The sequence below is a fragment of the Quadrisphaera granulorum genome (assembly GCF_003149145.1).
Classification (GTDB): domain Bacteria; phylum Actinomycetota; class Actinomycetes; order Actinomycetales; family Quadrisphaeraceae; genus Quadrisphaera; species Quadrisphaera granulorum.
The window spans coordinates 1-115,343 of record NZ_QGDQ01000011.1 but is presented as its reverse complement, the minus strand read 5'-3'; the positions used below and the strand labels follow the sequence as shown (position 1 = coordinate 115,343).

Below are 115,343 nucleotides of genomic sequence, written 5' to 3'. Positions count from 1 at the left end.
GCTCACATCCGAGGCACCCGGTCCCGGGCCGCTGGACTGGCGCTCGGCTTCGCCGGGGCGGTGGTGCTGCTCGCACCGTGGCAGGAGTCGGCGCGCGGCGGCCTGCTCGGGCAGCTCGCCTGCCTAGGAGCGACAGCCTGCTACGGCGTGTCCTTCGTCTACGTGCGCCGCTTCGTCACGCCGCGAGGGCCCGGCGCGGTCCCGGTCGCGACGGTCCAGGTCGGCATCACCGCCGTGCTGATGCTGCTCGCCGCCCCGATCGTCGCGACCTCGACCGTCCACCGGGTGCTGTCCCGATACGGGCTCGCGAAGCTGACCTGGCTCGACCGCGCGTCCGGGCGGGTGATCCGCCGGTACGAACGTGAACGCCCTGGCGAGCTCGTCCATGTGGACGTGAAGAAGCTCGGGAAGATCCCTGACGGCGGCGGACATCGAGTCGTCGGCCGGCAGATCGGCAAGGCCCGACAGAACGCGGCGATGCGCGCCCGCGGGACCCAGCACCGACTCGTGACCGGCTACCACTTCATCCACTCCGCGGTCGACGACCACAGCCGCCTCGCCTACAGCGAGATCCTCACCGACGAGAAGAAAGACACCGCAGCCGGATTCTGGACCCGCGCGAACGCCTGGTTCACCGCCCGCGGCATCACCGTCGAACGGGTCCTGACCGACAACGGCTCCTGCTACCGATCCAACGCGTTCGCCGCCGCCCTCGGCGACGACATCACGCACAAGCGGACCCGTGCCTACCGGCCACAGACGAACGGGAAGGTCGAGCGATACCACCGCACCTACGCCGACGAATGGGCCTACGCCGTCGCCTACGCCTCAGACACCGACCGGAACGCCGCGTTCCAACTCTGACAGCATCGCTACAACCACCACCGACCCCACACCGCGCTCAACGGCCAACCCCCGATCACCCGCGTCACCAACCTCCCGGGGCAGTACAGCTAGCCCAGCTGTCAGGGCGTCGTGCGGGTCCAGGCCGAGCTGGCGTTGGCCTGCTCGTAGGCCTCACTCAGGGGCAGCCCGCGCTCCTCGCCGGCCCGCGCGAAGCCGTCTCGCGGCGTACGCAGCGTGCCGCGGCGAGCCCGCCGCACGAGCACGGTGGCGGCGAAGACGAGCAGACCGACCAGGAGCAGACCCAGCATCGCGGCCACGAGCAGCAATTCCGCAAGCCCACCGAACACGACGACCTCCGAAGTGATCACCCTGCCGCCGGTTCGAGACCGGCCGGTCGATCACGACGCTACGGGTACGGGTACGGGGCGGGGGCCTCCAGCACCGATGAGTGCGGCGCGGCGGTGCCGTCAGCGCGTCGTCAGCGCCGCCGACCGGGCACTCAGCGCGTCCAGGCGGACGCGCCCTCGGCGTGCTGGAAGGCCTCGGCGGGCGTGGTCTCGTGCTGACCATCGGGGCGCACCAGGAGGTCGCGGGCGGGGATGGGCTGGCGGCCGCGCAGCGAGCGCTCCAGCCAGGACGCAGCAACCACGACGAACGCGCCCAGCCCGGCAACTCCGACGATGTTCAGCAGAGCGGTGGTGTCCACAGTGACCTCTTCCGATCGACAGCTCAGGTACCGGGCGAGTCAGCCTGTGCGGCTGCCGCGCTCTGGGCATCGGCACGTCGAGGTGTCACCTGCAGCGCGTCGCCGCGGCGTCACCCGGACGGCCGTCGCCGTCGTCGTCGTCTTGCTTTGGTCCTGCACCGGTCCTGCCGGAAGGTCAGGGCGCGCCGACCAGCCCCGCCGTGATCTCCGCCGAGGCGAGCACCAGCGGGATGCCACCGCCGGGATGGCTCGACCCGCCCACCAGGAGCAGCCCGGGCACCCGCGAGCGGTTGGCGGGGCGCAGGAACGCCGCGCGGGCCCCGTTGCTGGAGGAGCCATAGATCGACCCGCCGACGCTGCCGGTGGCGCGCTCGAGGTCAGCCGGGGTGCGGACGTGGCGCCACAGCACCCGCCCGCGCACGTCAAGGCCGCGGCGCGCCATGACGGCGAGCACGTGGTCGGCGTAGGCGTCCGCGAACCCCGGCGCGCGCCAATCGACGCCCGCGCGGGGGTCGTGCGGGGAGTGCCGGGGGGCGTTGACCAGCACGAACCACGCCTCGGAGTCGTCGTTCGGGCGCAGCGCCGGGTCGTTGGGGGCGCTGACGTACACCGCCGGTTCGGGGACGGCGCTGGGCCGCCCGCGTCGTCGTCCTGAGCCGAAGACGGCGTCGAACTCGTCGTCGTAGCCGAGGCCGTCCAGGGGCGGGAACAGCACCGTGTGATGGGCGAGGTCGGGCGTGCGCTCGCGCAGGGCCAGCAGCAGCACGAAGCCGCTCAGCGACGGCGTGGTGGCCGCGAGGCCCGCGCGGGCGCTGCGCGTCCGGCCTGCCAGGGGGAGCAGAGCTGGCTGGCCGGGTGGGGTGCGCACGCCGTAGAGCGCTGAGGCGTCGGCATTGACGACGACGACGTCCGCGGCCAGGTGCTCCCCGCCTTCCAGGCGCACGCCCACGACCCGCCCACCGGTGAGGAGCACCTCCTCGACGCGCGTGGCCGTGCGGAGGTGCGCGCCGCGCTCGCGGGCGCGCTCCTCGACGGCGTCGACCACGCGGCGCAGGCCGCCGGGGACGTACCAGGAGCCACCGCTCAGCTCCAGGTGCAGCACTGACGCGAGCGCCGCGGGCGCGCGGCGCGGGTCGGAGCCGGTGTACGTGGCCATCCGGTCGACGAGGGCGACGTGGCGCGGATCGTCGAGGTGGGCTTCGGCCAGGGCGCGCAGCGAGGTGCCGGGGGCGATGGTCACGATGTCGCACAGGCCGCCTGGGCGCGCGGCGAGGACCGCAAGGGTGCGTGGGCCGTGCAGCGGTCGGCTCAGGAACGGGCCCTCGGTGGCGTCCCAGATGCGGCGCGCGCGCTCGAGGAGACGGCGCCAGCCGGGGCCGAGGTCGTCGTCGAGGTGGAGGCGGCTGCCGTCGGTGAAGCGGTGGTCGGTGGGCGCGACCGGCTGCAGCGCCAGGGACTGCTCCAGGGGCGTACCGGTGGCGGAGAAGAGGCGGCGCAGCTGGTCGGGCCAGGTCAGCAGGCTCGGGCCGGTGTCGAAGGCGAAGCCGTCGCGCTCGTACCAGCCGAGCTTGCCGCCGACGGTCTCAGCCTGCTCGCAGACGGTGACGCTGTGGCCGAGGGCGGCCAGGCGCGCGGCAGCGGCGAGCCCGCCCAGGCCCGCGCCCACGACGATCACCCGGGCCACGTCCGCCACGGTAGGCGCCCGCTGACGTCAGGGCAGCGCCCGGCCCTTCCATGACAGACCGCCGGAGCGGCGCAGCCGCCACGAGCGCACCACCAGGCCGCACAGCACCGCGACCGACACGGGGTGCGCGAGGGCGTCGGGCCAGGCCCGCCCGCCCGTGCGGCGCGCGGCGATGACCCGGGAGGCGACGCCCGCGGCGTACCCGAGCACGCCCACCCAGCGACCCGAGCGACTGCCGATGCCGGTCAGCGCCGCCACGGCGGGCAGCACGAACACGGCCCCGAGTAGGCCGACCAGCAACGCCGCGCCCGCGGGTGAGCCGCTCGCCGACCACAGCGACTTCGCGTACCCGTCACGCAGCGCTGGCCAGCCGTCGTACATCCGGCAGGTGGCCAGGTCCGTCCCGTCCGCGACCCCGCCCCGTCCGCCGACGGCTTTGATCGCGCGGACGAGGGCGACGTCGTCGAGAACCTCGGACTTCACCGCCGCGAAGCCGCCGGCTCGTACCAGCGCGGCGGCGTCCAGCGCCATGAGCTGCCCGTTCGCCGCCGAGAGCGACGGCCTGGCCGACCGCTCAGCCAGCCGCAGTGGCAGCGTGGCCAGCCAGCTCCACTGCAGCAGCGGCTGCACCAGCCGCTCGGCCGGCGTGAGCGCCAGCTGCCGGGGGTACGGGCTGACGAGGTCGAGTCGGTGGCGACGCAGCAGGTCGACGGTGGCCGCCAGGGCATGCGGGGCCAGCCGCACGTCGGCGTCCAGACAGACGAGCACCGATCCCGAGGCCGCGGCCGCCAGCTGCGCCAGCGCGTGGGGCTTGCCGAGCCAGCCCGGCGCGAGCGGTGCGCCCGTCAGCAGGCGCACCCGCGGATCACCGTCCGCGGCGTCGCGTGCCGTGGCCGCGGTGCCGTCGCGCGAGCCGTCGTCGAGGACCAGCACCTCCAAATCGGGCACGCCTGTGCTCGCGAGCGCCGCCGCGAGGGCGCCGCCCACCTGGTGCGCCTCGTCGCGCACGGGCAGCAGCACGCTGACCCGCTCGGCCACGGGCGGTGGCGCGGTGAGAGGGCGGCGCAGCAGCGCTGCGTTGACGGCGGTGTGCAGGGCGACGACGACGGCGACGGCGCTGCCGGCCCGCACCAGCCGCTCCGCGGCACTCACCCGGCGCTCACCCGGGCGCTCACGAGGTGGGGGAGCGCCCAGGGGCGCGGTGCCTCAGGTGCGCGAGCGCCGGCAGGGCCACCAGGCCCATGGCCACGAACACCCACAGAGCCACCCACGGCCGACCGAAGAAGACCGCGTTGCCGAGGGCTGACCCTAGCCAGGTCCAGCCCAGCAGCAGCGCGGGAGCGCCGGCCCCGATCGCTGCACCCGGTGCCACCCCGCGCCGCACGCCACGGGGCACACCGACGTGCAGCACGGCGTGCACGACCAGCGAGACGAGCAACCAGCCGGCGTAGTTGGTCAGCGGGATGCCGGGGATGCCCGGCAGCGCCGGAGCGGGGTGCTCCCAGCTCCAGTGCCCTGCGGCGACCATCTGCGGGTCCAGTGAGAGGTCCCACGCCGTGAGCAGCCACGCGGCCAGCGGTACCGCGGCCCAGTGCGGCACGGGCCCGAAGCGGCGGCGCAGCAGGTCGACCACGGAGCGACCGGCGAGCATCGTCGGCCACGCCATCATGAGCCAGGCGGCCGGGACGACCGCCGGGACACCGAGGACCTGCGGGCGCAGCGTGCCCGCGTAGGCGTAGTCGCCGAAGGGAAAGCCGGTGCTCACGCCCACCGCCTCGGCGAGCAGCCCGACGCCGCCCGCACCGAGTGCGAGCGCCGCCGCGGCGCGCAGGCCGTGGGTGGCGAGGGCGCTGATCAGCGACGCCGCCGCGAACACGAGCACGCTCGTCACGGTGGCCGTGATGAGTACATGGCCGGACAGCAGCGGGTAGGTGATCTGGACGACGACGGCGACGGCCGCCAGCAGCAGCGCGACGCGCTGCCCGCCCGTGACGGCCAGCGGTCGGCGCAGCGGGACGGCCTCGGTGGCGCTCACGGCGTCCTCCCGTGATGCGTGCCGTCCAGTGAGGTGACGGAGAAGCGGGCGAAGAGCTCCTCGACGTACCACCGCTCGCGGGCGGTGCGCGCCACGACCTCGCGGTGGGCGGAGCGCCGGTGCGCGAAGTCGCGCAGGGAGGCGGAGTTGTTCCAGAGGCTGAACGTGCCCTGCAGCCCGATGGGCGCCTCGCCGATGCCCACCGCGAGCCGCAGGCCGGGAACGGCGTGCAGGTCGCTCGAGACAGGGGGCACAGCGCCCCAGAAGGAGCGGCCACGGCCCAGGCGGATGCGCGCCCGGGTGATGCTCGCCACCGGACCTGTCGCGCCCGCGCGGGACGGCGCGGGTGTGCCGAACGGCTCCCGCCGCGACCACTGCCCGCGGCTGGCGACCGGCACCATCTCCACCCGGAGGCGCTCGGCGGCCAGCCGGTCCCAGGCGCGGACCGTGGGCGATCTCTCGAAGGCGGCCGCGGCGGCGTCGTCGTCCCAGGTGGTGAGCACGGCCCATTGGTGGGGGTCGGCGTCGCGAGGGGTGAAGGTGCGCCCGTTGCCGGTGCCGAGCAGCTTCCAGAAGGCAGCTCCGCTCGCGCGCAGGTGGCGACGGTCCAGCGCCATCCTCGCGATGGCGGCGGGGACCGCGGGTGTCGGCACCCGCCACAGGTGCAGGACCGCGCGCACGCGGACGGCGCCCCCGCCGTCGTCGGAGCGCTCGGATGCCACGGAAGCACGGTAGCCGCGGCTCGCGCGGGTGGGCTTCCCGAGCGTGCTCACCCGATCGCCATCCACTGCTCTCCGGGGCGTCACCGCAGGTGGGGCCCGGTTGTCAGACCCCGGTGGCAGCGTCGTCGACGTGGACAGCGGGTTGATGGCGAGCGGGATCACCGATTCACTGCTCTCGTCGAACGCGTGTTCGATGGCGGTGGGCGCGGTCACCGGGGAGGGGAAGCCCCGGGGCCGCGCCGCCAGTGCCTCAGGAGGAGGAGCTGTGAGCCGGTCGTTCGACGAGGTTGTGCACGTCAAGGTCGAGCAGGGTGAGCCGGAGGCGCCCACGGCGTTCGTCTGGCGCGGCCGCCTCTTTGTGGTGCGTGAGGTGCTGGCCACCTGGAGCTCGCGTCTGCCCTGGTGGCAGGGCGTGGAGGCCAGGGCGCTGCGCGGAGAGGCTGTCGAGGTGCGTGGCAGCAGCGCGCTCGTCCGCCAGCCGGGCAGCCGCGCCGCCGGCCCTGCCGCTGACGAGCAGGTGTGGCGCGTGGCGGCCAGCGCGGGCTTCGGGGTGGAGCCAGGCACGTTCGAGCTCGCCTGTGCGCCCGCGGAGTCAACGGACACCAGCGGCTCCACCGCGGAGGCCTGCTGGCGCCTCGTGCGGGTGGTGGACTGACGTGGCCGCTGTGAGACCTCGCGGCCGCGGCCCCGCGCAGGCACCCGCTCCCGCGGGCGCTGTCAGGCTGCTCGAACGCGCTGCCACGGAACTCTCGCTGGCCGCTGCCGCTACCGACCCCGCAGACCGGTTCGTCGAGGCCCACCTGGCCGCGCTGCGTGCGGGCGCGGCCGTCGTTGCCGCCCGTCAGGTGGTCGGCGGCCGCAGGCGCGGCCCCGTCAATGTCTGGGAGTCGCTGGTCGCGCTCGCTCCGGAGGTCGAGGGCTGGGCCTTGTACTTCGGGGCCGCTGCCGAGCGCCGGGCTGCTGTCGAGAGCGGCCGCGGCCCGGCGGTCCAGGGCCCCGAAGCCGACGCGCACCTGGCTCAGGCCGAGGCGTTCACGGCCCTGATCGCCGAGCTGCTCGACGTCCGGATCTGGCTCGGCGGGCTTCCGCTGGCCGCCTCCTGACCTGGGGCTGCGGGAAACCCGATGACTTCCGGGACCCGAAGCCGTCATCGTGGTGTCGTCTACGGCGAGGAGAAGAGACCGTGACCACCGCCGACCCCGCCCCGCAGCCTCGGCTGGACCTGCGCCACGGCACCCAGCGGGTGTTCGCCCATCTACTGGTGAGCAACGCCGTGGTCTTCGTCATCAACTACACGGTCTGGTTCGCCATCACGTTCTGGGTCTTCCTCGAGACCCGGTCCGTCTTCGCGACCGGCATGATCGCGGGCATCTTCGTGGTGGCCACGGCGGCCACGGGCATCTGGTTCGGGAGCCTCGTCGACAACTACCGCAAGCGCACCGTCATGCAGGTCTCCGCGCTCGTGTCGGCGGGTGTCTACGCCGCCTGCCTGGCGCTGTACCTGCTGACTCCGCCCGAGGCGTTCGGCGATGTCACCTCCTGGCAGCTGTGGGTGTTCATCGTGGCGCTCATGCTGGGCGTCATCGCCGGCAACCCGCGCGCCATCGCGCTGCCTGCGCTCGTGACGCTGCTCGTGCCGGAAGACCGCCGCGACCGTGCCAACGGCCTGGTCGGCACCGTCACCGGCAGTTCGATGCTCGTCACCTCCGTGATCAGCGGGGTGCTGGTCGCCTCCGGCGGGATGCTGCACGTGCTGCTGCTCGCCCTGGTGGTGCTGACCGCCTCGGTGGTCCACCTCGCTCGCGTGCCTGTTCCGGAGCCCGTGCCCGGAGAGTCGCCGCCTGCGAACCCAGGTGGGGGCGCGGGGCCTGGAGACACCCCACGCGATGGCTCTGGCGACGCCGCACCGGGTTCTGGCGGAGGCGCTGGCGGGGTCGACCTGCGCGGCACCTGGCGGTTGGTGCGCGGTGTGCCGGGTCTCGTGCCGCTCATCGCCTTCAGCTGCTTCAACAACTTCATCGGTGGCGGCTTCATGGCACTCATGGACGCCTACGGCCTGTCGCTGGTGTCGGTGCAGGTGTGGGGGTTGCTGTGGGGCGGCCTGAGCGCGTTGATGATCGTCGGGGGTCTGCTCGTGGCGCGCTGGGGCCTGGGGAGCCGGCCGGTGCGCCTGCTGCTGCTCGTCAATGTCGCCGCGTGGACAGCCACGATGCTCTTCCCCCTGGCCTCCTCGATCGTCAGCCTGACGGTCGCGATGGCGGTCTTCATGCTGCTCATGCCGTTCGCGGAGGCCGCCGAGCAGACCGTGCTCCAGCGCGTGGTGCCCTACGAGCGGCAGGGGCGGGTGTTCGGCTTCGCGCAGAGCGTGGAGCAGTCCGCGGCGCCGATCACGGCGTTCCTCATGGGGCCGCTGACGCAGTTCGTCGTCGTCCCCTTCATGAGCGGTGACGGCGCGGGCGCCCAGGCCATCGGCAGCTGGTTCGGCACCGGACAGGCACGCGCCATCGCCCTCGTCTTCGTGATCACCGGCGCGGCGGGGCTGGTGGTGACGCTGCTGGCGCTGGCGAGCCCGCAGTACCGGCGACTGTCGGCGTCCTACGCCGCGGCGCAGCGATCGAGCTCGGCGGGGCAGGGCCTGGTGGAGGCGTCGGTGGGGCTGGCGGCTGGCTTGCCTGCCGACGTGCCCGTCCCGGAGGCCCGCAGGTGACCGCTGTCCCGGCGTACGGGAGGGCGGGTCCCTGCAGGCAACGCCAAACGACGCGGGTCAGCCGGTGGCGCGAGGGCGGGTGCTCACCGCGGACAGGGGCATCGTCACGTCCTCGAGCGACCTGCCCTCGGCGTCCACCGCGAGGAACGCCGCGACGACACCACCGATGATCATCACACCGGCGCCGATGAGGTAGCCGATGAACAGCCGGGTCACCGACGGGTCGTCCAGGCTGCCGATGAGCGCGCTGTAGAGCAGGGGAGCGCCGGCGCCGCAGAGCTGGGCGATGGCGAAGAAGATGGCGATCGCCTGCGCGCGCACTTCCATGGGGAACAGCTCGCTCGCCGTGAGGTAGCCCGAGCTGGCCCCCGCGGAGGCGAAGAAGAAGATGACCGCCCAGGCGATGGTCTGGGTGACCGCGTTGAGCACGCCGGCGTTGAACAGCACCGCGGTGATGGCCAGGAGGGCCCCCGAGAGCAGGTAGGTCCCCGCGATCATCTTCTTGCGGCCCCAGGTGTCGAAGAGGTGGCCGAGCGCGAGGGGCCCGATGAAGTTCCCCAGAGCGAACCCGATGAGGTACAGCGGGGTGCTGCTCGCGGCGACGCCGTAGTACGCCGTCAGCACGGTCGTGTACGTGAAGAAGATCGCGTTGTAGAGGAACGACTGCGTGATCATCAGCGTGGCGGCGAGCGTGGCGCGCTGGGGGTAGGTCTTGAAGAGGACCCGCGCCAGCGTGATGTACCCCTGCGCCGGGGCGGGGCGGACCTCGATGGCCTTGGAGTCGTCCACGGGGGCCAGGTGCTGCCCGCTCTCCTCCACCTGACGCTCGATGGTGGCGATGTTCTCCTCGGCCTCGCGCTCGCGGCCGTGCATGAGCAGCCAGCGCGGGCTCTCCGGCAGGTGGCGGCGCAGGAAGATGATGACGATGCCCAGCACCGGGCCGATGAGGAACGCCACGCGCCAGCCCCAGCTCACTGGCATGGTGTCGAGCAGGAGGTAGGTGCCGAGGGTGGCGATGATCGAGCCGGCCCAGTAGGTGCCGTTGACGCCGATATCCACCCTGCCGCGGTAGGGCGCGGGCATCATCTCGTCGATCGCCGAGTTGATCGCGGCGTATTCCCCGCCGATGCCGGCGCCGGCGATGAACCGCGTCAGATAGAGGAAGACCAGCCCGGAGGTTTCCCCGTTCCACGTCAGCGCCGTGAGCGCGTTGCCGCCGAGGTAGACGGCCAGGGTGAGCATGAAGAGCTTCTGGCGGCCCAGGGCGTCGGAGATGCGGCCGAAGACCAGCGCTCCCACCACCTCGCCGACGAGGTAGACGGTGGCGATGAAGCCGGTCTCGGTGACCGACATCCCCAGTGCTGCCTTGTCCTGGAGGATCGGGTTGAGGGAGCCGGCGATGGTGATCTCGAGCCCGTCCAGAATCCAGGCGGTGCCCAGCGCCATGATCATCCGGGTATGGAAGGGCGCCCATCGCAGGCGGTCGATGCGTGCGGGGATCAAGCTCCTGATGGAGCCGGCGGTGCCCGCTGCGGCGGGACTGGCGGTAGCCATGGCTCTCCTCCTCCGTGCCGCGTCCTTGACGGCGGCGCGACGCTACGCCCGGTTGTCCCCGGCAACCACTCGAAGTCGTTGCCGCAGGTCATCGACGGGTCGCCCAAGTGGAGTGGGGCCTATTGCCGTCCGCCTGTGCGCGGTGCCGGGTGGCGTGTAGTCTCTATGGAGTCGAACAAAAGTTCGACCAGGCTGACCTTCCCCGGCCTGCTGCCCTGCGGAGAACGCCGCGGGCCGGTCCGGGGAGGAGCGAGGTGCCGCCGTCACAGCAGTCGTTCACACACCTGCACGTCGCCTCCGGTTGGAGCTTGCAGCACGGCACCGACACTCCGGCCGCGCTCGTCGAGCGAGCCGCCGCCGATGGTCAGCACGCTCTTGCTCTCACGGACCGCGACGGGCTGCGCGGTGCGGTCAAGCACGTGATCGCGTGTGCCCAGGAGGGCGTCGTCCCGATCTTGGGGATGGAGCTCGCCGTCGAGCCCAGCGACCTCCTCCACCGGACCGGGCGCGGCAGGGTGGCGGACTCCCATGATCACGGCGGGGGGAGGGCGCCGGTGCGCGGCGGAGCCGCCGTGGACGCGCGGCTGCCCCGCGTCGTCGTCCTCGCCCACGGGTCCAGCACCTCCCTCACCGCGGCAGCGGGCTGGACCCCCGATCCGGGCGACCCGCCCCTGCCGACCGGGGTCGGGTGGGCGCGTCTGTGCCGGCTGTCCACCGCCGCGCACACCCGCGGGGAGGCGCCCGGCTCGCTGAGCGCGGTCGGCGGACGGCGCGGGACCCCCGTCACCACCCTTGAGGAGATCGCCGAGCACGCCGTCGACCCCGCCTCCGGAGCCCCCGCGCTCACCGTGCTGCTCGGACCCGACAGCGAGGTCGGCCGCGCGCTGCTGGCCCGCCGCCCCGACCTCGCTCGCGCGCTGCTGGCGCGCTGGTACTCCGCCCTGCCGCTGGGCTGCCTGGCCCTCGAGGTGGTCTGCCACCTCGGTCCCGAGGGCACCCCCGCCAGCCTCGGGCACGCCGCGCGCACCCTGGCCCTGGCACGCGAGGCCGGGATCCCCGCCGTCCTCACCAACGCCGTCCGCCACGCCGGCCCCGAGGGCGCCGCCACCGCCGACGTGCTCGACGCTGCCCGCCGCCTCGTGCCGCTGGCCTCCCGCCACCTCGACAGGGCCACCGGGCACGGCTGGCTCAAGCCGGCCGCTGCCATGCGCGACCTCGCCGAGCGGATCGCCACTGCCGCAGGCGCGGGTCGGGGAGCCTGCCAGTCCGGCGGCGCCGCCCAGCTGCTCGCCGACACCGAGCGGCTCGCCGCCCGCTGCCACCTCGACCCCCGCGCCGACCTCGGCATCGGTGCCGTCCACCTGCCCGAGCCGTGGCTGGTGGCCGGTCCCGCGGTGCGCACCGTCGACGACGCCGCCGCCGTGCTGCGCGCCCGCTGCGAGGCAGCCGTCCACACCCGCTACCCGAGCGCCTCCCTCGCGCACCTGCAGCGCGTGCGACACCGGATGGACGAGGAGCTGGGCGTCATCGGCGCGCTCGGCTTCCCCACGTACTTCCTCACCGTGGCCGAGGTGTGCGACCTCACCCGCAGGCTTGGCGTGCGCGTGGCCGCCCGCGGGTCCGGTGCCGGCAGCCTCGTCAACCACCTCCTCGGCATCTCCGGGGTCGACCCGATCGCCCACGGCCTGCTCATGGAGCGGTTCCTCACCACCGCGCGGGCGGAGCTGCCCGACATCGACGTCGACGTCGAGTCCGCCCGCCGCACCGAGGTCTACGACGCCGTGCTCGCCCGCTTCGGAGGAGACCGCGTGGCCGCCGTCGCCATGACCGACACCTACCGGGTCCGCCACGCCGTCCGCGACGTCGGCGCGGCCCTCGGCATGCCCCCGGGGGAGGTCGACGCCATCGCCAAGGCCTTCCCGCACCTGCGCGCCCGCGACGTCCGCCACGCCCTGCGCGACCTGCCCGAACTGCGCGCCTCGGGCCTGGCCGACTCCCGCCTCGACCTGCTCTACGACCTCGTGGAGAGCCTCGACGGGCTGCCCCGCCACACCGCGCTGCACCCGTGCGGGGTGCTCCTCTCGGATGCGTCGCTGCTGGACCGGACGCCCGTGCAGCCGTCCGCCACGAGCTTTCCCATGAGCTCCTTCGACAAGGACGACGTCGAGGTCATGGGCCTGCTCAAGCTCGACGTGCTCGGCATCCGCATGCAGTCGGCGTTCGCCCACGCCACCCGCGAGGTGGAGCGGACCACGGGGGAGCGCATCGACCTCGACACCCTGCCCCTGGACGACGACGACGCCTTCCGCCTCATCCGCTCCACCCGCACGCTCGGGTGCTTCCAGATCGAGTCACCCGGGCAGCGAGAGCTGGTCGGCAAGTTCGCCCCGCAAGACTTCGCCGACCTCGTCATCGACATCTCCCTGTTCCGGCCCGGGCCGGTGAAGTCCGACATGGTCACGCCGTTCCTCATGGCCCGGCAGGGCTGGCGCGCGCCCGACTACCTCCACGAGCGACTGCGGAAGGCGCTGGAGCAGACCTGCGGGGTGGTGGTCTTCCACGAGCAGGTGCTGCAGATCGTCGCCGAGACCGCAGGGGTGAGCCTCACCCAGGCCGACGAGGTCCGCCGCGCCCTGGGCACCCGCGACGGGCAGGCCGAGGTGGAGACCTGGTGGCGGCCCCGCGCGCTCGCGGCCGGCTTTACGCCGGCCGAGGTGCAGCGGATCTGGGAGGTGCTGGCGGCCTTCGCCTCGTTCGGGTTCTGCAAGGCGCACGCGGCGGCGTTCGCGCTGCCCACGTACCAGTCGGCGTGGTTCAAGGCCCACTGGCCGGCGCACTTCCTCGCCGGGGTGCTCACCCACGACCCGGGCATGTACCCCAAGCGCCTCATCCTCGACGACGCCCGCACGATGGGCGTCGCGGTGCTCCCGCTCGACGTCAACGCCTCCACCGGGGAGTACCGGGTGGAGCACGTGGCGCCCTGGGACGAACCGCCGCCCGCGGTGCTGCAGCAGTACCCCGCCGGTCCAGGTCGCGACGACGACGACGAGAGGCCGCGGCCGGCGCCCGCGCAACCGCCGCGCTGGAGCGAGCGGGAGGCCGCCGAGCGGTACGGCCCGTCCGCGAGCCGCTACCGCCTGGACGCCGCCGTGCCCGACGGGCGGGCGTGGGGCATCCGGCTGTCGCTGGCCGAGGTCAAGGGCATCAGCGACGCCGAGGTCGCGCGCATCGTCGCTGGTCAGCCCTACCACTCCCTCGCTGACCTGTGGAACCGCGCTCGCCCGTCTCGGCCGGTGCTGGAGCGGCTCGTGCTCACGGGTGCGCTGGACGCGATCTACGGGCTCGGGCTCACCGCGCCGGTGCGCCGCCGCGGCGTGGTGACGCGGCGCGACCTGCTGCTGCAAGTCGCCGACCTCGACCGGCACACCCGTGCGCTCGATCGCGGTGCTGCCCGGACCCGCTCGTCGTCGTCGTCCCGCTCAACTCCTCGTGATCATGGGAAGTTGGCCACCTCGGAGGACGTGCAGCTGGCGCTCGACCTCGGCGATGCCCCCGGTGATGTCGAGCCGTCCGGTCTGCCGGAGATGACTCCCGCCGAGCAGGTGCGCACCGAGCTGGAGGTGCTCGGCCTGGACGCCAGCCACCACGTCGTGGCGGCGTACGGGCCGATGCTCGATGCGATCGGTGTGGTCCGTTCCAGTGCGCTGCGCGGGCAGAGGTCGCGGAGCGAGCTGCTGGTGGCGGGCGTGAAGGTGGCCACGCAGACCCCGCCGATCCGCTCTGGCCGGCGCGTGGTGTTCCTCACCTTGGACGACTCCACCGGTCCCGTCGACGCGACCTTCTTCGAGGACGCGCAGGGGCCGTACGCCTCGACGGTGTTCGGGTCGTGGCTGCTCGTGGTGCGCGGTGAGCTGCGACGCACCGGTCCGCGCGGGGTGTCGCTGCGCGCCACGGGCGCCTGGGCGATGCCCGCACTGTGGCGGGTCTGGTCCGAGCACGGGGTGGACGGTGTCTACCGCGTCATGGCAGGCCAGCCGGCCGCCGGGTATGGCTCGGCGGCGGTGGCGGGGGCGGCGGCGTCCCGTTCGACCCGGCCGGTCATGGCACCTTCGCGGGTCATCGGACAGGGCCGCGACGACGGAGCCGTGCCCGGTCTCGACGCGGGGCGTTCCGGGCCGGGCCAGCACGACGAGCGGTACGCGGGCGCCGGCGCCCGGGAGGCCGCGGCCCAGGACGAGGCCGCGCTGCGGGCCGCGCAGGAGGCCGCCGAGGAAGCTGCCGAGGAAGCCGCGGCGGCGAGCGGGCTGCCGGTGGGAGACCGCCCACGCTCCGAGCGGGGGCGCGCAGGCGGCCGGCGGGTGTTCGTGCACGCCAGCGGCTTCCTGCTCTCGCCGTACGCCGACATCGCCCCGCCCGGCAGTGACACCCGCAACACCCGGGTCTCTGCCGCCGGTGCCGCCGGCAGTGGCGACGGGGGCGCCGACCAGACGGTCGAGCGCAGCGCCGACGACGCCCTCGAGGACCTCCTCGACGCCGAGCGCGGCGCTGCTGGTCGGGGTGCTCCGCGCAAGCTGTGGCACTCCAGCTCCGGGAGCGCCGGGTGGTGAGCCCGGTCAGCCGGGTAGCGCACCGGCCGGACGCCTTCCGCGGCTCTTCCGCCCCTTCGGCCGAGTTCGCGCCCCTTGAGTCGAGTTCCGGCCCCATCACGGAGCTGGATGGGGCCGGAACTCGCGCCATGGGGCGGGAATCCGCGGGATGGGGCAGGAGCTCGCGCGGCGGGAGGAGCGCACTTGCCGCGGAAAGTGCGGGAAGGGGAGCAGGCGGGGGTGGGGACGCGTGAGCCGCCGCCAGCTCGAGCGGGCCGGGCTCGACCCCGCCGTGGCCGCCTCCGTCGCCGGTCTGCGCGAGCACACCCCCGGTGACGCGAGCGACGGCTGCACCGTGCTCCACGTCGACATGGACGCCTTCTACGCCTCCGTCTCCCTCCTGGACCGCCCCGACCTGCGCGGCAAGCCGGTGATCGTCGGCGGCGGGTCGAGCCGCGGCGTCGTCCTCTCCGCCACGTACGAGGCACGCCGCTCCGGCGTCCACTCGGCGATGTCCATGAGCCGCGCCCGCCGCCTCTGTCCGGGCGCCGTCGTCCTCCCGCCCGACCCCGACCGGTACGCCGCGGTCTCGGCCGCCGTCGTCGCCCTGCTCACCTCGGTGACCCCGGTGGTGGAGCAGCTGGGCATGGACGAGGCCTTCCTCGACGTCTCCGGAGCGGTGCGCCGCTCGGGCACGCCGCTACAGATCGCCACCGAGCTGCGCGACAGGGTGGCCGACGAGCAGGGCATCACCTGCTCGGTGGGACTGGCGACGACGAAGGCCGTCGCCAAGCTCGCCTCCGGCCGCGCCAAGCCCGACGGCGCTCTCGTGGTGCCCGCCGACCAGGTGGTGCCCTTCCTGCACCCGCTGCCCACCAGTGCGCTGTGGGGCGTAGGGGAGCGCACCCAGGAGGCGCTCGCGCGCCTGGGCCTGCACACCGTGGGGCAGGTGGCGCATACGCCGTCGACCACGCTGCGCCGCGCCCTCGGTGACGCGCTCGGCTCCTCCATGCACGAGCTGGCCTGGGGCCGCGACCCCCGCCCCGTGGTGACCAGTGCGGCCGTGGCCGAGAAATCCGCGGGCGCGCAGGAGACCTTCGCCGTCGACGTCGACGACCCCGAGGTCGTGCTCCGCGAGGTGCTCCGCATGTCCGAGCGCGTCGCCCGCCACCTGCGTCGCGACGGGCACGTCGGCCGCACGGTGGTGCTCGTCGTCCGCTTCGCCGACTTCACCACCGTCACGCGCTCGCGGACCCTGCGCGAGGCGACCGACTCTGGCCGCGACGTCTACGCCGCCGCCGCGGCCCTGTGGGCGGCGATGGGTCTGCAGCGGGCACGCATCCGGTTGGTGGGTGTGCGTGTGGAGGGCCTTGTCGACGCCGATCGGGTGCCCCGCCAGCTCCGTCTGGATGAACCGGAGCGCGGCTGGCGTGAGGCTGACCGGGCTGTGGACGCGGCAGGACGGCGCTTCGGCAGCGGTGCGGTGACCCCGGCGTCGCTGCTGCTCCCTCGTCCGGGGGGCAAGGGGCGCTGACGCCTCGCCGACAGGGTTCACATGCTGGTGCGCATGGGGACAGTGGTGCAGGTGGGACCAGGAAAGTTGCCTTGCCCACGCTGGGCGAGACCGGCTTTCCCCACCCCTTGACGGGACCTATCCTGTGGTTCCGGAGTGAAGGATCGCAGGAGGTCGCAGTGCCGCTGTCTGAGCACGAGCAGCGTCTGCTGGAGCAGATGGAGCAGCAACTGCTCTCTGACGACCCCCGCTTCGCTTCGACCATGCGCGGCCCTCGCCGCGCAGGTGGGGGCAAGAAGAGCCTGGTCCTCGGAGTCAGCATCGCCGTCGCTGGCCTGGCGGCGCTCGTGGCCATCTTGTTCCTCATCCCGCTCTCGCAGCGCGGCTGGGTCTACGGCCTCGGTGGCGCAGCATTCCTGGTGATGCTCGGCGGCATCCTCTACGCGGTCTCCGGCGCTGGGGGCGGTCGCGCAGAGTCCGGCCCCATCGGTGTGGTCGGCGCCGACGGACGCCCGGGGCCGCGCCCGGCCACCGGACCGCGCGGCCCGAGGGCTCGCCGCTCCGGCACCTTCATGCAGCGGCTCGAGCAGCGGTGGGACCGCCGCCGCGACGACCGCTGGGGCTGAGCCCCACCACCCCTGCCGCTGACAGGGATCACGACGACGAGAGGCCCGTCCCCACCAGGGGGCGGGCCTCTTCGCGTGCCGCCGTCGGAGGAAAGCCGACCCGCGGCTCCGCACCTGCGCACTTCAGGGGCGTCCTGCGCCCGCACTCGCCCCTGAAGTGCGCAGGTGTGACCCCGGGGCGGCCCTCGAGCCGGCTCGCACGTCAGGCGCGGCGCGTCAGCCGCGGCGCAGCAGTGCCCGACCCCAGCGACGCAGGTGCGCCACCCCGGAGGGCGGCAGCAGCCGCCAGCGCCAGGTCGCCGAGCGCGGTCGCTGGGCGACTACCGCGTCGACCACCTCGCGCACGTCCTCGACCAGCGCCGTCCCGCCGCCGGCAGAGCCGGGTGCCCCGTAGCGAGCGCCTTCGACGGCGCCGACGAGGCGGGCCACGGCCTGCGGCTCTCGGTCTCTCTGGCCGCCCGAGTCGCCTGAGCCGCCCGAGCCGCCCGAACTCCCCACAGGAGCTCCCGGAGCCCCGGGCCCGTCCCGTCGCAGCCCCTCGGCCAGGCGGCTCCCCACCTGTCGGGGCGTCTGTGAGGGCGGCACGCTCACCCCGAGGTCACCGATCTGCTCCACGAGGTCGGCCCACGCGGCTTCCGCCTGCGCTGCGGCGGTGTCGGCGTGCCGCCACCGCCGCCGGCGCACCAGCGAACGGCTGGCCAGCGGCGCAGCAAGCACTCCGAGCACGAGGGCCAGCACCACGAGCAGGCCGGACCAGGGCACACCAGCGTTCTGCGCGCTGGTCTGCGTCGTCGTCCCGGGGGTGGCGGGGGCGGCCGAGGAGGTCGCCGCTGCACTCGGCGCCACCGACGGCACGCTGGCTCCGTCCGTCGGGGCCGTCGAGGCGGTCGGCGGGGCGACCGGGGCGATGGTCCACGCGGGAGCGGCGCCGGTCCGGGCGCTGGGGGTGGGCTCGAAGCGCACCCAGCCCGCGCCCTCGAAGTACAGCTCCGGCCAGGCGTGGGCCTCCTGCAGCGTCACCTGCCAGGTCCCGTCGCCGAGCCGTGCCCCTGGCAGGAAGCCCACCGCCACCCGCGCGGGGATGCCGAGCGTGCGGGCCATCACGGCCATCGCCGAGGCGAAGTGGACGCAGTACCCGGTCTTGTCGTTGAGGAAGTCGACGAGGGCGTTCGCCGAGCGTGGCTCCGGCGCCTCCAGGGAGTACGTGAAGCCGCCGGTGCTGCGGAACCAGTCCTGCAGCTTCGTCGCCTGGAGGAAACCGCTGGTCTCGGAGCCGACCACCTCGCGCGCTTGCTGCTCCAGCTGGGGAGGAAGGCCTTGCGGCAGCGCCGTGTACCGCTCGACGACGTCGGCGGGGGCGGGGCCGGCGTCGCGCAGCTGCTCCGGGGTGGGGGCGACCGCGGCCTGGACCACGCGGTAGTCCTGCCCCTCACGCGTGGCGGTGCGGCCCTGGGCGCGGATGTTGAGTGTGCTGGTGTCGACGAACCAGTCGCCGTCGATCTCCACGGACGTCGCCGGGTAGGGCGTGGGCAGCCACTGCTGGCGCAGCGCCTCGACGGTGATGTCGTAGCGGACGTCGGTCCGGGGCGTGTCCGGCGCGAGCCCCGGCACGCCGGGCATGCCGTCGCCCAGCGCGCGGGTCTGGGAGCGGTCGATCTCGGACGGGCGCCACACCTCACCGTCGAAGTTGTCGACGGTGACGATGCGCAGCGGTGTGGGGGTGAGGGCGGAGGTCCGGTAGCTCAGCACCTCGGCGGTGCCCTGGCTCTCCAGGTCGGAGCGCAGGTCGAGCAGGGGGTTGACGGAGTTCGCGGCGGCGCCGCCGATGCCTGCGCCGTTGCCGCCCACCAGCACCACCGACGTGGTGCCCGGCACCAGCGGAGGCACCGCCACGGCGGCGACGACGGCGACCACCGAGACCGTCACGGCGACGGCGGTGGCGGCCCCCGTCCCCGCCCGGACGGCACGCCCATCGCCCCTGCCCGCACCGCCTCCGCCGCCGTTTCCGCCGGGAGACGTGCGAGCCGTGGGCCGCTGCTTGACGCGCCGTCCCCAGGCGGCCGCGCGCGAGCCGCCGTCCGCAGCGATCAGCAGCAGCCAGCCCGCCACGGCGAGGGCGAACCAGCCCCACGTCACGCCACCGGGGGTGAAGACCACCGCGACGGCGTGCACCGCCAACAGCACCGGTCCGGTGAGGGCGGGGGAGCGCAGCACCACGGCGACGATGTCGACGACGACGGCGACGGCGCCTGCCCCCGCCGTCGTAAGCAGCCGCAGCCCGGGCTCGGCGACCACCGGCGCTGCCTGGCTGTTGATGGTCTCGCGACCCTCCAGCGCCAGCACCCACAGCGCGCGCAGCGCCTCGGGCCCGGGCAGCAGCCCGAGCACGGCCTGTCCGGGCACGAAGAGCACGCACAGCACCACGAGCAGCGCCAGCGGCTGGGCCAGCGCCCCGACCCAGCCGGGCAGTCGCAGCGCAGAGGCAGCCGCGCCCGTCGCCGCGACGACGACGACGGCCAGGAGCGCCTGCACGAACCACGCGGTGCCCTCGACGACGAGGTGCAGCCCGGCGGTGGTGGCCAGCACGGCGACGGTCGAGGCCAGCCGCAGGCGTCCTGTCGAGGTCACGGTGCTGATCCTCCGGCGGTGGTGGCGGCCGTACTGCTCGTGCTACTGATCGTGCTGCTGCTCGCGGCGGTGGCCGCTGCCGGTTCGCGCGCCCGCAGCCACGCGTCGGCCAGTGGTTCGCCCTCGGACAGGTCGAGCACGGCCCACCCGCCGCCGAGGAGCGCCTCGACGGCGCCGGGGGCGGGGGGTTGGGAGAGCACGGCGAGGGACGCCGAGCGCCGTCGGACGGTGCCGCCGCGCCCCGCTGTCGCGAGCGCGTCGGCGTCGGCGCGTCCGAGGGCACCGGCGACCACGACGACGATCCCGTCGCGCGACTCCGCCTCGCTGCGGCCTCCGAGCGCGGCGGCCAGCATGGTGCTCAGCGCCAGCGACGGGCCGTCGGCCGGCTCGACGAGGGCCAGCCGCTCCAGCAGGTGCTCCCGGCCCTGGGCCTGCGGCTGCCCGGCAGGGCCGTCGGCGAGCTCCAGGTGCACGGCCGCTCCGGCGTCGTGGAGCGAGACCGCCAGGGACGCGGCCGCGGCGACGGCGTGGTCGAAGGCGGCTTCGTCGGAGTGAGCGCCGGGGCGTCGGTCGAGGACGACGACGCCGCGGCGCTGCCGGGGCTGTTCGTCCTGGCGGACCATGAGCTCGCCTCGGCGGGCTGTGGAGCGCCAGTGGACGCGGCGCAGGTCGTCTCCGGAGCGGTACTCGCGGGTGCTCATGCCGCGTTCTCCGCTGACGGTGCCCGCGCCGCCGCCGGCGTCGTCGCCACCGGAGCCGGTGAGCAGCGCGCTCGCGCCGGGCACCGCGGTGGTGGCGGGCAGCACGAGCACCTCGGAGCGGCCTCCGGCGCGCAGCGGGAGCTCGCACAGCCCGAGCGGGTCGGTGACCCGTACCTGCAGCGGCCCCAGGCGGTGGTGTCCGCGCCGCGGGGGAGTGGCGGAGTAGGCGACGGCGGCGCGTCCGCCGGGGGGCAGCGGGTCGACGGTGAAGCGGGGCGCGCGCGGCCAGCCGGCGGGCAGCCGGTCCTGCGCGAGCAGCACGGGGGTCGTCATGCGGCCGGGGTTGCGCAGGTCGAGGCGGACCCGGCAGGCCTGGCCGACGACGGCGCGCTCCGGCGAGGTGCTGCGCCGCACGGTGGTGCTCGTGCCCGTCAGGGCAGCCAGCGCCAGGGACAGCAGGGGGAGCATCAGCACGAGCAGCGCGACCCGCAGGAGGGCCTGCTGGCCCTGCCACATCCCGGCGGCTCCGAGCAGGAGGCCCGCCAGCAGCAGGGCGCGTCCGCGCCGGGTGAGCCCGACGGCCCACACCGCGCGGGTGGCTCGTCCGGCGGGCGTCACGAGCGGGTCAGACCCTCGAGGAGCTGGGCACGGGCACCCGCTGCAGGAGGTCGACCAAGACGTCCTCGGCGGTGCGGCGTACCGCCGAGGCCTCCGGTGACAGCACCAGCCGGTGCGCCAGGACGGGGACGACGAGGGACTGCACGTCGTCCGGGAGCACGTGGTCACGGCCGTCGAGCACGGCCACGGCCCGTGACGCACGCAGCAGGTGCAGGCTCGCGCGGGGCGAGGCCCCCAGCGCCACAGCGGGATGCGTGCGGGTGGCCGTGACGAGGTCGAGCAGGTACTGCTGGACCGCCGGGGAGGCATGCACGGCGGCGGCAGTGGCGATGGCCCGGCGCAGCTCGCCGGGGTCGCTGACGGGCTCGAGGTCGGTCAGCGGGTCGCGCGCGCCGTGCGAGGCGAGCATGGCGAGCTCGCTGGTCATGCTCGGGTATCCCATGGAGACGCGGGCCATGAACCTGTCCCGCTGCGCCTCGGGCAGCGGGTAGGTGCCCTCCATCTCGGCGGGGTTCTGCGTGGCGACCACCATGAACGGCCGCGCGAGGGTGTGGGTGGTGCCGTCGACCGTGACCTGCCGTTCGCCCATGCACTCCAGCAGCGCCGACTGCGTCTTGGGGGAGGCGCGGTTGATCTCGTCACCGACGACGACGTGGGCGAACACCGGCCCGGGCTTGAACTCGAAGCCGCGGCGCTCGGCGTCGTAGATGCTGACACCGGTGAGGTCACTGGGGAGCAGGTCGGGCGTGAACTGCACGCGCCGCACCGTGACCCCGGTGGCGCGTGCGAGGGCCTTGGCCAGCATCGTCTTGCCGACCCCCGGGACGTCCTCCACGAGGAGGTGCCCCTCGGCAAGGAGGACGACGAGCGCGGTGCGGACCACGTCGTCCTTGCCCTCGACGACCTTCTCGACCGCGTCACGAATGCGACCGAGCACGTCACGGACGTCCGCGATGCCGCCGTCGGCATCCCGCACGCCCCACGGGAGGGGGATCGACACCGTCGAACCGTACGTCACGGTCTTGACCACCGCAGTCCCTCCCGCGGACCTCCGATCACAGACACCTCTCCTGTCACGGACGGCACGGCGAGCCGCTCCCTGGCGTGGGTGTGGCGAGGGTGCGCCGGGGACGTCGGCGGGGACGTCGGCGGGGACGTCGGCGGGGACGTCGGCGGGGACGTCGGCGGGGACGTCGGCGGGGACACGGCACCGGGCGGGAGAAGAGCAAGGAGCCGGTCCGGTGGAGTGAAGTGGAGTAACGTGGAGGCATGCGGAGCGCGGGAAGGCCGGGCTCCCGCCGGGGGGAAGGGCCGACCCGTGTTCGTCGGCACTCACACCCCGCGCCTGGACGAGAAGGGGCGCCTGCTCGTGCCCTCCCGCTACCGGGAGGCGCTGGCCGGAGGCTTCTACCTGACCCGTGGGCAGGGGCCGTGCCTGCACGTCTACCCCAGGGCCGACTTCGAGCGCCGCTACGAGGAACTGCGAGCCGCGACGGCCACCAACCCCTCGGTGCGCGACTACCTACGCGTCATGCTGGCCGGTGCCTCCGAGGAGGAGCTGGACAAGCAGGGCCGCTTCACGCTGCCGCCGACGCTGAGGTCCTTCGCGGGGCTCGATCGCGAAGTGGCCGTGGTGGGCGCCGGCGAGCGTCTGGAGGTCTGGGACCTCGCCGCCTGGGACGAGCGGTTCGCGCAGGCGGAGGCCAGCTACGACGGCGTCCAGCTCGACGACCTGCCCGGGTTCCTGTGAGTGCCGCCACCGGGTGAGTGGGGCCCGCCGGTACCGCACCTGCACCGTGCGGCCAGGCCTCCAGCCGCTCCTCGCGTCCTGACGCACCTTCCCCGGTGTCAGGCAGCGCGGGCCACTTCCCCGGCCCGTCGGAGCGGATGGGGACCTGGCCGCGCGGCGTGCCGGGCGCCGACGTCCACGCATCCCCCCTCTCGGCGTGCACGATGGGCGGGGACGTGTCTGACTCGTCACTTGAGTCACAATCGTCCCATCAGTAGCGTCTTGCACAGCTGACCGCAGTCGCCGACGGGAGGAGCGCACGTGGACGACGTCCTGCCCGCCGACCTCCCCGAGATGTCACCGGAGTCGTCACCGGTGCCGGCTGAGCGCACAGCGGGGGAGCGGCACGTGCCCGTGCTCCTCGACCGCTGCGTGGAGCTCCTGGCGCCGGCCCTGCAGCAGCGCCTCGATGGCCCGGATGGCGTGGCGCCCGTCGTCGTCGACACCACCCTCGGCATGGGCGGCCACAGCGAAGCGCTGCTCGAGCGCCTGCCCGCGGCCCGGCTCGTGGCGATCGACAGGGACCCGCAGGCCCTGGCCATCGCCGGCGCGCGCCTGGAACGGTTCGGCGAGCGCGCGACGCTGGTCCGCGCCGTCTACGACGAGCTGCCCGACGTCCTGGACGACCTGGGCATCGCCCAGGTCCACGGCGTGCTCATGGACCTGGGTGTCAGTTCCCTCCAGCTCGACGAGGTCGAGCGCGGGTTCTCCTACGCCCGCGACGCCCCGCTGGACATGCGGATGGACCCGACCTCGGGCATCACCGCCGCCGACGTGCTCAACACCTACGACGCCCGCGACCTGTCGCGCGTGCTGCACGTCTACGGCGAGGAGAAGTTCGCCCGGCGCATCGCCGACAACGTCGTCCGTGAGCGGGCCCGCGAGCCGTTCAGCGGCACGCTGCGTCTGGTCGACGTCGTCCGTGACTCGATCCCGGCGCCGGCCCGGCGCACCGGCGGCAACCCCGCCAAGCGGACCTTCCAGGCGCTGCGCATCGAGGTCAACGGCGAGCTCGACGCCCTGCGCGACGCCGTGCCGGCGGCCCTGGACGCCCTCGCCGTCGGCGGTCGCCTCGTGGTCATGAGCTACCAGTCGCTCGAGGATCGCATCGTCAAGCAGGCCCTCGCCGCGGCCACCTCCAGCACCGCTCCCCCCGGCCTGCCCTTCGAACCCCCCGAGCACGCCCCTCGCTTCCAGCTGCTGACCCGCGGCGCGGAGCGCGCGAGCGAGGCCGAGCTGGCCGCCAACCCGCGCTCGGCGCCGGTGCGCCTGCGCGCCGCCGAGCGCGTACGGTCCGGCCGCGTCCCGGCTCCGGGAGGACGTTCGTGAGCTCACCCACCAAGACGTCAGCGGCCTCGTCAGCGCCGGCCCCGCCCCCTTCACCTGCGCCGCACGCCCCGCGCCCTGGGCGCGGCCCGCGCCGCCCGGGCACCCGCACCGCTCGACCGGTGACCCGCACAAGCCCGAGGACGACGACGCGCGCCGCGGCCCGGGCCACCCCGCGACCTCGGTCCGGCCGTGCCCGGACGCTCATGCTGTGCGGCGCCGTCCTCGTCGCCTCCCTGCTCGCGGCGCTGTGGACCAACATCGCTCTCTCCCGCGGCAGCTACGCCGAGCACGACCTCCAGGCCAGGCGGACCCTGCTCGCCGAGCAGGAGCAGGCGCTGCAGGAGCACCTGCAGGAGGTGAGCTCTCCGGGGGCCGTCGACGAGCGCGCCCGGCAGCTCGGCATGGTCAAGGCGCCCGAGCGCGCCTGGCTGGTGCTGCAGGCACCTCAGGAGCAGGCCGTGGTCGGTGACCCCACACCCGCCTCGTCGCCCACGCCCAGCGGTTCGCCGTCAGCGGTACCCAGCGGATCAGCGGGCGCGCCCACGGGCACGCAGCTGGAGCAGGGCGCCGTGGACACCGACAGCGGCAGTGACGACGGCGACGGCGATGGCGCCACTGCCAGCAGCACCCCGACTCCGTCGCGCTCGGGTTCGTCGAGCCCGACCTCGAGTGCGAGCCCGACCGGCGAGAGGACCCCGTGAGCACCACCCCCGGCGCCCCGCCGCGCACCCGTGCGCCGCGTCCGCCGGCCGGGCGCCAGCCGAGCCCGGCCGGGTCGCCGCGCCCGAGCCGCCCGGTGAGACCCGCCCCCCGCCCCGCAGCCGGGCCCGGAGCCCGGTCCGCAGCCCGGTCCGGCGATCGACCGGCGCCGCGCCCAGGCGCCCGCCAGAGTCCTCGTCCCGCGGGTCGTCCGCCGCAGCGTCCCGTGCGCGGACGCACTGTCCGCGCCGGCAGGCCCGAGCGGCGTGCCGCCGTCATCGCCCTGGTGCTGCTCCTCGTGACCGGCGTCTTCACCGGGCGGCTGCTGCAGGTGCAGGCCCTCGACACCGGACAGCTCGCCGAGGACGCGCTGGCCGAGCGGCTGGCCAAGGTCACGCTGCCCGCGCAGCGCGGCTCCATCACCGACCGCAACGGCAACGTGCTCGCCGAGAGCGTCGAGCGGGTCAACGTCACCGCCAACCCCAACCTCTTCCGCGGGCCGCAGCCCGACGCGAAGAACCTGTGGACGGCGCCGGACGCCGCCGCGGCGCTCGCCCCGCTGCTGAACGTGCCGGAGTCCGAGCTCGCCGCGCAGCTGGCCCCGCGTGACCGCGCCGACGGCAAGCCGCTGCAGTACGTCATCCTCGCCAAGCGCCTCACCCCCGAGCAGTGGCGCGCGGTCGACGCCCTGGGCATCCCGGGGATCTTCTCCGAGCGCGCGGAAGACCGCACGTACCCGGCGGGCACCACCGCGGGCAACCTCGTCGGCTACGTCAGCCGTGACGGCACGGCACTCGCCGGGCTGGAACTCGCCGAGAACGACACGCTGTCCGGCACCGACGGTGAGCAGCTGTACGAGCAGGGCCGCAACGGCCAGCGCATCCCGCTGGCGGGGGAGACCACCACACCCGCCGTCGACGGCAAGGACGTGCGCCTCACCCTCGACGAGGACATCCAGTTCTACGCGCAGAACGCCGCCCGGGCGCAGGCCGAGGCCGCCGAGGCGGACTGGGTGTCCGTCGTCGTCATGGCCAAGGACGGCCAGGTGCTGGCCCTCGCGGAGTCCGGCTCCATCGACCCGGCCGACCCTGGCGCGACGCCGGAGGCCGAGCGGCACAACCGCTCCCTGGAGGACACCTTCGAGCCCGGCTCCACCGGCAAGCTCATCACCGCCGCCGCCGCCATCCAGGAGGGCCTGGCCACCCCCGAGACGCAGCTGACGGTGCCCGACAGGCTCCAGCTCCCGGGCCGGGCGGGATTCGTCCGTGACTCCCACCCCCACGACCTGCAGAAGCTGACGTTCGCCGGGGTGCTGGCGGAGTCGTCCAACGTCGGCACCATCGAGGTGGGCCAGAAGCTGACCGTCCAGCAGCGGTACGACTACCTGCGCGCGTTCGGCATCGGGCAGAAGGTGCTCGGCCTGCCCGGCGAGACCCGCGGCATCCTCGGGACGCCCGACAGCTGGAAGAACGACGCCCGCACCCCGTACAACGTGCTGTTCGGGCAGGGCTACGGCGTCAACGCGCTCCAGGCCGCGCAGGTCTACGCGACCATCGCCAACGGCGGGGTGCGGATCCCCGCGCACGTCGTCGCCGGGACGACCGACGCCGACGGCACCTACACCCCCGCGACCCCGGGGACCGGCACCCGCGTGGTCAGCGAGGCCACCGCCCAGCAGGTCACCGCCATGCTCGAGGGCGTGGTCACCTCCGACGGCACCGGCCTCAACGCCGCTGTCCCGGGGTTCCGCGTGGCCGGCAAGACCGGCACCGCGCAGGACCTGCCGGCCACGAGGGCCACGGGCACCCCGCAGTACACGTCGTCCTTCATCGGCATGGCCCCCGCGGACGACCCCCAGCTCGTGGTCGCGGTGATCGTCCAGCACCCGCAGACCAGCCACTACGGCGGCACGGTCGCCGCGCCCGTCTTCTCCGACGTCATGGGCTACGCCCTCGGCAAGGAGGGGATCACCCCGAGCGGGGCTCCGGCCCAGCTTCCACCCCTGACCTGGCAGTGACCTCGCAGTGACGGTGACCTCGCAGTGACAACGAAGGCCGCCTCTGCGCCGGTGCTCGCGAAGAACCGGCCGGTGGCCGGGACCGCGCCGGGTAGCGTGCACGCCGTGCCCGCTCGCGACTCCCGGCCCGTGCGCGTCGCCGGGCGACCGCTCGCGCAGGTCGCAGCGCGTGCCGGCGCCGCCGCTCCGGCAGGCTCCGGGCAGCTCACGGTGACCGGCGTGGTGCTCGACTCCCGCCGCGCTCGCCCGGGCGATCTCTACGCCGCGCTGCCCGGCGCCCACACGCACGGAGCGCGCTTCGCGGCGCAGGCGGCGCAGCTCGGAGCGACTGCTCTGCTCACCGACCCCGAGGGTGCGCAGATCGTCGCGCGGCTCGCCGCGGAGCAGGGCGCGACGGCGCGGCTGCCCGCCGTCGTCGTCGACGACCCCCGCGCCGTGCTCGGTGCCGTGAGCGCCCTCGTGTACGGCGAGCCCGCGCAGCACCTGCAGGTGCTCGGCGTCACCGGCACCAACGGCAAGACCACCGTCACGACGCTGCTGGAGTCAGCGCTGGCGCAGCTCGGCACCCCGACGGCCCTCGTGGGCACGGTGTGCACGCGCATCGCGGGCGAAGAGCTGCCCAGCGCGCGCACCACGCCCGAGGCGCCGGACCTGCACGCCCTGCTCGCGCTGGCCGTCGAGCGCGGGGCGCGCGCCGCGGCACTGGAGGTCTCCAGCCACGCCGTGGTGCTGCACCGGGTGGACGGGCTGGTGCTCGACGTCGCCGCGTTCACCAACCTCTCCCAGGACCACCTCGACTTCCACCCGACCATGGATGACTACTTCGCCGCCAAGGCGCAGCTGTTCACCCCAGCGCGTGCCCGGGCCGCCGTGGTCTGCGTCGACGACGAATGGGGCCGCCGGCTGGCCGAGCTCAGCCGGGCCGCCGGGGTGCCCACCACCACGGTCATGAGTAGGACGACGACGGACGGCCGGGCGGCAGCTGGCCAGCCGGCCGACTGGTCCGTCGACTGGTCCGTTGATGCGGCCAGCGTGCGCGAGCGGTCCGACGGTCGTCCCGGCTCCGCCTTCACCCTGATCGGGCCGGGGGGCCGACGCGTCGAGGCGGCGAGTCCGCTGCCCGGCACCTTCAACATCGCCAACACCGCGGTCGCGGTGGCGGTGCTCGCTGCCTCCGGCCACGACCCAGCTGCGGCCGCCGCCGCGCTGGCCGGTGCGCGCGGCGTGCCGGGGCGCATGGAGGTGGTCCTGCCCCGCGGGGCTGCTGCGCCGTCCGCCGAGGCTGCCGCTGATCTTCCGGCTGGTCTTCCGGTGGGCGTGGTCGACTATGCCCACACCCCCGACGCCGTCGCCGCGGCCCTGGCCGCGCTGCGCCCGTCCACGCCGGGCCGCCTCGTGGTGGTGCTCGGCGCCGGCGGTGACCGAGACCCCGGCAAACGCCCCGCCATGGGCGCTGCGGCTGCGGCCGGCGCCGACGCCGTCGTCGTCACCGACGACAACCCCCGCTCGGAGGATCCGGCCGCCATCCGTGCTGCCGTGCTCGCGGGAGCGACGGCAGCGGGCATGACGCCAGCAGGTATTGACGTGGTCGAGGTGCCCGATCGCCGCGAGGCCGTGGCCCGCGGGGTCGCCCTCGCGCTGGCCGGAGGGCCGGGCGGCACCGTGCTGGTGGCCGGCAAGGGCCACGAGCGGGGCCAGGAGGTCGCGGGTGCCGTGCACCCCTTCGACGACCGCGAGGAGCTCGCCGCCGCGCTGGCGGCAGCCACGGAGGTGCGCGCATGATCCCGATCGCGCTGGGAGACGTCGCAGCCGCCACCGGCGGCCGCCTGACCGGAGGGGCCGACCCGGCCGCCGTCGTCAGCGGCGTCGTCATCGACTCGCGCGCCGCCAGCGGCGGTGACCTGTTCGCCGCTGTGCCGGGCGAGCGCGTCGACGGGCACGACTACGCCGCCACCGCCCTCGGTGCCGGAGCGGTGGCCGTGCTCGCCGAGCGTGACCTCGGCGACGACGTGCCCGCCGTCGTCGTCCCCGGCCGCGTGCTCGACGCGCTGCCGGCGCTGGCCGCCGAGGTGCTGGCCCGCCGCCACCAGCTGCCGACCCCGTTCGACGTGGTCGGGGTGACCGGGAGCTCGGGCAAGACGAGCACCAAGGACCTGCTGGCCGCCGTCCTCGCTCCGCTCGGCCCCGTGGTCGCGCCGCCGGGCTCGTTCAACAACGAGCTTGGCGTGCCGCTGACCCTGCTGCGCGTGGACGAGCAGACCCGCACCCTCGTCGTGGAGATGGGCGCCCGCGGGATTGGGCACATCGCGCACCTGTGCGAGCTGGCCCACCCGCGGGTCGGCGCGGTGCTCAACGTGGGCAGCGCGCACGTGGGGGAGTTCGGCAGCCCCGAGGCCATCGCCGTGGCCAAGGGCGAGCTCGTGGAGGCGCTGCCCCCGGCTGCTGAGGCCGGAGCCGGCCTGCTCGACGGCGGGGTTGCCGTCCTCAACGCCGACGACCACCGCGTCGCCGCCATGGCGACGCGTACCCGCGCCCGCGTGCTGACCTTCGGCTGGGGCGCGAGCGCCGACGTGCGCGCCGAGGACGTCCGCGTCGACGAGCTCGGCCGCCCGGCCTTCGCGCTGCACGCACAGGGCGCCAGCGCCCAGGTCTCGATGCAGCTGCACGGCGAGCACCACGTCTCCAACGCCCTGGCCGCCGCCGCGTGCGCGCTGGCCGTCGGTGTCGAGCTGGACGACGTGGCCGCGGCGCTGTCCACCGCCCGCGCCGCCAGCCGGTGGCGCATGGAGGTGACGGAGCGGCCCGACGGCGTCGTCGTCGTCAACGACGCCTACAACGCCAACCCCGAGTCCGTGCGCGCCGCGCTGCGGGCGCTCAAGGCCATGCACCGCCCCGGCGGGCGCACCTGGGCCGTCATCGGGGAGATGCTGGAGCTCGGCGACACCGCGCGCGACGAGCACGACGCGGTCGGCAGGTACGCCGTCCGCCTCGACATCTCACGGCTGGTGGCCGTGGGGAAGGGAGCGCGGCCGGTGCACACCGGAGCGGTGCTGGAGGGCTCGTACGCCGACGAGTCGATGTGGGTTGCCGATATCGAGGCCGCTGAGGCCCTGCTGGCGCAGGAGCTGCGCCCGGGTGACGTGGTGCTCGTCAAGAGCTCGAACGGCGCCGGGCTGATGCACCTGGGAGACCGGCTGGCGCTCGCCGGGGCCGCCCCGGTCACCAGCAGCGAGGGGGTCCGCGCGTGAAGGGCATCCTCGTCGCGGGGTTCTCCTCGCTGGTGGTGGCGCTGTTCGGCACACCACTGTTCATCAGGTTCCTCGTGCACCGCGGGTATGGGCAGTTCATCCGCGACGACGGACCCACCTCGCACCACACCAAGCGCGGCACCCCCACGATGGGTGGCGCGGTGATCATCGCGGCAACCGTGCTCGGCTACGGGGTGGCGCACCTCGTCTTCATGACACCGCCGTCGGTGTCCGGCCTGCTCGTGCTCGGACTCATGGTGGGCCTGGGGCTGGTCGGCTTCCTGGACGACTTCATCAAGATCTCCAAACAGCGGAGCCTCGGTCTGCGCAGCGTGCCCAAGCTCATCGGGCAGACGCTGGTCGGCCTGGTGTTCGCGGTGCTGGCGCTGCAGTTCCCCGACGGGTACGGCAACACCCCCGCCTCCACCAAGGTCTCCTTCACCCGCGACACGATGGTGGACTTCGCCCACTGGGGTGCGATCGCCGGAGTGGTGCTCTTCGTGCTGTGGGCGCTGCTCATGATCGCCGCGACGAGCAACGGCGTGAACCTCACCGACGGCCTCGACGGCCTGGCCAGTGGCGCCACCGCCGCGGTGGCCGGCGCGTTCGCCCTCATCGGCGTGTGGCAGTACAACCAGAACTGCGACTCCCCGCGGGTCACCGCGCCGGGCGTCGCGGCCTGCTACACGACCCGAGATCCGCTCGACCTCGCCGTCGTCGCTATCGCGCTCATGGCGGCCTGCATCGGCTTCCTGTGGTGGAACGCCTCACCGGCCAAGGTCTTCATGGGAGACACCGGCTCCCTCGCCCTCGGCGGTGCGCTCGCCGGCCTGGCCATCACCACCCGCACCGAGCTGCTGCTCGTGGTGCTCGGCGGGCTCTTCGTGATCATCGCGCTGTCCGTGGTGATCCAGGTGGGCTTCTTCAAGATGACCCGCAAACGCGTGTTCCGGATGGCACCGCTCCAGCACCACTTCGAACTGGTCGGGTGGGCCGAGGTCACCATCGTCACCCGGTTCTGGATCATCGCCGGGTTGTTCGTCGGCCTCGGGCTGGGCCTGTTCTACGGCGAGTGGGTGGTCGGCAATGACATCTGAGCTGAGATCTGAGGCGCTTCCCACGGTGCCCGCCTGGCGCGCCGGGTCCGCGCGCGTCCCCGACCGCGGCCCCGCCGACTGGGCCGGGCTGCGCGTCGTCGTCGCCGGGTTCGCCGTCTCCGGAGCTGCGGCCGCCTACGCCCTCGCCGAGCGGGGTGCGCGGGTGCTCGCCGTCGACGGTCGCGACGGTGCCGGAGAGCGCGAGCGCGCCAAGCTCCTCGACATGCTCGGCGGCAAGGTGGCGCTCGGGCCGGGGGCCTCCGACGCGCTGCACCTCGTCGACGGTTCCCCGCCCGACCTCGTCGTCACCTCGCCCGGGTGGCGGCCGAGCGCTCCGCTGCTGGCGCAGGCCGCGCGCGCCGGCATCCCGATCTGGGGCGAGGTCGAGCTGGCCTGGCGGCTGCGCGGCACGGCCGGGCCTGTGGGCGCGCCCGTCGGCCCTGCCTCGTCCGCTCCGTGGCTGTGCGTCACCGGCACCAACGGCAAGACGACGACGACGACGATGCTCGCGAGCATCCTGCGGGCCCACGGCCTGCGCGCCACGACCGCCGGCAACATCGGCACCCCGCTGGTGGAGGCCGTGCTCGACCCGGCCGGCGCCGACGTGCTGGCCGTGGAGCTGTCGAGCTTCCAGCTGCACGGGGCACACACGCTCGCGCCGCGTGCCGCGGCCGTCCTCAACGTGGCGCCCGACCACCTCGACTGGCACGGCTCGATGCGGGCGTACGCCGCCGACAAGGGCCGCATCTACACCGACACCGAGCTGGCCTGCGTCTACAACGCGGACGACACCGACCAGGTGACCGAACAGCTGGTTCTGGACGCCGACGTGCAGGAGGGCTGCCGTGCCATCGGCTTCACCCTCGGTGTGCCGGGGCTGTCGATGCTGGGCGTTGTCGACGACGTCCTCGCCGACCGCGCCTACGTGGCCGACCGCGCCAACAGCGCCGCCGAGCTGTGCACCCTGGCGGACCTCGCCGACGCCTCCGGCGGCGTGGTCGCGCCGCACGTCGTGGCCAACGCCCTCGCGGCGGCGGCGCTGGCTCGCGCCCACGGCGTCGGCCAGCAGGCCGTCCGCGACGGGCTGCTCTCGACGAAGCCGGGCGCCCACCGGATCGCCGTGGTGGCCCGCTCCGGCGGCGTCGCGTGGATCAATGACTCCAAGGCCACCAACGCCCACGCCGCCTCCGCTTCGCTGGCCGGTGCCGCCGCGGCGTCCGGCGGCGAGGGCGGCGACGCCTCCCGCGTGGTCTGGGTGGCCGGTGGCCTGGCCAAGGGAGCCCAGTTCGACGAGCTGGTCGGCGCCCACGCCGGCCGTCTGCGCGCTGCGGTGCTCATCGGTGCCGACCGCGAGCCCCTGCGCGGGGCGCTGGCCCGCCGCGCGCCGGGCGTGCCCGTGGTGGAGATCGACGGACCGGCGGCCACTGCCGCCGGGGGCGTCATGCCCGCGGCGGTGCGGGCCGCCGCTGCTGCGGCGCTACCGGGCGACGTCGTGCTGCTGGCGCCCGCCTCGGCGTCGATGGACCAGTTCACCAGCTACGCCGAGCGCGGCGACGCCTTCGCCGCGGCCGTGCGGGCGCACCTTGCTGAAGGCTCTGCTGACCAGTCCGACCACCAGGAGGGCTGACGTGGCCACGAGGACCACCGCGACCGACGGCGACACGACGATCGACCTGCGCGACGGCGTGACCCCGTCGCTCACCACCACGCCGGCTCCCGACCGCAGCGCCCCCCGGCCTGCGCCCCGCCGTCCTGCACTGACGACCCGTCAGCACGCCGCGGCCTGGGGCGACGCGCTGCTCGGCGGCGCGCTGCCCGGTCGCCTGGCGCGCTGGGATACCCCGCTGCTCACCTACGGGGTGCTGCAGGGCGTCGTCGTGCTCCTCGTGGGCCTCGGCCTGGTCATGGTGCTGTCGAGTTCCAGCGTCGAGGCCCTTGCCAAGAACCGCTCTCCCTACGCCGCGGGCATCTCCCAGGCGCAGTTCGCCGTGCTCGGGCTGGTGGCGATGTTCATCACCGCGCGCCTGCCACCGCGGTTCTGGCGGCGCATGGCGCTGCCGGTGCTCGTCGTCGCCGTCGTCCTCGAGGGTCTCGTGCTCACCCCGCTGGGAGTTGACGTCGGAGGCAACGTCAACTGGGTGCGCTTCGGCAGCATCCAGGGCCAGCCGTCGGAGTTCGGCAAGGTGGCCCTCGTGCTGTGGTGCGCCGCGGTGCTCGCCAGCAAGCACAAGGTGCTCACCGATCCGCTGCGCTGGGGGTTGCCGCTGGCGCTCGGTGTGCTGCCGATCATCGGCATCGTGCTGGCCGGCAAGGACCTCGGCACCGCCATGGTCATGGGCCTGGTGGTCTTCGCCGCCGTCTTCGCCGTCGGGGTACCGCTGCGCCATCTCGGGCTGGCGGCGCTTGTCGGCCTAGTGGCTCTTGCGGTGCTAGCTGGCACCGGCAACCGCATGAGCCGCATCAGCTCGTTCCTCGAGGGGAACACGGACACGAGGGGCACGGGCTACCAAGCAACCATGGGCCTGTACGCCCTCGCCTCCGGCGGGCTCACGGGCGTCGGCCTGGGCGGCAGCCGCCTCAAGTGGAGCTGGCTGCCCGAGGCCCACAACGACTACATCTTCGCGATCATCGGCGAGGAGCTCGGCCTGGTCGGCACGCTCGTCGTGCTGGCGCTCTTCGTCGTCTTCGGTTGGTGCTGCGCCCGGGTGGTGCGCCGCAGCAAGGACCTCTTCGTCGTCGTCCTCGTCTCCGGGGTCCTGGCGTGGGTGCTTGGCCAGGCGGCGGTGAACATCGGCGTGGTGATCGGTGTGCTGCCCGTCATCGGCCTGCCGCTGCCGCTCATCTCCGCGGGAGGTTCGGCACTGCTGTGCACGCTCATCGCCGTCGGGCTCGTGCTCTCGTGCGCGCGCTACAGCCCCGGAGCTCAGGCTGCGCTGAGCGCCCGGCCGGGGCTGGTGCGCCGGTCGCTGGCCGTCGTCTCGCGGGCAGGCCGCCGATGAGCGCCACCACGGGATCCGCCGTGCCGGGCCTCACGCCGGCTGTCCAGCCCTCGCCCCAGCCACAGACCACCGGGCAGCCCACCCGGCCGATGGCCGTGCTGCTGGCCGGTGGCGGCACCACCGGGCACGTCTCGCCGATGCTGGCCCTGGCCGACTGCCTGCGCCGCCGCGACCCGGCCACCGCCGTCCTCGTGCTCGGCACCGCGGAGGGCCTGGAGGCGCGGCTCGTGCCCGCGCGCGGCTACGAGCTGGCCGTGGTGCCGCGCGTCCCGCTGCCCCGCAAGCCCTCCACCGCGCTGCTGCGCCTGCCCGGGCGGCTGCTGAGCGCCGTGCGGGCCGCCGAACGCGCCATCGTCAAGGCCGGCGAGGTGGTGGGTGCTCCGCGTGCCGACGTCGTCGTCGGCGTCGGGGGCTACGTGGCGGTGCCCGCCTACCTCGCGGCGCGCAAGCTCGGCGTGCCCGTCGTCGTCCACGAGGCCAACCACCGGGCGGGCATCGCCAACCGGCTGGGTGCCCGCCTGACCGAGCACGTCGCGACGACCTTCCCCGGCACGGACCTGCGCGGCCGGGGCGGCAACGGCGTGCTCACGGGCCTGCCGATGCGCACCGAGGTGACGCGACTCGACAGGGCCGCCCGCCGGGCCGAGGCACGGGCCGCCTTCGAGCTGCACCCCGACGCGCCCACCCTCCTGGTCACCGGCGGGTCGCTGGGCGCGCTGCGCCTGAACACCGCTGTGGTCGAGGGTGCTCCGCAGCTGCTGGCTCCAGTGTCCAGCGGGCCGAACAGGGGGCTGGCGCCACAGGTGCTGCACCTCACCGGCGCGGGCAAGGCCGTGCAGCCCTCGGGGCTGCCCGAGGGCGCCGTCTACCGCGTGCTGGAGTACACCGACCGCATGGACCTCGCCTACGCCGCCGCCGATCTCGTGCTGTGCCGCGCGGGCGCCGGCACGGTCTGCGAGACCACCGCCGTCGGCTTGCCTGCCGTCTACGTGCCGCTGCCCATCGGCAACGGCGAGCAGCGCCTCAACGCCGCCGGGGCGGTGGCCGCCGGGTCGGCGATGATCGTCGACGACGCCGACGTCACCGCCGACTGGGTGCGCGGCCCCCTGCGCGACCTGCTCACCGACGGCGACGGCGCCCACCGCCTCGCGGCGATGGCTGCCGCGGCAGCGGCGTCCGCGGCGGTCTCGGGAGCTCGCGACGGCGACGAGCGCCTCGCCGACCTCGTCGAGCGAGCCGCCGGCCGTCGGCCAGGGGAGACCACCGGCGACTCCACGGGGGAGGCGCGATGAGCGCCCGCTTCGACCTCGCCGCACCGGTGCCGCCGCTGGCGGAGCTCGGCGCGGTGCACTTCATCGGCATCGGGGGAGTGGGCGTCTCCGGCGTCGCCCGGATCATGATCGAGCGCGGCGTGACCGTCTCCGGCAGCGACGCCAAGGACCTGCCGGTCATGGACGCGCTGCGGGCCCTCGGTGCACGCGTCGCCGCCGGGTTCGACCCCGCCCGCCTGGACGGCGTCGACACCGTCGTCGCAGGCTCCGCCATCCGCGAGGACAACCCCGAGCTGGCCGCCGCGCGCGCCGCCGGGCTGCGCGTGCTGCACCGCTCCCAGGGCCTCGCAGCGCTCATGACGGGCCTGCGGGGCGTGGCGGTGGCCGGCACCAACGGGAAGACGACGACGACGGCCATGCTCGTGGCCGCCCTCGAGCACGCGGGCGCTGACCCGTCGTTCGCCGTCGGCGGCGAGCTGATCGGCGCGGGCACCAACGCCCGTCACGGCAGCGGCGACGTCTTCGTCGCCGAGGCCGACGAGTCCGACTCGAGCTTCCTCGTGTACGCCCCCGAGGTCTCCGTGGTCACCAACGTTCAGCCCGACCACCTCGACCACCACGGCAGCTACGAGGGTGTCCAGGCGGCGTTCGCGGCGTTCGCCGCACGCATCCAGCCGGGCGGAGTGCTCGTGGCCTGCGCCGACGACCCGGGCTCCGCCGCCCTGGCCTCGTCGGTGAGGGCAACTGCAGTGCGCTCTCAGGACGACGACGGCGACGGCCCCGCCTCGTCCGCCGTGCGACGCGTGGTGACCTTCGGTGAGGCTCCCGACGCGGAGGTCCGCATCACCGACTCCCACACCACCGGGGGAGGCATCACCGTCGACCTCACCGCCGTCCCCGGCGCCGCCGGCCCGCTTGCCCCGCAGGGCTGGAGCGGTCGCCTGCGGCTGGCCGTGCCCGGCTGGCACAACGCCCTCGACGCGGCGGCGGCCTGGTCTGCCGCGGTGGCGCTCGGCACCGACCCCGCCGTCGCGCGCGACGGCCTGGAAGCCTTCCGCGGTACCCGGCGCCGCTTCGAGCCGCGCGGGGAGGCCGACGGCGTGCGCGTCTACGACGACTACGCCCACAACCCCGCCAAGGTGGCCGCTGCCGTCGCCACGGGCCGCCTGGTGGCCGGCGCCGGGCGGCTCGTCGTCGCCTTCCAACCGCACCTGTACTCGCGCACCGCCGACTTCGCCGCCGAGTTCGCCCGGGCACTGTCCGGAGCCGACGAGGTGGTGGTGCTCGACGTGTACGCCGCCCGGGAAGACCCGGTGCCCGGCGTGACGGGAGCACTCGTGGCCGATCTCGTGCAGGCCCCGGCGCGGGTGCGCTTCGAGCCTGACATGGCCGCCGTGGCGCAGACCCTGGTGGACTTGGCCCAGCCTGGAGACCTCGTGCTCACCATCGGCGCCGGTGACGTCACCGCGGTGGCCGGCGAGGTGCTGGCCCTGCTGCAGGGCCGGTCACAGGCGAGCACCGCTCTGGCGGAGGCTCCGGCGTGACCCCTCCCGGGCGGCGGCCCCCGGCGCCGGTGCGCCGTCCGGCGGCGCCCCGGCGCCCGCGACCCGAGCAGCGTGAGCAGCCTCAGCCGGTGCAGCTGCCCGAGACCGGACCCGCGGCGCCGCAGAGCGCCGCGCACCCCGCGTCATCCAGCCCGGCGGTTTCAACCAGCCCCGTGGGCTCCTCGACGCAGCCCGGGGTGACCCGGCAGTCCCGGTCCGACACCGACGAGCCGGGACGGCCGCCCCAGCGCGAGGGACGCGCCGAGAGGCCGCGTGCCGCCGGGGCCACCGAGGGCGAGGCGGCGCGCAGCGGGTCGAGCTCCGACGGGGCCGGCGCTGGGAGTGGCCGGAGGCTGCTGTGGCGCGTGATCGCTGTCGCCGTCGTCGTCGTCCTCCTTCTCGGAGCGGCGGCGTGGGCGCTGCTGGCCAGCTCGCTGACAGCGCTGCGGGACGTGCGCGTCAGCGGTGCCGACAGGACGGGCGCTGCCGCCGTGCAGAGCGCAGCCGCGGACCAGATGGGGCTGCCGCTGCTGCGGGTCGACACGGGCGCGGTGAGCGAGCGGCTCCGGAAGCTGCCGTGGGTGGCCTCGGTGTCGGTGACGCGCGGCTTCCCGCACCGCCTGGACGTCGCGGTCACCGAGAAGGTGCCGGTGGCCGCCGTGCCCGCTGCCGACGGCGCCCCGGGCGTCATGCTGCTCGACGGCGACGGCACGAGCATCACGACCGCCGACGCAGCGCCCGAGGGAGTGCCGCTGGTGCAGGTCGACCCCGGCGCGGCGGGCGCGGGAGCGGTGCGGGCTGCCTCGGCTGTGGCGCTGGCACTGCCGACTGCCCTGCGAGAGCAGGTCTCGGCCATCACGGCCAGCGGACCGGAGGACGTCCGCCTGGCTCTGCGCGATGGCAAGCAGGTCGTGTGGGGCGGTGCCGGCGAGGACGACCTCAAGGCGCGGGTAGCCCAGCTCCTGCTGCCTCGCGAGGGGGTCCGCACTGTCGACGTCAGCGCGCCGAGGGCTCCCGCGACCGCTCCATAACGGGAACTGGGCGGCACTATGGGCGGGGCTGGAGGCGCTCGAGACAGCTTTCGGAAGCGTCGTTTCGGCGTCTGGCGTTGCCGTCGTGATCTGCTCGTGATTGCTCTGGATTGATCTGCGGGCTGTAACCGGCACTTCCGCGAGTGTGGGAGGAGAGCGGTTCCGGGAGGCTTCCTCCGGCCCCCTGTGCCCGGCTCCCAGGAAGCGCATCTAGGCTCTCCCAGGCCCGAACGGGCGGCTCGGCGCCGCACACGTCGTGCTCGACGTTGCGCTCTGTCAGCGCCCGTGAGCACAGAGCTGCGAGGCAGAGCCGCTGTTCAGCGCCCGCGGCGTGGGGAGTTGTGGGGATCGGCGTCCGGCCCCTAGCCTGCAAACAACACCGTTGTGACATAACGTTCAGCCTCAGGTTGAGGTTGAGACTTTTCCGGGGCCTGAGGGGGCCTCGGTGGCAGCAGATCCGGGGTCGGCAGGCCCGAAGCGATCGGGGAGAGCAGGGGACCGTGGCGGCACCGCAGAATTACTTGGCGGTCATCAAGGTGGTGGGTGTTGGCGGTGGCGGCGTCAACGCCGTGAACCGAATGATCGAGGTCGGCCTCAAGGGGGTCGAGTTCATCGCGGTCAACACCGACGCCCAGGCACTGCTGATGAGCGACGCCGACGTCAAGCTCGATGTCGGCCGTGAGCTGACGCGCGGTCTCGGTGCCGGCGCTGACCCCGAGGTCGGCCGCAAGGCCGCCGAGGATCACGCCGAGGAGATCGAAGAGGTCCTCCGCGGGGCCGACATGGTCTTCGTCACGGCCGGTGAGGGCGGCGGCACGGGCACCGGCGGTGCCCCCGTGGTGGCCCGTATCGCCAGGGCGCAGGGTGCGCTGACCATCGGCGTCGTGACCCGTCCGTTCACGTTCGAGGGCCGTCGTCGCGCCACCAGCGCGGAGTCGGGCATCGCGGAGCTGCGCGAGCAGGTCGACACGCTCATCGTCATCCCGAACGACAGGCTGCTGTCCATCAGCGACCGCGGCGTCAGCGTGCTGGACGCCTTCAAGTCGGCCGACCAGGTGCTGCTGTCCGGTGTGCAGGGCATCACCGACCTCATCACCACGCCGGGTCTGATCAACCTCGACTTCGCCGACGTGAAGTCGGTCATGAGCAACGCGGGTTCCGCGCTCATGGGCATCGGTTCCTCCCGCGGTGACAACCGCGCGGTGGAGGCGGCCGAACTGGCGATCTCCTCGCCGCTGCTCGAGGCCAGCATCGACGGCGCGCACGGCGTGCTGCTGTCCATCCAGGGTGGCTCCGACCTCGGCCTGTTCGAGATCAACGAGGCCGCGCGCATGGTCCAGGAGGCCGCGCACCCCGAGGCCAACATCATCTTCGGCGCCGTCATCGACGACGCCCTCGGTGACGAGGTCCGCGTCACGGTCATCGCCGCCGGCTTCGACGGCGGCACGCCCCAGGTTCGCCGCGACGAGCGCCGCGCGGAGCCCGCTCCCGCGCAGGTCTCGCTGCCCCGCACCCCGGCGGTGCCGACGGGCGGCGCCCCCGGGCGCCCCGCCCACAGCGGCTTCGGTGCCGGCCCCGCGGCTCCCGCCTCGACCGGCCCGCGCACCGGCTCGCAGCCCGCGGTGGCCCCTCCGGCCCGTACCGCCGGGCCCCGGACCGGGCAGACCCCGGCTGTGCCGTCGGTCGACAGGCCGAGCTGGCAGCAGCCCGCCCGCGCCGCGGCGCCGGCGGCCCCGCCGGCCTACAGCGAGGCGCCCGCGCGGCAGGCCGCGCCGGCAGTCCAGCCCGACTCCTACGACCGCTACGCCGACGCTCACCCGGACGCGTACGCCGACTCCTACCCGGAGTCCTACACCGACTGGCGCAGCCCCCAGGGCACCCCGAGCGCTCTGGACGACGGCCCCGCCGCCGAGCCGGCCCCCGCTCCCGCCTACCCCGCCACTCAGCTCCCGGGTCAGTACGACGGCGGCCACGCCGGAGTCCACACCGGCAGCCACGGCGTGGTCGAGCGCGAGCCGGCGCGCGTCCGCTACGGGCGGGCCGAGCCGGAGGACCTCGACGTCCCCGACTTCCTGAAGTAGTCAGCCGCTCCAGTAGCCAAGCGCAGCGGCAGCAGCATCCCGGCCCCGCGAGGCGGGCCGGATGAGAGGTCGGGCAGGCTCGTCCCATGGCGAGCCCGCCCGACCTTTCTGCGTCCACCACCTGGCGCCGCGAGTTGCCCGGCGGTCTGCGCTGGGCTCTCTCGGGCGGCGCTGACCTCAGTGACCGCGCCGCCGGAGCCGAGGGTGCCCGCGCGGCGCGCGCAGCCCTGGCCGCCGACGTCGGCGCGCCTCCGGAGCGCCTGCTCGTGGCCCACCAGGTGCACGGAGACGGGGCCGTCGTGGCCCGCGGCCCCTGGGACGGGCCGCCGCCCGACGCTGATGCGCTGGTCACCGACGTGCCGGGCCTGGTGCTCGCCGTCCTCGTGGCCGACTGCGTGCCGGTGCTCCTGGCCGACCCGGCCGCCGGGGTGGTGGGCGTCGCGCACGCCGGGCGCCGCGGCATGGACACCGGCGTAGTCGGCGCGGCCGTGGCGCTCATGGGGGAGCTTGGTGCTGACGCCGGTCGCACGCGTGCGCTACTGGGTCCCTCGGTGTGCGCTCGCTGTTACGAGGTGCCGGCGGCGATGCGCGACGACGTTGCCGGGCGGCACCCGGTCACCGCCTCGCGCACCTGGACCGGTACTCCGTCCCTCGATGTTGCGGCCGGCGTGCTGGAGCAGCTCGCCGCCCTGGGGGTCGCGGCCGAGCAGCTGCCCGGGTGCACCGTGGAAGACGAGTCGCTCGGCTCCGTGCGCCGTTCCGGTCCGGACGCGCCGCGCTGGGCGGGCCTGGTCTGGAAGGAGGCATCGGCGTGACGGGGAGCATCGGCATGGCGGGAGAAGCGCTGAGCGAGCGGGCCGCCGAGCTGGCGGCGAACCTCGCCGAGGTGCGCGAGCGGGTGGCCGCCGCCGAGGCTGCTGCGGGGCGGGCCGCGGGGTCGGTCCAGCTGGTGGTGGTCACCAAGACCTTCCCTGCGGACGATGTGCGCCTACTCGCCGGGTGCGGCGCCACTGACGTCGGGGAGAGTCGCGAGCCGGAGTCGGGCGAGAAGGCCCGCGCCTGCGCGGACCTGCCGCTGCGCTGGCACCAGGTGGGCCAGGTGCAGACCAACAAGGCCGCGGCGGTGGCGAGCTGGGCCGACGTGGTCCACTCCGTCGACCGAGCGCGCCTGGTCACGGCCCTGGAGCGCGGACACCGACGGGCGCTGGAGCGGGGGGAGCGGCCCGCCGGTCACCTGCTCGACGTCCTGCTCCAGATCGATCTCGACGACGACGACACGCGCGACCCTGGCCGCGGTGGTGCGCGCCCGGGCGAGGTCGCCGAGCTGGCGGAGGTGGTGGCCGCCGCCGAGGGGCTGCGGCTGGCGGGTGTCATGGCCGTCGCGCCCGCCGGCGTCGATCCCCGCGGGCCCTTCGAGCGACTTGCCCAGGTGGCGGCCCGGTTGCGGGCCGACCACCCGGAAGCGACCGTCATCTCAGCGGGCATGAGTGGCGACCTCGAAGCCGCCGTCGCCGCAGGGGCAACCCACGTGCGTGTCGGCCGCGCCGTGCTGGGCGCGCGGCCCGCCATCGTGTAACTTCTGTGACTAGCGAGACGAATGAGGCCCAAGAGTCCGGAGGGGCTGGCGGGTCGCAAGGGTGTCGCACCGACCGCCGAGGCGGGCGGGCGAAGCACGCTGTGAGGAGGAGTGGTCATGGCTGGAGCACTGCACAAGTCGATGGTGTGGATGGGCTTGCGCGAAGACGACCCGCGCTACGCCGAGCCCCGTGACCTCGACGTGGACGCCTGGGAGGAGGGGGACGACGAGGTGGCCCTAGACGAATCCGACTACCGGGCCGAGGTGACACCGATCACCCGCGACCGATCCGTCGCCCGCTTCACACCGCCGCCTGCGGCTGACCTGCGCCGCATCACGACGATCCACCCCCGCACCTACAACGAGGCCAAGGCCATCGGTGAGTGCTTCCGCGGCGGCGTGCCGGTGATCATGAACCTCACCGACATGTCCGACGCCGACGCCAAGCGCCTGGTCGACTTCTCGGCCGGCCTGGTCTTCGGGCTGCACGGCAACATCGAGCGCGTCACCAACAAGGTCTTCCTGCTCTCCCCGGCACACGTCGAGGTCACCGGTGAGCCGGTCGGCCAGGTCAAGGCGGTCTTCAACCAGTCCTGACCTGCCGGTTCACCGGCGGTGGCGGGCGAGGCGCCCCTCAATCGCCCGCCACGAGGGGGCACCGCTGCCGCGGTGCCCCCTCTTCGGCGTGTCCTGACGTCCATCGCGATCAACGCCGGGGTCTCGACGCGGCGCGCACACAGCGGCCTGTTCGGCAGGAGATGATGGTCCGGTGAACCTGCTCTTCCAGCTGCTGTACCTCGTCGTGCTGCTCTTCTTCGTGCTGCTGATCGGACGGCTCGTGCTGGAGTGGGTGCAGGTCTTCTCCCGTGACTGGCGCCCCCGCGGCGTCGTCCTCGTGCTGGCGGAGGCCGTCTACACCGTCACCGACCCGCCGCTGCGCGGCCTGCGGCGCGTCATCAAGCCGATCCGCCTCGGGAGCATCCAGCTGGATCTCGCTTTCATCATCCTGGCGCTGGGCTGTTCGCTGCTCATGAGCCTGCTGTCGAGTGCGGCCGCGAGAACGATGTGACGGCCGCGGCGCGATCCACCCTTTCCACCCCGTTGATCCGACCTATCCCGTCCATCCGGACACACCGCGTGCTGCACCTGACCGCGCTCTCGCGCGTCGTCGGCTACGGTGGCACGCGACTGAACGCAGGCCCGGTGCGTGCCACCGCGGTGACTCTCGAAGAGGTGACCACATGGCGCTGACGCCCGAGGACGTCGTCAACAAGCGGTTCCAGCCCACCAAGTTCCGTGAGGGATACGACCAGGACGAAGTCGATGACTTCCTGGACGAGGTGGTCGGTGAACTGCGCCGGTTGACGGCGGAGAACGAGCAGCTGCAGCAGAGCCTGTCCGCGTGCGAACGCCGCGTGACCGAGCTCAGCCGCAGCGGCGGAACCACCGGGCAGGTGCCGCAGCAGGTGGCTCCGGCCCCGCAGCCGATCGCGCCCGCACCGGCGCCGGTCTCGCCCGTCGGCCAGCCGCTGGAGTCCGCCACCGGCATGCTCGCGCTGGCCCAGAAGCTCCACGATGACTTCGTCCGCTCTGGTGAGGAGCAGCGCGACGCCATCCTCAGCGAAGCGAAGGACCGTGCCGCTCGCCTAGTCCGCGAGGCGGAAGACAAGCACCGCCAGACGCTCGGCAGCCTCGAGCAGGAGCGGTCGCTGCTCGAGCGCAAGATCGACGAGCTGCGCAACTTCGAGCGTGACTACCGCAACCGCATGAAGTCCTACCTCGAGTCCCAGCTGCGCGACCTCGAGACCCGCAGCAGTGCCGGCGTCGCCGGTAGCAACGGCGGGCGCCCGAGCCCTTCCTCTGCTCAGGACGTGGGCTACGCCTTCGGCGGCGGTGCTAACTGAGCCAGCCGTCCCCCGATGGCCCCGTGACGCCGACGGCGTCCGGGGCCACCGGTAGTTCTTCGTCCGTCCCCGACGCCGGCACCGACGGCATCGCGCGCAAGCTCCTGGCGCGCCGGTTGCGTCGTTTCCTCGTGGTGGTCGCACTGCTCGGTCTCGCCGCTGACCAGATCACCAAGGTGCTCGCTGTCGCGCTGCTGACCCCCGGCGAGCCCGTCCCGGTGGTGGGTGACGTGCTGCAGCTCGTGCTGCTGCGCAACCCCGGCGCCGCGTTCTCCTTCGCGACCGGCGCCACCTGGATCTTCACGATCATCGCGACCGTCGTCGTCGCCGCCGTCCTGCGGGTCTCCCGCAAGCTCGGCAGCCGCGGCTGGGCGTTGGCGTTGGGGCTGCTGCTGGCCGGTGCTACCGGCAACCTCGTCGACAGGCTGGTGCGCGCCCCCGGGTTCGCCCGTGGGCACGTGGTCGACTTCCTGGCCCTGCCGAACTGGCCGGTGTTCAACGTGGCCGACTCCATGATCTGCACCGCTGCGGGGCTGATCGTCATCCTCGCGCTGCGCGGTGTCGAGATCGACGGGCGCCGCGCCACCCGCTCAGCGAGGCGATGACCGTGCCCGAGGTGCGTTCCCTGCCCGTCCCGGACGGGCTCGACGGCGAGCGGCTCGACGCCGGCCTGTCGCGGCTGCTGGGTCTGTCGCGGTCGCGGGTGGCCGAGGTCGCCGAGGCCGGCGGGGTCGAGCTGGACGGCGCGAGGGTCGGCAAGTCCGAGCGGCTGCGCGCCGGCGCGTGGCTCGAGGTGTCGCTGCCGGACCCGCCGCAGGCGCCCCGCGTCGTCGCCGAACCGGTCGACGGCCTACGGATCGTCCACGACGACGACGACCTCGTGGTCGTCGACAAGCCGGTCGGCGTCGCCGCGCACCCCTCGCCGGGGTGGACCGGGCCGACGGTCATCGGTGGGCTCGCCGCCGCCGGCTACCGCATCTCCACGTCGGGTGCCGCCGAGCGCCAGGGCGTGGTGCACCGCCTCGACGTCGGCACCTCCGGCCTCATGGTGGTGGCCAAGAGCGAGCATGCGTACTCCGTGCTCAAGGACGCCTTCCGCGAGCGGACGGTCGAGAAGACCTACCACGCGCTAGTGCAGGGCCACCCCGACCCGACGTCCGGCACCGTCGACGCCCCCATCGGCCGCCACCCGTCCTCGGACTGGAAGTGGGCCGTCACCGCCGAGGGCAAGCCCAGCGTCACCCACTACGAGACGCTCGAGGCGTTCCGCTCTGCCACGCTGCTGGAGGTGCACCTGGAGACGGGCCGCACCCACCAGATCCGCGTGCACATGAGCGCGCTGCGCCACCCGTGCTGCGGAGACCTCACGTACGGCGCCGACCCGGCTCTCGCGCAGCGACTTGGGCTCACGCGGCAGTGGCTGCACGCCGTCGGTCTGGCCTTCCATCACCCGGCGACGGGGGAGTGGACGGCGTTCACCAGCGAGTACCCCGCTGACCTACAGGGCGCGCTCGACGTCCTGGCCGACCCGGCCTGACCAGCCCCCCGCTGCGACGATCCGCCTCCCCGCTGCGACGATCAAGGAAGCCTGCGCCACATCCCGGTCGCGCCGGTGCAGCTTCCCCAGCACGCTCTCTCGTCCCGGGGTGCGGAGTGCGGCCGTGGTGCACGGTCAAGCCGAGGGGGATCCGGTGTCCGTCCACTGCCGCCCGGCCCGCTCGGCCAGCTGCTGCAGGCGGTGCAGCACCAGCCGCGGCCCTGGTGACCATCCCGTGGTGACGGTGCTGTCGACGACGACGTCACCACGCGCGATCGCCACCCTCGCCCGCTGCACGAGGAGCGCCAACCCCGCTCCCGACGGGTCCGTCGGGAGTTCGAGCAGAGTCGACGGGCGCGGCGCCGCGGGGGCGCTCACGGCGTGCGCAGGTGTTCGAGGGCAGCCGCCGCGCGGACGCGCCCTGCCAGGAGAACCACCACGAGTCGGCACGCGAGCGCGATCAGCACCCCGGCCAGCACGCTGGCCGCCAGCACGCCCGCGCTGTAGATCCCCACATCGGCTAGGTGTTCAAGGACGTAGACCCACTGGTAGAGCAGACCGCCCACCAAGGATCCCGAGACCACGGCCGGCACCGCGGTATCGGTGAGAGCCCGGCGCTGAACGCCCAGCAGCCGTCGCGGCTCCAGCCCGAGGGCTGCTACCGCGGCCACCGACCTGCGGGTGGCGAGGAGGTGGTCGGAGAGGCTGAGTGCCAGCGCCAGCAGTGCGACGAGAGCGCCGACCACAGCTACGGTCGCGGCGACCGCGGCGCCGCCGATGTAGAAGAGCAGATCGCCCGTGCCGTAGCCGTACGTCGCGGTGAACATGCTGGTGACCAGGACAGCTTCTACGCCGAAGGACAGCCCGCAGACGAACAGCACCGCCCCGACTGTGCCTGCTGCCACGGGGTTGGCGCGTCGTTGTGCACCGGCCAGCATGGCGACAGCGGCATCTCCGCGGCGCAACTGCCGGGCCGACCGCACCCGGCGCGTCTGCCGGCCCACCGGGGACGACGCGGCCCAGCGAGCGAGGAGCAGAGCAGCGCACGTTGCCGCGAGGAGGACCGCGGCTCCCAGGAGAAGGAGAAGGAGGGGTAGCGAGTAGTCGGACCCGCTGCCCCAGCGGATGCCGTACGACACGACGAGCGCCGCTGCCACCCCACTGGCAACGGCCCACCACAGGCGCACGGGGCGCCCGGAACGTGCGCCGAGCCTCACCAGTGCCGCTGAGACGCCGTCCTCCTCGTTGTCACCGGTGAGGGGAGTACGGACGCCGAGCAGGGCCCCCACTCCCGCAAGTACCGCCAGGACCACCGCCCACGCCAGCGGCAGCCACCACTGGGGCGCCGGGAGCAGCCGAGTCCCCGGGGGCAGCGCGAGACCCAGCAGGAGCCAGAGCACCAGGTACGCGGGAGCGGCGTACAGCCCACCTCGGAGAAAGGCCGACCGTGTGCGGGCGACGCGCATCTGCCGTAGGTCAGCGGGGGTCGCACCTGCCAGCGCCAACAGACCTGCCTGACGGTGCAGCGCCAGCGAGCCGACCCGAAGTGCCTGCACGGCGAGCGCGGCGAAAGGCAGCACCAGCAGGAGGGCGGCCATCACGGCGCCCGGCCGCAGCCCCGACTGGCTGAGGTAGGGCGCGAGGCCGGGCTGCGCGGCGGAGAGCTGATAGACGTCAGGGTCATTGGCGTTCGGGATGGCGGCGACGGACACCGCCATGAGGAGGGCCACGCCGATGCCGGCCGCGGCTGCCGCCGTCGCACGGGCGCGCAGGTGGTCGGCGCTGCTGCGGAGACGGGCTAGCTCACGCACCACCTCCGCGGGCAGTGGCCGCGCCGCCAGGGGAGTGGGTGCCGTGGCGGTCATCGGAGCACCGCCTCGTGCTCGACGGAGCCCTGTCGCAGGCGGACCTCACGGTCGGCGAGTGCCGCGACGGTGTTGTCGTGAGTGATCAGCACGAGGGCCGCACCACGCGCCGTGACACCGCGCAGCAGGTCGAGCACCTGGCGCCCTCCGACCGGGTCGAGGCTGGCCACGGGCTCGTCAGCGAACACGATGCGCGGGCTGGTGATGAGCGCTCGCGCCACGGCCGCGCGCTGGGCTTGGCCGCCGGACAGCTCGGCGGGCGCAGCGGAGGCGGCGTCGGTCAGGCCCACCTCGGCGAGGGCGTCGGCTGCGGCCGTCCGGGCCGCCGCCAGCGAGGAGCCGTTCAAGGTCAGCGGCAGCGCCACGTTGTCGAGCACCGGTAGGTCGGGCACCAGCTGGACGTACTGCAGGACGATGCCGATCTCGCTGCGCCGCAGCACCGCGCGGGCGGTGGCGTCCACACCGGCGAGGTCGTGGCCGAGCAGGTGCACCCGACCCGCCTGCGGGCGCAGCAGGCCGGCCGCCACATGCAGGAGGGTCGATTTGCCACTGCCACTGGAACCGGTCACTGCGACCACCTCGCCGGGCGCGACGGTCAGGCTCACTTCGCGGAGCGCCGGCGTGCGGGCGTAGGCGTGGGAGACGCCGTCCAGTTCCAGGAGGGGGACCTGGTCGGGGGAGGGACCAGTGCTCATCGGGTGCTCTCCTCGGAGTGCTGGGTCGGCGCGTGGTGGGCCTGCGGGCTGTCGTCAGGGGCGGTTGCCGGTGGGGTGCTGTGTGTGGCGAGGTCGTGCGCCGCCGAGGTCCGGAGTGCCTCGACGGCTTCGTCCAGCCAGCGCAGGTCGGCGTCGAGGTGGAGCAGCGCGTGGCGCCGGGCGAGGTGCTCGGCGAGGCCGCTCGCGGACCCGGGTGCCGGCGGTGTGCTGCGCTGCAGCTCCCGCATCCGCTTGAGGTGGGCGGTGCGCTGCCCCGACAGCACCGCCGCGGCATCTGCGCCGGCCGCGGCACTGTGCAACGCCACCACCGTCTTGCGGACGACGTCCTCCCCGGCGACACCCGCCGGGGGCGCCGGCGTTGCCAGCCACGCCAGCAGGCGTTCACGGCCCGCGTCGGTGACGGCGTACAGGGTGCGCTCGGGACCACCCTCGCTGCGGGTGTCCACCGCCTCGGCCAGGCCGTCCCGGACGAGCCGCGCGAGCGTCGCGTACACCTGCCCGAACGCCAGCGGTCGCTCCTCGGGGAACCACGCGTCGTGCGCGTGCTTGAGGTCGTAGCCGTGCCGTGGCCCTGCCAGTAGCAGCGCGAGGTGGATCTCCGCCATGGACATGAGCCATGTCTACACCAGCAGTAGGTACTCAGTGAATAGCGGCGCGCCAGGCCTTGTCCCAACCACCGCGCGGGCGGCTGGCGTCGTGAGCCCGGCCCGACGTGTCGGAACCTCGCTCGATGTGTCGGAACGACGCCCAAGATGTCGGAAAGGCGGCTCGATTCCGACATCTTCGGCGCCATTCCGACACATCCGGCGTGGCCGGTCAGCCGCCAGCGCGGTCCACGGCGTCGAGGTGGGTCTCCACCGCATCGAGCAGCGGCGGCAGCACCGCCGCCGGCAGCGCGTGGCCCATCCCGGGGACCACCACGCGCCGCGTCGTCGACGCATTGCCGATCGCCGCCGCCAGCAGCGCCGCGCTCGGCGGCGGGTAGGCCGGGTCTTCCGGCGCCTCGACCACGAGGGTCGGCACGGTCACGCCCCGCAGCTCGGCCCCGCGCACCAGACCTGACGTGCCCGCGCGGGCGTGCGCGGTGGCCGAGCTCGCGTCGAGCGGCCCGCCGTGCGCGACCACCCGCTCCTCCAAGGCCCGGAACTCCGCCTCGTCGAACGGGGTGCCGCCCCCGTTGAGCAGTTGCCAGTGGCGCAGCCGGAAGTCCATCTCGGCGGCCTCGTCGCGCTCGTCGCCGAGCTGCGCCCACAGCGCCAGCAGCTCCGGCGCGGGCGTCGGAGCGGCGCCACCAGGAACCTCGGCGCCGGGCAGCGGACCCGTGCAGAACAGCGTCGCCGAGAGCAGCCGCTCGGCGCGGTCGAGCATCAGCAGCTGGGTCAGCAGCCCGCCCATCGACATCCCCACCACGTGCGCCGCCGGCACCCCAAAGGCATCGAGGACGACGACGGCGTCCGCCGCCAGGTCCGTCAGCGCATACGGCGCCCGGCCCGCCGAGCTGCTGGACCGGCCCGTGTCGCGGTGGTCCCACACGATGACGCGGTGCCGCTGCCCGAGCCGCTCGACAAGTCCCGGCGGCCACACCGCGCTGGAGGACGCCGCGCCCATGACCAGCAGCACCGCGCTGCCTGCGGGATCGCCGCTCTGCTGCGACCACAGCTCGTAGCCGTCGGACGTGGTCGCGGTGCGCGTGGTCGCCACGGTCGCCTCCTCGCTCGCCGTCGTCGTCCTCGATGACGACGACGACCGTCGCGCACCCTCCGCGACGGCGCCACCGGATGACCGCGCGAGGCCGGCCGAGCGCTCCCGGCGCAGCGCGGTGACCACCCGCTCCAGCCGCTCGGCGACGAGGGCTTCCGGGGCGCCGTCGTCCAGCAGCGCCGCTGGTCCCTCCAGCCGGAACGTGGCGAACCACACCCGGGCCCGGTCCGCCGCGGCCGGCCATCCGCCGCCCAGGCCGGCGCACGCCGCGTCGACGGCGTCCCACCCGAACCACACCAGGCAGCCCAGGTCGACCGCTGGGTCCCAGGCGCTGGCGAGGTCCCAGTCGATGACGCCCGCGAGCGTCCCGTCGGCGTGCCAGCGCAGGTTGTGGCCGGCGAGGTCGCCGTGGACGAGCCCTTCCGGCGCAGGCGGCAGGTCGAGGGCGGCGCGCAGGCGGGCTCCGGCGTCATCGCGGACGTCGTCGGGGAGCATCGCGACCACCTGCGCCATGAGCTCGGCCCACCGGTCGCGGCCCGCGTAGGCGTGGGGGACGTCCAGGTGCCGGCCCACCGGGCTGTCGGGGCGCACGTCCACACTCGCCAGCGCGGCGAGCAGCCGCTGCAGCTCCTCCACGCGCCGCGCGCCACCACTGCCGGCGGGCGCCGGCTCGCCCTCCACCCACGACAGCGCCACGGCAGCGGCGGCCCGTCCGGCGCGATGCACCTCGCTCAGCGGCCGGGGGACGGCGAACGGCAGCCCCGCCCCCGCCAGGGCGTCGAGCAGTGCTGTCCGCCGCTCCAGGTGCTGGGCGGCCAGGCCGCGCGCGACCTTGACCACCGCCCTGCCCGGCAGCAGGACGACGTCGTGGAACTCGCCGCGGAGCACTTCGGCGGCGCTGACGTCGCTGGCGGCGACGCCGGGAATCACCTGCCGGACGGTCGCTCGTAGGTCGTCGTCGCTGGTCACCGGCCGTCAGTGCTTCGAGCCGGACAGCGCCAGCGTGTCGCCGAGGCCGATCATCATCACGCCGCCCGTGCCGGACAGCGTGGACATGCGCTTGGGGGAGCGGGCGAACCACGCCCGCGCCGAGCCCGCAACTAGCGCCCAGGCGCTGTCACAGACCATCGCGAGCACCTGGAAGATCACGCCGAGCACCAGCAGCTGCGCCCACACCGGACCGGCCTCCACGGCCACGAACTGCGGCAGCACCGCCACGAAGAACGCGATGGTCTTGGGGTTGGTCGCCCCCACTACGAAGCCCTGCCACAGCAGGGTGCCGGTCGTGGCGGCTGTTGGTGCGTCGACGTGGGTGTGGTCGTGCCGGTGACGGATCGCCTGCACACCCAGCCAGACCAGGTACGCCGCTCCCGCCAGCTTGAGCACTGTGAAGGCGACCACCGACGCCGCCACCACCGCGCCCACGCCGAACGCCACGGCGAGCACCGCGGGCACCGTGCCGAGGGCGTTGCCGACCACGCTCAGCACCCCAGCGCGGCGCCCCTGCGCGATGGAGCGCCCGAGCACGAACAGCACGCTCGGACCAGGGATCACGATGATGACGATGGACGTCACGAGGAACGCGATCAGATGGTCGAGCGGGATCACGCTCGGAGGCTAGGACTTCCGGGCGCGTCGACGCCGGGGATTTTCAGCCCTTCGCGGCAACGAGCTCCAGGGCGATGCCATCCGGGTCACGGAACTCCAGCAGGTGCATCGTCCCGGCGTCCTTCACCTCGCCGTGGGGTGCTCCCACGGCGTCGAGGACGGCGACGGCGGCGTCCAGGTCAGCCTTCGAGCCGACGGAGAACGACAGGTGGTCGAGGCCGACGCGGTCCTCGCTGATGGAGTCGTCACCCGCAGCGACCGGGCGCAGCCCGAGGAGGCCGCCGGGCACCCTGTAGATGACTCCGCCGAACGCGAACCACAGCTGGTCGCGGGTGGCCTGATCGGCGTCGGCGGGCAGCTCGTACGCCACCTCCCACCCGAAGACCCGGTCGTAGAACCGCCGCGAGACCGCGATGTCCCGGACGGTGAGGCGGACGTGGCTGAAGCCGGTGGTCTGGATCGTCACCCGGGGACCGTCGCACGCGACGGGCCGCCCGGCACGTCGGGCAAACCCGCGGTACGTCGTCGTGACGGTCGACGGGATGTGCTGGTGAAGCGGGTGCGACCGGCGTACCGTCCGATCATGAGGCGGATCGGGAGCGGGCTGGCATCGGTCGGTCGATTCGTGGGGTGGTTCGTGCTGGGCCCGAAGCGGTTCCCACCGCCGGGCAGCAGGTCGCCTCGTGCACTGGCCGAGAGGCAGGCGGAGGACTTCAACCTCGCCGCACTGCGCGTCGGAGGCCCCTTCGGCGGCTGACGTCCGTGCCCGTACGTACCTCGGTCGGGTGCGGTGCGGGTCAGGCGTCGGCGGGGCGCCGCAGCGTCACCGTGAGCACGCGGTGGCGGAAGACGCCCGTCTCGCCTGTCGGCTCGAACCCGTGACGACGGTAGAAGGGGACGGCGCGCACGCTCAGCGGTGACGCCTCCAGCCAGACTGCACGACCGTCGGCCCACGCCAGCGCGCTGGTCATCAGCCGATCGGCCAGACCAGTCCCGTGCTCGGAGCGGAGCACGTACAGCGCCTCGAGCTTCGCGTCGCCGTCGTCGTCCTGATCTTGTGAAGGCAGGGAGGCGTGCACGAAGCCGACCACCACCTCACCTCGGCGCGCCACCCGGTAGTAGGTGCGCGACGGATCGGCGCGCTGGGCCGCGAACGTGCGGACGCGGAAGGCGTCGGCGGGGGGTGAGGTGATGAAGCCGATGTGCTCGTCGACCCAGGCCGCGCCGATCCCGGGAGCCTCGTCGTAGGTCTCGTGCCAAGAGCGCAGGTGCATCGCGCCCAGGGCGCTCGCGTCGGCGTCGGTCGGCTCGTCGACGGTCACCGGGGTGGTCATGCGGGTCCTCTCGGGGCAGTTCGTGCGACGGCTGACCCATCGTGATCATGGGCCTCCGCCACCTCGGGAGGGTGGCGGAGGCCCATGATCACGGACGGAGGGTGGGGTTAGCGATGCCGGCCGGCGAGGAACCTCTCCAGCCGGTCGGCGGCGTCGTCGAGGACCTCCACCGGCGCGAGGAACACCATCCGCAGGTGGTCGGGCGTCGGCAGGTTGAACCCCGTGCCGTGCGTGACGAGCAGGTGCTCGGCGTTCAGCAGGTCCATGACCAGCGCCTCGTCGTCGTCGACATCGAGCACGGAGCGGTCCAGCTTGGCGAACAGGTACAGCGCCCCGCGCGGCTCCACACACGAGACACCCGGGATGGCGTTGAGGCGGCGCAGTGCGTGGTCGCGCTGCTCGCGCAGGCGCCCACCCGGGGCGAGGAGCGGGTCGATGCTGGCCCGGTCGGCCAGCGCCGCCGCCACGGCGTGCTGCGCCGGCACGTTGGGGCACATGCGCATGTTGGCGAGCAGCTCGAGGCCGTCGAGGTAATCGGCGGCGCGCTCGCGGGGGCCGGAGATCGCCAGCCACGCCGACCGGAACCCTGCCGCGCGGTGGTTCTTGGACAGTCCGCACATGGTCAGCACCACGAGGTCGGGGGCCAGCGCCGCGGCGTGCTCGTGGACGACCGGGGCGTCTGGGGAGCCGAAGAGGATGTGGTCGTAGATCTCATCGGCCAGCACGAGCAGGCTGTGCTGACGCGCGACGTCGAGCAGCGCCAGCAGCGTCTCGCGCGAGTACACGGCGCCCGTCGGGTTGTTCGGGTTAATGATCACCAGCGCCTTGGTGGCGGGGGTGACCTTGGCGGCGACGTCGGCGACGTCCGGCTGCCAACCGTCCTCCTCGACGCACCGATAGTGCACCGCCGTGCCGCCGGACAGGCGCACCGCGCCCGTCCAGAGCGGGTAGTCGGGGGAGGGGACCAGCACCTGGTCTCCCGGGTCGAGCAGCGCCTGCAGCGTCATGACGATGAGCTCGGAGACGCCGTTGCCGAGCATCACCTGGTCCGGCCCGACACCGACCACACCGCGGCCCGCGTAGTAGTCCGCCACCGCCTCGCGGGCGGGGAGGATGCCGCGGGCGTCGCTGTAGCCCTCGGCGTCGTTGATGTGCTTGACCAGCCCCTGCACGACGGCGTCCGGGGCCTGGAGCCCCCACGCGGCGGGATTGCCGATGTTGAGCTTGACCACCTCGTGCCCGGCCGCCTCGATCTCGCGGGCGCGGCGCAGCAGCGGCCCGCGGATGTCGTAGCGCACCGTGCGCAACCGGTCGGCCTGTCGGAGTGCGCTGGTCACGGGACCAACTGTGGCACGCGACGCTCCGTGACCTACCGAGGCTGGGGCATCCGCCCAGTGCGGCGGCCGCGGGCCACCTCCGTGCGCGCCTCCCGCTGGGTGCGGCCCAGCCAGAGGAGCACGGCCGCCAGCCCCGCCCCTACCAGCAGCGCGAGCAGCCACAGGCCGGGCATCCCGTAGATCACGACGTCGGCCCCTCGCGATGTCAGCAGCGCGTGGCGACGGGAGTGGGACGCTCGATCCCGGCGGGGACGCTGAGGCCCGGGCCTGAGGGCCAGGGGCGGGACTGCGCGACCCCACTGGGACTGCGGGTCCCCAGCTCAGCTCGACGCTGCCTCCCGGACCAGCTCGGCGAGCACGTCGGCGCCGGGGTCGCCGGCGGCGGCACGCTCGGCGCTGCGAGCAGCCCACTGCCACGTGGCCGGGTTGACGCGGGCGGCCTCGCGCAGCAGGTCGCGGGCTGTGTCGGCGTCTCCGGCCAGCGCCGTGCGGATTCCCAGCAGGGGAGCCACCACCCGCTCACCGTGAGCGACCTGGGCAGCGCGACGGACATGCGCGAGGCGCTCGTCGTCGTCGTGAGCCATCCCAGCGGCGATGAGGTGGCGGTGAGCCCGGTGGACGTCGAGCAGGCGGGCGAGGTCCTGAGTGGGGTGGGCGGAGTCGTCGATGCGGAGGTCGACGTGGGGGTCGTCGGCGTCACCGGTGGGGGTGCGACCGCGCTCGGCGGGCACCACGCGGACGGCGGCCGACTGGCGCCCGCGGTAGTCCGGGCCGTGCTCGCCGAGGGTGTCGGCGGCCAGGAGCGCGGCGACGAGGCGGTGCTCGAGCGGGCCGTCGGCCGCCTCGAAGGCGGACAGCAGCGTCTCGGGGACGTCGGGGACGGCCATCGTGTTGGCCTGTGCGCTGGCGCTGCCGCGCACGAGGTGGCCGGTGACCGGCGTGCTGCGCGGACCGGTGAACGCTGACGCGTTTCCGGTGGGACCGACGGCGGCGAGCTGGCTGGCGGGGGCGTCGTCGGCGAGGGCGATCATCGCGGTGGCCTCGGCGGCGGACAGGCCCCGGTCGAGCAGGTCCAGCAGGGCGTCGCGCCAGTGCAACCAGCCGCCGTCCTGCACGGCGACGGCACCGACGCCTGCGCGGGCGGCCCCGATGCGGGTGCCGACGGCCAACACGCACGACGCCACCGCGAAGCCGAACCGGCCGGTCTCCTCGCAGCGGGCGATGATCGACAGGGTCATGGCGGTGACTGTGACACGCCTCTCGCGGGAGCGTGGCACCGTGCCGCCAGCATCGATAGCGTCAGGTGCATGCCGGACGTGCTCATTCGCGACGTCCCGAGCGAGGACCTGGAAGTGATCCGGTCCGTGGCGGCCGAACGAGGGCTGACTCTGCAGGCATACCTGCTCAGTGCCGTCCAGATGCATGCCGCTCACGAGCGGAGGCAGCAGACGCTGAGGGCTCTGGAGCGCACGTTGCACGGGCTCCCGCCCGTCGCGCTCGAGGACAGGCAGTCCGTGCTCGACGCCATCGGTGAGGCGCTTGCCGAGCGCTCGGACGGCCTGGTCGCCCGTCGAGGCGAGCCTCAGCAGCAGTGATCGTCGACGCATCGGTCGTCATCGATGCTGTCGCCGGTCCCGGGCCTCGTGGTGCTGCGGCTCGAAGGGCGCTGGGTGAGCGGCCCCCAACGGAGCAGCTCCTCGCACCGGGACACCTCGCCTTCGAGGTCCTGTCAGATCTGCGAGCGGCGGCCAACCGCCCGGGCATCCGCTGCGACCGCTGGGCATCGAGGCGACGCTGCGGCACGCGGAAGGCCTGAGCATCCAGATCACGGCGACGCCGTGGGAGGACGTTCGCCGTGCGTGGCGGCGTCGGGTCGCCCGGTACGACCAGGTCCGGCCTGGCGCTGGGTCGGTGACACGGTCAGTGGACCGGTGCCAGGCTGGATCATGATCTCGTCCTTTTTCCCCGAAGCCCGCTCGGCTACCACCCACCCCGTCACCAGCGACCTCGACAGCATCGAACCCGAGTGGGACGCCGGCTGGCTGGGAAGGCCCCGCAGAGTGCTGCCCGGAGTGTCCGACCTGGTGGTGGAGATCGGAAGGTCCGACACGACGGCCGTGGTCTTCCAGGGCGGTGAGGTGTACCCGCAGGGCGTCCTCCTGCAGCTGGTCATCTACGTGCGCGAGCGGCAGGAGGAGGCGCAGCGCCAGCTCTTCAAGGCACTCAACCTGCACCACGGCCGTGGGCAGTTCGACCTGTCACTACCGCCCGGGGGCCTGCGGTGGGGGATGGAGTTCGCCGACGGAGCCCGCGTCACGTCGATGGATGACACGCCGTACAACGAGGTGCCCGACGGCATCGCCCACGACGGGTGGGAGCCCGACCACCCGGTGATGGACGGCGTCGGGATGCCGGTCCACGGGTGGGGCTGCTGGCAGCGAGGGATCTGGCTGTGGCCCCTGCCGCCGCTCCCCACGATGCGGCTGGTGTGCGCCTGGCCCGACCGCGGCATCGTCGAGACCTCGGTGGAGGTCTCCACCGAGGGGCTGCACGCGGCGGCTGATCGGGCACGGCCCGTCTGGTGAGGCCGGCGGTGAGGCCGAACGTGCTGAAGTCGGCCCGACGCCGCTCGGGACGGCGTGTCGCGGGGTTCTGCACGTCCGGCGTCACGGCGCCCGTCCCGCCGGGAGCGTGCAGGAGCCACCGCGCCGGGACTGAGAGGGCGACCAGCCGGGCTTCTGCGTGCTGGACGGGACGCCGCTGCGCCTCAGGTGTCCGGCAGTACCGCGCCCGGCAGCACCAGGTCGAGCACCCGCTGCAGGCGCCGCTCCTGCGGGGAGCCCAGCGGAGGCAGCAGCAGCGTCGTGATGCCGCAGGCGGCGGCAGCGCCGTCGTGCGTGCCACGGTCACCGACCATGAGCACCTCGGCCGCCGGCAGGCCGAGCTGCCGCAGCGCCCGCTCGAAGATCGCCGGGTCGGGCTTGGCCGCACCCACCTCGAAGGACAGCGTCCAGACGTCCACGAGGTCCGCCCACGAGGTGCCGTCCGCGATCGCGTGCGCGCCGAACGCGGGGCGCAGGTCCACGTGGACGTCGCTGAGGACGCCGACCCTCACGCCCGCCCCGCGCAGGGCGCTCAGCAGCGGCCCGACGTCGTCGGCGAACGGGTTCGCCGCCACGTCGCACTCCACGGCGTAGAGCGCCGCGGCCAGCTCGTCGTCGAGTCCTGCCGCGCGGAACCAGCGCGCGTAGACGCGGCGGTGGAGGTCGGCGTCGGCGTCCACCGCTGACGACCCCACCTCGGTCGCGTCAGCAGACCGGAGCCGGGCGAGCACGGCCTCGACGTCGTCGTCGGAGTCCGGTCGGGCCAGTGCCTGCAGGCCGCGCCGCACCAGCCAGCGGTACGTCGGGGCGACGACGAGCGTGCCGCGCCAGTCCAGCAGCACCCCGCGGAAACGGCGTCCGGTCGTCCCGGTGCCCTTCATGCGTCCAGCAGCCAGCGCGTCACGGGCACCTCGACGAGCACCAAGGGTCCCTCCGGTCCGGGGCCGGTGATGTCCCACCCGTGTTCTCGGCGAAGGCGGTGACGACGTCGGGAGGGAAGCCGCCGCGCACCAGGCGCGCTGAGCCCTCGGCCACGAGCGGGTGGTCGCCGTCGGGCAGAGCGATGCTGACCCGCAAGTCCGTGGCCAGGTGAACGACCTTCCGGTTGCGGGCGGCGCTGCAGACCCACCACGAGCCGCGCAGGTAGCAGAACCAGACGGGCGTGAGGTGGGGCGAGCCGTCGGGCCGCAGCGTGCACAGCCACGCCGTCCGCTCCTGCGCCAGACGACGCAGGGCTGCAGCGGACGGAGCGGGCACGTGGCCTTGGTACCAGCCTGGACGGGGCGCCGGCCATGGGCCGGTGTCCCGCCGGGCATGCAGAAGTCGAGCAGACGGCCTCGCGGAGCCGGGGCGGCCGACTTCTGCATGCCCGGCGGGACGTCCCCGGACTCAGGCGCTGCTCACGAGCGATCCCTCAGCAGCCCCGCGCGCTGGAGCGGCGGCAGCCAGCGGGTTCTCCAGCTCTCCGACAATGCGGATGGCGGTGGCCGGGTCGGCGATGTCGACCATCTGCTGGTTGTCGCGCAGCTGCAGCCGGTTGAGGCAGGAGCGGGCGAACGTCGGGGTGAACAGGTCACCGCGGACGTGGGCAGCGGCGTCCTCCGGGTGGGCCCCCTGGTGGTCGAGCACGCAGGCGGCGACCTCGTCCCAGAAGTCGTCCGCGACCAGCACTCCCGCCCCGTCGAGCAGGGCCGACAGCTGCCGGAAGAAGCAGTCGAAGACGTCGGTCTGCACGGACAGCAGCCGCAGGTGCTCGGGGATGTCCGCGCGGATCCGCTCGACGTCGGCGGGCAGCGGCGCGGCCGTGTCCAGGAGCGCCACCTCCTCGCCGATGTCCTTCATGAACGTGCTGACCACGGCGTGGTCCTCCAGCACGAGGATGAGGTTCTCCCCGTGCGGCATGAAGACCAGATCGTGCGCGTAGTAGCAGCGCAGCACCGGCACGAGGTACGCCTCGAGGTAGCGGCGCAGCCAGTTCCGCGGGGCCAGGCCGGAGGCCCGCACGAGCGCCGCGGCGAAGGAGCGCCCGTCGTCGTCGCGGTGCAGCAGGGACGCCATCGTCACGAGCTTCTGACCCGGCTCCACCAGCGGCACCGGGCTCTCCCGCCACAGCGCGGCGAGCATCTTGCGGTACGGCGACCCCTTCGGCGCTGCCTGCTCGTACAGCGGCGGGCGGTAGCCGACGGCCGCGCGCTCCCGCAGCACGCGGAACCCGCGCTCCAGCAGCACCGGGTCGGAGGAGACGACGTCGTGCACCCAGTCGTTGATGGCGGGCGTGACGCTCATGTACTCCGTCGACAGCCCCCGCAGGAAGCCCATGTTGAGCACCGACAGCGCCGTCTTGACGTAGCTGCGCCGCGGGTGCGAGGCGTTGAACGCGGTCCGCACCGACTGCTGCGCCCGGCGAGCGTCGCCGTCGGTGCCCAGGTGCACGAGGGTCCGGTCCGCCAGCTCCGGCGCGAACGTCGTCATCACGCGGCGTCGCCACTGCCAGGGGTGCACCGGCACCGGCAGGTAGTCGGCGGGGTCGAGCCCGTGGCCGCGCAGCACCTCCCGGAACCGCTCGCGCACCGGCGCGTCGAGCTCGGAGGAGTACAGCGACTCCTCCTCCAGGCCCTCCCCGAGGGCGAGCACGCACCGGTCCCGGCGCACGGCCACCCACTCCATCCGGAACGTCGCGCCCGATTCGGGCGCGTAGCGCCGCAGGTCGTCGGCGTCGAAGCCGATCCGCCCGCTGCCGGCCACGAACACCGGGTGGCCGGCGGTCATCGCCGCCTCGACCTCCTGGAACCCGGCCTCCAGCAGCTCCTCGCTCGTGGGGCCGCCGCGGTGCAGGGTCCACGCGCGCGCCGCCGTGGTCGCCGCGACCTCCTCGAGGTACAGCGGCAGCACCGCGTCGGTCAGCCCCAGCTCGTCGCGCAGGTCGAGCACCAGCTGGGTGGCGCGCGGCCGCGCCGGGACACCAGCGCCCGCCCCACCCGAGCGCTGCACCTCGACGCTGGCGGGGTCCACCTCCCAGTGGTCCAGGGGCAGCCGCCGGGCGGTGAACGAGTAGACGGCGGCGGCCGTGACCAGCCGGTACTCGTCGTCCCCGAGGTGCTCCGGGGAGATCAGGAGCTCGTGGGCGTACTCGCCGATCGCCTTGGCCACCAGGGCCCGGTCGGCGCGCTCCCACACCTGCGGCGACAGGTGAGCCGTCGGGTCAGCAATCAGGTCAGCAGAGTTCATGCGGTCCTCCCGTTCTCGGTGCGCGCCCTCTCGAAGGCGGCGCGGGTGCAGGTGCTGAGACGGCCGGTCTTGCCGGGCAGGTCGACGTCGCGGACCACCTCGAAGCCCCACCGCGCGTTGAGCCGCTGCACGGCGAGGTTGTCGACGTCGGGCTCCACCACCACCCGCCGCACGGACGGGTCGGCGAAGACCAGCACGAGCGCGGCGTGCATGGCCTCGGAGGTCCAGCCCGCCCGCGGCGGGCCCGCGGGCGGGGCGACGAACAGGTGCATGCCGACGTCGCCCGGCTGCACCGGGTAGGTGGCGCCCACCGGGTCGGAGGCGGGCTCGTACCGCTCCACCAGCAGCGCCGGCTCGGTGGCTGCGGCGTCGGCGGGGTTCACGAGGTGGCCGAGCAGCGCCTCGTGGGTGGGGCTGTCGGTGATGCGCCGGTACTCGGCCACCACCTGCTCGCGGGTCCAGCCCTGCATCATCCAGAACCGGGCCCGCGGCGCGGTGAGCCAGCGGTGCAGGAGGTCGCCGTCGCGGTCGGGGTCGACCACCCGCCAGGTCACCGCGCCCCAGCGCGCCCGGCCCGCGGCAGTGGCCGTCGACGACGACGAGAGCACGCTCACCGCCGTCCCCCTGCCGCAGCGCCCGCGCGGGCACGACTGGCGCGTCCCGCGGTCGAGGCCGCCGACGACGCGGCGCCCCGGCGGGGCGGGTCGGTGTGGGGAGCGCCAAAGTGCTGGAACGCGATCGCCCGCTCCACCGGGTACGGCTCCCGCCCGAGCACCGCGCGCAGGATGCAGCTGTTGCGGTAGGCGGCCATGCCGAGGTCGGGGGCCACGAAGCCGTGCGTGTGCGCCTCGGCGTTCTGCACGAAGACCGCACCGGCCGGCGCGGGGGCGAGGGCGGCAGCGGGGGCGGGCGCCGAGGGGCCGCGGCCCGCGTCGTCGTCCTCCTCACCGGCGGCGGAGTCCACGCGGTAGTCGCGGGTGACCGCGAACCGCCCGCGCTCGTCCCAGCGCAGGTGGTCGGCGATGCCGCGGCAGAAGCCGGGCACCTGCTGGCGGTAGCCGGTGGCCATGACCACGGCGTCGGTGGTCAGCGAGGAGCGGCGCCCCTGCTCGGCGTGGTGCAGGTGGAGCCGGTAGCCGCCGCCTTCGCGGGTCACCCGCTCGCACGCGGTGCCGGTGAACAGGCGGGTGGGCGGGGGACCGTCGACGTCGAGCTCGTAGAGGAGGTCGTAGATCTCGTCGACCAGCTCCCCGTCGATGCCCTTGTACAGCTGCGCCTGGCTGACCAGCAGCTCGTCGCGGGTGTCGGGCGGCAGGGCGTGGAAGTAGTCGGCGTACTCCGGCGAGGTCATCTCCAGGGTCAGCTTGGTGTACTCGAGCGGGAAGAACCGCGGGGAACGGGTCACCCAGTCGAGCCGGTAGCCGCGGGAGCGGGCCTCGGGCAGCAGGTCGCGGTAGACCTCCGCGGCGCTCTGCCCGCTGCCCACCACGGTGATCGCCCGGCGGCTCTGCAGCTGCTCGCGCGCGGCGAGGTAGTCGGCGGTGTGGACCACGGCGTCGTCGTCGGCGACGTCGCGGAAGGCGTCCGGCACGTGCGGCGGAGTGCCGGTGCCCAGGACCAGCCGGCGGGCTGCGTCGGTGCGGCGGCGACCCGCGGCGTCCACCGACTCCACCGTGAAGCGTCCCTGGCCGCTGCCGTCGGGCTCGGGGTGCCAGGTGACGTCGCGGACGTCCCAGCCGCACTCCACCGACGGCAGCTGGTCGGCCACCCAGCGGCAGTACCTGTCGAACTCCACCCGCAGCGGGTAGAAGCTCTCGCGGATGTAGAAGCGGTACAGGCGGCCCTCGCGCTTGAGGTGGTTGAGGAAGGAGTAGCGCGAGGTGGGGTCGGCCATCGTCACGAGGTCGGCCATGAACGGCACCTGCAGGGTGGAGCTGGGCAGCAGCATCCCCGGGTGCCAGGAGAAGCGGTCCTTGCGCTCCAGGAAGAGGCAGTCCAGGCCAAGGGGCTCGGCGAGAGCGGCCAGGCCCAGGTTGAACGGCCCCAGGCCGATGCCGAGGAGGTCGTGCACCCGCTCGGTGCTGGTGGCAGTGCTGCTGCTGCTGGTGGTGGCGCTCATGCCGTCGCCCCCACCGGCTCCTCGTCGAGCACGAGCGGCTCGTCTTCGAGCAGCAGTCGCTCCGCGTGCTCGTGCACGAGGGCGATGACCTCCCGGACGTGCTCGACCGTCGTCGCCGGGTTCAGCAGGGTCAGCTTGAGGTGGGCGCGCCCGCGCACGGTGGTGCCGCCCAGCACCGCCCTGCCCTCGTTCCCCACGGACGCCCGCACGCGGCGGACCAGCCGGTCCAGCTCCAGGGGCCCCAGGTGGGCGTGCGGGCCCGCGCCGGGGCGGAACGTGAAGACGAGCGTGGACAGCTCCGGGGCCACCACCACGTCCAGCCGGGGGTCGGCGGCGAGCACCCGGTGGGCGGCGGACGCGGTGTCGATGACGGCGTCCACGAGGTCGCCGACGGCGTCGGCGCCCATGACGCGCAGCGTCAGCCACAGCTTCAGCGCGTCGAAGCGGCGGGTGGTCTGCAGGCTCTTGCCCACCTGGTCCGGCGCGACGGGCAGCCCCGCGTCGAGCAGGAGCTCCGGCTCGGGGTTGAGATAGTCGGCGTGGTGCGCGACGTGGCGCAGCGACGCAGAGTCGCGCACGAGCAGGACGCTGGAGCTGACCGGCTGGAAGAACGTCTTGTGGAAGTCGACGGTGACCGAGTCGGCGCGGTCGATGCCGTCCAGCAGGTGGCGGCGGCGCCGCGAGGTGATCAGCCCACCGCCGTAGGCGGCGTCGACGTGGAACCATGCTCCGGCGCGTTCGGCGAGCGCGCCGACGCGGGCGAGCGGGTCGATGCTGCCGAAGTCGGTGGTGCCGGCCGTGGCGACCACGGCCGCGGGCACGAGCCCCCGCTGCGCGCAGTCGGTGAGGGCGCGCTGGAGGGCGTCGGGACGCATCCGCATCGCGTCGTCCACGGGGACGGCGATCACGGCGTCCTCACCGAGCCCGAGCAGCCGGCACGCCGTCGTGGTGCTGAAGTGGCCGACCTCGGAGACCAGCACCCGCAGCCGTCCGAGCAGCTCGGGCAGGCGGGCGTCCGGGTGCTGGGCGCGCAGCCGGTCGCAGGCCTCGTCGCGGGCGAGCAGTAGTCCCTGCAGGTTCGACTGGGTGCCACCGGAGGTGAAGACGCCGTCCGCGGTCGCGGGCAGGCCGAGGCGGTCGGCGGTCCAGCGGACCAGGCGGCGCTCGACGTGCGTGGCGCCGCTGCTCTGGTCCCAGGTGTCGAGGCTGGAGTTCACCGCGGCGATGACGGTCTCGCCCAGCACGGCGGGCAGCACCACGGGGCAGTTGAGGTGGGCGAGGTAGGTCGGGTGGTGGAACCAGACGGCGTCGCGCAGGTACAGCTGCTCCAGCTCGTCCAGAGCGGGCGCCACCTCACCGAGCGGGGCGTCGAGATCGACGGCGTCGACAGCGCGCTGCAGGGCGGCCGGGTCGGCTCCCGTGGCGGGCTTCTGCGCGGCGGCGACGTGGCGGGCCACCCGCTCCACGCCCTGGGCGACGGCGCTGCGGTACCTGTCGAGGCCGGAGGGGTCGAGGAGGTGCTCGCGCGCCCCTGTTGCTGCGGGGGCCCCGGGCGGGGCGGCCGATGCCTCGCGACGGGGCGCCGCGGGAGGCGGCGCTGCGGAGGGGTAGGGGTGGTGCGTGGTGTCCACGGTTCTCCAGGGGAGGTGGGTGGCCGGGCGCCAGGAATGATGCCTGACGTCACTTAGGACAGCCTCACCTAAATAGGTCTCCTTCGGTGCGTCAACTCGAACGGGTGACGACCTCGTCCGGGCGGCAGGGTCACCCGTCGTCACCGGGGCGCCGGGCGAGCTACCGTCCCGGCCGTGACCAGGGCGGGAGTCGGCGATGACGACGGTGTCGACGACGGCGCGCTGCGGCCGGCCACCGAGACCCGCACGATCGCCATCCCCGTCGACCAGGTGGACGGCGAGTGCTGGCCCGCGCACAGCCACGACGACCACGAGCTCATGTGGGCCGTCTCCGGACGCCTCAGCGTGACCACGCCCGAGGCGCACTTCGCGGTGCCGCCCGGCGCGAGCATCTGGATCCCCGCGGGCGTCGAGCACGAGGTCCGCGCCGAGGCCGGGTGCCGCCTGCAGTGCACGTGGCTGGCGCGGCAGGCCGACCTCCCTGAGCTCCGCACCACCAGCGTGCTCGTGACGCCGCCTCTGTTCGACAGGGTGATGGAGCACCTCCTCGTCGCAGCGCTCGACCCGGCGGAGCGGCGCCGCGCGGAGGTGTTCGCTGTGGACCTGCTGCGGCCGTCGCGCACGGTGGACGTCGACGTGCCACGACCGCGGACCCCGGCGCTCGTCGCGGTGGCGGACGCGCTGGCCCGCGACCCCGCGGACCGGCGCACGGTGCAGGAGTGGGCAGCCGGCTGTGCGGTGAGCACGCGCACCTTCACGCGCGCGTTCCAGCAGGAGACGGGGCGCGGGTTCGCCGCGTGGCGGCGCGACCTGCGCATCCGCGCGGCCATGCAGCGCCTGGCGGCGGGGGAGCCGCCGGGCGCCGTGGCCCGCGCCACGGGCTTCAGTGCGCAGGCGTCGTTCACCACGGCCTTCCGCGAGACGACCGGAACCACCCCCGCGGCGTTCGCGAGGGCCGCCGCACGCTGGACCCAGGCTCCCGAGCGGGCCTCGTGACCGATCCGGTGAAAGAACCGTCCTCTGGCGGCAAGGGCTTGCGGCGCTGAGCGTCAGCAGCGACCCGGCTGTCGCGCCAGGATGAGGTAAACCTCACCTAAGTCAGCCAGGAGTTCGCCGTGTCTCGCCCCCCTCTCCTCGTCGTCGCCCTCACCGCCGTCGCCGCCCTGCTCGCCGGGTGCTCGGCCGCCGGCGCGAGCGACTCCGGCGCCTCCGGTGCCGCGTCGTCCACCGCCGGCGCCGGCACCCGCACGGTCGCCTCCGCCCATGGGGACGTCACGGTGCCCGAGGAGCCGCAGCGCGTGGCGGCCGTCTCCTACGACACCACCTGGAACCTCATGAGCCTCGGCGTGAAGCCTGTGACCTCCCTCGACTACGGCCCGTGGATCGACGAGTTCAGCACCGAGCAGCAGGCCTTCGTCGAGGGCGTGCCCACCGTCGGCACGTTCGGCGAGATCAACGTCGAGGCCGTCACTGCCGCCCAGCCCGACCTCATCATCGGCACCGCCGAGGAGGTCGACGAGGCAACCTACGCCCAGCTCAGCGCCGTCGCCCCGACCGTCCTGGTGGGTGGTGGGAGCCGCGGCGACTGGCAGGTCACCACGGAGCAGACCGCGAAGGCCGTCGGTCGCGAGGCGCAGTGGCAGGAGTCCAAGGCCGCCTTCGAGCAGACCCGCGACCGCCTCAAGACCCAGTACGCCGACGTCATCGCGAACAACCGGTGGATCAACTTCTCCCTCGGTGACGACGCCAGCCAGTTCTCCGTCCAGCAGCCCACCGGCGCCACGGGCAACCTGCTCGTCAACGAGCTCGGCATGACGTACGGCCCTGGTGTCCCCACGGACTACAACGCCCGCGGCTACGCCTCCTACCCCCTCGAGCAGCTCGGTTCCGTCTTCGAGGGCGTGACCGTGGCCCTCACCTTCGCCAGCGCCGACGGCAGCCCCAACCCCGGCGTCCAGGCGATCCGTGACAACCCCCTCTTCCAGCGACTCCCCGTCGCGCAGAGCGGGCACGTCTACCCGATGGCCAGCAGCGTCACCGACTACCCGTCGGCGACGGCCTGGCTGGAGGAGCTCGAGCAGAAGGTGCTCTCTGTCCTCTGAGATGACGCTGGCCTCTGAGATGGCGACGACGACGGCGGGCCGCAGCCGAGAGCTGGCCGTCGCCGTCGTCGGCGTCCTCGTGGTGGCGGGGCTCGTCGCTGCCAGCGTGCTGCTCGGTGCCCAGACGCTCGCCCCGGCGCAGGTGTGGCACGCACTGGCGAGCCCGACCGGCACGGAGGCCGATCTCATCGTGACGGGGGTGCGCCTGCCGCGGACGCTCGTCGCGGTGAGCGTCGGCGCGGCGCTCGCGGTCTCCGGCGTGCTGCTGCAGGCGGTGGTGCGCAACCCCCTCGCTGAGCCCGGGCTGCTGGGTGTCAGCGCCGGTGCGGGCTTCGCGGTGGCCGCCGGGTACGTGCTGCTCGGCCTCACGAGCTACCGCGACACGCTGTGGCTGTCGCTGGTCGGCACGGTGGTCGGCGTGGTGGCCGTGCTCGGCCTGACGCGGGCCGGTGGTGGCCGTGCCGGTGCCGGAGTGGGTGACGGCCCGGTGCGGTTGGTGCTGGCCGGGGTCGCGGTAGCTGCGGTGCTGTCCGCGGCCACCTCCGCGGTGAGCATGCTCAGCCCCCGCGGCTTCGCGCAGCTGGCGCGCTGGTCGGCCGGGACGTTCGCCGGACGGGAGCTGCCCGTGGCGCTCACCACGCTGGTCGCCGTGGGGCTCGGCGTCGTCCTGGCACTGGCGCTGGCGCCCGGGCTGCGGCTGCTCGCCCTCGGGGACGACACCGCACGCGGGCTCGGCACCCGCGTCGGGCTCGTGCGAGGGCTCGCGCTGCTCGCCGTCGTCGTCCTGTGCGGTGCGGCCACCGCCGCGGCCGGGCCAGTCGCCTTCGTCGGACTGGTGGTGCCCCAGGTGCTGCGGCTGCTCCTCGGCCACGACCCGGGCCGCCTCCTGCGGGGGAGCCTGCTCGCGGGGCCGGCGCTCGTGCTCGTGGCCGACCTCGTGGCGCGCACGGTCATCGCCCCGGCGGAGGTGTCGGTCGGCGTCGTCACGGCGTTCGTCGGGGCGCCGGTGCTCATCGCGCTGGCGCTCGGCCACCCCCGGAGGCTCCGGTGACCTCAGCGACCTCAGCGACCGCCGGGGTGACGGGGACGACGACGGTCACGTCGCGGCCAGCCCGAGCGGCGCGCAGGGCGCGAGGGGCGCTCGTGACGGCCGTGAGCCTCGCCGTGCTGCTGGGTCTCGTCGTGGTGGGGCTGACTGCCGGCGAGGTGCGCGTGCCGCTGCCCGACGTGCTCGACGCGCTGCTCGGGCGGGCCACCGGGGGCAGCGCCGTCGTCGTCCTCCAGTGGCGGCTCCCGCGCGTGCTCCTGGCGGTGCTGCTCGGTGCGGCGCTCGGGCTCAGCGGCGCGCTGTTCCAGGTGGTCACGCGCAACCCGCTGGGCAGCCCGGACATCCTCGGCTTCACCACGGGCGCGTCCACCGGAGCGCTGCTCGTGATGCTCGGCGGGCTGTCCGGAGGTGCAGCTGGCGCGGGTACTGGGGGCAGCGGCGGCGCGGTAGCGCCCGCGAGCATGGCCGCCACCACCGGCGGCGCGCTCGTCGGGGGACTCGCCACCGCCGTCCTCATCTGGCTCCTGCTGGTGCGTGCGGGCGCGCGCGGGCCACGCCTCGTGCTCGTCGGCATCGGCACCACCGCCCTGCTCAACGCCGTGAACGTGCTGCTCGTCACCCGCGCCGACGAGCGCGCCGCCCTGCGGGCGGCGCTGTGGGGAGCCGGGTCGCTCAACGGCGTCGCAGCCGCGTGGGTGGCGCCCACGGCGCTGGCCGTGGGGGTGCTCGGCGTGGCGGTGGTGGTGCTCGCGCGGTCGGCGCGGGTCTACGAACTCGGCGACGAGCTCTCCGCCGCGCTGGGTGTGGACACGGGCCGGTTCGCGCTCGCGGCGATGGCCGTGGGGGTGGCGCTGGTGGCGGTGGCCACCGCTGTCGCCGGGCCGATCGCCTTCGTGGCGCTGGCGGCGCCGCAGATCGCCCGGCGCGTCTGGCGCACCGGAACGGTGCCCTTCGCCGCGACCGCCCTGACGGGCGCGGTGCTGCTGCTGGCCAGCGACGTCGTCGCCCAGCGGCTGCTCGCCCCGACCATCCTGCCCACGGGCCTGGTGACGATCTGCCTCGGCGGCGCGTACCTGGCGTGGGCGTTGACTCGCCACCGCCGCTGATGCCCTTCCCCGTTCCCGCACTGTCCACGGCACATGCGTCACTGCGGCCGCGGGAGGCACACATGCCGTGGAAAGTGCGTACAGGGGGTGTCTGGGGTGGCCGCCCGCCGGCTGGTCGCCGGGGCCCGCCCAGGGGTGGTGACCACGGCCGACGTCGTCAGCTTCACCGAGGTGAACGAGTACCTCATGCGGCGTGCCGCCTGATAGCGACCCCTGGTGTCAGGCCGGACGCGCCTCGTCGTCCGCGTCGAGCAGGCGCAGCGAGGACGGGTAGGCGCTCAGGTCGCGTACGCGCTCCAGCCGCAGGTCGTCGGGCACCTCGCCCGTGCCGCGCACCTCGACGTGGGCGTCGGTGGTGCGCAGGAGCACCACCCAGCGGTCGTCTCCGTGCAGCGCGGTCACCTCCACCGCGGTCCCGTCCAGCACGACGACGACAGCCCGCCGCTGCACCGGCGCGTCATCCTCGCTGCCGCTCTCGAACTCCCATCCGAGGTTGCCCAGCAGTTCCTCGGCGGTGAGCTCCCAGCGGTGGTCGGGCGTGCGGCCAGGCCCTGTCGCGTCGCGCGGCGCCAGCGTGGTCACGCGAACACCCTCGTCCCACCCCGGGGCCCCGGGACTCGCGGTGCTGGTCGTGTGAGCGAGTACCAGCTCGGTGACGTGCGGCGGTTGCCGGCCCTTGGTCCACGCTGAGCACACTCCCGCCAGATACCGACGTCCCTGCCACGACGCGTCCAGGCCGTACGGCGTGAACCCCGCGCTGGCCGCCTGCTCCTCGTCGCGGCGGGCATGGCGTTCGTTGTTGCGCTGCGGGTCGCCAACCTGGACGAGCACGGCGTCCGCGAGGGCGGTGCCCACGCCGTACTGCCTGAGGGCGGTTGCGGCGAAGACCGACCAGCACATCAGCCAGCCGCTGGCGGCGCCCACCGCCGCGCCGCGCGCTGTGCTTCCGGTGCTGCTGCGCCAGCTGCCGAGCGCGGCGCCCGTCCCGGCCCCGATCGCAGTGCTGGCGAGGTAGAACCACGGCACCGGATGCACCGTCCGCTCCTCGTGCAGCGTGACGACGACGGCGCGGGCCGCCCGCCAGGGCAGCTGCCACCGCGATACGTCACCGCGGCCGAAGAAGAAGACCCCCGGCCAGCGGTACCGGCAGGCGCTGCACTCCCGGACCTGGGAGAAGAGCTGGTCGCCGCTCACCAGCCAGTGCGGCACGGAGCTGGTCAGCCGTCGGCGGATCCGCTGCGTGCCCTCCGCTCCGCACTGCGGGCAGTGCTCACCGTCCCCGTACCGTTCACGCTGCGCCACCACTGAGTCCAGGCCCCCCATGCTCACGGCGCCGATCATGTCGGCCTTCCGTGTCCTCCGCGCCGACTTCACCCACTTCTCTGACGACTGGTGACCCGGCTGCCCGTGACGACGAACGTGCAGAAGTCCGTCGGAGGGCGTCCAGGGGGGCGTGTCGCGGAGTTCTGCACGTCCGTCGTCACCGCGGCCGTCCCCTCGGACATGCAGAAGTCGCGTGCAGGTGCCCCTCAGGGTGGGCCGGTGGACTTCTGCATGCTGGACGGGACGCCTCGAGCCCCGTCAGGCGTGCGCGACCTCGTCAATGACGAGCACCCCGCCGACGAGCGCGTCGCAGTAGCGGCCGGAACCCTCGAAGTAGCTGCCGGGGGAGATGCCGCCGGGCAGTGCGGACAGCGGGACCAGCCGGCCGGTGCCCGAGACCGCGTCGCCGCCCATGAACGTCTCGCGGTCGACCTTCGCCCCGTTGCCCTCCTCGGCGGAGCCGTAGACGGCCTCGGAGCCGGAGGGCCAGGCCGTCCAACGGTCGGCGGTGTCACCGGCGGGGTCGGTGAGGCGGACCATGAGGCACCCCTGCGGCCCGATCTCGAGGGTGCCCTGGAACGGCACGGCATCTCCGGCCACCTGCTCGTCGGCGGACAGGCGCGGCAGTCCCATGCCGGCCATGGCCTCGTCACGCACGCACCCGGACGCACCACCGACGACGACGGCCACGGCGGCGGTCACGGCCGCGCTCAGCCACCGCGCCCCGCCTTGCCCGCGTACCCCGCGCACGGCGCCTCCTCACGCTGCTCGACCGACCTCGGGATCATGACGCGGCCAGGGGCTGCGCTGTTGCACCGCACCGCACCGCTCCGCTCCGGTCCGGTCCGGTCGGGCATGCAGAAGTCAGCCGCGAGCGCCCTGCAGGCCGGGCCGCCGGAGTTCTGCATGCTGGGCGGGACGCTGACCTCGGTGAAGTCCGCCAGAGGGCGCTCGGGCCGGTGTGTCACAGAGTTCTGCACGTCCGGCGTCACGCCACTGCCCGGGCGGCCCGTCATGATCGGGGGTGTGGCGCACAGCTCGGGACCCCTGCGGCGGCGCCGGGCCCGCCGGTTCCACACGTCGCGGTCTACGCGGGCCTTCAGCGTCCTCGGGACTGCGGGGATGTTCGCGTTCATGCAGTGGTCTCTCTTCACGTCGACGCCCCGCGACGGGTTCTGGACCTGCCTGGTGGCCGCTGCCCCGGGGGGTGCGCTGCTCTGGTTCATCTGGCGCTGCGGAGCGAGCGCCGGCATCAACCTGGGCAGCAGGAAGCTCCGGGTGGAGCAGCTCTTCCACAGCCGGGTGCTCACTCCCGACCGTGTGCGCGCGGTCAGGGACGAGCGGGGCCTGGCCATCCGGACGCCCGCGCGGACCATTGGCGTCTTCGGCCTGTCGGGCTCACTCATCGCCGACTGGACCGGGAACACCTCCGTGAGGCGGGCCGGTGCGGCCGTGCGGGAGTGGGTGGAGACCACCCCCGTCAGCGGGGACGGGGGCGTGGAGAGGGTCAGCGTCCGGCGCGCGCTCCTCACCCTGGTGGCTGCGGAGGTGGTAGCGGTCGGGACGTACGCGCTCGGGCAGCTCGCGGTGGCCGTCGGCTGGCTCTGATCCGCGGCCGACGCGTCCCGTCGGACATGCAGAAGTCAGCCGCGAGCGCCCTGCAGGCCGGGCCGCCCGGCTTCTGCGTGCTGGGCGGGACGCTGGACCGGCCGAGCCTGTGACGCCGGACGTGCAGAAGTCCGCCGGAGGGCGCTGACGGCGGCGTGTCGCAGAGTTCTGCACGTCCGGCGTCACAGGGCTGCAGGGGCTACCAGTCATGATCGGAGGCGTGGCGCACATCTCGCGGCCCCTGCGCCGGCGCCGGGCCCGCCGGTTCCACACGTCGCGCTCGGCGTCCGCCGCCAGCGTCGCCTTGACGGTCGGCGGCTTCGTGGCTCTCCAGTGGCTCCTCCTCGACGTCACGCCCGAGGCCGGCGTGGCCGACGGCGTCGTGGGGGCGACCGTCGCCGGCGCCCTCCTCTGGTTCACCTGGCGCTGCGGGGCGCGCGCGGGCCTCCACCTCGGGCGTGCAGAGCTCCGGGTGGAGCAGCTCGTCCACAGCTGGGTGCTCTCGCCGGATCGCGTCGTGCGCGTCTCTCTCGATCGTGGACTGAACGTGGTCACCTCGACGCGGTCCATCACCGTCTTCGGCCTGCCCAGCTGGCGCTCCCCGGACTGGTCGGGGGGTTCCACGGTCAGACGCGCTGCGAAGGCGGTGCGGGACTGGAGGGAGACCACACCGGTGAGCGACGGCGGAGGTGTCGAGCGGTGGAGTGTGCGTTGGGCGTTGCGTGACCTCGTCGTCGTGGAGACGGCGATGGTCGGGGTCTACGCGCTGGGGCAGCTCGCGGTGGCCCTCGGCTGGTTCTGATCCGCGGCGGACGTGTCCCGTGGGACATGCAGAAGTTGCGTGCACGTGCCCACCAGGCCGGGGTGGCGGACTTCTGCATGCTGGGCGGGACGCTGAACCAGCTGAGGCCGTGACGACGGACGTGCAGAAGTCCGCCGAAGGGCGTTCGGGGCGGCGTATCGCGGAGTTCTGCCCGTCCGTCGTCACCGTGGCCAGCGCGCCGCGACGGGCGGGTCCGCGCGCGAGCGCCCCACCAGCAGGGCCACGGCGGCACGCCGGACGGGCGCGACGGGGAGGCCGTCATCGTCGTCGCCGGCGCCTACAGTGGGGCTCCTTCCCCAGCCTGCTCCGCCTGCTCCACGGAGGTCCTCGCCCCATGCCCGCTGGTGACTCGTTCGTCCACCTGCACAACCACACCGAGTACTCGATGCTCGACGGGGCCGCGAGGATCGACGAGCTGTTCGCCACCGCCGCCGAGATGGGCATGCCGGCGCTGGCGACCACCGACCACGGCTACATCTTCGGGGCGTACGAGTTCTGGAAGGCCGGCAAGAAGCACGGAGTCAACCCCGTCATCGGGCTCGAGGCGTACCTCACCCCGGGCACCGCCCGGGGAGACAAGACCCGCGTGAAGTGGGGCGACCCGAGCGCCGGCCGCGACGACGTCTCCGGCTCCGGCGCGTACACCCACATGACGATGTGGGCGCAGAACACCGCGGGGATGCACAACCTCTTCCGCATGGCGAGCCTCGCCAGCCTCGAGGGGCACTACTTCAAGCCCCGCATGGACCGCGAGCTGCTCACCACCTACGGCAAGGGCATCATCGCGACGACGGGCTGCCCGTCCGGTGAGGTGCAGACGCGCCTGCGGCTGGGCCAGTACGACAAGGCCGTCGAGGCCGCTGCGGAGTTCCGCGACATCTTCGGCGCGGAGAACTTCTACTGCGAGATCATGGACCACGGGCTCGAGATCGAGACCCGCATCCAGAAGGACCTCATCCGCCTCGCGAAGGACCTCGGCATCCCGCTGGTCGCCACCAACGACCTGCACTACACGCGCCCGGAGCACTCCGAGGGCCACGCGGCCCTGTTGTGCGTGCAGTCGGGTTCCACCCTGGCGGACCCGAACCGCTTCAAGTTCGACGCCGACGAGTTCTACCTCAAGACCCCCGCCGAGATGCGCCACCTGTGGCGCGAGCTGCCGGAGGCGTGCGACAACACCCTCGCCATCGCCGAGCGCTGCTCGGTGGAGTTCACCGAGGGCGTCGGCACGTACATGCCGCGCTACCCCGTGCCGGAGGGGGAGAGCGAAGACTCCTGGTTCGTCAAGGAGGTCGAGCGCGGGCTGCTCATGCGGTTCAAGGGCGAGGTGCCCGAGGAGAGCCGCCGCGTGGCCGAGTACGAGATCGGCGTCATCACCAAGATGGGCTTCTCGGGGTACTTCCTCGTCGTCGCCGACTTCATCCGCTGGGCCAAGCGCCACGGCATCCGCGTCGGTCCCGGCCGCGGTTCGGGTGCAGGGTCGATCGCCGCGTACGCCCTGGAAATCACCGACCTCGACCCGCAGCGCCACGGCCTGATCTTCGAGCGGTTCCTCAACCCCGACCGCGTCTCCATGCCCGACTTCGACATCGACTTCGATGAGCGCCGACGCGGCGAGGTCATCAAGTACGTGACGGAGAAGTACGGCGAGAGCCGCGTCGCGCAGATCGTCACCTACGGCACCATCAAGGCCAAGCAGGCCGTCAAGGACGCCTCGCGCGTGCTCGGCTACCCGTTCGCCATGGGCGACCGGATCACCAAGGCGATGCCCGCCGCGGTGATGGGCAAGGACGTGCCCCTCAATCAGATCTTCGAGCCCACCCACAACCGCTACGCGGAGGGAAAAGAGTTCCGGGAGCTGTACGAGGCCGAGGCCGACGTGCAGAAGGTGGTCGAGACGGCCAAGCAGCTGGAAGGCCTGAAGCGGCAGTGGGGCGTGCACGCCGCCGGCGTCATCATGTCGAGCGAGCCGCTCATCGACCTCATCCCGATCATGCGCCGCGAGCAGGACGGCCAGGTCATCACGCAGTTCGACTACCCGAGCTGTGAGTCGCTCGGCCTGATCAAGATGGACTTCCTCGGCCTGCGCAACCTCACGATCATGGACGACGCCGTCCGCCTCGTAGAGCGCAACCGCGGCGAGAAGGTGGTGCTCGAGGAGCTCGAACTCGACGACCCGGAGACCTACGCGCTGCTCCAGCGCGGTGACACCCTCGGCGTCTTCCAGTTCGACGGCGGGCCCATGCGCTCGCTGCTGCGCCTCATGCGCCCCGACAACTTCGAGGACATCTCCGCCGTCGGCGCGCTCTACCGCCCCGGCCCCATGGGTGCGGGCAGCCACACCAACTACGCCCTGCGCAAGAACGGCCAGCAGGAGATCACGCCGCTGCACCCCGAGCTGGCCGAACCGCTCGCGGAGGTGCTGGGCACCACCTACGGCCTGATCGTCTACCAGGAGCAGGTGATGTCCATCGCGCAGACCGTGGCGGGCTTCAGCCTCGGTCAGGCAGACCTGCTGCGGCGCGCGATGGGCAAGAAGAAGAAGTCCGAGCTGGACAAGCAGTACGAAAAGTTCAGCGCCGGCATGCACGAGCGCGGCTTCTCCGACGCCGCGGTCAAGGCCCTGTGGGACGTGCTGCTCCCATTCTCGGACTACGCGTTCAACAAGGCGCACTCCGCGGCATACGGCGTCGTCTCCTACTGGACGGCTTACCTCAAGGCGCACTACCCGGCCGAGTACATGGCCGCGGTGCTCACGTCCGTTCGCGACGACAAGGACAAGTCCGCCCTCTACCTCAACGAGTGCCGTCGCATGGGCGTCACCGTGCTCCCGCCTGACGTCAACGAGTCGATCGCCACGTACGCCGCGGTCGGCCCCGACATCCGCTTCGGGCTGGCGGCCATCCGCAACGTCGGCGAGAACGTCGTCGAGGCCATCGAGAAGGCCCGTGAGGAGAAGGGCGCCTTCACGAGCTTCGGCGACTTCCTCGCCAAGGTCCCCGCCGTCGTCTGCAACAAGCGCACGGTCGAGTCGCTCATCAAGGCCGGCGCGTTCGACTCCCTCGGCGCACCCCGGCGGGCGCTGCTCGCCGTCCACGAGGACGCGGTCGACTCGGTCGTCGGCCTCAAGCGCGAGGAGGCCCGCGGCCAGTACGACCTGTTCGGTGGGCTGATGGGTGACGACGACGGCGACGGTGTCGGCCAGGGATCGGCGCTGTCGGTCGCCGTCCCCGACCTGCCCGAGTGGGACAAGAAGGAGCTGCTCGCGCGCGAGCGCGAGATGCTCGGCCTGTACGTCTCCGACCACCCGCTCTTCGGGCTCGAGCACGTGCTGAGCTCGGCCGCCGACTGCTCCATCGCCACGCTGCTCACCGACGAGTCTCGGCAGGACGGAGCGATGGTGACCATCGCCGGGCTCATCACGGGCCTGCAGCGCAAGATGACCAAGCAGGGCAAGCAGTGGGCCATCGCCACCGTCGAGGACCTCGGCGGTGCGGTGGAGGTGCTGTTCTTCCCCACGAGCTACGAGCAGTTCGCGCACCTACTGGCGCCGGACGCCGTCGTCGTCGTCAAGGGTCGTCTGTCGCGCCGTGACGACGTGCCCTCGCTGCACGCGCAGGACCTGTCCGTGCCCGACACGTCCGTTGCCGCCGACGGCCCGGTGGTCATCACGCTGCCCGAGCAGCGGTGCACCGAGCCCGTGGCCGACCGGCTGCGCGGTGTGCTGCAGGACCACCGCGGTCAGACGTCGGTGCACCTCAAGCTGCTCACCACCGACAAGCAGGTTCTGGTCTGTCTTGACGACGCGCTGCGCGTGACGCCCTCGCCGTCGCTCTTCGGCGACCTCAAGGCGCTACTGGGGCCCAGCTGCCTCGCCTGATGCCACGGCTGCCGCGGCGTGTGCGGGCGCTCGCGCCCGTGCTGGGGCCGGTGCTGCTCGGCGTGGTGGCGGGTCTGGTGTGGTGGCTCGTGGCCCCGATCGGGCCCGTGGTGCAGTTGCAGGGCGGCTCGGTGCTCGGCGCCGCCGACCCCGAGCTCACCGCTTCGCAGGACGGGTGGCTGGTGGTGATCAGCGCGGCCGCCGGGCTGGTGTGTGGGGCGGTCGCGGCGGTGCGTCCGGGGGCGGCGCCGGTGCGGCGGAGCCTGGCCGTGGTGGCCGGTTGCCTGTTCGGGGCGGTCATCGCGTCGCTGGTGGGGCAGTGGCTGGGGCCTCCGTCGGTGGCGGCGCAGGTGGCCGCCGGGGCTGATCCGGAGCGCGGGCTGGTGAGCCCTCTGCGGGCGCACAGCACGGGTGTGCTGTTGGTGTGGCCGGCGGTCGCTGCGCTCGTCATGACGATGGGCCACCTCGCCGCCGCCTGGAGCGGCGCCCGCACGCCTCGCGACCCCGCTGAGGTGGCGGAAGCCCATGATCACGAAGAACCTCGTCCGTGATCATGGGCAGTCGGCCACCTCGGGTGCCGGTCAGGGGACCAGGACCACCCGGCCGCGCAGACCACCGGCCTCCACCAGGCGGTGGGCCTTGGGTGCCTCGCTGAGCGGGAGCACCTCCGCGACGCGCACCGGCAGCTCGCCGCGCGCGCTGCGCTCCAGCAGTCCCGCCAGCCGCGGCCCGTCGGGGTGGAAGCCCACCGTGTGCACGGTGATCCCGCGCTCCGCGCGGTACGGGCGCACCCTGATGACGCCGACGTAGTCGCCGTCGTCCACCACCGCAGCGATGGCAGCGGGCTCGAGCACGGCGGCGTCGACAACCGCGTCGAAGGCCGGCGTCGTCGGCAGCTCCGTCAGCAGCGTCGCGCCGGTCGACGTGACGAACGCCTCGTCGGACGGTCGCGCCAGACCGCTCACCACGAAGCCCCGCTCGCTGGCCAGCTGCGCCGCGTACCCGCCGACGGCTCCAGCCGCGCCGGTCACGAGCAGCGTGCGGCCGCGCGCGGGCCCCAGCAGGTCCAGTGCCTGTTCCGCGGTGAGGGAGTTGAGCGGCACCGACGCCGCCTGGACCGACGAGAGGCCGTCGGGCACGACGGCGAGGTCGGCCGCAGGAACCACCGCGTACTCGGCGTACGCCAGCGACTCCGCGGGCGAGAAGGCCAGCACGGCGGCAACCCTCGTCCCGGGCGTGAGCCGGTCGGCAGCGTCGTCGGTGAGGTCCGGCCCGAGGGTGTCGACCACCCCGGCCAGGTCGATGCCGACTCCCACACGCGGCCCGGTGATCATCCCCAGCTGGTGGAAGGCGCCGCTGCGGAGCATGAGGTCGACGGGGTTGACTGCGGCAGCCTCCACGCGGATCCGCACCTGCCCGGCGCCAGGCTCGGGTAGCGGGAGCTCGGTCAGCTGGAGCGCCTCGGGGCCGCCGGGGGTGGTGATGGTGGTGGCGAGCACAGGTCCCTCCTCGGGTGAGATCGCGGTCGGCCCTTGTGCCGTCCGCGGATGAGGATCACCCTGAGGGCAAGCAGTAACCAGGAGGAAGTAGTTACCTGAGAGTGCCTAGGTCACCGGGAGAGCCATGGTCACGATGACGGCGGCCCAGCGTCGCGCCCAGGAGAAGGCCGAGTACGACGCCTACCTCGCCTCCTGTCCCAGCCGGATCCTCCTCGACCGGCTCACGGACAAGTGGGTCGTCCTCGTGCTCAGCGCCCTGGCGGACGGTCCCGCCCGCAATGCCCAGCTGGCCCGCCGCATCGCGGGCGTCAGTCCCAAGATGTTGTCGCAGACCCTCCGCAGCCTCGAGCGCGACGGGCTGATCACCCGGACCGTCGAAGCGACGGTGCCGGTCACGGTGACCTACGAGCTCACCGACCTCGGGCGCTCCCTCATGGAGGTCATCAGGCCCCTCAAGGGGTGGGCCGAGCGGCACGTGCCCCAGGTGTTGGCTGCCCGTGAGACCCACGACGCCGACTGACGGTGGCCGACTGCCCATGATCACGCACGGTGCCCGCCGTGATCATGGGCAGTCGACCACCTCGGAGTGCCGACGTGGGGTCACGAGACGCCGAAGTTCACCGTCCAGTGACCCCGCACCTCAGCGTTGACGCCCATGTAGGCCCACGCCACGCTCATCGTCGTGTAGTTGCGGCTGAGCAGCATCGCGTTGTGACCCGGCGACTGCTTCCACCAGGCCAGCGCCGCGTCGTTCGAGCCCGCGTACTTGCTGCCCCACCCCCAGTAGTTGATCTCGCCGATGGGGCCGGTGTACCCGGAGCAGTACTGCGCGCGCTGCGGGATGTTCATCCCGCGGGAGTCGACGTGGTTAGACGGCGAGAAGCCGCGAACGGCGGAGTCGAGCGACGCCCACATCGCGGGGCGGGCCAAGCTGTTCGACAGTCGCAGCGCCGGGAGGCCGTTGGCGGCGCGGTAGGCGTTGATGTCGTTGAAGAGCTTCACCTCGGCGTAGTCGAGCCCCACGGCCTGCCGGTCGTAGCGGGAGTTGTAGCCGTAGTAGCTGCAGTCGGCCGGAGCGGCGGAGGCCGGCGCAACGGCGGCCACACCGAGGCCCCCGGCGAGCAGAGCGGCAGCGAGGCCGGTGGCGGCGAAGCGGCGGACAGTGGCGCGAGCGGACATGGCGGATCTCCTCCGAGTTGGTCTTCCTCTGGGCGTTCGCCCTGGTGAGGAAGAGGAAACTCGGATCCGGACCTCGTCGGCAGGGCACGGGTGCCCGGCGCGAAGAGCCCGGCACAGGTGGTCGACTGCCCATGATCACGGATGGTGTTAGCGGTGATCATGGACGCCACTGGCGTTGATCATGGGCAGTTGGCCACCTGTCAGCGGCGGCGGAGCTGCACCAGCACCTCGACGTGCGTGGTCTGCGGGAACATCGCGAACAGCCGCCCGCGCACCGGCTCCCACCCGGGTAGCGCCTCCAGGTCCTTGGCCAGCGACGCCGGGTTGCAACTGGAGTAGAGCAGGTGCCGGACGCGCGGGGGAGCGGCGTCGAGCCAGCCGCAGAGCGGCGCGCCCAGTCCTCGCCGGGGTGGATTGACGACGACGACGTCGGGCGCGGCGTCGTCCGGCTGCAGCTGAGCCCACGTGGTGGCGTCGGCGTGGACGAACGTCGTTCCGCTGAGGCGGGCGGTGGAGGCGGCGTCCCGGGCGGCGGCGACGGCCTGCTCGCTCGTCTCTACGCCGACCACCTCTCGTCCGGTCGTCGAGTCATACGCCGCCACGTGCAGTGCGAAGCCACCGGCGCCGCAGTAGAGGTCCCACACCCGCAGCCGGGTGGGGGCGGGCGTCGGCGCAGCGGCTGGCGCATGGCCGCGCTCGCCGTCGTCGTCGTCCTCGATCTCCGACACCCACGCCGCCACCTGGGCGTATAGCTGCCCAGCCACGACCGTGTTGGTCTGGAGGAACCCCTGCGGACGGGCGAGCAGCGTCACCGCGCCCTGGCGGATGGGGAGGCGCTCGGCGGGGGTGAGGGGGATCTCGACGTCGCCCTCGAGCAGCGCGGCGTGCTGGGGGAGGAGGTTGGCGGACACGACGAGGGCGGCGGGCAGCTGCTCGAGGAGCCACGGCAGGTGCTTGCGGATCCGTGGCAGCGACTCGGTGGAGCGCAGCACGAACCTGACCATGAGCTCGCCCGAGGGAGAGGCCGTGACGTGGACGTGCTTGAGCTCGCCGCGGCGGGCGGGGACGTCGTAGGGGACCAGTGCGGCGCGGGTGACGAAGGCACGCAGCGGCTCCAGGGCGTCGGTGATGGATGGCGGGTAGAGGCCGCAGGTGACGAGGTCGACGCCGCGGCCGGCCTCGTCGAGGATGCCCAGGGTGGGGGCGTCGGTGATGCCGGCGACGACCATCTTGGCGCGGTTGCGGAAGTGCGCCTCGGGGCCGGTGGCCGGGGGGAGCCACGCCGGGACGGAGGGCAGGAGCGTCTCGACGCGGGCGTGGGCGTCGGCGACCTGCACCTCGTGCGGGACGCCCATGAGGGTGCACGAGCGGCACACCCCGGCGTCGAAGTAGTCGCACTGCATGGTGGGTGCTCGGTCGTCCGTGTGGTGGGTGCTCAGGCGGCGGTGACGGGCGCGACGGTGGCGCCGGTCAGCGAGACGAGGTCGGCGGGGGCCAGCTCCACGTCGAGACCGCGACGGCCGCCGCTGACCAGCACCGTCGGCTGCTCCAGGGCACTCGCATCGACGACGGTGGGCAGTCGCTTGCGCTGCCCGAGGGGGCTGATGCCGCCGCGGACGTAACCGGTGGTGCGCTCGGCGGCGGTCGGGTCGGCCATGGCGGCGCGTTTGCCACCCAGGGCCGCGCCGACCGCCTTGAGGTCGAGCTTGGAGCTCACCGGGAGCACCGCGACGCCGAGCGCGCCGTCGACCTCCACCACGAGGGTCTTGTAGACGCGCGCCGGGTCGATCCCCAGGGCGTGCGCGGCCTCCAGGCCGTAGCCGACCTCGGCGGAGACGGCGGCGTCGTGCTCGTAGGGGTGCACGGTGTGCGCCACCCCGGCCTTGGCCAGTGCGACCGTGGCGGGCGTGCTGGCGCCCGGGGCCTTCTTGGCCATCGTCGTCGTCCTGTTTTCCGTCGAAGGGGGCTCAGTTGTAGACGGGCGGGTCGTCGAGGAGCTCCTGCGCGGGGAGGGAGCGCAGCTCGGAGATGAGGATCTGCTCGCGCCGCAGGATCGCCCGCTCCTCGCGAAGGCGGGTGGCGGTGTCGGGGAGCTCCAGCAGCCGCTGGCGCTCGGGCAGGTCGAGCACCATGCCCGCCATGACGAGGTAGCTCAGCACCGCCGGGTCTTCCGGGACGCCGCCGGGCACGCCCGTGGTGGAGATGCCGAGCTGCACGCGGTACGCCGTCCACGCGGCGGCGGTGGAGGTGGCGAGGTCAGCGAGGTGGTCGGGGTCCGCCCCCGACTGCTCCGGCACGGGGCTGACCAGGCCGGTGAGGTACGGGGTGCCGGCGTTCTCGTCGAGGCCGTCCAGGCGGAACCTCACGGCGCCGGACGTGATGAGCTCGTAGCGGCCGTCGCCGGGACCATCAGGCTCGGAGACGTCGCGGACGACGGCGGTGCAGCCGATCGCGTGGAGATCGACAGCGCCGGGCTGCGAGCCGGCGTCACGGCCGTGGCGCAGCGCGACCACACCGAACGCCCGCTGCTCCTCGGGCAGGGACAGCAGGTGCTCGACCAGGGCGACGTAGCGCGGCTCGAAGATCGTCAGAGGGAGCACGAGGCCCGGCACCAGCACGGTACGCAGCGGGAACAGGGGCAGCCGCTCGCTCACCGCCCCAGCCTAAGCAGCCTCCCTGGATCCCACCGTGATCATGGGCGATCGGCCACTCACGGGGGGTGGCGGACGCCCATGATCACGGAGGTTAGGTGCCGCAGAACGTGGTGTAGGGGCCGAAGGCGTCGGGTGCGGGCTCGGCGTAGCGCTCCCACCCGGCGCGCTCCGCGTAGGGGTGGGTCACGATGTCGACGAGGCGCTCCAGTGGGTCGAGGTCGCCGTTGGTCCCCGCCGCCAGCGCCTCCTCCACGAGGTGGTTGCGCGGGATGTAGAGGGGGTTCACCGCATCCATCGCGGCGGCATCGGGCGCGAGGGCCAGCCAGCGCGAGGCCCACGCGTCGAAGGCCTCCCGGGCTAGGAACAGGTCGCGCGCGGGGGCGGTACTGCCGGCGCGAGCCGCGTCGGCGAGGCGGCGGTACAGACCGGTGTGGTCGACGTGGTCCGTCTGCGCCAGGCGCAGCAGGTCGGTGACGAGCTGGTCGACGGCGTCGTCGTCCCCAACCAGGTGCGCGAGCCCGAGCTTGCGGCGCATGCCGGATCTCCACGCTGCCGCGAACCTCGTCCGGTACGCCCCCAGGGACTCCGTGGCGATCGCCACCGCGCGGTCGCTGCCGCTCGCGTCGTCGTCCTCGGTTCCCTCCACCAGGAGCGGCAGGAGCGTCTCCGCGAAGCGGGCGAGGTTCCACTCCAGCACGCCCGGCTGCGCGCCGTAGGCGTAGCGGCCGGCGTGGTCGATGGAGGAGAAGGAGGCGGCCGGGTCGTAGACGTCGATGAAGGCGCAGGGCCCGTAGTCGATCGTCTCGCCGGAGATGGTCGTGTTGTCGGTGTTCATGACGCCGTGCACGAAGCCGAGCAGCAGCCACTGCGCGACGAGGTCGGCCTGGGCGGCGATGACGGCGTCGAGCAGGGCGCGCGCCTGCTCCGGCGGGGAGCCTGCAGCCGCGGCGGCCGGGTGGTGACGGGCGATGGCGACGTCGGCCAGTCGTCGCAGCAGCGCGAGGTCGCCGGTGGCGCGGGCGTACTGGAACGAACCGACCCGCAGGTGACTGGACGCCGTGCGCGCCAGCACCGCGCCGGGCAGCACGACCTCGCGCTGCACGTCACGGCCAGTGGCGACGACGGCGAGCGCTCGCGTGGTCGGCACGCCGAGGGCGTGCATGGCGCTGCTGATGACGTGCTCGCGCAGCATCGGGCCGACGGCGGCTAGGCCGTCGCCGCCGCGGGAGAGCGGCGTGCGACCGGAGCCTTTGAGGTGCAGGTCGCGGGGCGTGCCGTCGGGGGTGGTCAGCTCGCCGAGGAGAAGCGCACGGCCGTCGCCGAGGCGCGGGGAGTACCCGCCGAACTGGTGGCCCGCGTAGACCTGGGCGACGGGGTGGGCGCCGGCCGGGACGTGCTCGCCGGTGAGGAAGCGGACGCCGTCGTCGCTGCGCAGCCAGGTCGGGTCGAGGCCTAGCTCAGCGGCGAGCGTCTCGTCGAGGACCAGGAGCTGCGGGTGCGGCGCGGGTGCGGCCTTCCATGGGACGGCCAGCTCGGGCAGCGCGTCGGCAAAGGCGTGCGTCAGATGCGGCTCGCCGGTGCCGGTGCTGGTGGCTGTGGACGTGGTCGCTGGGGCGCTCATCCCTTGCGTCAACGACCGCGGCGGCCACCACCTTCCCCGCGCCGCTCAACAGTGTCAGGACGAGGCGAACTGTCAGGTCCTCAAGGCCGGATTCAGCCTTGACGACCTGACAGTGCGCGAGGACGGTGCAGTCAGGCGGTGAAGGTGTCTCGCCAGGAGTGCTGCGGGGCGTAGCCCAGGACCCGCTTCGCCTTCTCGATGCTCAGCAGCGTCTCGTGCTCGCCCAGTTCGCCGCGGATCTCCACGCCCGGGAAGACCTCCTCGACGAGCTCCGCCGAGGAGCGCTGCATCACCGTGTCGGCGTTGGCGATGATGAACACGTCAGCGCCGGTGGCCTCCAGCTCCAGCGCCTTCCGCACGGCCTGCGCGCCGTCGCGGGCGTCGATGTAGCCCCACAGGTTCCACTTCCGCAGCAGCGGGTCGGCGTCGTAGTCGGGGAACTCGGCGTACTGATCGGCGTACATGACGTTCGAAAACCGCAGTCCGATGATCTTCGACTGCGGGTCCCAGCGACAGAACTGCACCGCCATCTCCTCGCCGAGGGTCTTGCTCAGCGAGTAGCTGCTGTTCGGGCGGGGGTGGTACTCCTCGTCGACGGGCACGTAGGGCGGTGCCTCGTCGAAGGGCAGCCCGAGCACCGTCTCCGACGACGCCCACACCACGTTGTGGATGCCCGCGGCGCGGGCCGCGGCGAACGCGCTGTACGTGCTCATGGTGTTGTTCTGGAACGTCACCGCGTCCGTGGCCAGGCCCGGTGCGGGGATCGCGCCGAGGTGCACCAGGGCGTCGATGCCGTGCTCCGAGCGGTGCTCGTCCACGCCGAGCAACGCCTCGAGCACCTGCCCGTGATCGGCGAGGTCGGCCTTCAGGAAGCGCGCTCCACGTGGCAGTGCCCCGACGCCTCCCGGCGGGGGGTTCTGGTCGAGGGTGAGCACGGTGTGGCCGTGGGCGACCAGGTCGGCCACCACCACCCGCCCGAGCTTGCCGGATCCTCCGGTGACTGCGATGTGCACGACCCCACCCTGCCCTGCCGGCTCGACGGCGGCGCCACGATCACGACCTGGTGCCGTTTACAGGCCAGGTGATCGCCAGGCCACGGCACCGTGGGGCCTTCCTACACTGCGCGCGTGGCAATCGATTCCGACGAGGAGCGGGCGTGGGGCCGCTTCGCACCCGGTTCGGTCGAGCGGCGGATGCTGGTGGATGCCGGGGCTCACCTGGGAGTCGAGCTGCGGCCACGCATGATCAGGCTCGACCGTGCGCGTGTCGAGGTCGAAGGCATCGACGCGGCCGACCGCTACATCGCCCAGCTCGTCGCCAACCAGGGCGCCTACAAGCCGGCCTTTCGGAACAAGGTCATGGCTGACTTCTTCAAGCTGCTCTGGCTTCGGCAGACGATCCCGGGCGCTCCGGAGCCCGTGCTCGTCATCGCCGAGCCGGTGCGCCGTGCTCTCGCCGGCTGGGTAGGGACGGCGGCCGCAGAGACAGGGATCACGGTTCTCGTGTGGGGGGCTGGAGCGAACGGATCGGTCACTGCCTACGGACAGGATGACGCCTGACGACGATCCTCTGTTACGCGACCGCAACACGTGCGTCGCTCGGTGAAACGCGGGGCTCCTAGCTTCCCGAGTCGTAGCGGACCTCCGCGTCACAGTTCCTCTCGCTCGTGACGCACGCTCTCCGCCATACACGACGCGGCCCTGAGGTGTGCCGCACCAGGTATGGAGGGACGGCGATGAACGCAGGAGTACGACTCCACGGAGTCCGGAAGACCTACGGTGACGGCACCGTCGCTCTCGACGACGTTTCGCTGTCCGTGCCTCCAGGGCGGTTCGTCTCGCTGATCGGCCCCAGCGGTTGCGGGAAGTCGACCCTGCTCCGGCTCGTCGCTGGGCTCGAAGCCCAGGACCACGGGCAGGTGTCCGTGCACGGTGTGTCCCCGGAGGACGCCTGCGCGGCCAAGCTCATCGGGCTCGTCCCCCAGACGCCCGCTCTGCTGCCGTGGTTGGACGTGCTCCGCAACGTCACGCTTCCACGCCGCATGAACCGTCGAGCGGCCGCCCGTCGCGCCGAGATCGCGGGAGTCGAGGCACGGGCTGTGCTCCAGGAGCCGGACATGCTCTCCTTGCTGGCCAGAGCGGGTCTTGCCGAGGCGGTGCACCGCCTGCCGTCGCAGCTCTCCGGCGGTATGCAGCAGCGGGTGGCGATCGTGCGCGCCTTCGGGCTGCGGCCGGACGTGCTGCTCATGGACGAGCCGTTCTCCGCCCTCGACGAGTTCACGCGAGAGGCGCTGCAGGAGCAACTGCTCGACCTGTGGGACGAGTTGCAGACCACCGTGCTCTTCGTCACCCACTCGATCCAGGAGGCGGTGCGCCTCTCCGACACCGTCGTCGTGATGGCACCGGATCCGGGTCGAGTCGTCGACGTGATCGACATCGACCTGCCGCGCCCGCGCGGCCAGCAACTGCTCGAGCAGGGGCGCTTCCATGCCTACGAGGACCGTGTCCGGAATGCCCTGCGCGGCGCCTGGCGCGTCCCCGGTGCGGCGTAGGCGACCGCTGATGGCCACCACTCTCTCCCGCTCCGTGGACAGCCGACCCACCCGCACCCAGCGCGGCGTCCTGCAGCGCCTGCGGATCTCCCTGTGGATGCCGCCTCTCGTGCTGATCTCCGTGCTCGCGCTCGCGTGGCAGGTCACGGCTGTGGAGATGCCGTTCCTGCTGCCGCCCCTGCAGGACGTCGCCGCAACGCTCGCCACCGAGCTGCCGTACTACCTGCAGAACGCGGGGATCACGCTCTTCGAGTCGGTGGCGGGCCTGGCCATCGGCTTCGTCGTCGCCTTCGGTCTTGCAGTCCTGACCAGTGAGTCGGCCGTGATCCGCCGAGCCGTGATGCCGGTCGCCGTCGTGCTGAACGTCACGCCGCTGGTGGCGATCGCTCCCGCGCTCGTCGTCGCCTTCGGGTTCGGGGCAGCCCCGAAGCTCATCATCACTGCCCTGATCTGCTTCTTCCCCATCCTCATCAACACCGCGACCGGGTTGCGGTCGGTTCCGCAGCAGGTGCTCCAGGTGTACCGGACCGTCCGCGCGTCGCGTCTGGAGCTGCTGCTGCACGTCCGCGTCCCGTCGGCCCTGCCCTACGTGTTCGCGGCTCTGCGCATCGTCTTCCCGCTGTCGATCATCGGTGCGGTCGTCGCGGAACTTTCGGCGGCCGGAGCGACCGGCGGGCTCGGCACGGTGATCAGCACGGCTTCGTCGATGAACCAGCTCGCGGTCGTGTATGCGTCGATCTTCATCCTCGCGCTGCTGGGTGTCGCTCTCCTCGGTGTCATCACCCTCGTCGAGCGGCGGGTCCTGCGATGGCACCGCGGCACCACTGACTGACCGGCGTTCCTCGCCCGTACACCGCCCTTCTCCTGCACGCCGCGCCCGCGTTCCCTCCGGGCGGCCGTGCTCTGAACCCATCCCTCCAGCACCTCTGCGCTCCTTCATCACCCCCTTCATCACCGTGGATCGGAGTCCCATGTCTCAGCTTTCTCTGCTCACGACCCGCCGCGGCGCGGCGCTCGTCGCTCTCGCGGGGCTGCTCGCCGTGACCGGCTGCGGCGGAAGCCCCTCGGCCGGAAGCCCCTCCGCCGAAAGCCCGTCCGTGGCCACAGACGGCAGCGGGGCGGCGATCTCGGCGGACCGCTGCGCGAAGAACCGCGCCGCGGGCACCATCACCTACCTGTCGGGGTATCAGTTCCAGTCATCGGTCTCGATCCTGGAGTACATCGCGGCCAAGGACCTCGGCTACTTCGACGACCTGTGCCTCGACGTGCAGCTCAAGCCGGGCAGCGGTGACACGGCCCAGAACACCAAGCTGCTGGCGAGCGGCCAGGCGACGATCTCGGCCGTGTCGATGCAGGACGTCATCCAGGCACGAGCGAACGGCATCGACATCACCGGCATCTCGTCCTACTCCAACGCCGGGTTGGACATCCTCATGACCAACCCCGACGTCACCGACCTCAAGCAGCTGGACGGCAAGGTCGTCGGGCACAAGGGCTACGTGCCCGCATCGGTGCGAGCGATGGTGGAGAAGGCCGGTGTCGACTGGTCGTCGGTCCAGCTGGTGAAGGAGGGGTACGACCCCTCGGTGCTGCCGCGGCGGCAGAACGACCTGGCTGCGCTGACCGGGTTCATCTCGAACGAGCCGAACCAGCTGGAAGCGGCCGGTACCCCCGTCACGGTGTGGCAACCCGTGACGTACGGCATTCCTAGCTCGATCGGCGCGATGGCCGTGAACCCCGCGTTCGCCGAGGCCCACCCCACGGCGGTGGAGGACGTGCTCCGCGCTGCGCTGCACGCGTACGCCACCTGCTCCGCCGATGCAGCGGCGACCGCGACGTGCGTCGGGTTCGCCAAGGACCTGAGCGGCGCGACGTACGACACGGACCTCAACGAGAAGATCTGGACGACGGAGACGAGCGTGGTCGCCGACAACCCGACGCCCGGGCAACCGCTGGGTGGGATCGACCCGCAGAACGTCACGGATCTCGTCCAGATGCTGCGCCAGTACGACATCGTGCCGAGCACCGTGACGCCCGAGGTCGCTGCCGGGTGGTTCGACAACTCCTTCGTGACGTCCGTCTACTCCGGCGGCACCCTCGTCTGGCCGGCACCGTGAGCGGAGGCACCAAGGAGTACGGCATCTTCCTGCCGATCGGGAACGGTGGCTGGATGCTGTCCACCACCGCGCCGCACCCGGAGGCGAGCTACGCCTGGAACCGGCGCGCTGCGGTGACGGCCGAGGACTCAGGCCTCGACTTCGTGATGTCCATGGCGAAGTGGCGTGGATTCGGCGGCACCACCGACCACTGGGGCCGGTCGCTGGAGTCGATGACCATGATGTCCGCGATCGCGGAGGCGACGTCGCGGGTGCAGATCTGGGCGACCATGCACGCAAACGTCCACAACCCGGCCGTCGCGGCCAAGATGTTCACGACACTGCAGGACGTGTCCGGCGGGCGAGCCGGCATGAACGTCGTGAGCGGTTCGTACGCGGAGGAGTTCGCGCAGTTCGGCCTGTGGGACGAGGGGCTCAGTCACGACGACCGCTACCGGATGACCGAGGCGTGGACGGAAGCGGTGCTGCGCCTGTGGTCGGAGCCCTCCGTCACCGTGAGCACCCCCTGGTTCACCCTGGAGGACTGCGAGTCGAGGCCCCACCCGTCGAAGCGCCCGACGGTCATCAGCGCCGGCAGGTCGGAGCGCGCCCGAGCGTTCCAGGCCCGCTTCGCCGACGGCGCCTTCCTGTCCGCCGACAACCTGCAGGAGATGCGGGACCTGTCCCGCGACGTCCACGACCGAGCCGCGCAGCTGGGACGGTCGTGCCGCACGTACTCGATGCTCACGGTCGTGCAAGACGACACCGATGCGGCTGCGGAGGCGAAGGTGCAGGCCTGGGGCGCCGGCCTCGACCGTGGCGCGCTCGCCGCGATGCGCGCCTCCTGGGGCATCCCCGCCGACCAGGCCCGCTCCTGGGCGGACGGCGCCGTCGGCGAGGCCGCGTTCCAGACGCCGTACGTCGCGGGTGCCGCGTCGACCGTCATCGACCACATCGCCTCCATCGTCGACGAGGCCGAGCTGGACGGGCTGATGCTGATCTTCCCGGAGTACGACGACGACATCGTGCGGTTCGGCGACGAGGTGCTGCCCGCCCTACGCGCCCGCGACGCGGCGGTCTCGTCGTGAGTGCCGCCGACCCGCGGCTGGCCGCGCTGCGTGGCCGGCCCGCCCTCGTCGTCGTCGACGTCCAACGTGACTTCGCTGACCCGAGCAGGCTCGGCGAGTACGGGTTGTCGGCCGAGTCCACCGCCGAACTGGACGCGGTCGTCGGTCGGATCGGAGACCTCGTCGAGCGTGCCCGTGCCCTCGGCGTGCCGGTGGTGTGGGTGGAGCTCGCCAGCGACCCCGCCCGGCCGTGGCGGGCCAGCGACTGGTTGCGCGGCACCACGACGGGCGAGGCCGAGCAGCCGTGCGTGACCGGCTCGCAGGGCGCGCAGTGGTACCGGGTCACCCCCACAGCCGGTGAGGTGCGGGTGGTCAAGCGCGGCTACAGCGGCTTCGCCGGAACAGACCTGGCGGAGCGCCTGACGGCGGCGGAGGTCGGCTGGGTGACGGTGGTGGGACTGACGAGCGAGTGCTGTGTCTTGGCGACCGCGCAGGACGCGATGCAGCTCGACTGGCCCGTGGTCGTGCCCGCGGACGCGACGACGGCTTACACCCCCGAGTTGGCCGCCGCGGCGCTGCAGCTGCTCGCGGCGAACATCGCGGTGATTGCGTCGGCCGAGCACGTCACCGCCCTGTGGCGGGGGCTGGGGCGAGGAGAGTCGCGATGACGGGGATGCACGTGGCCTACGACCTGTCCTTCGCGCACACCGAGGGACGCTGGGCCCTGGCCGATGGATCAGCCGGGATAACCTTCCCCGATCTTGCCGGCTACCGGCAGGTCGCGATCGCCGCGGAACGAGCAGGCGTCGACCTGCTCTTCTTCGGAGACGGCTCCGGGGTCCCCTCCACCTGGCGCGGCAGCATCGACGCCGCCGTGGAGTGGGGCATCCAGTGGCCACGGCACGACATGGCCCCCGTGATCGCGGTCCTGTCCACCGCGACCCGGCACATCGGCTTCGGCCTCACCTACTCCTCCACCTTCATGCACCCCTTCACCGTCGCGCGGTTACTGAACTCGCTGGACCACGTCACCGGTGGGCGGATCGCCTTCAACGTCGTCGCCTCGACCCGGGGCAGCGACGCGGCGAACCACGGGGCGGACCACCTCATGGACCACGACCTGCGCTACGAACGCATGGAGGAGTTCGTCTCCGTCTGCCGCGCCCTGTGGGACTCGGTCGAACCCGACGCCATCGTGCGCGACGTCGTCACCGGCCGCTTCGCCGATCCGCGAAAGGTGCACCCGATCCACCACGAGGGTCGCTTCTTCTCCGTGCGCGGTCCGCTCGCCAGCGTCCCGAGTCCACAGCGGCACCCACCGATCGTGCAGGCCGGCGCCTCCCCCCGGGGCATCGCCGCGAGCGCCTCCTTCGCGGACCTCGTCTTCGGCTTCGGTCCGACCGTCACCGCCCAGCAGCGGCACCGCGCGGCCCTGGACCGGGCCCTCGTGGACGTCGGCAGAGACCCCGCCGAGGTGGGGATCCTCTGGGCGACCCAGGCGATCGTCGCGCCGACCACCGCCGGCGCCCTCGCCGAGCGCGACGAGCTGCTGCGCTTCTGGAACCCGGAGGCGGTCGGGGTCTTCCTCTCGCACAACTCCGGCTACGACTTCTCCACGCTGCCGGCCTCCTTCCGGCTCGGCGAGCTCCACGACGAGATCCGGGCGGCGCAGGCCAGCCCGGCAGGGTTCGTCGGTGGGCTCGTCGACGAGCTGGGCCCGGCCGCGTGCGTCACGCGGGAGGAGTTCTTCGAACGGGGGCGCCGCGCTGCAGCCGGTCTCGACCACATGGTCGTCGGTGACGCCGAGACGGTCGCGGACACGCTGCAGGAGACCTTCGACGCCGTGGGCGGCCCCGGCGGGTTCATGCTCTCCAGTCCGCTCGGCGCTCCCGGAGGTTTCGACCGGCTGAGCGAGCTGCTGATGCCGGCGTTGCGGTCTCGCGGCGCGCTCGCACCGCGGTACCCGGGCGCCACCCTGCGCGAGAACCTGGCACTGCGGACGTGACCACCAGACGCCGGTGGGCTGCGCTGTCGGCGCTGTGCCTCGGCTTCTTCGTGCTGCTGATCGACGGCACCGTCGTGTCCGTCGCGCTTCCCGCGATGGCCCGGGACTTGGGGGCCACTCCAGCGCAGACCGTCTGGGTCAACAGCGCCTACCTGCTGGCGCTCGCCGTTCCCCTGCTCGTCACGGGCCGGATCGGCGACCGGTTCGGCCGGCGGCGCGTGTACCTGGTCGGGCTTGCGGTGTTCACCATCGCCTCGGTGGGCTGTGCGGCGGCTCCGAGCGTCGGCGCGCTGGTGATCTGGCGGGCCGTGCAGGGACTCGGCGCGGCGTTGCTCACCCCGCAGTGCCTCGCGATCATCCGGGAGCTGTTCGAGCCGCCGGCGCTGGCCACCGCGCTCGCGGTCTGGAGCGGTGGGGGCGGAGCAGCCACCGTGGTCGGTCCGGTGCTCGGCGGCGTGCTCGTCGACCGCTGGGGGTGGCCGGCCGTCTTCCTCGTCAATGTTCCCGTCGGCGTCGTGACGGCGGTAGCCGTCCTGCGGTTCGTGCCGTCCTCGCCACGGCTGCCGGTGCGGTTGCCGCTCGCGCCGGTCGCGGCCCTGATGGTGGGGGTGCTCGCCGTCGTCGTCGGCGTGCAGGGGGTCTCCGGGGTCACCTCCACCCCGCTGCGCGCCGCTCTGGTGATTGCCGGTGTCGTGGCGGTGGCCGCGGTCGTGGTCGGGCAGTCGCGTCTGGGTACCGGCGCGCTGGTCCCGGTGCGCCTGCTGTCCCGCCGGCCGTTCGTCGCCGGATCGACCGGCGCCGCAGCAGCAGCCTGCTGCGTCGCGTCGGCGCCGGTTCCGCTGATGCTGTACCTGCAGGGCTCCGCGGGACTCTCCGCCGCGGCAGCGTCGATGCTGCTGCTGCCGATGGGCATCCTCTGCGTCGCCGCGGTGCCCTTCGTCGGCGCGCTCACCGGGCGGGCCGGGCCCCGCGTCACCGCGCTGCTCGGCACCTCCCTGCTCGGGATCTCCGTGGCGGGCGCCGGATACCTGATGCAGGGGGAGGGGCCACCCTGGGCCCTGGCCGGCGCGTTCGGCGTCTACGGCATCGCCAACGCGTTCGTCTGGTCCCCCTTCTCGTTGAGTGCTGTGCAGGAGGTCCCCAGGGCCGAGCTCGGGGCGGCGTCGAGCACGTTCAACACGGCGAAGCAGCTGGGTGCTGTGCTCGGAAGTGCCGTGACCGCCGCGGTGCTCGCCGTGGCCAGTCCCGCTGCGGCGCTCGGGGCGCTCGCGCTGGCGTGCCTGGTGGCCGTCGTGGCCGGCGCGCTCCTGCCCGCGTCGGAGCGCGCAGAACGGCCCGTTCAGCTCCGCGGGCGGGTGGTGCACGGTGCCGGGGTGGGGCGCGGCCTGGGTTACCCCACCGCGAACATCGAGCTGGCCGAGGGATCCGCACTGCCGTCCGACGGGGTCTACCTCGGGGACCTCACGGTGGGACACGAGGCGCAGCCCAGGCCTGCTCTCGTCTCCATCGGGGTCAACCCGACCTTCGCGGGCCAGGCCCGCACTGCCGAGGTGCACGTCCTCGACTTCGATGGCGACCTGTACGGCGCCGAGGTCTCCGTGACGATGGTCCGGCGCTTGCGCGGCCAGCGAGCCTTCGCCGACCCCGCGGCGCTCGTCGAGGCCATGCGCGACGACGAGCGCCGCGCCCGCGCAATCCTCGGACGCCCGGCATGAGCGCCAACGGCGGGCCGCCGTCGTCGATGGTGCGCACGACCGACCCCGACGAGATGCGCCGAGCCCTCGCCTGCGTGCCGTCGGTCCTGGTGGCGGTGGGCGCCCACGTCGAGGGGCAGGCCGTGGTGATGGTCGCCTCGTCCTTCACCGCGGGCGTCTCCTTCGTGCCGCCCCTCGTCACCTTCGCGGTGCAGCAATCGTCGACGACGTGGAAGGAGCTCCGTGCCGCGCCCCGGATCGGGGTCTCCGTCCTCGCGAAGGCCCATGCCGATCGCGCGCGGCAGCTGGCGTCGCGCGACCGCCGCCGGCGCCTCGTGGACGTGCCTCACCACACCACCGAGTTCGGTGCCGTCCTGCTCGATGCGGCCCCGGCCCGGTTGGAGACCTCGATCGAGCACGTGTACCCGGCCGGCGACCACGAGCTCGTGGTGCTGAGGGTCCTCACCATGCACCACGACGCGACCGTGGACCCGCTCGTCTGGCCCGACTCCTGACTCCCGACGCCTCTCGGAGATCCTCTGGTCCTCAGAGGCGCTCGGAGCCCTCCGCGAGGTCGGCGCTGCGTTCCGGCTGCGGTACGCACGGCTCCAGCGAGCGCTCCCGCACGTTCACCACCAGTGAGCGTCCGGGGTCGATGACGTCACCGTCGAGCTCCCGCGGGTGCTCCCGGTCGGCGCGCACCACCACGCGCGAGGCGCGGTGCACTTCCAGGTGCGGCACGCGGGAGTGGCGGCGCACCACGCCCCACGCCAACCGCACCCAGTGCGCGAGGTTCCGAGGGGCGAGGACGGCGACGTCGACGACGCCGTCGTCAGGGCTCGCGTGCTCCAGCAACCGCACCCCGGCCTGCAGTCGACCGACGTTGCCGACCACCACGCTGCGCGCGCGCCGCCGCAGGGGCGGGTGGTCGTCGAGGGTGATCTCCAGGTGCATGCTCCGGTCGCCCAGGTGCTTGACCGCCGACACCACGTAGGCGACGGGGCCGAACCTGCTCTTGAGCCGGGAGTCGGCGTCGTCGAGCATCGCCGCGTCGAAGCCCATCCCCGCCATCACCGCGAAGGCTTGGCCGGACCCGCGCTCGCCGTCGTCGTCCTGCTGATCTCTGTCGTCGTCGTCGTCTCCGGCGACGACGCCGACGTCGATCCGGCGGCGCCCGCGCTCCAGCACCAGCCCCACCCCCGCGGTCGGGTCCTGCGGGACGCCGAGGTTGGTGGCGAGCAGGTTGCCGGTGCCGGCCGGGAGGATGGCGAGCGCCGTCGACGTCCCGACCAGACCTTCCACGCACGAGCGGACCGTCCCGTCGCCGCCGCACGCGAAGACGACGTCGAACCCGTCGGCCGCCGCTTGCCGGGCCTGCTCGACGCCGGGGCTGTCCGGCGTCGTCTCGATCCACTCCGGTGCAGGCCAGCCGGCGTCGGTGAGGGCGGCGTCGACAGCGGCGCGGCGCTGCTCGAGGTCCTCCACGCGGGCTGGGTTGACGACGACGGCGCAGCGCAGAGGCCCGTCCGGAGCCGAAGTGGTGGCGGCGCGCGCGGCAGCGTCGGCGGTCATCGGGGGTCCTCACGGATGGGGGCGTGCAGCCGCACCCGTCTGGACGTCCGCGCTGCCCATCCTGGCTGCTCAGCGCGGCCGCCGCCCGCCGGAGCACCCCCGGCGGAGTGGATTCGCTGGATCATCATCACCCTGCCCGTGACGATCAAGGAAGCTGTGCACGTTGCCGCGCTGAACGTCCTTGATCGTCGGGGAGGGGAGGTCACGAGGGCAGGTGAGACTCCAGCCAGGCGACGACGTCGGCGGTGACCTCGTCGCGGTTGGTCTCGTTGACCAGCTCGTGGCGGGCGCCCGGGTAGAGGTTCACGGTGACGTCCGCCAGACCCGCCGAGCGGTACCGCTCCGCCAGCGCCGTGACGTGCGCACCGCCGCGACCGCCGACCGGGTCTGCGTCGCCGGAGACGAGCAGCAGCGGCAGGTCGGAGCGGATCCGGCCGAGCGCGGCGGGGTCCGCCGTGCGCTCCGCGGTGGCGAGGATGCCGCCGAGCACGGCGTCCTCGGTGGCGAAACCGCACAGCGGATCGGCGACGTACGCGTCCACCTCGGCGGCGTCACGGCTGAGCCACTCGAACCCCGTGCGCTGCTCGAACCCCGCGTTGAAGCCGGCGAGCCCCTCGCCCGCGTCGGGGTCGGCGGCGAGGCCCTGGACCACCGCGATGAGCCCGTCGAGCGTTGTCGTCCCGGACAGCACCACGCCGGCGTAGGGCACCGGGTCGTTGATGAGCACGTTTTGCAGGCACATCGAGCCCAGCGAGTGCGCGAACGCGAACAGCGGCAGGTCGGGGTACTGGCGTGCCAGGCGACCGGCGTACGCGGCGGTGTCGGCGAAGAAGCCCGCCGCCCCGGGGACGCCGAAGCTGCCCAGCGGCACCGTCGCGGAGACCGAGCCGCCGTGGCCGCGCGTATCGGCGCCGGAGACGACGAAGCCCGCAGCGTTGAGGGCTCGGGCGAACCTGTCGTAGCGGGCCGTGTACTCGGCGAGGCCGTGGACCAGCTGGACCACGCCGCGCGGGGTGCCGCTGACGTCGTCCCACGTGGTGGTGGCCAGCTCCAGGCCGTCGGCGGGGGAGATGGTGCGGTCGGTGCGGTACGGCACGGGGCGACTCCTTCGTCGAGGTGCTCTCATCTTGGCGACGACGTGCTGCGGCCCTGCAGGCACCCCGCCCGCTGCGGGTTCCCGACCCGGGTGTGCGTCCCGCATGAGCGCCGCCCCGACGTCCCCGAGCAGAACGACTAGCCGGCGGTCGGCAGGAGCGCAGCGGCCAGCGCGTCGCTCAGCCACTCGCGGTACTCGGTGTGGCTCCACCCGCGGGCGCCGACGAGGGCGTCGTAGTTGCTCTGTGCGCAGAGGGTCCAGATGAGGTCGCGGGCGCGGTCGACGGTCAGCCTGGGCTTCAGCGCGCCGCGCTCGGCGAGGAGCTCCGCGAAGCGCCGCAGGCCCTGGAGCCGCTGTTCGACGAGCTCGTCGCGGAGCTGCGCCAGCGCTGGGTCTCCGGCTGCCTCGTCGAGCACCCTGAGGAGGGGCCCGACCCGTCGACAGCGTGGAGGCCAACAAGGCCTCGGCGCCGCGTCCTCGAGGAGGTCTTCCCCACCAACGACCAGACCGCGCTGGCTGAGCTGCTGGACGGGTCGTTCGTCAACCACGAGGCGCCGCCCGGCACCCCGCCGGGCCTGGGCAGCGTCACGATGTTCATGGAGCTGCTGGCCCACGCCTTCTCCGACCAGCAGTGGACCGTCGACCAGATGGTGGCCGAGGGTGACCTCGTGGCCATGCACTGCGTCCACAGCGGACGCCACACCGGCGACTGGTTCGGCCTGCCGGCCACCGGGCGGCAGTTCGCGTACCGCCAGATGCACCTCATCCGGATGCGAGGCGGCAAGGGCGTCGAGCACTGGGCGGTGCGCGACGACGCGGGCCTGATGCGGCAGCTCACGGCGCCCCCGGGCCGCGCACCCACTAGCTCGGACCCGTGCGCCTGGTCTGCGACCGGCCTCGCCGCCGTCCGGTGGCCGCTCGGGCGATGGCACGCTCGACGTCAGCGGGGAGCTGACAGCCCCGGCACCGGAGGGTGGTCGCGCAGCGCCTCGACCACGGCTGCCACACCCGCCCGCTGCGCCGTCCCCCGCCGCACCACCACTGCCACCTCGCGGTGCACGGGCGCTGCCAGCGGTCGCACGGCGACGCCCGTGGCCTCCGTCACGGCCAGTGCCGGCAGCACTCCCACCGCCAGCCCGGCGGCCACGTGCTGGACCACCAGCTGGTAGGCGCTGAAGCGGGCGGCCACGCGCGGGGCGAACCCGGCCGCGCTGCACAGGCGACGTACGTGGACGTCCATGTAGGAGCCCGGCTTGTCGCACGCCCACCACTCCTGCGCGCACGCGGCGAGATCCACCGGCGCTGCGGCGCCGGCCGCGCTCGCCGTCGTCGTCCTGCTCTGCTCTGTGGGCTCCGCCGCCAGCGGGTGACCTACCGGGAGCAGCAGGACCAGCTGGTCGCGGCCCAGCGGTACCACCTCCAGCTCCGCGGACCACGAGTAGCGGGGGTCGTCGGTGACGGTGACCACCACGTCGGCGCCGTCGGTGAGCAGCGTCTCGGGGACCTCGTGCGGTTCCAGCTCGGCGACCTCCACGTGCAGACGCGGGTGGCTGGCGCGCAGGCGGCTCACCGCCGGCAGGCACAGCGGCCCCACCGCGCTCTGGAAGGCGGCGAGTCGCACCGTGCCCGTGGGCTCGCCGTCGAGCGCGTCGAGCTCCGCCTGCGCCGAGGCCATCCCGGCCAGCAGGTCGCGGCCCCGCGCGGCGAGCAGCAGACCCGCCTGCGTCAGCCGCACGCGTCGTCCTGATCGCTCCAGGAGCTCGGCGCGCACTTCCCGCTCCAGCACGGCCAGCTGCTGGCTCACCGTGGACGGGCTCAGGTGCAGCGACTCCGCCGCCGCTCGCACCGTGCCCAGCGCGTCGAGCTGCACGAGCATCCGCAGCCGCCAGGGATCGATCACCGTCCGATCACCGCGCCGATCCTGCCAGTGCTGTGCGGCTGTTGTGCGGTTCCATCGAACAGCAGCGTCGAGGACAGATGCTGGACGACGACGGCGACCCGTCCCTAGCGTCGTCGTCCATGACGAGCACGCTGCCCGCCCGTGAGGTCTCCGTCGTCGCGCCCGAAGGTGCCCAGCACCTCATCCGCTACTCGGGGCGCGGCGGGTTCAGCCCCGAGCTCGTCGAGCGGGCCTTCGGCGCCACGCTCGTCACTGCCAGCGGGCACGAACTTCTCGACTTCACCTCGGGGCAGATGAGCGCGATCCTCGGGCACGCCCACCCCGAGATCGTCGCCACCGTCCGCCGTCAGGTCGGTGAACTCGACCACCTCTACTCCGGCATGCTCAGCCGGCCCGTCGTCGAGCTGGCCGAGCGGCTCGCGGCCACGCTGCCCGAGGGGCTGGAGCGGTCACTGCTGCTCACCACCGGTGCCGAGGCGAACGAAGCCGCGCTGCGGATGGCCAAGCTCGTCACCGGCGGCCACGAGGTGCTCTCGTTCTCGCGCTCGTGGCACGGGATGACTGCCGGGGCGGCCGCCGCGACGTACAGCGCCGGGCGTCGCGGGTACGGGCCGGTCGCGCCCGGCAACCTCGCGCTGCCCGTGCCGCACCGCACCGGAGCGCCGCTGACCGAGGCCGAGTGGCGCGCCCAGCTCGACCTCGCATTCGAACTCGTCGACGCGCAGTCCGTCGGGGCGCTCGCGGCGTGCATCGTCGAGCCGGTCCTGAGCTCCGGCGGGGTGCTCGACCTGCCGCCGGGGTACCTGGGCGAGCTCGCGGCGCGCGTGCGGGCCCGCGGGGGGCTGCTGGTGCTCGACGAGGCGCAGACCGGTCTGTGCCGCACCGGCGACTGGTACGCCTTCCAGCGCGACGGCGTGGTGCCCGACATCCTCGTGTTGTCCAAGACGCTGGGGGCGGGGTTGCCGCTGGCCGCCGTCGTCGTCGGCGCCGAGCTCGAGGAGCGGGCCCACGAGCTCGGCTACCTCTTCTTCACCACCCACGTCAGCGACCCGCTGCCTGCGGCGGTGGGCGTGACGGTGCTCGACGTGCTGCAGCGTGAGGGGCTCGACGAGCGGGCGCGCGAGGTGGGCGGACGGCTGCGCGCCGGGCTGTCAGGGCTGGTGTCGGCGCACGCGTGCGTGGCAGAGGTCCGTGGCCGCGGGCTGCTGCTGGGGCTGGAGCTGGCGGGCGACCCCGACGGGCGCTGGACCGCCGACGAGCTCGGTGCCCGCGTGACGCGCCGCTGCTACGAGCTGGGCCTGCACATGAACATCGTGCAGCTGCCGGGCATGGGCGGGACCTTCCGGATCGCGCCACCGCTCACGGTGGCCGACGCCGAGGTGGATCGCGCGCTCGCGATCCTCGACGAGGCCCTTGCCGACAGCGCCTCCTGACCCGCACGGTGGCCGGGTGCCCATAATCACGGTGATCATGGGCACCCGGCCACCTCTCCGTCTTCCCGCACTTTCCGCGGCAAGTGCGCCATCGGCGGCGCGGGAAGCGCACTTGCCGCGGAAAGAGCGGAACGGGGGACGGGGGAGGGAAGTCAGGCGTCGGTGTGGTCGTCGTGGAGCAGCTGGTGCAGGTGGTGGTCTTGCCAGCGCCCGGCGATCTTGAGGTAGCGCGGTGCCGTGCCGATGCGGGAGAAGCCGTTCCGCGCCAGCACGGTCTGGGAGGCGACGTTGTGCACCAGGGTGTCGGCCTGGAGACGGTGCAGTCCCAGCTCGCCGAAGGCGAGGCGCACCGTGGCGGCCACCGCAGCCGTCGCGACGCCGCGCCCCGTGTGCTCTGCTCCGACCCAGTAGCCCAGGTGCGCCGATTGGAACGCCCCGCGCACGACGTCGTTCACGGTGATCCGGCCGACGACGTCGCCGTCGTCGGTGATGACCAGTGGGACGTGCGTGCCGGCGGCGTGCCGCTCCAGGAGCGCCTGGATGCTCGCCCGCTGCGACGTCTCCGTGAAGAAGGACGCGTCGCGCAGTGGCTCCCACGGCGCGAGGTGCTCGCGGCTGCGGCGCAGCAGGTCGGTGAGCGTGGGGACGTCGTCGTCGTGGACCAGGCGCACCGAGACCCCTGTGGTCTCGTTGCGCGTCGTCGTCGTCGTCGAGATCACCACGGCACGCTACCTACCGAGCGGGTGGCTTCCAGAGGGTGGCCGGGTGCCCATGATCACCGTGATCATGGGCACCCGGCCACCCTCTGGCGTCAGCGACCGGCGCGGATGATGGCGTCGATGTTGCGCTCGGCGAGCGCCGTGATGGTCAGCGACGGGTTGACCGTCCCGGTCGAACCGGGGATCGCGGCGCCGTCCACGACGTACAGCCCCGGGTAGCCGACCACTCGCCCGTAGGCGTCGGTGGCCTTGCCGACCACCGCGCCGCCGAGGGGGTGCGCGGTGAAGGAGTCGTTGACGTCGCGCACGAACGGCGGCAGCCCTGCGACCACGCCGCTGGCGGCGACGATGCGGTCGTTGACCGCGCGGATCGCGGCGACCGTGTCCGGCTGGCCGGGGAAGTCGAGGACGACGTCGTCGCGGGCCGTGTCGTAGCGGAACGAGCCACGGGTGTCGTCCAGCGTCATGCCGAGCGACCCGATGATCCCCGCGTTGACCGGCACACCCGGTGCGTACCAGTTCTCGAGCGTCACCGGCATCCCGCGCTCGTCGAGGATGCGTGACGCCGACGGCGCGGCCTGCACGATGCCCCGGGACGGGGCGAAGCTGCGGGTGACCGCCGCGTCGCCGTTGGAGCCCCAGCCCTGCCCGACGTGCTCGTTGAGGTCGGGCAGGGCGCCAGTGGCGCGGGCGCGGACGAGCAGCTCGGACGTGCCGATGGAGCCGGCACCGAGGAAGAGGCGGTCACACGTGACCGAGCGCGTCGAGACGACCGTGCCGTCGGGGCGGATCACCTGGAGGTCGACCCGGTAGCGGCCGTTCGCCTCGCGCCCGATCGACTGCACCACGTGCCGCGGGTGGATGGTGACCCTGCCGGTGGCCTCGGCCTGCGCGAGGTAGTTCTGCGTGAGGTCGTACTTGGCGCCGTTGGAGTTGCCGTAGTTGCTCTCGCCGCGGATCGCGGACGCACGCACCCTCCCCGACAGCTCCTGGCGGACCACGTCCCACGAGAAGATTGAGTTGATCGGTTGCGGGGAGTACCCCGCGGCGCGGGCCTGCTGGTCCCAGATGCGGGAGTGGCCGAACGGCGAGGAGTTGTAGACGTCCGCCGGCATCAGCGAGCCCCGGAGCATCGACAGCGCCTTGGGGTACCAGGCGCGGGACATCTCGGTGTAGTCGACGGTGCCACCGAAGACGTGGTCGAAGAACCGCTGCTCCGGCTGGACGAGGGCGCCGGTGAAGACGATGGAGCCGCCTCCCACCACGGCGCCCCGCCAAACGCTGATGTTCCGGTACTCGGTGACGTCGAGCACGCCGCCGAACCTGTCGAAGAACACCGGCACGCCCGAGACGCCGGTGAACGAGGTGCGGTACCACTGGGCGCGGCCGTCAGGCAGGGCGTCGTCGGCGAAGATCTGCCGCCATGCGCTACGCGGCCAGCGAGAGCCGCGCTCCAGCACCGACACCTTCTGCCCTGCCTGCGCAAGGCGCAGGGCGGTCACTGCGGCGCCGAAGCCGGAGCCGATGACCAGGACCGGGGTGTGGCTGGCCACGGTGGGTGGCGTCGCGTAGATCTCCGGGACGAGCGCCCGGTACTTGAGTTCCAGGAACGGGTTGGCGTTGGCTGCGCCGCGGGGGAGCGGGTTGGCTGCTGCGCTCGCGGTGGTGGCGCCGACGGCAGCAGTGCCGATCGCGGATGCCAGGAGGGCTCGGCGGGAGAAGGACGGCACAGCGCACCTCCGGGACGGCGCCACCGGGCCGGCCGGCGCGGTGATCGGCGGGACCGTAGCGCCGACCACCGGCCCGATCGAAGCCTCCCGATGGCGCTCGGGGGACGGCGGTGGCTCACCGTCAAGGGAGGTGGCCGGGTGCCCATGATCACCGTGAGTATGGGCACCCGGCCACCGTCCGCGGCGCGGGAGTCAGCCCGCCGCCGGGCCCCCGGGCAGGGCCTCGGCCAGCAGCTCCACGAGGTGCTTCGGGCGACGACCGGCCAGCGCGTCCGTCTGCGTGCGGCAGCTGAAGCCGTCCGCGACCACGGGCACGTCGTCGCCGGCCTTCCGCAGCGCTGGCAGCAGCTGCTGCTCGGCCACCGCCACCGACACGTCGCGGTGGCCGGCTTCGGCGCCGAAGTTTCCGGCCAGGCCGCAGCAGCCGCCGAGCTGCGTGGCGTCGACGCCCGCTCGGGCCAGCAGCGCCGCGTCAGCACTGAAGCCCATGACGGCGTGCTGGTGGCAGTGCGGCTGCACCACGGCCGCGGTCTTGAGCTGCGGCGGCGTCCAGTCGGGGCGGTGCTCGGCGACGAGCTCGGCCACTGTCCGCACGCGCGCGTGCAGGGCGGCGGCGCGCGGGTCGTCGGGGAGCAGCCGGGAGGCGTCCTCGCGCAGCAGCGCGGTGCAGCTCGGCTCCAGGCCGACCACGGGCATCCCTGCCAGCTCGCCGTTTCGTCCCTCGAGGGCGTCGAGGGTGGCGGCGAGCTGCCGCTTGGCGCCGTCGAGCTGGCCGGTGGAGACCCACGTCAGACCGCAGCAGACCTTGGCCGTGGGCAGGTGCACGCGGAAGCCGAGGTGCTCCAGCAGTGTCACCGCGGCGACGCCGACCTGAGGGTCGAAGCCGTCGGTGAAGGTGTCGACCCAGAGCACGACGTCGGTGGTGGCCGACCGCCCATGATCACGGGCGGGGGTGGGGGAGGAGGGGGCAGGGCGGCGGGAGAACCACGCGCGGAAGGTCTGGCGGGCGAACGTCGGCACGGCCATCGCGGGGTCGATGCCGACCGCCTTCATGCCTGCCCTGCGCACGGGGGCCACCTTCGCCGCGAGGTTGACCAGCGCGGGCAGCACCGGCTGCCCCAGCGCCACCAGGCGCGTCCACCGCGGAAGCCACCCCAGCGCGTAGTGGTTCAGAGGACGCCGTCGGCCCCGGTAGTGGTGGTCGAGGAACTCCGACTTGTACGTCGCCATGTCCACGCCGGCGGGGCAGTCGACCGAGCAGCCCTTGCACGACAGGCACAGGTCGAGCGACTCGCGAACCTCCTCCGACCGCCAGCCGTCGGTGACGAGCGTGCCGTTGGCCATCTCCTGCAGGAGCCGCGCGCGGCCGCGGGTGGAGTCCTTCTCGTCGCGGGTGGCGAGGTAGCTCGGGCACATCACGCCGCCCGAGCCGCTCGCGGGCTCCGCACGGCACTTGCCCACGCCGACGCAGCGGTGGACGGCGGCCGTGAGGTCACCGCCGTCCGCTGGGTAGGCGATGGACAGCGGCCGAGCCGGCAGAATCTCGACGGCGGTGCGGGCGGCCGGCACCCGCAGATCCGCCTCCAGCGGAGCGGGCTTGACGAGCACGCCGGGGTTCAGCAGCTCGGCGGGGTCGAACGCGGCCTTGACCTCCTCGAAGGCGCGCAGGGCGTCGTCGTCGTACATCAGGGGGAGCAGGGCCGACCGGGCGCGGCCGTCGCCGTGCTCACCGGACAGCGACCCCCCGTGCGCGGCGACCAGGCGCGCGGCGGCGCGCAGGAACTCGCCGGACCGGTCCACCCCGCCCGGCTCGGACAGCGGCAGGTCGAGGCGCATGTGGATGCAGCCGTCGCCGAAGTGGCCGTAGGCGTGCCCGTCCACGCCGTGGCTGCTCATGAGTGCCTGCAGGTCGCGCAGATAGGTGCCCAGGCGCGCGGGCGGGACGGCGGCGTCCTCCCAGCCCGGCCACGCGGGCGTACCGGAGGGGGAGCGGCCGGCGTACCCGGCGCCGTCCTCGCGGATCCGCCACAGCGCCCGGGCCTGCGCGCGGGTGGGGATGATGACGTGCTCGCGGGTGCCCGAGGCCGCCACGAGCGCCGTGGCGCCGGCGAGGGCCTCGGCGTCGGTCTCGCCGCCAACCTCGACGAAGAGCCAGCCGTTGCCGTCGGGCAGGCCGTCGACGTCGCCGCCGCGTGCCCGGACGACCTCGACCAGGCGCCGGTCGAGGCCCTCGACGGCGAGGGGCCCCTTCCCGTTCGGCCCCGGCTCCAGCAGCGCGGGCGTGTGGTCCGCGGCGGTGGCCATGTCGGGGTAGCCGAGGACGACGAACGCCGTGGCCGGCGACTCGCGGACCAGGCGCACGCGGGCGCTGGTCAGCACCGCGAGGGTGCCCTCGCTGCCGGAGAGCAGGCGGGCAAGGTTCGAGCCGGGCGCGTCCTTGCGGCCACCGTCGCCGAGCGGGCCGCCGTGCTCGGGCAGCAGCGTCTCCAGGGCGTACCCGGAGACCTGACGGCCGAAGGTGGCGAACTTCGTGCGGAGAGTCGCGAGGTGACGATCGGCGACGCCGCGCAGTGCCGTGACGAGCTCGGGTGGCGGCGCCGTCGTCGACCAGCGGCGCCCGAGGCCGTCGACGACGTCCAGCTCCAGCACGTTGGCGCTGGTGCGGCCGTACGCGAGAGCGTGGGAGCCGCAGGCGTCGTTGCCGATCATCCCGCCGATGGTGCAGCGGGCGTGCGTGCTCGGGTCGGGGCCGAAGCGCAGGCCGTGCTGGCGGGCGTGGCCCTGCAGCGCGTCGAGCACGATGCCGGGCTCCACCAGCGCCGTCTGGCTGGCGGGGTCGAGCTCCAGGACGCGGTTGAGGTGCACCGAGGTGTCGACGACGATGCCCGGTCCGCACGCGTTGCCCGCCACCGACGTGCCGGCGCCGCGCAGGGTCAGCGGCACCGACTGGGCGCGGGAGACGTCGACGACGGCGGCCAGCTCGTCCGCCGAGCGCGGGAAGACGACGACCTGTGGCACCACGCGGTAGTTGGAGGCGTCGGAGGTGTACTCGGCGCGGCGGCGGGTGGAGGCGTCGACGACGCGGGCGGCCTCGGGGGAGCCGTCGCGCACGCCGAGGGCGGAGCGCAGGGCGCGCAGCAGGTCGAGGGTGGCCACCTGGGGCGCACCGGCGCTGGCGGGACCGCCGGCCGGCCTGTCGAGCTGGGTCGTCACCGGGTCATTCTCCCTGCAGCGCTGTGTGCTCCCGGCCCGCCGCAACCACCACCACCGTGATCATGGACAGTCGGCCACCCGCACCGTCAGGTCATGGCGCAGTGTCAGGTTCACCAGGCCGGATACGGCCTTGACGTCCTGACACCGCGGCACGTCCTGACACTGGGACGGCGTGATGCGTTCCGGAAGCCCATGATCGCGACGGGGGCGGGGAAACGGCGGCGTCATACAGGGGTGCCACAGTCCGCCGGGTGAACGACGCGGAGCTCGAGCGGATCGTGACGGGGCTGCCCAAGGTCTCCCTCCACACCCACCTCATCGGCTCCGTGCAGGCCACCACGGTGGTGGAGCTGGCGCGCAAGCACGGGGTCGCTCTCGACGGCGGGCGCACCGCCGAGAACCTCTACGACCACGCCAGCTACGAGGACCTCGGCGAGTTCCTCCGCGTGCTCGACGTCGTCGGCGCCGTCATCCGCGACGTCGACGACTTCCACCGCGTCACCTACGAGTCGCTGACCAGCGGTGGCGCGGACCACGGCGTGCTCTACCGCGAGATCATGCTCAGTCCGCCGGGCCATCCGGGCGTGCCGTACCGGACGATCCTCGACGGCGTCATCGCCGGGATGCGCGATGCGCACGCTGACACCGGCATCCACGCGAACCTCGTCGTCGCCATCAACCGCAACGACAGCGCGGCCGCAGGCGTCGAGCTGGTCGAGCAGGTCATCGCCGACCGTCGCGACGAGGTGCTCGGCATCGGCCTGGACTACGACGAGACCATCGGCCCGCCGGAGCGGTTCTGGAAGGCGTTCCGCCTGGCCGGCGAGGCGGGCCTGCGTCGCACCGCGCACTCCGAGAGCGGCCCGCCGCACCACGTCGAGACGATCCTCGACCTGCTCGGCGGGGAGCGCATCGACCACGGCTACCACGTCGTCGACGACCCAGCGATCACCGCGCGCTGCGTGGCGGAGCGGATCCCCTTCACGTGCACGCCCGTGAGCTCCGACATCGGCAGGTACTCCGGCTCGGGCGACGGCTCGCATCGCCGCATCAAGGAGATGGTCGACGCCGGGCTGTGCGTGACGATCGACTCCGACGACCCGCCGATGTTCGGCACCGACCCCACCCACGACTACCGCGCTGTCGCGACCGCCCTCGGCTACGGCCTGGACGAGCTGGCCGGGTTCACGCTCAACGCCGTCGAGGGCTGCTGGCTGGACGAGACCGACAAGGCGGCGCTGCGCGCCCGGGTGCTGGCCGGCGTCGAGGCGCTCCGTGCGAAGGTGCAGGGGGAGTGGGCATGACCAAGCAGCTCGTGCTCGGGGCGTTCGAGGTCATGGCCCCGACGTTCCTGGCGAACTCGTGGCGCCACCCGCTCGCACAGCCCGAGGGGTACGCCGGGCTGGCGCACTGGCAGGAGCTGGCCCGCCAGCTCGACGCGGGCGGGTTCGACTTCCTCTTCTTCGCCGAGGCCCTCGCCTACCCGATGACGCCCGACGGCGACGTCCCCGAGGTGGTCATCCGGGAGGCGGTGCAGTTCCCCGTCCATGACGCGCCGCTGCTGCTGTCCGGGCTCGCCGCGACCGTGGACCGGCTGGGGTTCGTGGTGACGTCGTCGACGACGGCGGAGCGCCCGTACCTGCTGGCGCGGCGGTTCTCCACGCTCGACCACCTCACGGACGGCCGGGTGGGGTGGAACATCGTCACCTCCGACATGCAGGACGCGCTGGTCCGTCTGCTCGGTGAGCCCGGAGTCACCGCGCATGACGTGCGCTACGCCCGCGCCGACGACTTCGTCTCCCTGTGCCTGGCCCTGTGGGAGAAGGGGTGGGACGACGACGCGCAGCCGATGGACCGCGAGACCGGCGTCTTCACCGACCCCGCCAAGGTGCACCGGCTGCAGCACCGCGGCCCGTTCTTCACCCTGGACGGCTACTACCCGGTCTCGCCGTCGCCGCAGCGCACGCCGACGCTCTTCCAGGCCGGTGCGTCGCGGGCGGGCAAGGACTTCGCGGCGACCTATGCCGAGTGCATCTTCACGCAGGAGCGCTCCACGGAGGCGCTGGCGCGGCTCGTCGTCGACCTGCGGGACAGGGCTGAGCGGCACGGGCGCCCGCGCGACGCGGTGAAGGTGGTCAACGGGCTGTCCGTCATCGTCGGGTCCACCGAGGGCGAGGCGCGGCAGCTGCGCGCCGAGCTCACCGCCGCCCCGTCGCGCGAGGCGATGGCGGCGCTGTTCCTCGGATGGTCGGGTGTCGACCTCACGCGCCTCGACCCCGCCGCCACGCTCACGGAGGTCTCCACCGAGGTGGGGCAGAGCCTGCTGGCGCAGTACGCCGACCCGGGCACCACGGTCGGCGACGTGCTGGACGGCCTGCGGGAAACCATGGGCGGCTTCAAGGTGACGGGTACCGCGGAGCAGGCGGCGGACGAGATCGCGGCGATCGTCGAGGCGACCGACGTCGACGGCTTCCTCGTGGAGTTCACCTTCGGAGGCACCGAGTCCTACCGGGACTTCATCGCCGACGTCATGCCGCTGCTGCGGTCGCGGGGGCTGCTGCCGGAACGGCCTCGACGCGGCACGCTGCGGGAGATGATCACCGGATCGTCGTCGCCGCATCTGCCGACGACGCATCCGGGCCGTCGCGGGAGTGCAGGCGCTGCAGGCTGAGGGCGGCTGCCGGACAGTGTTCCCGAAGCCCATGATCACGGGGAGGGGGTGCGGGCGAGGCGCGCGGCGGCTGCCGCCACGAGCAGCGCGGCGTGGGCGTCGGGGGCGTCGAGCGGGTGCCCAAGCAGCTCCTCGATGCGGGCCAGGCGCTGGTAGACAGCCTGCCGGCCGATCTGCAGCTCCTCGGCGGTCCGTGACGGTGAGCCGCCGAAGCGCAGGTGCGTCTCGACGGTGCGTACGAGGTCGCTGCCGTGCCGCGCGTCCCAGCGGCGCAGGCCTCGAAGGGTGGAGTCGGCGATGTCGGCCACCGGAGCGCCGTTCTCGTGGAGCAGCAGCTCCAGCGCCCACGCCCGGGCGGTGGTCACCCGACCGGCGGCCTCGGGGGGCGCGGGTGCCCTGCTGGCCAGCGACGCCGCCGCCCGGGCGCGTCCGAGCGTCCAGCGCCAGCCCGCCGCGCCGCGGTCGGCGGCCACGGCGTCACCCACGGCGGCTTGCAGCGGCGGCTCGCCCGCGCGACGCCAGGCCGCGGTGAGCGCCTCGGCGACGACGCGCACCGGGTCCGGGCGGTCCAGCGCGAACAGCGCCAGCACGTCCGCGCCGACGCGGCCTCGCAGCACCGTGCCGCCACTTCCGGTGCTGCGCGCCGCGGCCTGCAGCAGTGACAGCCCGGTCCGGCTCTCGGGGACGTCCACGGCGACCCCGACGACGACGTCGGCCGCGCCCGGGTGGAACCCCGCGGCGCCGGCGCGCACGAGCAGGTCGGTGTCGGGCGACTCGCCCTCGACGAGGTCGGCGAGGAGGCGTGCCGCGAGCTGGTCGGGGCGGTGGGGTGTGCCGCGGCCGTGCAGCAGCTCCAGTGCCAGCGCAGGGGCGAGCCTGCTCAGCGCCGCGCTGACGTCGTCGTCGGAGATCTGGACCGCCACGTCACCGGCGCCACCGGCAGCACCGGAGCCACCCGCCCCCACACCGCTGGGACTGCCGGCGGCGACAGCACCCCAGCGTCGGCCCCGCACGACGACGTCGACCTGGACCGCCGCGGGCGACTCGACCACCCGCCAGGCCGCGCGATCGTCGGGGGTGCCGGCGGCGGACACCAGTGCGCCGCCCGCGGAGACCAGCACGAGCGGGCGTCCCAGCAGCTGACCCACCGCGGCGAGCAGCCCCGCCAGGCCTCGCTCCTCCGCCTGGGCCGCCTGGACTGCGGCGGTGACGCGCTCGGACAGGCGCAGCCTGGCCGAGGTGTCGTCGACGATGAGGGTGTTGAGGGCCTCGGAGATCCGGATGAACGGGACCACCTCGCGCAGCACCACGAGGGGCAGGCCGCGGCGGGTCGCCTCGTCGACCATCTCCGGCGGCACCGCCGGCAGCGAGCGCCCCACCTCGATGGCGAGCGCCGCCACGCCGCGGGCCGCCAGGTCGCGCACGTAGTGGCGACGGGCCCCGGCGTCGGCACCGGAGACGCCGAGCCCTGTGGTCAGCAGCAGCTCTCCGCCGGTGAGCAGCGGGCCGATCTCGTAGATCTCGCTGGAGTGCACCCACCGGACGGGGACGTCGAGGTCGGCTCCGTCGGTGAGTACCTGCGGCGACGCCGCGCTCACCACCGGGTGCTGGAGCGCCTCGCGCACGAGCAGTGCCACGTCTGCAGCGTACGCAGTGTCCGAGATCGGTAGTCCGAATGCTGACAGGGTGACGCTGACGCCACGCCCATGTCGGCTGGTGGGGTGACACCTATGAGCACCACCGTCACTCCTTCGACACTTCTGGGAGCCCCGGAGCTCCCGTACGACGTCGGCGCGCTCCTCGACGTCGCCGTCGCCCAGGCCCGCAAGGGCGCCGCCGAGGGTGGCGTCCCCATCGGCGCGGCCCTGTTCTCCCTCGACGGCGAGCTGCTGGGGGCGGGCCACAACCGCCGTATCCAGGACGGCGACCCGTCCGTCCACGCAGAGACCGACGCGTTCCGCGCCGCGGGCCGCCGGCCGAGCTACCGCGACACGGTCATGGTCACCACGCTCTCGCCCTGCTGGTACTGCAGCGGGCTGGTCCGCCAGTTCCGCATCGGGCACGTCGTGGTGGGCGAGAGCTCCACCTTCACCGGCGGCCACGACTGGCTGGCCGAGCACGGCGTCTCGGTGACCGTGCTCGACGACCAGCGCTGCAAGGACCTCATGCAGCGCTTCATCACCGAACGCCCCGACGTGTGGTTCGAAGACATCGGAGAGGACCTCCCATGACCGCTACCAGCACAGCACCACCCGCCCCCGTCGCCGCCACGGAGACGCTCGAGAAGCGCTCCACCGAGACGATCCCGCTCAGCGAGCGGCGCGGACGCCCGCTCCACCTCGCGTGGACGTGGAGCTCCCCGAACCTGGAGTTCGCGACCGTCTTCGTCGGCGTCCTGGCGACCATGGCCTTCGGCCTGACCTTCTGGCAGGCCGCGGCCGCCATCCTGCTGGGTAACGGACTGGCGGCCCTGTCCCACGGCATCCTGTCGGCCCGCGGGCCGAAGGTCGGCGTACCGCAGATGGTGCTCGCACGGGTCGCCTTTGGGTTCCGCGGCAACGTCGTCCCCGCGACGCTCATGTCCGTCATGGCGGGCTTCGGCTGGTTCGCCGTCAACAGCGTCTCCGCGGCGTTCGCGCTGTCGGCCCTGACGACGCTCGCCCCCGTGGTCTGCCTGCTCGCGGTGGTGCTCGTGCAGATCGGCGTCGCCGCGCTCGGCCACGACCTGGTCCACCTCTTCGAGCGGTACGCGGTCATCGTGCTCGCGGTGGTGTTCGCCGTCGTCGCCGTCCTGACCTTCGCCAAGGCCGACTACTCGGTGGTGCCCGAGCAGCCGGCCGGTATGGGCGGCTTCATCCTCGCGGCGGCGACGGCGTGGGGCTACAGCGCCGGGTGGAACCCCTACGCCACCGACTACACGCGCTACCTGCCCCTGGGCACCGGGCGCGCCGCCGGCTGGGCCGCGGGCGTCGGTCTGTTCCTCTCGACCACGGTGCTCATGCTCGCCGGCGCAGCGTCCTTCTTCATCCCCGGCGCTACCAGCGACAACCCCACCGAGGCGTTCACCTCCCACCTGCCCGGCGCTCTCGCGCAGGTGACGCTGCTGGCCATCGCCCTCGGGGCGATCTGCGCGAACATCATCAACGTCTACTCCGGCTCGATGGCGTTCCTGTCGATGGGCTTCACGTCGCTGGCGCGCCGCCGGGCGGTCGTCCCGGTGGCGTTCGGGGTGGTCGGGTTCTTCCTCGCCTGGGGCGGGCTCGCCGACGCCGGTCACGCCTACGAGTCCTTCCTCCTGGTGATCTCCTACTGGGTCGCTCCGTGGCTCGCGGTGGTGCTCGCCGACCAGTGGGTCCGCCGAGGCGAGGACGTGTCCGGCGTGCTGCACGAGAAGTCGTGGACCAACGTCGGCGGCCTGGTGGCGTTCATCGTGGGCACGGTCGTGTCCATTGCGCTGTTCGCCAACCAGGCGGTGTACGCGGGCCCGGTGGCCACGGCGCTCCCGCAGCTCGGTGACCTCACCCCGCTGGTCGGCTTCGTCGTCGCCGGGGCGCTCTACCTGCTGATCCCGCGCCGGTCTCTCCAGACCGTCTAACCCCTGTCCGTGATCATGGGCGTCCGCCACCCTGGGGTGGCGGACGCCCATGATCACCGCGGGGGTGGGGGTGATTACCTGGTGCGGCGAGCGCGATGAACATCACCGGTCCGGCGACGGCGACGGCTGCGGTGGTCAGCACGATGCCGCACGCCCACGGCCACCAGGCCGGTGCGCCCGACCTCGACACCGAGAGACCGCGCCATCGCAGTCAGCCGTGCTCTGCCTGCCGTCGGAAGCTGGTGGCCGTCGCGGACGAGACGCGCGAGCGGATCAGAAGGCGTACCGGACGGTGAGCCACGGGGTGCGCTCGGCGATGAGGTCGAGCAAGCGCTGCACCCACACCGCCTTCCAGCGCGCCCGGTACCTCACGTTCTCCATGCCGTTGTGGGAGCGCTTGGCCTCCTGCACGTCGGGGCGCCACAGGGCCTCCTCGCCCTTCGGGTGCCAGCCGAGGTTCACCTCGTGCAGCCCGGCGTTGTGGGTGAGGAAGATGACCTCCGCCGCGCACTGCGTCTTCGACCGCGGAGACAGCGCGTCGTCGAGCTGGGCCAGCAGCTCCGCCCACTCCTGCAGCCACCCCTCGTGGACGATGACGGGGGAGAGGTTGAGGTGCACCTCGTACCCGGCTTCCACGAAGTCGTCGACGGCGGCGATGCGCTCGCGCACCGGGTCGGTGCGGACGTCGACGAGCTTCGCCATGCGCTCGGGCATCACCGAGAAGCGGACCCGGGTGCGCCCGCGGGGGTCGTAGGTGAGCAGGTCGCGGTTGACGTGCTTAGTCGCGAAGCTCGCCTTGGCCGTGGGCATCCGCGCGAACGCGGCCACGAGGTCGCGCACGTTGTCGGACACCACCGCGTCGACCGAGGCGTCGGAGTTCTCCCCGATGTCGTAGACCCAGGCGGCCGGGTCGCACTGGTCCGGCCCCGGCTTGACGCCCTGCCGGGCGACGTGGCGCTGCAGGTAGCCGACGACGTCGTCGCTGTTGGCGTAGACGGTGATGGGGTTGGCGTACCCCTTGTGCCGGGGCACGTAGCAGTAGGCGCACGCCATGGCGCAGCCGTTGGACAGCGACGGCGCGATCCAGTTGGCCGACCTGTCGTTCTTGCGCGCGGCCATGCTCTTGCGCACCCCGAGGGCGAGCACCTCGGTCTTGGTGCGGACCCACCGCTCCACGCTGGCGTCGTCGCCGTGGACGGCCGGGATCCGCAGCGCGGAAGCGACCTCCACCACCTCCGCCTCGGGCCAGCGCGCCACCACCTGTTGCCCGCGGGGCAGCGCCAGCGCGGCCGGTTCGGCGTAGACCGTGCGGACGTCGAGGAGGCGCCGCGGTCGGGCGACCGGCGCCGTCCCGGCCGGCTGCGCGGGCCGTGCGGACGTCGTCACAGCAGCGTGAACGCGGCGACGAGCAGCAGCGTCACGACGAGGCTGATGACCAGCGATCCCAGGCAGCCCGCCCGGTTGCTGAAGAAGAGGAACACCGCTCCAGCATCGGCGCCACCACCGAAACCCGCCCGCTGACCACCCGGCGACTCACCCCGCGTGCTCGTCGCCCAGCACCGCCAGGAGGAACGCGCGGGATCGCTCCCGCAGCACGGCGACCCGCTGCTGGCGCGCGGCCTCCCGGTCGAAGCCCTCGTAGGCCAGCGGCGGCAGCACCCGGACGTTGCGCGAGCACTCGAAGTCCCGGCAGAGCAGCGTGCCCACCGTCGCGCCCACGCGCCCGGCGGCTCCGGCGCGGCGAGCCGCGTAGAAGACGACGTCGTTCGGCAGCGTGACGTCCTGGCACCACGCGCACTGCGCTCGTCGCCTCGGGACGGCCTCGGCCTGGCGCAGCAGCACGCCGCGCGGGCGGTCGTCGTCGTCCGGGTGGCCGGGGAGCACCACGTAGGCGCGGCGCGGGAGCTTCGGGTCTCGCCACCCGAGCAGGTCCAGCTGTTCCCAGTCGAGGGAGCCGAGGTCTGGCGGTGGGGTCATGTCGGAGGCCTCCTTGCGAGAGGCGTTGACGAGCGAGGCGCGCAGAGCGCTGGGGTCGAGGGGGAGCATCGCGGTGCCTGTCCGTGAGAGCCGCCGGTTCTGGGGGCGGCGGGCGGTGGTCCTGAGAGGACGCGGCGGCAGCGGTGAGGGGCCGACGACGACGACGAGAGTCGCCGCCGTGTGCCGGTGTGCTGTCGCTGCGCCGCTGTCCGGTGATCGCGCGCGGTCACCGGGTGCGGCGGTCACCTCATGCAGGCGGAGAACCCGCCGACCACCTCCAGGGCCCCGCTGAGGCGGGACATCGCTGTGCTCACGTGCCCACAGTAACTATCGAGCGGCGGAGTCGTCACGCCGATTCCGTGACGGAGCGGTGCTGGTCGGGTGGATGTCGTGACCGTCGAGTGCGTGATGGCCTACGCGGACGGCGCGGGGTCGGTGGCGAGGCGAGCATGCCGCCCCACGTCGAAGCGGACGCCGTCGTAGAGGAGCTTCTCCCGTTCCACGCCCTCCACGGCGAAGCCCGCGGCCAGCGCGACGCGGCACGACGTCGGGTTGTTGGTCCGGTGCCCGAGCTCCAGTCGGTGGAGCCCTCCCTCGGAGAAGGCCCAGCGTGCCGCGGCCCGAGTGGCTGCTGCGGCGACACCGCGACCACGAGCCCGCGGGAGCGTCCAGTAGGAGACCCACGCCTGCTCGTGGCGGCGGTCGATGCCGGAGACGGTCACGTTGCCGAGTACCGCACCGTCGGGATCGGAGACGGCCCAGCTGAACCACGCGTCGGTGTCCCTGCCCGCGCTCGCCCGCCAAATCCAGCCGATCGCGGCGTTGAGGTCGGTGATCGGCTCGGCAGTCTGGCGCGCCATGTCTGGACTGCTGAAGGCCTCCAGGACGGCGGCCGCGTCGTCGTCCTGCCAGGCACGCAGGAGCAGTCCTTCGGGTGTGCGCAGCTCGTGGCTCATCGCTGCATCGTTCCGTTCGATCGCGTGAACCTGATCCAGGTGTCGGGCGGGAGGCCCAGACGCTCGTGTCATGCACGGCCGCCGCCGTCACGTCAGGCGTCACCGCATGGTGAGAAGAGGAGCGCCGGCCTTGACGTTCCGCAGCACCGGTGAGGACTCCAGGCCCGTCAGGCCTGGCAGCTCGGCCACGGGGCCGCTGAGCAGCCGGTAGAGCTCGGCGCTGGTCTGGGTGGTGAGTACGGCGTAGAGGTTGCTGGGGCCGGTGACCGCCGCGGCGAACGCTGTCGCCGGGAGCTCAGCAAGACCCTCGCCGGCGGCGTCCAGGTCGCGAGGGGCCACCTTCGCCCAGACGAGCGTGGGCGCGCCGGTGTCGAACCGTCGGGAGTCGAACTCGACGTCGAAGTACAGCGCCCCGCTGCGACGCAGCGCGTCGAGCCGCCGCCGAACCGTGCTGGCCGGGACGCCCGTGTGGGCGCTCAGGTCTTCCACGCGTGCCCGTCCGTCGACGGCGAGCAGCCGCACCAGCGCCCTGTCGAGGTCGTCGAGGACGACGACGTCGTCGGTCACCTCCACCGGCGGTCGCTGCGCCACGAGCGCGGCGACCTGCGCCTCGTCGAGGGCTCCCCACTTGAGCAGCGGGCTGTCGGTGCCGCCGTGGAAGACGTGCAGCAGCTGGTGCGCGGTCACCTCGACCACCCGGCGGCTGCGCGGCAGCACCCCCAGGAGTAGCGAGTCGGCTCCGAGGACCCTGTCGGTCTGCGTGCTGCAGACGATCTCCGTGCCGCCCGAGGTGATGTGCACCCAGGAGGTGTCCTCGCGGCGGGCGATGGCGGTGGCGACGTCGAGCGCCGCATCGGGGTGGGTGCGCACCCGCACCATCCACGACGCTCGCCCCAGCCGGAGTGGGGCGGTGAGGCCGACCACGCGCGCTCGTCCGCTCTCGCGCAGCCGCGCCCAGCGCCGGGCGACGGTCTGGTCGGAGACGCCGAGCACCTCGGCCAGCACGCGGAACGGCGCTCGGCCGTCGATCTGCAGCGCCTGCAGCAGCTGGCGCTCACCGGCGGTGAAGGCATCGGAAACCACCACGCAGACGGTACGAGCAGTCGAGTTCCGCCGTCGAGAGCCGTTCGGCTGCCGCGCCACGGGATGTGCGGACGAACCTCGGCGGGGCCGGCGCTCCCCAGCGGAGCGTCCGCCCCTCCCCGATCCTCGCCGTCCGACCCGGAGGTCGACATGCGCAAGTGGCTGCCGCTCACAGCGGTCTGTCTGGGCACTTTCGTGCTCCTCCTCGACGTCACCATCGTCAACGTCGCCCTGCCGTCCATGGCGACCTCGCTGTCGGCGTCGTTCGCCGACCTCCAGTGGGTGGTCGACGGCTACGCCCTCGCGCTCGCCGCGCTGCTGATGCTCGCCGGCGCCATCGCCGACCGCGCGGGCCGCCGCGCGACCTTCGTCGTCGGGCTGGTCGTCTTCGCGGCGGCTTCGCTCGCGTGCGGCGCGGCGCCGTCGTCGTCGGTCCTCGTGGCCTCCCGCGTGGTTCAGGGTGTCGGTGGAGCCGCGATGTTCGCCGCGACCACGGCCCTGCTCTCCACGAGCTACTCCGGACGCGACCGCGGCACGGCCTTCGGTGTGTGGGGCGCGGTCAGCGGCGCGGCGGCGGCGGCCGGGCCGCTGGCCGGCGGGGTGCTCGTCGACGCGCTGTCGTGGCGATGGGTGTTCTTCGTCAACCTGCCGGTGGCCGCGGTCGCCGTCGTCCTCGCGCTGCGGACGCTCCCGGAGACGCGGCACCCGGCGGGCCGGCTCGACGTTGGCGGGGCGGTGGCGTTCACGCTCGCCGCAGCCAGCCTGGTCTTCGGGCTGATTCGCGGCGGGGAGCACGGGTGGACCAGCGCCGGGGCCGTGGCCAGCGTCGGCGTGAGCGCGCTCGCCGTCGTCGTCTTCTGCGTCGTGGAGCGACGGGCGTCGGCGCCGTTGCTCGACCTGCGGCTGCTGCGGTCGCCGTCGTTCAGTGGGCTGCTCGTGGTGGCGGTACTCATGCAGGCGTCTGCGTTCGGCACGTTGGCGTACGCGTCGCTGTGGCTGCAGTCGCTGCTCGGGCTCGACGCCGTGCGGGCCGGGCTGGTGGTGTTGCCGCTGAGCGTGGTGGCGTTCGTGGTCTCTGCGGCGGTCGGTCGGCTGCTGCACGACAGGTCGCCCTGGTTGCCGGTCACGGTGGGCATGGCGTTGATCGGCGCCGGTGACCTGCTGGTGGTGCTGGCGCTGCACGTCTGGTCGCCGGTGGGCTGGATGGCGCTTGTCCCGGGGATGGTCGTGGGCGGGCTGGGCGTCGGGCTGGGGACGCCAGTGCTCGTCTCCGCGGCGCTCGCCACGGTGCCTCACCACCGCGCCGGCATGGCGAGCGGCGCGGTGAACACCGCGCGCCAGCTCGGGATGGCGCTCGGGATCGCCGTCCTCGGGTCCGTGCTCAGCGCTGCGGTGCGGTCTTCGGTGTCTGGGGCGGCTGGCGTGCCGCAGCCGGAGCGGTTCGCCGCGGGGTTGACGAGCGGCGGGGCGCAGCAGCTGCTGGCGGCGGTGCCCAGTGGCGCGCGAGCGGTGGCGGAGTCGCTGGCGCAGGAGGCTTTCGCTGCGGGGCTCGACCGGGTCTTCCTCGTGGCTGGGGTCGCGGGTTTGGTCGGCGCGCTGGTCAGCCTGGTGGCGCTTCGGCCCAGGCTCACCGATGACGCTGTGATCAGTCGTGAGGCGGTTACCTCTCACTGATCACGTCTCACTGATCAGGACGACGACGAGCGTGAAGCCCGGCGACGTGACGTGGCCCCGGAGGCACTCACGCTTCCGGGGCCAAGACTGGGTGGCGATCCCCATCTCCGGAGTGGGTGCCGTTGTGGGGAGCTGTGGTCTGTTGGCCCCATCGCGGTCACCACCCCACCACCCTCCGTCACCCTCAAAACCCCGTAACAAGCATTTACTCTGCACACCTGTACGACTGTCGGTGGCGCCCAGTAACGTCCCACCCATGACCTGGACGGCCTCCGAGA

General features: G+C 73.4%; 101 protein-coding genes and 2 pseudogenes (1 of these 103 running past the window's edge). 55 read left to right on the top strand and 48 right to left on the bottom strand.

All coding sequences use genetic code 11. The features are described 5' to 3' along the window. A pseudogene (locus BXY45_RS24195) lies at window positions 1-957 on the top strand (IS481 family transposase) (it extends 54 nt beyond the left edge of the window). 8 nt (window positions 958-965) lie between these two features. On the opposite strand, the gene BXY45_RS10415 reads toward BXY45_RS24195, so the two are convergent. From BXY45_RS10415 to BXY45_RS10390, 6 genes are all read right to left on the bottom strand, one after another. After that, entirely contained in the window at window positions 966-1,214 is a 249-nt protein-coding gene (locus BXY45_RS10415) for a hypothetical protein (RefSeq protein WP_109774353.1), read from the bottom strand. Window positions 1,215-1,345: 131 nt separating this feature from the next. Further along, window positions 1,346-1,552 carry a hypothetical protein gene (locus tag BXY45_RS10410; protein WP_109774351.1) on the bottom strand — a complete coding sequence of 69 codons (207 nt, stop codon included), beginning with the start codon at window positions 1,550-1,552 and terminating at the stop codon, window positions 1,346-1,348. A gap of 175 nt (window positions 1,553-1,727) precedes the next feature. Further along, a complete protein-coding gene (locus tag BXY45_RS10405; protein WP_109774428.1) occupies window positions 1,728-3,236 on the bottom strand; it encodes a phytoene desaturase family protein in 1,509 nt (502 codons plus the stop codon). A 27-nt stretch (window positions 3,237-3,263) separates the two neighbouring features. Then, entirely contained in the window at window positions 3,264-4,388 is a 1,125-nt protein-coding gene (locus BXY45_RS10400; RefSeq protein WP_109774349.1) for a glycosyltransferase family 2 protein, read from the bottom strand. 19 nt (window positions 4,389-4,407) lie between these two features. After that, entirely contained in the window at window positions 4,408-5,271 is an 864-nt protein-coding gene (locus BXY45_RS10395) for a carotenoid biosynthesis protein (RefSeq protein WP_211319436.1), read from the bottom strand. Then, window positions 5,268-5,888 carry a monooxygenase gene (locus BXY45_RS10390; RefSeq protein WP_425468319.1) on the bottom strand — a complete coding sequence of 207 codons (621 nt, stop codon included), beginning with the start codon at window positions 5,886-5,888 and terminating at the stop codon, window positions 5,268-5,270. The genes BXY45_RS10395 and BXY45_RS10390 overlap by 4 nt, the downstream gene beginning before the upstream one ends. 370 nt (window positions 5,889-6,258) lie before the next feature. Here BXY45_RS10390 and BXY45_RS10385 point away from each other — a divergent pair, with 370 nt between their 5' ends. The 3 genes from BXY45_RS10385 to BXY45_RS10375 all read left to right on the top strand — a co-directional run bounded on the left by BXY45_RS10385 (window position 6,259) and on the right by BXY45_RS10375 (window position 8,700). Beyond that, window positions 6,259-6,648 (top strand): DUF6504 family protein, encoded by a 390-nt coding sequence (locus tag BXY45_RS10385; RefSeq protein ID WP_174976635.1) that lies wholly within the window; start codon window positions 6,259-6,261, stop codon window positions 6,646-6,648. A 10-nt stretch (window positions 6,649-6,658) separates the two neighbouring features. Beyond that, window positions 6,659-7,096 carry an SAV_6107 family HEPN domain-containing protein gene (locus BXY45_RS10380; protein ID WP_146211156.1) on the top strand — a complete coding sequence of 146 codons (438 nt, stop codon included), beginning with the start codon at window positions 6,659-6,661 and terminating at the stop codon, window positions 7,094-7,096. Between the two features lie 80 nt (window positions 7,097-7,176). Beyond that, a complete protein-coding gene (locus tag BXY45_RS10375) occupies window positions 7,177-8,700 on the top strand; it encodes an MFS transporter (RefSeq protein WP_109774345.1) in 1,524 nt (507 codons plus the stop codon). Between the two features lie 57 nt (window positions 8,701-8,757). On the opposite strand, the gene BXY45_RS10370 is transcribed toward BXY45_RS10375, so the two are convergent. Continuing rightward, the gene (locus BXY45_RS10370; protein WP_109774342.1) at window positions 8,758-10,254 is read right to left on the bottom strand and encodes an MFS transporter; all 1,497 of its coding nucleotides are present in this window, start codon (window positions 10,252-10,254) and stop codon (window positions 8,758-8,760) included. 254 nt (window positions 10,255-10,508) lie between these two features. Here BXY45_RS10370 and BXY45_RS10365 point away from each other — a divergent pair, with 254 nt between their 5' ends. The 3 genes from BXY45_RS10365 (at window position 10,509) to BXY45_RS10355 (ending at window position 16,979) form a co-directional block, all read left to right on the top strand. Further along, entirely contained in the window at window positions 10,509-14,861 is a 4,353-nt protein-coding gene (locus BXY45_RS10365; RefSeq protein WP_109774340.1) for a DNA polymerase III subunit alpha, read from the top strand. Window positions 14,862-15,090: 229 nt separating this feature from the next. Further along, window positions 15,091-16,374: a DNA polymerase IV gene (dinB, locus tag BXY45_RS10360; RefSeq protein WP_245961742.1), complete on the top strand. Its 1,284-nt coding sequence runs from the start codon at window positions 15,091-15,093 to the stop codon at window positions 16,372-16,374. A 158-nt stretch (window positions 16,375-16,532) separates the two neighbouring features. Next, window positions 16,533-16,979, top strand: coding sequence for a DUF3040 domain-containing protein (locus tag BXY45_RS10355; RefSeq protein WP_109774336.1), 447 nt, complete (start codon window positions 16,533-16,535; stop codon window positions 16,977-16,979). Between the two features lie 216 nt (window positions 16,980-17,195). On the opposite strand, the gene BXY45_RS10350 is transcribed toward BXY45_RS10355, so the two are convergent. Genes BXY45_RS10350 through BXY45_RS10340 form a run of 3 tightly spaced genes read right to left on the bottom strand, consistent with a single transcriptional unit; the run spans window position 17,196 to window position 21,926 of the window. Then, window positions 17,196-19,607 carry a transglutaminase TgpA family protein gene (locus BXY45_RS10350; protein WP_109774334.1) on the bottom strand — a complete coding sequence of 804 codons (2,412 nt, stop codon included), beginning with the start codon at window positions 19,605-19,607 and terminating at the stop codon, window positions 17,196-17,198. Continuing rightward, a complete protein-coding gene (locus BXY45_RS10345) occupies window positions 19,604-20,926 on the bottom strand; it encodes a DUF58 domain-containing protein (protein WP_146211155.1) in 1,323 nt (440 codons plus the stop codon). Before BXY45_RS10345 ends, BXY45_RS10350 begins: the two co-directional genes overlap by 4 nt. A 7-nt stretch (window positions 20,927-20,933) precedes the next feature. Further along, complete coding sequence (locus tag BXY45_RS10340; protein ID WP_245961741.1) at window positions 20,934-21,926, bottom strand: AAA family ATPase; 993 nt, start codon at window positions 21,924-21,926, stop codon at window positions 20,934-20,936. Window positions 21,927-22,244: 318 nt separating this feature from the next. Between BXY45_RS10340 and mraZ the strand changes: the two genes are divergently transcribed. The 20 genes from mraZ (at window position 22,245) to BXY45_RS10230 (ending at window position 45,048) form a co-directional block, all read left to right on the top strand. Continuing rightward, window positions 22,245-22,676 carry a division/cell wall cluster transcriptional repressor MraZ gene (mraZ, locus tag BXY45_RS10330; protein ID WP_109774327.1) on the top strand — a complete coding sequence of 144 codons (432 nt, stop codon included), beginning with the start codon at window positions 22,245-22,247 and terminating at the stop codon, window positions 22,674-22,676. Window positions 22,677-23,009: 333 nt separating this feature from the next. Then, complete coding sequence (rsmH, locus tag BXY45_RS10325; RefSeq protein ID WP_109774422.1) at window positions 23,010-24,044, top strand: 16S rRNA (cytosine(1402)-N(4))-methyltransferase RsmH; 1,035 nt, start codon at window positions 23,010-23,012, stop codon at window positions 24,042-24,044. Window positions 24,045-24,163: 119 nt separating this feature from the next. Continuing rightward, a complete protein-coding gene (gene ftsL, locus BXY45_RS23230) occupies window positions 24,164-24,745 on the top strand; it encodes a cell division protein FtsL (protein ID WP_170131438.1) in 582 nt (193 codons plus the stop codon). Between the two features lie 224 nt (window positions 24,746-24,969). Further along, complete coding sequence (locus BXY45_RS10310) at window positions 24,970-26,760, top strand: peptidoglycan D,D-transpeptidase FtsI family protein (protein ID WP_170131437.1); 1,791 nt, start codon at window positions 24,970-24,972, stop codon at window positions 26,758-26,760. A gap of 105 nt (window positions 26,761-26,865) precedes the next feature. Then, a complete protein-coding gene (locus BXY45_RS10305) occupies window positions 26,866-28,542 on the top strand; it encodes a UDP-N-acetylmuramoyl-L-alanyl-D-glutamate--2,6-diaminopimelate ligase (RefSeq protein WP_245961739.1) in 1,677 nt (558 codons plus the stop codon). Further along, window positions 28,539-30,008, top strand: a complete 1,470-nt coding sequence (locus tag BXY45_RS10300) for a UDP-N-acetylmuramoyl-tripeptide--D-alanyl-D-alanine ligase (protein ID WP_109774317.1) — start codon at window positions 28,539-28,541, stop codon at window positions 30,006-30,008. Before BXY45_RS10305 ends, BXY45_RS10300 begins: the two co-directional genes overlap by 4 nt. Continuing rightward, window positions 30,005-31,105, top strand: coding sequence for a phospho-N-acetylmuramoyl-pentapeptide-transferase (mraY, locus tag BXY45_RS10295; protein WP_109774315.1), 1,101 nt, complete (start codon window positions 30,005-30,007; stop codon window positions 31,103-31,105). The genes BXY45_RS10300 and mraY overlap by 4 nt, the downstream gene beginning before the upstream one ends. Beyond that, a complete protein-coding gene (murD, locus tag BXY45_RS10290; RefSeq protein WP_109774313.1) occupies window positions 31,095-32,732 on the top strand; it encodes a UDP-N-acetylmuramoyl-L-alanine--D-glutamate ligase in 1,638 nt (545 codons plus the stop codon). Before mraY ends, murD begins: the two co-directional genes overlap by 11 nt. A 1-nt stretch (window position 32,733) precedes the next feature. Further along, entirely contained in the window at window positions 32,734-34,104 is a 1,371-nt protein-coding gene (gene ftsW, locus BXY45_RS10285) for a putative lipid II flippase FtsW (RefSeq protein ID WP_211319434.1), read from the top strand. 89 nt (window positions 34,105-34,193) lie between these two features. Next, window positions 34,194-35,396, top strand: a complete 1,203-nt coding sequence (locus tag BXY45_RS10280; protein WP_109774419.1) for a glycosyltransferase — start codon at window positions 34,194-34,196, stop codon at window positions 35,394-35,396. Beyond that, window positions 35,393-36,919 carry a UDP-N-acetylmuramate--L-alanine ligase gene (gene murC, locus BXY45_RS10275; RefSeq protein ID WP_109774311.1) on the top strand — a complete coding sequence of 509 codons (1,527 nt, stop codon included), beginning with the start codon at window positions 35,393-35,395 and terminating at the stop codon, window positions 36,917-36,919. The genes BXY45_RS10280 and murC overlap by 4 nt, the downstream gene beginning before the upstream one ends. Window positions 36,920-37,008: 89 nt before the next feature. Further along, a complete protein-coding gene (locus BXY45_RS10270) occupies window positions 37,009-37,950 on the top strand; it encodes a cell division protein FtsQ/DivIB (protein ID WP_170131436.1) in 942 nt (313 codons plus the stop codon). Window positions 37,951-38,450: 500 nt separating this feature from the next. Next, window positions 38,451-40,031 (top strand): cell division protein FtsZ, encoded by a 1,581-nt coding sequence (gene ftsZ, locus BXY45_RS24190; RefSeq protein WP_245961736.1) that lies wholly within the window; start codon window positions 38,451-38,453, stop codon window positions 40,029-40,031. An 86-nt stretch (window positions 40,032-40,117) separates the two neighbouring features. After that, window positions 40,118-40,846 (top strand): purine nucleoside phosphorylase YfiH/LACC1 family protein, encoded by a 729-nt coding sequence (locus BXY45_RS10260; protein ID WP_109774307.1) that lies wholly within the window; start codon window positions 40,118-40,120, stop codon window positions 40,844-40,846. A 14-nt stretch (window positions 40,847-40,860) separates the two neighbouring features. Next, window positions 40,861-41,607 carry a YggS family pyridoxal phosphate-dependent enzyme gene (locus tag BXY45_RS10255; protein ID WP_109774417.1) on the top strand — a complete coding sequence of 249 codons (747 nt, stop codon included), beginning with the start codon at window positions 40,861-40,863 and terminating at the stop codon, window positions 41,605-41,607. A gap of 117 nt (window positions 41,608-41,724) precedes the next feature. Then, window positions 41,725-42,204: a cell division protein SepF gene (locus BXY45_RS24535; RefSeq protein WP_109774415.1), complete on the top strand. Its 480-nt coding sequence runs from the start codon at window positions 41,725-41,727 to the stop codon at window positions 42,202-42,204. Between the two features lie 172 nt (window positions 42,205-42,376). After that, complete coding sequence (locus BXY45_RS10245) at window positions 42,377-42,676, top strand: YggT family protein (protein ID WP_109774305.1); 300 nt, start codon at window positions 42,377-42,379, stop codon at window positions 42,674-42,676. Between the two features lie 172 nt (window positions 42,677-42,848). Beyond that, window positions 42,849-43,511: a DivIVA domain-containing protein gene (locus BXY45_RS10240; RefSeq protein WP_109774303.1), complete on the top strand. Its 663-nt coding sequence runs from the start codon at window positions 42,849-42,851 to the stop codon at window positions 43,509-43,511. 23 nt (window positions 43,512-43,534) lie between these two features. Beyond that, a complete protein-coding gene (gene lspA, locus BXY45_RS10235) occupies window positions 43,535-44,116 on the top strand; it encodes a signal peptidase II (RefSeq protein WP_245961734.1) in 582 nt (193 codons plus the stop codon). After that, window positions 44,113-45,048: an RluA family pseudouridine synthase gene (locus BXY45_RS10230; RefSeq protein WP_109774301.1), complete on the top strand. Its 936-nt coding sequence runs from the start codon at window positions 44,113-44,115 to the stop codon at window positions 45,046-45,048. The genes lspA and BXY45_RS10230 overlap by 4 nt, the downstream gene beginning before the upstream one ends. Window positions 45,049-45,183: 135 nt before the next feature. On the opposite strand, the gene BXY45_RS10225 is transcribed toward BXY45_RS10230, so the two are convergent. The 7 genes from BXY45_RS10225 to BXY45_RS10195 all read right to left on the bottom strand — a co-directional run bounded on the left by BXY45_RS10225 (window position 45,184) and on the right by BXY45_RS10195 (window position 51,404). Then, window positions 45,184-45,426 carry a hypothetical protein gene (locus tag BXY45_RS10225; RefSeq protein WP_109774299.1) on the bottom strand — a complete coding sequence of 81 codons (243 nt, stop codon included), beginning with the start codon at window positions 45,424-45,426 and terminating at the stop codon, window positions 45,184-45,186. Next, window positions 45,423-46,913 (bottom strand): hypothetical protein, encoded by a 1,491-nt coding sequence (locus tag BXY45_RS10220; RefSeq protein ID WP_109774298.1) that lies wholly within the window; start codon window positions 46,911-46,913, stop codon window positions 45,423-45,425. Before BXY45_RS10220 ends, BXY45_RS10225 begins: the two co-directional genes overlap by 4 nt. After that, window positions 46,910-47,608, bottom strand: coding sequence for an ABC transporter ATP-binding protein (locus BXY45_RS10215; protein ID WP_109774296.1), 699 nt, complete (start codon window positions 47,606-47,608; stop codon window positions 46,910-46,912). The genes BXY45_RS10220 and BXY45_RS10215 overlap by 4 nt, the downstream gene beginning before the upstream one ends. Further along, the gene (locus BXY45_RS10210; protein WP_109774294.1) at window positions 47,605-48,240 is read right to left on the bottom strand and encodes a PadR family transcriptional regulator; all 636 of its coding nucleotides are present in this window, start codon (window positions 48,238-48,240) and stop codon (window positions 47,605-47,607) included. Before BXY45_RS10210 ends, BXY45_RS10215 begins: the two co-directional genes overlap by 4 nt. A 205-nt stretch (window positions 48,241-48,445) precedes the next feature. Then, the gene (locus tag BXY45_RS10205; RefSeq protein WP_109774292.1) at window positions 48,446-50,299 is read right to left on the bottom strand and encodes an alpha/beta fold hydrolase; all 1,854 of its coding nucleotides are present in this window, start codon (window positions 50,297-50,299) and stop codon (window positions 48,446-48,448) included. Window positions 50,300-50,305: 6 nt separating this feature from the next. Continuing rightward, the gene (locus BXY45_RS10200; protein ID WP_109774290.1) at window positions 50,306-50,938 is read right to left on the bottom strand and encodes a LysE family translocator; all 633 of its coding nucleotides are present in this window, start codon (window positions 50,936-50,938) and stop codon (window positions 50,306-50,308) included. A gap of 43 nt (window positions 50,939-50,981) precedes the next feature. Next, window positions 50,982-51,404 (bottom strand): VOC family protein, encoded by a 423-nt coding sequence (locus BXY45_RS10195; protein ID WP_109774288.1) that lies wholly within the window; start codon window positions 51,402-51,404, stop codon window positions 50,982-50,984. Window positions 51,405-51,521: 117 nt separating this feature from the next. On the opposite strand from BXY45_RS10195, the gene BXY45_RS23225 reads away from it, so the two are divergent. Then, a complete protein-coding gene (locus BXY45_RS23225) occupies window positions 51,522-51,695 on the top strand; it encodes a hypothetical protein (protein WP_170131435.1) in 174 nt (57 codons plus the stop codon). A 40-nt stretch (window positions 51,696-51,735) separates the two neighbouring features. On the opposite strand, the gene BXY45_RS10185 is transcribed toward BXY45_RS23225, so the two are convergent. From BXY45_RS10185 to BXY45_RS10175, 4 genes are all read right to left on the bottom strand, one after another. Continuing rightward, window positions 51,736-52,272, bottom strand: a complete 537-nt coding sequence (locus BXY45_RS10185) for a GNAT family N-acetyltransferase (RefSeq protein WP_109774284.1) — start codon at window positions 52,270-52,272, stop codon at window positions 51,736-51,738. 107 nt (window positions 52,273-52,379) lie between these two features. Further along, window positions 52,380-53,609, bottom strand: coding sequence for a pyridoxal phosphate-dependent aminotransferase (locus BXY45_RS10180; protein WP_109774282.1), 1,230 nt, complete (start codon window positions 53,607-53,609; stop codon window positions 52,380-52,382). A gap of 32 nt (window positions 53,610-53,641) precedes the next feature. After that, complete coding sequence (locus BXY45_RS23220) at window positions 53,642-53,794, bottom strand: hypothetical protein (protein WP_170131434.1); 153 nt, start codon at window positions 53,792-53,794, stop codon at window positions 53,642-53,644. Window positions 53,795-53,929: 135 nt separating this feature from the next. Further along, the gene (locus tag BXY45_RS10175) at window positions 53,930-54,847 is read right to left on the bottom strand and encodes a DUF1028 domain-containing protein (protein WP_170131433.1); all 918 of its coding nucleotides are present in this window, start codon (window positions 54,845-54,847) and stop codon (window positions 53,930-53,932) included. A 69-nt stretch (window positions 54,848-54,916) separates the two neighbouring features. On the opposite strand from BXY45_RS10175, the gene BXY45_RS23215 reads away from it, so the two are divergent. Then, window positions 54,917-55,204, top strand: coding sequence for a hypothetical protein (locus BXY45_RS23215; protein WP_170131432.1), 288 nt, complete (start codon window positions 54,917-54,919; stop codon window positions 55,202-55,204). A 351-nt stretch (window positions 55,205-55,555) separates the two neighbouring features. Beyond that, window positions 55,556-56,194: a hypothetical protein gene (locus BXY45_RS10170; protein ID WP_109774278.1), complete on the top strand. Its 639-nt coding sequence runs from the start codon at window positions 55,556-55,558 to the stop codon at window positions 56,192-56,194. Between the two features lie 182 nt (window positions 56,195-56,376). Here BXY45_RS10170 and BXY45_RS10165 read toward each other — a convergent pair whose 3' ends face one another. From BXY45_RS10165 to BXY45_RS10140, 6 genes are all read right to left on the bottom strand, one after another. Further along, window positions 56,377-57,093 carry an HAD family hydrolase gene (locus BXY45_RS10165; protein WP_109774276.1) on the bottom strand — a complete coding sequence of 239 codons (717 nt, stop codon included), beginning with the start codon at window positions 57,091-57,093 and terminating at the stop codon, window positions 56,377-56,379. 19 nt (window positions 57,094-57,112) lie between these two features. Next, on the bottom strand, window positions 57,113-57,469 hold the full coding sequence (locus tag BXY45_RS10160) for a pyridoxamine 5'-phosphate oxidase family protein (RefSeq protein ID WP_211319433.1): 357 nt from the start codon (window positions 57,467-57,469) through the stop codon (window positions 57,113-57,115). 132 nt (window positions 57,470-57,601) lie between these two features. Continuing rightward, window positions 57,602-59,440 carry an IucA/IucC family protein gene (locus BXY45_RS10155; protein WP_109774274.1) on the bottom strand — a complete coding sequence of 613 codons (1,839 nt, stop codon included), beginning with the start codon at window positions 59,438-59,440 and terminating at the stop codon, window positions 57,602-57,604. Then, entirely contained in the window at window positions 59,437-60,054 is a 618-nt protein-coding gene (locus tag BXY45_RS10150) for a GNAT family N-acetyltransferase (protein ID WP_211319432.1), read from the bottom strand. Before BXY45_RS10150 ends, BXY45_RS10155 begins: the two co-directional genes overlap by 4 nt. Beyond that, window positions 60,051-61,559, bottom strand: coding sequence for a lysine N(6)-hydroxylase/L-ornithine N(5)-oxygenase family protein (locus BXY45_RS10145; RefSeq protein ID WP_109774273.1), 1,509 nt, complete (start codon window positions 61,557-61,559; stop codon window positions 60,051-60,053). Before BXY45_RS10145 ends, BXY45_RS10150 begins: the two co-directional genes overlap by 4 nt. Beyond that, window positions 61,556-63,190, bottom strand: a complete 1,635-nt coding sequence (locus BXY45_RS10140; RefSeq protein WP_109774271.1) for a pyridoxal phosphate-dependent decarboxylase family protein — start codon at window positions 63,188-63,190, stop codon at window positions 61,556-61,558. The genes BXY45_RS10145 and BXY45_RS10140 overlap by 4 nt, the downstream gene beginning before the upstream one ends. A 174-nt stretch (window positions 63,191-63,364) precedes the next feature. Here BXY45_RS10140 and BXY45_RS10135 point away from each other — a divergent pair, with 174 nt between their 5' ends. From BXY45_RS10135 to BXY45_RS10120, 4 genes are all read left to right on the top strand, one after another. Continuing rightward, window positions 63,365-64,186, top strand: coding sequence for a helix-turn-helix transcriptional regulator (locus BXY45_RS10135; RefSeq protein WP_109774269.1), 822 nt, complete (start codon window positions 63,365-63,367; stop codon window positions 64,184-64,186). Window positions 64,187-64,305: 119 nt separating this feature from the next. Next, a complete protein-coding gene (locus BXY45_RS10130; protein WP_109774267.1) occupies window positions 64,306-65,292 on the top strand; it encodes an ABC transporter substrate-binding protein in 987 nt (328 codons plus the stop codon). Window position 65,293: 1 nt separating this feature from the next. Next, window positions 65,294-66,343, top strand: a complete 1,050-nt coding sequence (locus BXY45_RS10125; protein WP_211319431.1) for a FecCD family ABC transporter permease — start codon at window positions 65,294-65,296, stop codon at window positions 66,341-66,343. Beyond that, the gene (locus tag BXY45_RS10120) at window positions 66,340-67,446 is read left to right on the top strand and encodes a FecCD family ABC transporter permease (RefSeq protein ID WP_109774265.1); all 1,107 of its coding nucleotides are present in this window, start codon (window positions 66,340-66,342) and stop codon (window positions 67,444-67,446) included. The genes BXY45_RS10125 and BXY45_RS10120 overlap by 4 nt, the downstream gene beginning before the upstream one ends. Window positions 67,447-67,665: 219 nt before the next feature. Here the strand turns inward: BXY45_RS10120 and BXY45_RS10115 are convergent, their stop codons facing one another. Next, a complete protein-coding gene (locus BXY45_RS10115) occupies window positions 67,666-68,775 on the bottom strand; it encodes a glycine zipper family protein (protein ID WP_146211153.1) in 1,110 nt (369 codons plus the stop codon). A gap of 252 nt (window positions 68,776-69,027) precedes the next feature. Next, a complete protein-coding gene (locus tag BXY45_RS10110; protein ID WP_109774261.1) occupies window positions 69,028-69,519 on the bottom strand; it encodes a hypothetical protein in 492 nt (163 codons plus the stop codon). Window positions 69,520-69,795: 276 nt separating this feature from the next. Here BXY45_RS10110 and BXY45_RS10100 point away from each other — a divergent pair, with 276 nt between their 5' ends. From BXY45_RS10100 to BXY45_RS10085, 4 genes are all read left to right on the top strand, one after another. Next, on the top strand, window positions 69,796-70,377 hold the full coding sequence (locus tag BXY45_RS10100) for a hypothetical protein (protein ID WP_109774257.1): 582 nt from the start codon (window positions 69,796-69,798) through the stop codon (window positions 70,375-70,377). A 220-nt stretch (window positions 70,378-70,597) separates the two neighbouring features. Beyond that, window positions 70,598-71,179, top strand: coding sequence for a hypothetical protein (locus BXY45_RS10095; RefSeq protein ID WP_146211152.1), 582 nt, complete (start codon window positions 70,598-70,600; stop codon window positions 71,177-71,179). Between the two features lie 355 nt (window positions 71,180-71,534). Next, entirely contained in the window at window positions 71,535-75,080 is a 3,546-nt protein-coding gene (dnaE, locus tag BXY45_RS10090) for a DNA polymerase III subunit alpha (RefSeq protein ID WP_109774253.1), read from the top strand. Then, window positions 75,080-75,631, top strand: a complete 552-nt coding sequence (locus BXY45_RS10085; RefSeq protein WP_146211151.1) for a hypothetical protein — start codon at window positions 75,080-75,082, stop codon at window positions 75,629-75,631. Before dnaE ends, BXY45_RS10085 begins: the two co-directional genes overlap by 1 nt. A 30-nt stretch (window positions 75,632-75,661) precedes the next feature. Here BXY45_RS10085 and BXY45_RS10080 read toward each other — a convergent pair whose 3' ends face one another. Next, the gene (locus BXY45_RS10080) at window positions 75,662-76,579 is read right to left on the bottom strand and encodes an NADP-dependent oxidoreductase (RefSeq protein ID WP_109774249.1); all 918 of its coding nucleotides are present in this window, start codon (window positions 76,577-76,579) and stop codon (window positions 75,662-75,664) included. Window positions 76,580-76,703: 124 nt separating this feature from the next. On the opposite strand from BXY45_RS10080, the gene BXY45_RS10075 reads away from it, so the two are divergent. After that, a complete protein-coding gene (locus tag BXY45_RS10075) occupies window positions 76,704-77,099 on the top strand; it encodes a winged helix-turn-helix transcriptional regulator (RefSeq protein WP_109774247.1) in 396 nt (131 codons plus the stop codon). An 80-nt stretch (window positions 77,100-77,179) separates the two neighbouring features. Here BXY45_RS10075 and BXY45_RS10070 read toward each other — a convergent pair whose 3' ends face one another. From BXY45_RS10070 to BXY45_RS10045, 6 genes are all read right to left on the bottom strand, one after another. After that, window positions 77,180-77,758, bottom strand: a complete 579-nt coding sequence (locus BXY45_RS10070) for a CAP domain-containing protein (protein ID WP_109774245.1) — start codon at window positions 77,756-77,758, stop codon at window positions 77,180-77,182. Between the two features lie 200 nt (window positions 77,759-77,958). Then, window positions 77,959-79,161, bottom strand: coding sequence for a methyltransferase domain-containing protein (locus tag BXY45_RS10065; protein ID WP_109774244.1), 1,203 nt, complete (start codon window positions 79,159-79,161; stop codon window positions 77,959-77,961). Between the two features lie 32 nt (window positions 79,162-79,193). Beyond that, window positions 79,194-79,694 (bottom strand): Cys-tRNA(Pro) deacylase, encoded by a 501-nt coding sequence (gene ybaK / locus BXY45_RS10060; RefSeq protein ID WP_109774242.1) that lies wholly within the window; start codon window positions 79,692-79,694, stop codon window positions 79,194-79,196. A 31-nt stretch (window positions 79,695-79,725) separates the two neighbouring features. Continuing rightward, complete coding sequence (locus BXY45_RS10055; protein WP_109774240.1) at window positions 79,726-80,412, bottom strand: LON peptidase substrate-binding domain-containing protein; 687 nt, start codon at window positions 80,410-80,412, stop codon at window positions 79,726-79,728. Window positions 80,413-80,503: 91 nt separating this feature from the next. After that, on the bottom strand, window positions 80,504-82,033 hold the full coding sequence (locus BXY45_RS10050) for a protein adenylyltransferase SelO (protein WP_109774238.1): 1,530 nt from the start codon (window positions 82,031-82,033) through the stop codon (window positions 80,504-80,506). A gap of 131 nt (window positions 82,034-82,164) precedes the next feature. Continuing rightward, window positions 82,165-83,046 carry an NAD-dependent epimerase/dehydratase family protein gene (locus tag BXY45_RS10045; protein WP_109774236.1) on the bottom strand — a complete coding sequence of 294 codons (882 nt, stop codon included), beginning with the start codon at window positions 83,044-83,046 and terminating at the stop codon, window positions 82,165-82,167. 90 nt (window positions 83,047-83,136) lie between these two features. Between BXY45_RS10045 and BXY45_RS10040 the strand changes: the two genes are divergently transcribed. From BXY45_RS10040 to BXY45_RS10000, 9 genes are all read left to right on the top strand, one after another. Further along, window positions 83,137-83,592 carry a hypothetical protein gene (locus tag BXY45_RS10040; RefSeq protein WP_211319430.1) on the top strand — a complete coding sequence of 152 codons (456 nt, stop codon included), beginning with the start codon at window positions 83,137-83,139 and terminating at the stop codon, window positions 83,590-83,592. 176 nt (window positions 83,593-83,768) lie between these two features. Next, window positions 83,769-84,584 (top strand): ABC transporter ATP-binding protein, encoded by an 816-nt coding sequence (locus tag BXY45_RS10035; protein ID WP_109774234.1) that lies wholly within the window; start codon window positions 83,769-83,771, stop codon window positions 84,582-84,584. A gap of 10 nt (window positions 84,585-84,594) precedes the next feature. Then, on the top strand, window positions 84,595-85,416 hold the full coding sequence (locus BXY45_RS10030) for an ABC transporter permease (RefSeq protein WP_109774406.1): 822 nt from the start codon (window positions 84,595-84,597) through the stop codon (window positions 85,414-85,416). 139 nt (window positions 85,417-85,555) lie between these two features. Beyond that, complete coding sequence (locus BXY45_RS10025; RefSeq protein ID WP_109774232.1) at window positions 85,556-86,701, top strand: ABC transporter substrate-binding protein; 1,146 nt, start codon at window positions 85,556-85,558, stop codon at window positions 86,699-86,701. Beyond that, entirely contained in the window at window positions 86,698-87,768 is a 1,071-nt protein-coding gene (locus BXY45_RS10020) for an LLM class flavin-dependent oxidoreductase (RefSeq protein WP_245961732.1), read from the top strand. The genes BXY45_RS10025 and BXY45_RS10020 overlap by 4 nt, the downstream gene beginning before the upstream one ends. Continuing rightward, window positions 87,765-88,415: a cysteine hydrolase family protein gene (locus tag BXY45_RS10015; protein WP_109774231.1), complete on the top strand. Its 651-nt coding sequence runs from the start codon at window positions 87,765-87,767 to the stop codon at window positions 88,413-88,415. Before BXY45_RS10020 ends, BXY45_RS10015 begins: the two co-directional genes overlap by 4 nt. After that, a complete protein-coding gene (locus BXY45_RS10010; RefSeq protein WP_109774229.1) occupies window positions 88,412-89,752 on the top strand; it encodes an NtaA/DmoA family FMN-dependent monooxygenase in 1,341 nt (446 codons plus the stop codon). Before BXY45_RS10015 ends, BXY45_RS10010 begins: the two co-directional genes overlap by 4 nt. Further along, a complete protein-coding gene (locus BXY45_RS10005) occupies window positions 89,749-91,467 on the top strand; it encodes an MDR family MFS transporter (RefSeq protein ID WP_109774227.1) in 1,719 nt (572 codons plus the stop codon). The genes BXY45_RS10010 and BXY45_RS10005 overlap by 4 nt, the downstream gene beginning before the upstream one ends. Then, window positions 91,464-91,961 (top strand): flavin reductase family protein, encoded by a 498-nt coding sequence (locus BXY45_RS10000; RefSeq protein ID WP_211319429.1) that lies wholly within the window; start codon window positions 91,464-91,466, stop codon window positions 91,959-91,961. Before BXY45_RS10005 ends, BXY45_RS10000 begins: the two co-directional genes overlap by 4 nt. A gap of 31 nt (window positions 91,962-91,992) precedes the next feature. Here BXY45_RS10000 and BXY45_RS09995 read toward each other — a convergent pair whose 3' ends face one another. From BXY45_RS09995 to BXY45_RS23210, 3 genes are all read right to left on the bottom strand, one after another. After that, window positions 91,993-93,018: a diacylglycerol/lipid kinase family protein gene (locus BXY45_RS09995; protein WP_109774225.1), complete on the bottom strand. Its 1,026-nt coding sequence runs from the start codon at window positions 93,016-93,018 to the stop codon at window positions 91,993-91,995. Window positions 93,019-93,220: 202 nt separating this feature from the next. Further along, window positions 93,221-94,114 (bottom strand): alpha/beta fold hydrolase, encoded by an 894-nt coding sequence (locus tag BXY45_RS09990; protein ID WP_211319428.1) that lies wholly within the window; start codon window positions 94,112-94,114, stop codon window positions 93,221-93,223. A 137-nt stretch (window positions 94,115-94,251) separates the two neighbouring features. After that, on the bottom strand, window positions 94,252-94,530 hold the full coding sequence (locus BXY45_RS23210) for a hypothetical protein (RefSeq protein ID WP_170131429.1): 279 nt from the start codon (window positions 94,528-94,530) through the stop codon (window positions 94,252-94,254). Here BXY45_RS23210 and BXY45_RS24840 point away from each other — a divergent pair. After that, a pseudogene (locus BXY45_RS24840) lies at window positions 94,459-94,938 on the top strand (ester cyclase); the annotation flags it as partial. The gene BXY45_RS23210 and the pseudogene BXY45_RS24840 sit on opposite strands and share 72 nt — an antisense overlap. 116 nt (window positions 94,939-95,054) lie before the next feature. Here BXY45_RS24840 and BXY45_RS09980 read toward each other — a convergent pair. Then, the gene (locus BXY45_RS09980) at window positions 95,055-96,014 is read right to left on the bottom strand and encodes a LysR family transcriptional regulator (RefSeq protein ID WP_170131431.1); all 960 of its coding nucleotides are present in this window, start codon (window positions 96,012-96,014) and stop codon (window positions 95,055-95,057) included. Window positions 96,015-96,133: 119 nt separating this feature from the next. Here BXY45_RS09980 and BXY45_RS09975 point away from each other — a divergent pair, with 119 nt between their 5' ends. Beyond that, window positions 96,134-97,447, top strand: a complete 1,314-nt coding sequence (locus BXY45_RS09975; protein ID WP_109774396.1) for an aspartate aminotransferase family protein — start codon at window positions 96,134-96,136, stop codon at window positions 97,445-97,447. Between the two features lie 152 nt (window positions 97,448-97,599). On the opposite strand, the gene BXY45_RS09970 is transcribed toward BXY45_RS09975, so the two are convergent. The 3 genes from BXY45_RS09970 to BXY45_RS09960 all read right to left on the bottom strand — a co-directional run bounded on the left by BXY45_RS09970 (window position 97,600) and on the right by BXY45_RS09960 (window position 103,109). Next, the gene (locus BXY45_RS09970) at window positions 97,600-98,166 is read right to left on the bottom strand and encodes a GNAT family N-acetyltransferase (RefSeq protein ID WP_245961731.1); all 567 of its coding nucleotides are present in this window, start codon (window positions 98,164-98,166) and stop codon (window positions 97,600-97,602) included. 92 nt (window positions 98,167-98,258) lie between these two features. Next, a complete protein-coding gene (locus BXY45_RS09965) occupies window positions 98,259-99,896 on the bottom strand; it encodes a GMC oxidoreductase (RefSeq protein WP_109774222.1) in 1,638 nt (545 codons plus the stop codon). 192 nt (window positions 99,897-100,088) lie between these two features. Next, on the bottom strand, window positions 100,089-103,109 hold the full coding sequence (locus BXY45_RS09960) for an FAD-binding and (Fe-S)-binding domain-containing protein (RefSeq protein WP_245961730.1): 3,021 nt from the start codon (window positions 103,107-103,109) through the stop codon (window positions 100,089-100,091). A 251-nt stretch (window positions 103,110-103,360) separates the two neighbouring features. Here BXY45_RS09960 and add point away from each other — a divergent pair, with 251 nt between their 5' ends. Both add and BXY45_RS09950 read left to right on the top strand, forming a co-directional pair. Next, the gene (add, locus tag BXY45_RS09955) at window positions 103,361-104,413 is read left to right on the top strand and encodes an adenosine deaminase (protein WP_109774220.1); all 1,053 of its coding nucleotides are present in this window, start codon (window positions 103,361-103,363) and stop codon (window positions 104,411-104,413) included. Beyond that, a complete protein-coding gene (locus tag BXY45_RS09950; protein ID WP_146211150.1) occupies window positions 104,410-105,780 on the top strand; it encodes an NtaA/DmoA family FMN-dependent monooxygenase in 1,371 nt (456 codons plus the stop codon). Before add ends, BXY45_RS09950 begins: the two co-directional genes overlap by 4 nt. A gap of 35 nt (window positions 105,781-105,815) precedes the next feature. On the opposite strand, the gene BXY45_RS09945 is transcribed toward BXY45_RS09950, so the two are convergent. Next, window positions 105,816-107,417, bottom strand: coding sequence for a PucR family transcriptional regulator (locus BXY45_RS09945; protein ID WP_170131430.1), 1,602 nt, complete (start codon window positions 107,415-107,417; stop codon window positions 105,816-105,818). A 93-nt stretch (window positions 107,418-107,510) separates the two neighbouring features. Here BXY45_RS09945 and BXY45_RS09940 point away from each other — a divergent pair, with 93 nt between their 5' ends. Both BXY45_RS09940 and BXY45_RS09935 read left to right on the top strand, forming a co-directional pair. Next, window positions 107,511-108,011, top strand: coding sequence for a nucleoside deaminase (locus BXY45_RS09940; RefSeq protein ID WP_109774391.1), 501 nt, complete (start codon window positions 107,511-107,513; stop codon window positions 108,009-108,011). Beyond that, window positions 108,008-109,375 carry a purine-cytosine permease family protein gene (locus BXY45_RS09935; protein WP_109774215.1) on the top strand — a complete coding sequence of 456 codons (1,368 nt, stop codon included), beginning with the start codon at window positions 108,008-108,010 and terminating at the stop codon, window positions 109,373-109,375. Before BXY45_RS09940 ends, BXY45_RS09935 begins: the two co-directional genes overlap by 4 nt. 273 nt (window positions 109,376-109,648) lie before the next feature. On the opposite strand, the gene BXY45_RS09930 is transcribed toward BXY45_RS09935, so the two are convergent. From BXY45_RS09930 to BXY45_RS09915, 4 genes are all read right to left on the bottom strand, one after another. Continuing rightward, a complete protein-coding gene (locus BXY45_RS09930; RefSeq protein ID WP_109774213.1) occupies window positions 109,649-110,761 on the bottom strand; it encodes a spore photoproduct lyase family protein in 1,113 nt (370 codons plus the stop codon). A 147-nt stretch (window positions 110,762-110,908) separates the two neighbouring features. After that, the gene (locus tag BXY45_RS09925; RefSeq protein WP_211319426.1) at window positions 110,909-111,598 is read right to left on the bottom strand and encodes an FBP domain-containing protein; all 690 of its coding nucleotides are present in this window, start codon (window positions 111,596-111,598) and stop codon (window positions 110,909-110,911) included. Between the two features lie 167 nt (window positions 111,599-111,765). Further along, window positions 111,766-112,308, bottom strand: coding sequence for a GNAT family N-acetyltransferase (locus BXY45_RS09920; protein WP_109774211.1), 543 nt, complete (start codon window positions 112,306-112,308; stop codon window positions 111,766-111,768). Between the two features lie 99 nt (window positions 112,309-112,407). Further along, window positions 112,408-113,391 carry an Lrp/AsnC family transcriptional regulator gene (locus BXY45_RS09915; protein ID WP_109774209.1) on the bottom strand — a complete coding sequence of 328 codons (984 nt, stop codon included), beginning with the start codon at window positions 113,389-113,391 and terminating at the stop codon, window positions 112,408-112,410. Window positions 113,392-113,541: 150 nt separating this feature from the next. On the opposite strand from BXY45_RS09915, the gene BXY45_RS09910 reads away from it, so the two are divergent. Beyond that, window positions 113,542-115,065, top strand: coding sequence for a DHA2 family efflux MFS transporter permease subunit (locus BXY45_RS09910; RefSeq protein ID WP_109774207.1), 1,524 nt, complete (start codon window positions 113,542-113,544; stop codon window positions 115,063-115,065). Window positions 115,066-115,343 lie beyond the last annotated feature (278 nt).

What these genes read in the sequence shown, in the direction of transcription:
- ybaK (WP_109774242.1), bottom strand. Translation starts at nt 79,694, where the DNA reads ATGGCCAAGAAGGCCCCGGGCGCCAGCACGCCCGCCACGGTCGCACTG.
- BXY45_RS10215 (WP_109774296.1), bottom strand. Translation starts at nt 47,608, where the DNA reads ATGAGCACTGGTCCCTCCCCCGACCAGGTCCCCCTCCTGGAACTGGAC.
- BXY45_RS10230 (WP_109774301.1), top strand. Translation starts at nt 44,113, where the DNA reads ATGACCGTGCCCGAGGTGCGTTCCCTGCCCGTCCCGGACGGGCTCGAC.
- BXY45_RS10280 (WP_109774419.1), top strand. Translation starts at nt 34,194, where the DNA reads ATGGCCGTGCTGCTGGCCGGTGGCGGCACCACCGGGCACGTCTCGCCG.
- BXY45_RS10370 (WP_109774342.1), bottom strand. Translation starts at nt 10,254, where the DNA reads ATGGCTACCGCCAGTCCCGCCGCAGCGGGCACCGCCGGCTCCATCAGG.
- BXY45_RS10255 (WP_109774417.1), top strand. Translation starts at nt 40,861, where the DNA reads ATGGCGGGAGAAGCGCTGAGCGAGCGGGCCGCCGAGCTGGCGGCGAAC.
- BXY45_RS10165 (WP_109774276.1), bottom strand. Translation starts at nt 57,093, where the DNA reads ATGAAGGGCACCGGGACGACCGGACGCCGTTTCCGCGGGGTGCTGCTG.
- BXY45_RS10025 (WP_109774232.1), top strand. Translation starts at nt 85,556, where the DNA reads ATGTCTCAGCTTTCTCTGCTCACGACCCGCCGCGGCGCGGCGCTCGTC.
- BXY45_RS10240 (WP_109774303.1), top strand. Translation starts at nt 42,849, where the DNA reads ATGGCGCTGACGCCCGAGGACGTCGTCAACAAGCGGTTCCAGCCCACC.
- BXY45_RS09950 (WP_146211150.1), top strand. Translation starts at nt 104,410, where the DNA reads ATGACCAAGCAGCTCGTGCTCGGGGCGTTCGAGGTCATGGCCCCGACG.
- BXY45_RS10390 (WP_425468319.1), bottom strand. Translation starts at nt 5,888, where the DNA reads ATGGCGCTGGACCGTCGCCACCTGCGCGCGAGCGGAGCTGCCTTCTGG.
- BXY45_RS23225 (WP_170131435.1), top strand. Translation starts at nt 51,522, where the DNA reads ATGAGGCGGATCGGGAGCGGGCTGGCATCGGTCGGTCGATTCGTGGGG.
- BXY45_RS10155 (WP_109774274.1), bottom strand. Translation starts at nt 59,440, where the DNA reads ATGAACTCTGCTGACCTGATTGCTGACCCGACGGCTCACCTGTCGCCG.
- BXY45_RS10000 (WP_211319429.1), top strand. Translation starts at nt 91,464, where the DNA reads ATGAGCGCCAACGGCGGGCCGCCGTCGTCGATGGTGCGCACGACCGAC.
- dnaE (WP_109774253.1), top strand. Translation starts at nt 71,535, where the DNA reads ATGCCCGCTGGTGACTCGTTCGTCCACCTGCACAACCACACCGAGTAC.
- BXY45_RS09995 (WP_109774225.1), bottom strand. Translation starts at nt 93,018, where the DNA reads ATGACCGCCGACGCTGCCGCGCGCGCCGCCACCACTTCGGCTCCGGAC.
- BXY45_RS10075 (WP_109774247.1), top strand. Translation starts at nt 76,704, where the DNA reads ATGGTCACGATGACGGCGGCCCAGCGTCGCGCCCAGGAGAAGGCCGAG.
- BXY45_RS10085 (WP_146211151.1), top strand. Translation starts at nt 75,080, where the DNA reads ATGCCACGGCTGCCGCGGCGTGTGCGGGCGCTCGCGCCCGTGCTGGGG.
- BXY45_RS10175 (WP_170131433.1), bottom strand. Translation starts at nt 54,847, where the DNA reads ATGACCCTGTCGATCATCGCCCGCTGCGAGGAGACCGGCCGGTTCGGC.
- BXY45_RS10145 (WP_109774273.1), bottom strand. Translation starts at nt 61,559, where the DNA reads ATGAGCGCCACCACCAGCAGCAGCAGCACTGCCACCAGCACCGAGCGG.
- BXY45_RS10070 (WP_109774245.1), bottom strand. Translation starts at nt 77,758, where the DNA reads ATGTCCGCTCGCGCCACTGTCCGCCGCTTCGCCGCCACCGGCCTCGCT.
- rsmH (WP_109774422.1), top strand. Translation starts at nt 23,010, where the DNA reads ATGTCACCGGAGTCGTCACCGGTGCCGGCTGAGCGCACAGCGGGGGAG.
- BXY45_RS10170 (WP_109774278.1), top strand. Translation starts at nt 55,556, where the DNA reads ATGATCTCGTCCTTTTTCCCCGAAGCCCGCTCGGCTACCACCCACCCC.
- murD (WP_109774313.1), top strand. Translation starts at nt 31,095, where the DNA reads ATGACATCTGAGCTGAGATCTGAGGCGCTTCCCACGGTGCCCGCCTGG.
- BXY45_RS10125 (WP_211319431.1), top strand. Translation starts at nt 65,294, where the DNA reads ATGACGCTGGCCTCTGAGATGGCGACGACGACGGCGGGCCGCAGCCGA.
- BXY45_RS09935 (WP_109774215.1), top strand. Translation starts at nt 108,008, where the DNA reads ATGACCGCTACCAGCACAGCACCACCCGCCCCCGTCGCCGCCACGGAG.
- murC (WP_109774311.1), top strand. Translation starts at nt 35,393, where the DNA reads ATGAGCGCCCGCTTCGACCTCGCCGCACCGGTGCCGCCGCTGGCGGAG.
- BXY45_RS10050 (WP_109774238.1), bottom strand. Translation starts at nt 82,033, where the DNA reads ATGAGCGCCCCAGCGACCACGTCCACAGCCACCAGCACCGGCACCGGC.
- BXY45_RS10300 (WP_109774317.1), top strand. Translation starts at nt 28,539, where the DNA reads ATGATCCCGATCGCGCTGGGAGACGTCGCAGCCGCCACCGGCGGCCGC.
- BXY45_RS09920 (WP_109774211.1), bottom strand. Translation starts at nt 112,308, where the DNA reads ATGAGCCACGAGCTGCGCACACCCGAAGGACTGCTCCTGCGTGCCTGG.
- BXY45_RS10010 (WP_109774229.1), top strand. Translation starts at nt 88,412, where the DNA reads ATGACGGGGATGCACGTGGCCTACGACCTGTCCTTCGCGCACACCGAG.
- BXY45_RS10210 (WP_109774294.1), bottom strand. Translation starts at nt 48,240, where the DNA reads ATGTCCATGGCGGAGATCCACCTCGCGCTGCTACTGGCAGGGCCACGG.
- BXY45_RS24535 (WP_109774415.1), top strand. Translation starts at nt 41,725, where the DNA reads ATGGCTGGAGCACTGCACAAGTCGATGGTGTGGATGGGCTTGCGCGAA.
- BXY45_RS10185 (WP_109774284.1), bottom strand. Translation starts at nt 52,272, where the DNA reads ATGACCACCCCGGTGACCGTCGACGAGCCGACCGACGCCGACGCGAGC.
- BXY45_RS10035 (WP_109774234.1), top strand. Translation starts at nt 83,769, where the DNA reads ATGAACGCAGGAGTACGACTCCACGGAGTCCGGAAGACCTACGGTGAC.
- BXY45_RS10260 (WP_109774307.1), top strand. Translation starts at nt 40,118, where the DNA reads ATGGCGAGCCCGCCCGACCTTTCTGCGTCCACCACCTGGCGCCGCGAG.
- BXY45_RS10030 (WP_109774406.1), top strand. Translation starts at nt 84,595, where the DNA reads ATGGCCACCACTCTCTCCCGCTCCGTGGACAGCCGACCCACCCGCACC.
- BXY45_RS10065 (WP_109774244.1), bottom strand. Translation starts at nt 79,161, where the DNA reads ATGCAGTGCGACTACTTCGACGCCGGGGTGTGCCGCTCGTGCACCCTC.
- BXY45_RS23215 (WP_170131432.1), top strand. Translation starts at nt 54,917, where the DNA reads ATGCCGGACGTGCTCATTCGCGACGTCCCGAGCGAGGACCTGGAAGTG.
- BXY45_RS09910 (WP_109774207.1), top strand. Translation starts at nt 113,542, where the DNA reads ATGCGCAAGTGGCTGCCGCTCACAGCGGTCTGTCTGGGCACTTTCGTG.
- BXY45_RS09940 (WP_109774391.1), top strand. Translation starts at nt 107,511, where the DNA reads ATGAGCACCACCGTCACTCCTTCGACACTTCTGGGAGCCCCGGAGCTC.
- BXY45_RS09975 (WP_109774396.1), top strand. Translation starts at nt 96,134, where the DNA reads ATGACGAGCACGCTGCCCGCCCGTGAGGTCTCCGTCGTCGCGCCCGAA.
- BXY45_RS10220 (WP_109774298.1), bottom strand. Translation starts at nt 46,913, where the DNA reads ATGACCGCCACGGCACCCACTCCCCTGGCGGCGCGGCCACTGCCCGCG.